General features: G+C 66.2%; 99 protein-coding genes. 37 read left to right on the forward strand and 62 right to left on the reverse strand.

From position 1 onward, the window contains the following. Window positions 1–376: 376 nt before the first annotated feature. Entirely contained in the window at window positions 377–2473 is a 2097-nt protein-coding gene (gene ligA / locus AOP75_RS11225) for an NAD-dependent DNA ligase LigA (RefSeq protein WP_062079182.1), read from the reverse strand. Window positions 2474–2509: 36 nt separating this feature from the next. Here ligA and AOP75_RS11230 point away from each other — a divergent pair, with 36 nt between their 5' ends. The 5 genes from AOP75_RS11230 (at window position 2510) to pgi (ending at window position 6649) form a co-directional block, all read left to right on the forward strand. After that, on the forward strand, window positions 2510–3199 hold the full coding sequence (locus tag AOP75_RS11230; RefSeq protein WP_062079183.1) for a M15 family metallopeptidase: 690 nt from the start codon (window positions 2510–2512) through the stop codon (window positions 3197–3199). Between the two features lie 45 nt (window positions 3200–3244). Further along, on the forward strand, window positions 3245–4207 hold the full coding sequence (locus AOP75_RS11235; protein WP_062079184.1) for a serine/threonine dehydratase: 963 nt from the start codon (window positions 3245–3247) through the stop codon (window positions 4205–4207). A 29-nt stretch (window positions 4208–4236) separates the two neighbouring features. Beyond that, window positions 4237–4515, forward strand: a complete 279-nt coding sequence (locus AOP75_RS11240) for a hypothetical protein (RefSeq protein ID WP_062079185.1) — start codon at window positions 4237–4239, stop codon at window positions 4513–4515. Window positions 4516–4596: 81 nt separating this feature from the next. Then, the gene (locus AOP75_RS11245) at window positions 4597–4920 is read left to right on the forward strand and encodes a hypothetical protein (RefSeq protein ID WP_062079186.1); all 324 of its coding nucleotides are present in this window, start codon (window positions 4597–4599) and stop codon (window positions 4918–4920) included. 49 nt (window positions 4921–4969) lie between these two features. Next, window positions 4970–6649 (forward strand): glucose-6-phosphate isomerase, encoded by a 1680-nt coding sequence (gene pgi, locus AOP75_RS11250; RefSeq protein ID WP_062079264.1) that lies wholly within the window; start codon window positions 4970–4972, stop codon window positions 6647–6649. An 84-nt stretch (window positions 6650–6733) separates the two neighbouring features. On the opposite strand, the gene AOP75_RS11255 is transcribed toward pgi, so the two are convergent. Together AOP75_RS11255 and AOP75_RS11260 are read right to left on the reverse strand one after the other, a co-directional pair. Further along, window positions 6734–7570 (reverse strand): aldo/keto reductase, encoded by an 837-nt coding sequence (locus tag AOP75_RS11255; RefSeq protein WP_062079187.1) that lies wholly within the window; start codon window positions 7568–7570, stop codon window positions 6734–6736. Between the two features lie 47 nt (window positions 7571–7617). Continuing rightward, entirely contained in the window at window positions 7618–8217 is a 600-nt protein-coding gene (locus AOP75_RS11260) for a TetR/AcrR family transcriptional regulator (protein WP_062079188.1), read from the reverse strand. A 97-nt stretch (window positions 8218–8314) separates the two neighbouring features. On the opposite strand from AOP75_RS11260, the gene AOP75_RS11265 reads away from it, so the two are divergent. Continuing rightward, the gene (locus tag AOP75_RS11265; RefSeq protein ID WP_062079189.1) at window positions 8315–9214 is read left to right on the forward strand and encodes an ABC transporter ATP-binding protein; all 900 of its coding nucleotides are present in this window, start codon (window positions 8315–8317) and stop codon (window positions 9212–9214) included. After that, entirely contained in the window at window positions 9211–10836 is a 1626-nt protein-coding gene (locus tag AOP75_RS11270) for an ABC transporter permease (RefSeq protein WP_236683162.1), read from the forward strand. The genes AOP75_RS11265 and AOP75_RS11270 overlap by 4 nt, the downstream gene beginning before the upstream one ends. Window positions 10837–10859: 23 nt before the next feature. On the opposite strand, the gene AOP75_RS11275 is transcribed toward AOP75_RS11270, so the two are convergent. Together AOP75_RS11275 and AOP75_RS11280 are read right to left on the reverse strand one after the other, a co-directional pair. Further along, window positions 10860–11813 (reverse strand): diacylglycerol/lipid kinase family protein, encoded by a 954-nt coding sequence (locus tag AOP75_RS11275; protein WP_062079190.1) that lies wholly within the window; start codon window positions 11811–11813, stop codon window positions 10860–10862. Window positions 11814–11870: 57 nt separating this feature from the next. Further along, window positions 11871–12680: a PhzF family phenazine biosynthesis protein gene (locus AOP75_RS11280; protein WP_369345464.1), complete on the reverse strand. Its 810-nt coding sequence runs from the start codon at window positions 12678–12680 to the stop codon at window positions 11871–11873. A gap of 198 nt (window positions 12681–12878) precedes the next feature. Between AOP75_RS11280 and AOP75_RS11285 the strand changes: the two genes are divergently transcribed. Beyond that, window positions 12879–13559 (forward strand): YoaK family protein, encoded by a 681-nt coding sequence (locus AOP75_RS11285; RefSeq protein ID WP_236683163.1) that lies wholly within the window; start codon window positions 12879–12881, stop codon window positions 13557–13559. 123 nt (window positions 13560–13682) lie between these two features. Here the strand turns inward: AOP75_RS11285 and AOP75_RS11290 are convergent, their stop codons facing one another. Together AOP75_RS11290 and AOP75_RS11295 are read right to left on the reverse strand one after the other, a co-directional pair. After that, window positions 13683–14807 carry an SDR family NAD(P)-dependent oxidoreductase gene (locus tag AOP75_RS11290; protein ID WP_083966943.1) on the reverse strand — a complete coding sequence of 375 codons (1125 nt, stop codon included), beginning with the start codon at window positions 14805–14807 and terminating at the stop codon, window positions 13683–13685. A gap of 1 nt (window position 14808) precedes the next feature. Beyond that, on the reverse strand, window positions 14809–16491 hold the full coding sequence (locus tag AOP75_RS11295; RefSeq protein WP_062079191.1) for an FAD-binding protein: 1683 nt from the start codon (window positions 16489–16491) through the stop codon (window positions 14809–14811). 60 nt (window positions 16492–16551) lie between these two features. On the opposite strand from AOP75_RS11295, the gene AOP75_RS11300 reads away from it, so the two are divergent. After that, window positions 16552–17118, forward strand: coding sequence for a TetR family transcriptional regulator (locus AOP75_RS11300; protein ID WP_062079192.1), 567 nt, complete (start codon window positions 16552–16554; stop codon window positions 17116–17118). On the opposite strand, the gene AOP75_RS11305 is transcribed toward AOP75_RS11300, so the two are convergent. The 6 genes from AOP75_RS11305 to AOP75_RS11330 form a co-directional block, all read right to left on the reverse strand. Further along, entirely contained in the window at window positions 17119–18231 is a 1113-nt protein-coding gene (locus tag AOP75_RS11305) for a LacI family DNA-binding transcriptional regulator (RefSeq protein WP_083966944.1), read from the reverse strand. 4 nt (window positions 18232–18235) lie between these two features. Next, complete coding sequence (locus AOP75_RS11310; protein WP_062079193.1) at window positions 18236–19090, reverse strand: carbohydrate ABC transporter permease; 855 nt, start codon at window positions 19088–19090, stop codon at window positions 18236–18238. Between the two features lie 3 nt (window positions 19091–19093). Beyond that, complete coding sequence (locus tag AOP75_RS11315) at window positions 19094–20044, reverse strand: carbohydrate ABC transporter permease (RefSeq protein ID WP_062079194.1); 951 nt, start codon at window positions 20042–20044, stop codon at window positions 19094–19096. A 95-nt stretch (window positions 20045–20139) separates the two neighbouring features. Next, complete coding sequence (locus AOP75_RS11320; RefSeq protein WP_236683164.1) at window positions 20140–21495, reverse strand: ABC transporter substrate-binding protein; 1356 nt, start codon at window positions 21493–21495, stop codon at window positions 20140–20142. 211 nt (window positions 21496–21706) lie between these two features. Further along, on the reverse strand, window positions 21707–22792 hold the full coding sequence (mnmA, locus tag AOP75_RS11325) for a tRNA 2-thiouridine(34) synthase MnmA (RefSeq protein WP_062079195.1): 1086 nt from the start codon (window positions 22790–22792) through the stop codon (window positions 21707–21709). A gap of 63 nt (window positions 22793–22855) precedes the next feature. Beyond that, window positions 22856–23569: a tyrosine-protein phosphatase gene (locus tag AOP75_RS11330; RefSeq protein WP_062079196.1), complete on the reverse strand. Its 714-nt coding sequence runs from the start codon at window positions 23567–23569 to the stop codon at window positions 22856–22858. A 99-nt stretch (window positions 23570–23668) separates the two neighbouring features. Here AOP75_RS11330 and AOP75_RS11335 point away from each other — a divergent pair, with 99 nt between their 5' ends. After that, entirely contained in the window at window positions 23669–24655 is a 987-nt protein-coding gene (locus tag AOP75_RS11335) for a S8 family serine peptidase (protein ID WP_062079197.1), read from the forward strand. Window positions 24656–24671: 16 nt separating this feature from the next. On the opposite strand, the gene AOP75_RS11340 is transcribed toward AOP75_RS11335, so the two are convergent. Then, window positions 24672–25838: a cysteine desulfurase family protein gene (locus AOP75_RS11340; RefSeq protein WP_062079198.1), complete on the reverse strand. Its 1167-nt coding sequence runs from the start codon at window positions 25836–25838 to the stop codon at window positions 24672–24674. A gap of 40 nt (window positions 25839–25878) precedes the next feature. Here AOP75_RS11340 and AOP75_RS11345 point away from each other — a divergent pair, with 40 nt between their 5' ends. Next, window positions 25879–26304 carry a hypothetical protein gene (locus tag AOP75_RS11345; RefSeq protein ID WP_152650070.1) on the forward strand — a complete coding sequence of 142 codons (426 nt, stop codon included), beginning with the start codon at window positions 25879–25881 and terminating at the stop codon, window positions 26302–26304. Window positions 26305–26369: 65 nt separating this feature from the next. On the opposite strand, the gene AOP75_RS11350 is transcribed toward AOP75_RS11345, so the two are convergent. Continuing rightward, the gene (locus AOP75_RS11350) at window positions 26370–29108 is read right to left on the reverse strand and encodes an ExeM/NucH family extracellular endonuclease (protein ID WP_062079200.1); all 2739 of its coding nucleotides are present in this window, start codon (window positions 29106–29108) and stop codon (window positions 26370–26372) included. A gap of 147 nt (window positions 29109–29255) precedes the next feature. Between AOP75_RS11350 and AOP75_RS11355 the strand changes: the two genes are divergently transcribed. Beyond that, window positions 29256–30080 carry an SDR family NAD(P)-dependent oxidoreductase gene (locus tag AOP75_RS11355; protein ID WP_062079201.1) on the forward strand — a complete coding sequence of 275 codons (825 nt, stop codon included), beginning with the start codon at window positions 29256–29258 and terminating at the stop codon, window positions 30078–30080. A 31-nt stretch (window positions 30081–30111) separates the two neighbouring features. On the opposite strand, the gene AOP75_RS11360 is transcribed toward AOP75_RS11355, so the two are convergent. The 3 genes from AOP75_RS11360 to AOP75_RS11370 all read right to left on the reverse strand — a co-directional run bounded on the left by AOP75_RS11360 (window position 30112) and on the right by AOP75_RS11370 (window position 33591). Further along, a complete protein-coding gene (locus AOP75_RS11360) occupies window positions 30112–31770 on the reverse strand; it encodes a SulP family inorganic anion transporter (RefSeq protein WP_236683165.1) in 1659 nt (552 codons plus the stop codon). Window positions 31771–31855: 85 nt separating this feature from the next. Continuing rightward, window positions 31856–32806: an electron transfer flavoprotein subunit alpha/FixB family protein gene (locus tag AOP75_RS11365; protein WP_062079203.1), complete on the reverse strand. Its 951-nt coding sequence runs from the start codon at window positions 32804–32806 to the stop codon at window positions 31856–31858. After that, window positions 32803–33591: an electron transfer flavoprotein subunit beta/FixA family protein gene (locus tag AOP75_RS11370; protein ID WP_062079204.1), complete on the reverse strand. Its 789-nt coding sequence runs from the start codon at window positions 33589–33591 to the stop codon at window positions 32803–32805. Before AOP75_RS11370 ends, AOP75_RS11365 begins: the two co-directional genes overlap by 4 nt. Before the next feature lie 620 nt (window positions 33592–34211). Here AOP75_RS11370 and AOP75_RS11380 point away from each other — a divergent pair. The 8 genes from AOP75_RS11380 to glgX all read left to right on the forward strand — a co-directional run bounded on the left by AOP75_RS11380 (window position 34212) and on the right by glgX (window position 41722). Next, window positions 34212–34640 carry a hypothetical protein gene (locus tag AOP75_RS11380; protein ID WP_062079206.1) on the forward strand — a complete coding sequence of 143 codons (429 nt, stop codon included), beginning with the start codon at window positions 34212–34214 and terminating at the stop codon, window positions 34638–34640. A 170-nt stretch (window positions 34641–34810) separates the two neighbouring features. Next, a complete protein-coding gene (locus AOP75_RS12565) occupies window positions 34811–35128 on the forward strand; it encodes a hypothetical protein (protein ID WP_152650071.1) in 318 nt (105 codons plus the stop codon). 2 nt (window positions 35129–35130) lie between these two features. Continuing rightward, the gene (locus tag AOP75_RS11390; protein WP_062079208.1) at window positions 35131–35751 is read left to right on the forward strand and encodes a hypothetical protein; all 621 of its coding nucleotides are present in this window, start codon (window positions 35131–35133) and stop codon (window positions 35749–35751) included. A 203-nt stretch (window positions 35752–35954) separates the two neighbouring features. Further along, window positions 35955–36983, forward strand: a complete 1029-nt coding sequence (locus AOP75_RS11395) for a peptidoglycan-binding domain-containing protein (RefSeq protein WP_161794573.1) — start codon at window positions 35955–35957, stop codon at window positions 36981–36983. Continuing rightward, entirely contained in the window at window positions 36974–37627 is a 654-nt protein-coding gene (locus AOP75_RS11400; protein WP_062079210.1) for an ABC transporter ATP-binding protein, read from the forward strand. The genes AOP75_RS11395 and AOP75_RS11400 overlap by 10 nt, the downstream gene beginning before the upstream one ends. After that, window positions 37624–38754 (forward strand): hypothetical protein, encoded by a 1131-nt coding sequence (locus tag AOP75_RS11405; RefSeq protein ID WP_062079211.1) that lies wholly within the window; start codon window positions 37624–37626, stop codon window positions 38752–38754. Before AOP75_RS11400 ends, AOP75_RS11405 begins: the two co-directional genes overlap by 4 nt. Before the next feature lie 80 nt (window positions 38755–38834). Beyond that, entirely contained in the window at window positions 38835–39476 is a 642-nt protein-coding gene (locus AOP75_RS11410) for a DUF5701 family protein (RefSeq protein ID WP_062079212.1), read from the forward strand. Window positions 39477–39586: 110 nt separating this feature from the next. Further along, window positions 39587–41722, forward strand: a complete 2136-nt coding sequence (gene glgX, locus AOP75_RS11415) for a glycogen debranching protein GlgX (RefSeq protein ID WP_062079213.1) — start codon at window positions 39587–39589, stop codon at window positions 41720–41722. Between the two features lie 63 nt (window positions 41723–41785). Here the strand turns inward: glgX and AOP75_RS11420 are convergent, their stop codons facing one another. From AOP75_RS11420 to AOP75_RS11440, 5 genes are all read right to left on the reverse strand, one after another. Further along, the gene (locus AOP75_RS11420; RefSeq protein WP_062079214.1) at window positions 41786–45448 is read right to left on the reverse strand and encodes a glycosyl hydrolase 53 family protein; all 3663 of its coding nucleotides are present in this window, start codon (window positions 45446–45448) and stop codon (window positions 41786–41788) included. Window positions 45449–45615: 167 nt separating this feature from the next. Continuing rightward, on the reverse strand, window positions 45616–46506 hold the full coding sequence (locus AOP75_RS11425; protein ID WP_062079215.1) for a sugar ABC transporter permease: 891 nt from the start codon (window positions 46504–46506) through the stop codon (window positions 45616–45618). A 2-nt stretch (window positions 46507–46508) separates the two neighbouring features. After that, complete coding sequence (locus AOP75_RS11430; protein ID WP_062079216.1) at window positions 46509–48119, reverse strand: ABC transporter permease subunit; 1611 nt, start codon at window positions 48117–48119, stop codon at window positions 46509–46511. A gap of 102 nt (window positions 48120–48221) precedes the next feature. After that, window positions 48222–49499, reverse strand: a complete 1278-nt coding sequence (locus AOP75_RS11435) for a sugar ABC transporter substrate-binding protein (RefSeq protein WP_062079217.1) — start codon at window positions 49497–49499, stop codon at window positions 48222–48224. Window positions 49500–49657: 158 nt separating this feature from the next. Next, window positions 49658–51679 (reverse strand): beta-galactosidase, encoded by a 2022-nt coding sequence (locus tag AOP75_RS11440; protein ID WP_062079218.1) that lies wholly within the window; start codon window positions 51677–51679, stop codon window positions 49658–49660. Between the two features lie 434 nt (window positions 51680–52113). Between AOP75_RS11440 and AOP75_RS11450 the strand changes: the two genes are divergently transcribed. The 3 genes from AOP75_RS11450 (at window position 52114) to glgB (ending at window position 57442) form a co-directional block, all read left to right on the forward strand. Next, a complete protein-coding gene (locus tag AOP75_RS11450; RefSeq protein WP_062079270.1) occupies window positions 52114–53127 on the forward strand; it encodes a LacI family DNA-binding transcriptional regulator in 1014 nt (337 codons plus the stop codon). Between the two features lie 104 nt (window positions 53128–53231). Further along, on the forward strand, window positions 53232–55229 hold the full coding sequence (locus AOP75_RS11455; RefSeq protein WP_062079220.1) for an alpha-1,4-glucan--maltose-1-phosphate maltosyltransferase: 1998 nt from the start codon (window positions 53232–53234) through the stop codon (window positions 55227–55229). Window positions 55230–55270: 41 nt separating this feature from the next. Continuing rightward, window positions 55271–57442, forward strand: a complete 2172-nt coding sequence (gene glgB / locus AOP75_RS11460) for a 1,4-alpha-glucan branching protein GlgB (protein WP_062079221.1) — start codon at window positions 55271–55273, stop codon at window positions 57440–57442. A 127-nt stretch (window positions 57443–57569) separates the two neighbouring features. On the opposite strand, the gene AOP75_RS11465 is transcribed toward glgB, so the two are convergent. The 3 genes from AOP75_RS11465 to AOP75_RS12770 are packed head-to-tail and all read right to left on the reverse strand — an operon-like array spanning window position 57570 to window position 60528. Then, window positions 57570–58529 carry a tetratricopeptide repeat protein gene (locus AOP75_RS11465; protein ID WP_152650072.1) on the reverse strand — a complete coding sequence of 320 codons (960 nt, stop codon included), beginning with the start codon at window positions 58527–58529 and terminating at the stop codon, window positions 57570–57572. A gap of 26 nt (window positions 58530–58555) precedes the next feature. Continuing rightward, window positions 58556–59539 (reverse strand): DUF8094 domain-containing protein, encoded by a 984-nt coding sequence (locus AOP75_RS11470; RefSeq protein WP_062079223.1) that lies wholly within the window; start codon window positions 59537–59539, stop codon window positions 58556–58558. Next, window positions 59536–60528 carry a hypothetical protein gene (locus AOP75_RS12770; protein WP_176564451.1) on the reverse strand — a complete coding sequence of 331 codons (993 nt, stop codon included), beginning with the start codon at window positions 60526–60528 and terminating at the stop codon, window positions 59536–59538. The genes AOP75_RS11470 and AOP75_RS12770 overlap by 4 nt, the downstream gene beginning before the upstream one ends. A 140-nt stretch (window positions 60529–60668) precedes the next feature. On the opposite strand from AOP75_RS12770, the gene AOP75_RS11480 reads away from it, so the two are divergent. Together AOP75_RS11480 and AOP75_RS11485 are read left to right on the forward strand one after the other, a co-directional pair. Beyond that, window positions 60669–63383, forward strand: a complete 2715-nt coding sequence (locus AOP75_RS11480; RefSeq protein ID WP_062079225.1) for an SPFH domain-containing protein — start codon at window positions 60669–60671, stop codon at window positions 63381–63383. Window positions 63384–63394: 11 nt separating this feature from the next. Beyond that, window positions 63395–63811 carry a hypothetical protein gene (locus tag AOP75_RS11485; protein WP_062079226.1) on the forward strand — a complete coding sequence of 139 codons (417 nt, stop codon included), beginning with the start codon at window positions 63395–63397 and terminating at the stop codon, window positions 63809–63811. Here the strand turns inward: AOP75_RS11485 and AOP75_RS11490 are convergent. The 4 genes from AOP75_RS11490 to AOP75_RS11500 form a co-directional block, all read right to left on the reverse strand. Beyond that, entirely contained in the window at window positions 63808–64545 is a 738-nt protein-coding gene (locus AOP75_RS11490; RefSeq protein WP_062079227.1) for an alpha/beta fold hydrolase, read from the reverse strand. The two genes, AOP75_RS11485 and AOP75_RS11490, sit on opposite strands and share 4 nt — an antisense overlap. A 69-nt stretch (window positions 64546–64614) precedes the next feature. Further along, a complete protein-coding gene (locus AOP75_RS11495) occupies window positions 64615–65343 on the reverse strand; it encodes an alpha/beta hydrolase (RefSeq protein ID WP_062079228.1) in 729 nt (242 codons plus the stop codon). Next, a complete protein-coding gene (locus AOP75_RS12445) occupies window positions 65340–65648 on the reverse strand; it encodes an Rv1322 family protein (protein WP_083966946.1) in 309 nt (102 codons plus the stop codon). Before AOP75_RS12445 ends, AOP75_RS11495 begins: the two co-directional genes overlap by 4 nt. A 163-nt stretch (window positions 65649–65811) precedes the next feature. Continuing rightward, complete coding sequence (locus AOP75_RS11500; protein ID WP_062079229.1) at window positions 65812–67272, reverse strand: glycoside hydrolase family 1 protein; 1461 nt, start codon at window positions 67270–67272, stop codon at window positions 65812–65814. A gap of 266 nt (window positions 67273–67538) precedes the next feature. On the opposite strand from AOP75_RS11500, the gene AOP75_RS11505 reads away from it, so the two are divergent. The 3 genes from AOP75_RS11505 (at window position 67539) to AOP75_RS11515 (ending at window position 69623) form a co-directional block, all read left to right on the forward strand. Continuing rightward, window positions 67539–68306, forward strand: a complete 768-nt coding sequence (locus AOP75_RS11505) for an alpha/beta hydrolase (RefSeq protein ID WP_062079230.1) — start codon at window positions 67539–67541, stop codon at window positions 68304–68306. A 151-nt stretch (window positions 68307–68457) separates the two neighbouring features. Continuing rightward, window positions 68458–69108: a hypothetical protein gene (locus tag AOP75_RS11510; protein ID WP_062079231.1), complete on the forward strand. Its 651-nt coding sequence runs from the start codon at window positions 68458–68460 to the stop codon at window positions 69106–69108. Continuing rightward, window positions 69105–69623 (forward strand): RNA polymerase sigma factor, encoded by a 519-nt coding sequence (locus tag AOP75_RS11515; RefSeq protein ID WP_062079232.1) that lies wholly within the window; start codon window positions 69105–69107, stop codon window positions 69621–69623. The genes AOP75_RS11510 and AOP75_RS11515 overlap by 4 nt, the downstream gene beginning before the upstream one ends. Window positions 69624–69753: 130 nt before the next feature. On the opposite strand, the gene nucS is transcribed toward AOP75_RS11515, so the two are convergent. The 17 genes from nucS to AOP75_RS11600 form a co-directional block, all read right to left on the reverse strand. Further along, window positions 69754–70449, reverse strand: a complete 696-nt coding sequence (nucS, locus tag AOP75_RS11520) for an endonuclease NucS (protein ID WP_062079233.1) — start codon at window positions 70447–70449, stop codon at window positions 69754–69756. Between the two features lie 3 nt (window positions 70450–70452). Continuing rightward, window positions 70453–70719 (reverse strand): F0F1 ATP synthase subunit epsilon, encoded by a 267-nt coding sequence (locus AOP75_RS11525; protein WP_062079234.1) that lies wholly within the window; start codon window positions 70717–70719, stop codon window positions 70453–70455. Window positions 70720–70721: 2 nt separating this feature from the next. Continuing rightward, entirely contained in the window at window positions 70722–72212 is a 1491-nt protein-coding gene (gene atpD, locus AOP75_RS11530) for a F0F1 ATP synthase subunit beta (protein WP_062079235.1), read from the reverse strand. A gap of 15 nt (window positions 72213–72227) precedes the next feature. Then, window positions 72228–73121, reverse strand: a complete 894-nt coding sequence (locus AOP75_RS11535) for a F0F1 ATP synthase subunit gamma (RefSeq protein ID WP_062079236.1) — start codon at window positions 73119–73121, stop codon at window positions 72228–72230. A 6-nt stretch (window positions 73122–73127) separates the two neighbouring features. Further along, window positions 73128–74762 carry a F0F1 ATP synthase subunit alpha gene (gene atpA, locus AOP75_RS11540; RefSeq protein ID WP_062079237.1) on the reverse strand — a complete coding sequence of 545 codons (1635 nt, stop codon included), beginning with the start codon at window positions 74760–74762 and terminating at the stop codon, window positions 73128–73130. 42 nt (window positions 74763–74804) lie between these two features. Then, window positions 74805–75617, reverse strand: coding sequence for a F0F1 ATP synthase subunit delta (locus tag AOP75_RS11545; protein WP_062079238.1), 813 nt, complete (start codon window positions 75615–75617; stop codon window positions 74805–74807). A 5-nt stretch (window positions 75618–75622) separates the two neighbouring features. Continuing rightward, window positions 75623–76192 carry a F0F1 ATP synthase subunit B gene (locus tag AOP75_RS11550; protein ID WP_062079239.1) on the reverse strand — a complete coding sequence of 190 codons (570 nt, stop codon included), beginning with the start codon at window positions 76190–76192 and terminating at the stop codon, window positions 75623–75625. Window positions 76193–76195: 3 nt separating this feature from the next. After that, entirely contained in the window at window positions 76196–76426 is a 231-nt protein-coding gene (gene atpE, locus AOP75_RS11555; protein WP_061961789.1) for an ATP synthase F0 subunit C, read from the reverse strand. 54 nt (window positions 76427–76480) lie between these two features. Continuing rightward, complete coding sequence (gene atpB / locus AOP75_RS11560; protein WP_236683166.1) at window positions 76481–77347, reverse strand: F0F1 ATP synthase subunit A; 867 nt, start codon at window positions 77345–77347, stop codon at window positions 76481–76483. Window positions 77348–77439: 92 nt separating this feature from the next. Continuing rightward, window positions 77440–77850 carry a Cg1360 family ATP-synthase-associated protein gene (locus AOP75_RS11565; RefSeq protein ID WP_062079240.1) on the reverse strand — a complete coding sequence of 137 codons (411 nt, stop codon included), beginning with the start codon at window positions 77848–77850 and terminating at the stop codon, window positions 77440–77442. Further along, window positions 77847–79076, reverse strand: coding sequence for an MraY family glycosyltransferase (locus AOP75_RS11570; protein ID WP_083966947.1), 1230 nt, complete (start codon window positions 79074–79076; stop codon window positions 77847–77849). Before AOP75_RS11570 ends, AOP75_RS11565 begins: the two co-directional genes overlap by 4 nt. Further along, window positions 79073–79735 (reverse strand): L-threonylcarbamoyladenylate synthase, encoded by a 663-nt coding sequence (locus tag AOP75_RS11575; RefSeq protein WP_062079241.1) that lies wholly within the window; start codon window positions 79733–79735, stop codon window positions 79073–79075. The genes AOP75_RS11570 and AOP75_RS11575 overlap by 4 nt, the downstream gene beginning before the upstream one ends. 16 nt (window positions 79736–79751) lie before the next feature. Then, window positions 79752–80651 (reverse strand): peptide chain release factor N(5)-glutamine methyltransferase, encoded by a 900-nt coding sequence (gene prmC, locus AOP75_RS11580; RefSeq protein ID WP_062079242.1) that lies wholly within the window; start codon window positions 80649–80651, stop codon window positions 79752–79754. Further along, a complete protein-coding gene (prfA, locus tag AOP75_RS11585; protein ID WP_062079243.1) occupies window positions 80652–81737 on the reverse strand; it encodes a peptide chain release factor 1 in 1086 nt (361 codons plus the stop codon). A 24-nt stretch (window positions 81738–81761) separates the two neighbouring features. Then, window positions 81762–81971 carry a 50S ribosomal protein L31 gene (rpmE, locus tag AOP75_RS11590; RefSeq protein WP_062079244.1) on the reverse strand — a complete coding sequence of 70 codons (210 nt, stop codon included), beginning with the start codon at window positions 81969–81971 and terminating at the stop codon, window positions 81762–81764. A 406-nt stretch (window positions 81972–82377) separates the two neighbouring features. Continuing rightward, complete coding sequence (rho, locus tag AOP75_RS11595) at window positions 82378–84285, reverse strand: transcription termination factor Rho (protein ID WP_083966948.1); 1908 nt, start codon at window positions 84283–84285, stop codon at window positions 82378–82380. A 282-nt stretch (window positions 84286–84567) separates the two neighbouring features. Next, window positions 84568–86247, reverse strand: coding sequence for an MFS transporter (locus AOP75_RS11600; protein WP_062079245.1), 1680 nt, complete (start codon window positions 86245–86247; stop codon window positions 84568–84570). 261 nt (window positions 86248–86508) lie between these two features. Between AOP75_RS11600 and AOP75_RS11605 the strand changes: the two genes are divergently transcribed. From AOP75_RS11605 to AOP75_RS11620, 4 genes are all read left to right on the forward strand, one after another. Further along, a complete protein-coding gene (locus AOP75_RS11605; protein ID WP_062079246.1) occupies window positions 86509–86952 on the forward strand; it encodes a DUF6325 family protein in 444 nt (147 codons plus the stop codon). 1 nt (window position 86953) lies between these two features. Further along, window positions 86954–87307 carry an SHOCT domain-containing protein gene (locus tag AOP75_RS11610; protein WP_062079247.1) on the forward strand — a complete coding sequence of 118 codons (354 nt, stop codon included), beginning with the start codon at window positions 86954–86956 and terminating at the stop codon, window positions 87305–87307. Between the two features lie 72 nt (window positions 87308–87379). Then, a complete protein-coding gene (locus AOP75_RS11615) occupies window positions 87380–88132 on the forward strand; it encodes a trimeric intracellular cation channel family protein (RefSeq protein WP_062079248.1) in 753 nt (250 codons plus the stop codon). Between the two features lie 76 nt (window positions 88133–88208). Beyond that, window positions 88209–89402, forward strand: coding sequence for an ROK family transcriptional regulator (locus AOP75_RS11620; protein WP_062079249.1), 1194 nt, complete (start codon window positions 88209–88211; stop codon window positions 89400–89402). A gap of 202 nt (window positions 89403–89604) precedes the next feature. On the opposite strand, the gene AOP75_RS11625 is transcribed toward AOP75_RS11620, so the two are convergent. From AOP75_RS11625 to AOP75_RS11635, 3 genes are all read right to left on the reverse strand, one after another. After that, window positions 89605–90606: a sugar phosphate isomerase/epimerase family protein gene (locus AOP75_RS11625; protein WP_062079250.1), complete on the reverse strand. Its 1002-nt coding sequence runs from the start codon at window positions 90604–90606 to the stop codon at window positions 89605–89607. A 49-nt stretch (window positions 90607–90655) separates the two neighbouring features. Further along, a complete protein-coding gene (locus AOP75_RS11630) occupies window positions 90656–91828 on the reverse strand; it encodes a Gfo/Idh/MocA family protein (RefSeq protein ID WP_236683167.1) in 1173 nt (390 codons plus the stop codon). 93 nt (window positions 91829–91921) lie between these two features. Next, window positions 91922–92989, reverse strand: a complete 1068-nt coding sequence (locus AOP75_RS11635) for a substrate-binding domain-containing protein (RefSeq protein WP_062079251.1) — start codon at window positions 92987–92989, stop codon at window positions 91922–91924. Between the two features lie 319 nt (window positions 92990–93308). On the opposite strand from AOP75_RS11635, the gene AOP75_RS11640 reads away from it, so the two are divergent. Both AOP75_RS11640 and AOP75_RS11645 read left to right on the forward strand, forming a co-directional pair. Then, complete coding sequence (locus AOP75_RS11640; RefSeq protein WP_083966950.1) at window positions 93309–94829, forward strand: sugar ABC transporter ATP-binding protein; 1521 nt, start codon at window positions 93309–93311, stop codon at window positions 94827–94829. Next, window positions 94826–95890 (forward strand): ABC transporter permease, encoded by a 1065-nt coding sequence (locus tag AOP75_RS11645; RefSeq protein WP_062079252.1) that lies wholly within the window; start codon window positions 94826–94828, stop codon window positions 95888–95890. The genes AOP75_RS11640 and AOP75_RS11645 overlap by 4 nt, the downstream gene beginning before the upstream one ends. A gap of 172 nt (window positions 95891–96062) precedes the next feature. On the opposite strand, the gene AOP75_RS11650 is transcribed toward AOP75_RS11645, so the two are convergent. The 7 genes from AOP75_RS11650 to AOP75_RS11680 form a co-directional block, all read right to left on the reverse strand. Beyond that, entirely contained in the window at window positions 96063–98060 is a 1998-nt protein-coding gene (locus AOP75_RS11650) for an ABC transporter ATP-binding protein (protein WP_201774164.1), read from the reverse strand. Beyond that, entirely contained in the window at window positions 98060–99844 is a 1785-nt protein-coding gene (locus AOP75_RS11655; protein ID WP_062079253.1) for an ABC transporter ATP-binding protein, read from the reverse strand. The genes AOP75_RS11650 and AOP75_RS11655 overlap by 1 nt, the downstream gene beginning before the upstream one ends. Before the next feature lie 166 nt (window positions 99845–100010). After that, on the reverse strand, window positions 100011–100604 hold the full coding sequence (locus tag AOP75_RS11660; protein WP_062079254.1) for a GNAT family N-acetyltransferase: 594 nt from the start codon (window positions 100602–100604) through the stop codon (window positions 100011–100013). Window positions 100605–100653: 49 nt separating this feature from the next. Then, window positions 100654–101343, reverse strand: a complete 690-nt coding sequence (locus tag AOP75_RS11665) for a ThuA domain-containing protein (RefSeq protein WP_062079275.1) — start codon at window positions 101341–101343, stop codon at window positions 100654–100656. Between the two features lie 138 nt (window positions 101344–101481). Continuing rightward, complete coding sequence (gene thrB / locus AOP75_RS11670) at window positions 101482–102381, reverse strand: homoserine kinase (protein ID WP_439645204.1); 900 nt, start codon at window positions 102379–102381, stop codon at window positions 101482–101484. A gap of 29 nt (window positions 102382–102410) precedes the next feature. Next, a complete protein-coding gene (gene thrC / locus AOP75_RS11675; RefSeq protein WP_062079256.1) occupies window positions 102411–103469 on the reverse strand; it encodes a threonine synthase in 1059 nt (352 codons plus the stop codon). Continuing rightward, on the reverse strand, window positions 103469–104755 hold the full coding sequence (locus AOP75_RS11680) for a homoserine dehydrogenase (RefSeq protein WP_062079257.1): 1287 nt from the start codon (window positions 104753–104755) through the stop codon (window positions 103469–103471). Before AOP75_RS11680 ends, thrC begins: the two co-directional genes overlap by 1 nt. A 67-nt stretch (window positions 104756–104822) precedes the next feature. Between AOP75_RS11680 and AOP75_RS11685 the strand changes: the two genes are divergently transcribed. Both AOP75_RS11685 and AOP75_RS11690 read left to right on the forward strand, forming a co-directional pair. Further along, window positions 104823–105677, forward strand: a complete 855-nt coding sequence (locus AOP75_RS11685; RefSeq protein WP_236683168.1) for a DUF817 domain-containing protein — start codon at window positions 104823–104825, stop codon at window positions 105675–105677. 73 nt (window positions 105678–105750) lie between these two features. After that, window positions 105751–106305, forward strand: coding sequence for an arsenate reductase/protein-tyrosine-phosphatase family protein (locus AOP75_RS11690; protein WP_083966951.1), 555 nt, complete (start codon window positions 105751–105753; stop codon window positions 106303–106305). A 149-nt stretch (window positions 106306–106454) separates the two neighbouring features. Here the strand turns inward: AOP75_RS11690 and AOP75_RS12675 are convergent, their stop codons facing one another. From AOP75_RS12675 to AOP75_RS11715, 5 genes are all read right to left on the reverse strand, one after another. Continuing rightward, window positions 106455–106679 (reverse strand): hypothetical protein, encoded by a 225-nt coding sequence (locus AOP75_RS12675; protein WP_062079259.1) that lies wholly within the window; start codon window positions 106677–106679, stop codon window positions 106455–106457. Between the two features lie 84 nt (window positions 106680–106763). After that, on the reverse strand, window positions 106764–106982 hold the full coding sequence (locus AOP75_RS11700; protein WP_062079260.1) for a hypothetical protein: 219 nt from the start codon (window positions 106980–106982) through the stop codon (window positions 106764–106766). A 134-nt stretch (window positions 106983–107116) separates the two neighbouring features. Then, on the reverse strand, window positions 107117–108454 hold the full coding sequence (gene lysA / locus AOP75_RS11705) for a diaminopimelate decarboxylase (protein WP_062079261.1): 1338 nt from the start codon (window positions 108452–108454) through the stop codon (window positions 107117–107119). A gap of 3 nt (window positions 108455–108457) precedes the next feature. Continuing rightward, window positions 108458–110134, reverse strand: a complete 1677-nt coding sequence (gene argS / locus AOP75_RS11710; RefSeq protein ID WP_062079262.1) for an arginine--tRNA ligase — start codon at window positions 110132–110134, stop codon at window positions 108458–108460. A 49-nt stretch (window positions 110135–110183) separates the two neighbouring features. After that, on the reverse strand, window positions 110184–110567 hold the full coding sequence (locus AOP75_RS11715; RefSeq protein WP_062079263.1) for an MmcQ/YjbR family DNA-binding protein: 384 nt from the start codon (window positions 110565–110567) through the stop codon (window positions 110184–110186). A gap of 126 nt (window positions 110568–110693) precedes the next feature. On the opposite strand from AOP75_RS11715, the gene AOP75_RS11720 reads away from it, so the two are divergent. Further along, window positions 110694–111674, forward strand: a complete 981-nt coding sequence (locus AOP75_RS11720; protein ID WP_236683169.1) for a serine hydrolase domain-containing protein — start codon at window positions 110694–110696, stop codon at window positions 111672–111674. The last annotated feature ends 47 nt before the right edge of the window (window positions 111675–111721 follow it).

Consider the following 111721-nt stretch of genomic DNA (forward strand, 5'->3'; position numbering starts at 1 on the left):
GGCCAGACTCTGTCAAATCCGCTCGTTGGCGTGTTTGGCAGTGCCTGTGACCTCTCACTGCAGCACTATCAGCAGGCGCTTGAGCGTCTGCTTCTTCGGCTGAGGTGAGCTGTCGTCGGTGCCGCTTGCGGGCCTTATCTGTGGCCCTCCGCGGCGCTTCCGTCCTTGGCAGCGAGGAATACATTACGGGCCGGTGAACCCCGCGTCAAATCGAGGTTTCGCGGCCCTCCCGGGCACTATCGTGCCTGGTAAAACGCATGACGCGGGCCTCTGGAACTCCTGTTTGGCCGCATACTCCTCAAAAAAACTTTCAGCAATTTTTTGGCGTTGGCTGGCACGCCGATGTGGTAGTGCACAACGGCTCGCGAGTGGACGCCTAGGAAGGTGCGCGCGGGCCCTCTTCGAGCAGCGTCACGAACTGCGCCTCGGTGAGGATGGGGACGCCCAATTGCTCGGCCTTGTCTGCCTTAGACCCAGCGTTCGCACCGGCGACCACATAGTCAGTCTTCTTGGACACCGAGCCGGAGGCTTTACCGCCGCGGGAGATGATCGCCTCTTTCACCGAATCGCGGGTGAAGCCCTCCAGTGAACCCGTGGCGACGATGGTGAGTCCCTCAAGGGTGCGCTCGACGGATTGGTCGCGCTCGTCTTCCATGCGCACGCCAGACGCCGCCCACTGCTCCACGATGTCCTGATGCCAGTCAACCTCGAACCACCGCGTGACGGAGTCAGCAATGGTGGGACCCACGCCGTCGACGGCAGAGAGCTCCTCTTCACTCGCGGCACGGATGGCGTGGAGCGAACCAAAGGCGGTCGCGAGCGCGCGGGATGCGGTCGGACCCACGTGGCGCATGCTCAGCGACACGATCACCCGCCATAGTGGCTGAGTCTTCGCTGTGGCGAGGTTGTCGAGCAGCCTCAGTCCGTTGGTGGAGACATCTCCGGCCTTGCGTTCCACTCCATCCTTCTTGGAGTCGGACTCCAAGGTGAACAGCGGCACGCGCGCGAGGTCCTGCTCGGTCAGCGCAAAAAGGCCCGCCTCGTTGGCGAGGACCCCCGCCTCCACGAGCGCCGCAGCCGCCTTCTCGCCGAGCACTTCGACGTCGAGGGCCCCTCGCGATCCAATGAATGCGATCCTGTCGATAATCTGCGCCGGGCAGTTCTTGGCGTTGGGACACCGCATGTCCTTATCTCCCGCCTTCTGCTCCACGAGCGCGCTTGCGCACGAGGGGCACTCGGCGGGCATGGTCCACTCGCGCTCGTCGCCGGTCCGCGCGGCGACCACAGGCCCCACAATCTCCGGAATCACGTCGCCGGCTTTCCTCAGCACCACGGTGTCGCCAATCAAGACCCCCTTGCGCTTGACTTCGTGGCGGTTATGCAGCGTCGCGTACGTCACCGTGGAGCCGGCGACGGTCACGGGAGTCATCACTCCATACGGCGTGACCCGGCCGGTGCGGCCCACGTCGACGCGGATATCTTCGAGCCTGGTGTGGACTTCCTCAGGTGGGAACTTATAGGCGACGGCCCAGCGCGGCGCACGGCTCGTGGATCCCAGTTGCCCTTGGACCGCACGTGAGTTCACCTTCAGCACAGCGCCGTCGATCTCATGGACAAGCGAGTGGCGCTTGTCCTCCAGTTCGCGAAGAAACGCCTCGATCGCGGTGACCCCGGTCAATACCCGGGTGTGCTGTGACACGGGCAAGCCCCACCCAGCCAAGACGTCATAGATTCCGGCCTGGGTCTCAGCCCTGGCATCGGCCCCCTGCTCTCCCCACTCCAGCGCGCCCAACGCGTAGGTGGTCACTTCCAGGGGCCGGGTCGCGGTCACTGCCGGGTCCTTTTGGCGCAGCGAGCCGGCGGCGGTGTTCCGCGGGTTCGCGTAAGGAGGCTTCCCCTCGTCGACAAGTCGCGCGTTGAGCGCGTCGAAGGCGGCTAACGGCAAGAAGACCTCGCCGCGAATCTCGACGACTGCAGGAATGTGCGAGCCCGTGAGGCGCTCAGGGATGTCGCTCATGGTCCGTACGTTGGCGGTGACATCCTCCCCGGTCGTGCCATCGCCGCGCGTCACCCCCCGGACCAAAACGCCGCTCTCGTAGGTCAGGGAGATCGAGAGCCCGTCGATCTTGGGCTCACAGACCACCTCTTGTTCGCCGGCTTCGCGCGAGACACGCGTGAGCCAGGCCTCCACCTCGTCGATGGAGAATGCGTTGTCGAGGCTCATCATGCGCTCGCGGTGCTGCACCGACGCGAATCCGGTCTCCCCGCGCGCGGCCCCGACCGTCTGAGTGGGAGAGTCAGGTTCAGCCAGTTCGGGATGGGCATCCTCGAGGGCCCGCAACTCGCGCTCGAGCGCGTCATAGGCCGCGTCGGAGATCGTGGGCGCGTCGTCACCGTAGTACCGAGCGCGGTGCTCCTCAATCTCCTGAACGAGCTCCTGATGGCGGACACGGGGGTCGGTGCTCTCACTCACGGTCCTATCTCACCATGAACCGGTGACACGGGGCCGATGCCGGGGCAAGTGCCGCTCGAGATTGGCGCATACGACCTGGGCGTGCGCGCGGACACCCCGGAGGAACTGCAGGACCGGCAGTTTGAACCGCGCGAATGGCTACCTGATCCCGAGACGGATGAGTGGTTCGTTGACATTGGGGCCGTGCCTGACGACGTTGCCGAGCGGTCCTCCTGGGTCGAGGGCTGCCCGGCGCCGTTGAGCGACTTGGCCTACGTGGTGATGCCCTACTGGGGCTTTGACGGCGAGGTCCACACGGGCGAGATGATCACGAACGCAAAGCACGCTGAGGACGTCGCGGGTGCGTTCGAGAAGATCTTTGCCGCACAGTTCCCGATCGAAGAGATGCGCGTGATCTCTCTCGAGGAGCACTTGTCGCCCACCACCGGCGACCACAACATCACGTCTTCCTTCACGTGCCGGCGCGTGGTCGCGGCGCCAACCTACTGGTCGGAACACGCGTACGGTCTCGCGATCGACATCAATCCCTTCCACAACCCGTTCGTGAAGGACGACGCTCTGTTCCCAGAGCTCTCGGAGGCCTACTTGGACCGTGACTGGGACCGACCGGGCATGATCCACGACCCGTCCGTGGTGTACGACGCCTTTGCCACCATTGGCTGGGCGTGGGGCGGGCACTGGGCGGGTCGCGAAGACTGGATGCACTTCTCTGTCACGGGCGGCTGATTCGCGGGTTCGCTCTAGGGCCACGCGCTGGCGCACTATAGAGGGGTGACTGCTGTGACCCCTGACCAGATCGACGCCGCCGCGCGGGCCATCGCGCCGCACGTGCGCCGCACCCCCATCATCGAAGTTCCGGGCGACACCCTCGGCATCGACGCCACGTTGGTGTTCAAACTTGAGTATCTGCAAGTCACGGGCGCGTTCAAGGCGCGTGGCGCGGTGCACTACGTCGCGACGCAACCAGTGTCTGCCGCGGGCGTCGTAGCGGCCTCGGGAGGCAATCACGGTGCAGCGGTGGCGTACGCCGCGCACAGGTTCGGGCATGAGGCACACATCTTTGTACCCACGACCGCGAACCCCGCGAAAGTCGAGCGGCTGGTGAGCCTTGAAGCCAACGTTCACAGCATCGGCCACACCTACGGGGATGCCGCAGACGCGGCCCAGGAGTACCTCGCTGAACACGACGCCACCTCCATTGCCGCCTTTGACGACCCGGTCGTGATGGCCGGCGCTGGCACGGTGGCGCGCGAGTTCGAGGCCGACGCTGGGGAGCTCGACGCGATGTTGCTCGCGGTGGGTGGCGGTGGCCTCGCCGGTGGCGCGGCCGCGTGGTGTGGGGACCGCATCCCGATCGTGGGGTGCGAGACCGTGGGCACCGCCTCATACGCGGCGGCAGTCGAGGCCGGCGAGCCTGTGACTGTGCCCGTCAGCGGGGTGGCGGCCGATCATCTGGGCGCACGCCGCGTGGGGCAGACGCCTTGGGAGGCGCTCCAGCATGCGCACGCCGAATCCGTGGTGGTCACCGACGACGAGGTGCTCGATGCACAGGCACGGCTGTGGCGCTTGTTGCGGGTCGTCGTGGAGCCAGGCGTCGCCGCGCCCTTCGCCGCCCTCTACACGGGCCGCTGGAAGCCCCGCCCCGGTGGGCGAGTGGGCGTAGTGCTGTGCGGCGCGAACGTCGTGGTCCCTGGCCTGGGCAGAGCCGAGCCCGTGAGCGCAGGCGACGCGTGACCAGCACCGCACCGTGAGAGGATCGCGCCATGCCATTGGTGAGTGACCGCGTCAGGGAGCGCCTTGTCGACCAGTTCGGCGCCTCCTCCACGCGCATGGTGAGTGCGCTTGAGCGGCTGCCGGTTCCCGGGCAGGTGGATCCTGAGCGGGTTCACGCCGCCGTGGTGATCGCGTCCCGCGCGCACCAAGGACTGTTCGAGGACGCCATGGAGCACGCCGCTGACGACTGGCGGGACTTGCTCGAACGTGCCGGGCTCGATCGCGCGGACTGGCGCGACAACGTTCTGGAGACCTTCGGGCCGGAGTAGCTCTCCGCTGTGCGCACAACGTTGCGTGAGCGCTACAGGCCCGTCACACGCCGGCAACACGCCTTCTCTACTGTCAAGCGCATGAGCCTGATTGATGTGGTGGTGCGCGCCCCCTTCGCCCTCATTGACGGAGACCTCCGCCCGGCTGCCGTGGCCGTATGCGGAGACCTGATCGTGGATATTGCCGGTTTCAACGACGAGTTCGACGCCGAGCACGACATCACCTTGCCCGACTGCGAAGTGCTGGTGTTGGCCGATGCCGGTGACACGGCGCACGCACGCCCCGGCCGCGGCATTCGCGTGGGCGTGCGGGCCGACCTGATCGCATGGGGAGGGCACGACGTCGAGGCGGCCACAGTGCGTCCCATGCCAGCGCGCGACTTTTTGCCGGTTCCGGCCACATAATCCCTAAGTCCTAGAGACGCAGGCCCGCAGGACCACTAACGTGGTGCCTGTGACTGCACCGATCGATCCCACGACCACCTCCGCTTGGGCCGAGCTCACTGCTCACAAGGACGGCTTCGCCCCCGATCTTCGCGGCTGGTTCGCCGCCGACGGCGACCGCGTGTCGCGGCTGTCATTCCCCCTTGCGGACCTGCACGTGGACCTGTCGAAGAACCTCGTCACCGACGACATCCTGGCTAGCCTCATCAGCCTCGCGAAGGAGACGGGTGTTGCCGAACGCTACGAGGCGATGCTCGCCGGCGAGCACATCAACACCACCGAGGACCGCGCGGTGCTGCACACGGCACTTCGCCGCCCCGCGGATGCATCGCCGTCACTGACCGTCGACGGCCAAGACATCGATGGCGACGTCCAGGAGGTCCTGGGCCGCATCAGCGAGTTCTCGGAGCGCGTGCGCTCAGGCGAGTGGACGGGAATCACGGGCAAAAAGGTTGAGACGGTTGTCAACATTGGCATCGGCGGCTCCGACCTTGGACCCGTCATGGTCTACGAGGCGCTCGAGCCGTACGCGAATGCGGGGATCTCCGCGAGGTTCGTCTCCAACATCGACCCCACCGACATGGGCCAGAAGGTCAAGGGCCTTGACCCTGAGACCACGCTGTTCATCGTCGCGTCGAAGACCTTCACGACCCTCGAGACCCTGACCAACGCGCGCCTGGCGCGCACATGGCTATGGGACACGCTCGCCGCGCAGGGCGTCGATGTGTCCACGGATGAGGCCAAGGCCGATGCCGTGGCCCACCACTTTGTCGCCGTCTCCACCGCGCTGGACAAGGTTGCCGACTTCGGCATCGACACTGCCAACGCCTTTGGCTTCTGGGACTGGGTGGGTGGCCGCTACAGCGTGGACTCCGCGATTGGCCTTTCCCTCGCCATCTCCCTGGGCCCGGATGTCTTCGGGGACCTCTTGGCTGGCTTCCACGCGGTCGACGAGCACGTGTCCCAGACCCCGATCGAACGCAACGTCCCCGTCCTGATGGGCCTGCTCAACGTCTGGTACGTCAACTTCTTGGGCGCGCAGTCGCACGCAGTGTTGCCGTATGCGCAGCAACTCCACCGCTTCCCCGCATACCTGCAGCAGCTCACGATGGAGTCGAACGGAAAGTCGGTGCGGTGGGACGGCTCACCTGTCACAACGCAGACGGGTGAGATTTTCTGGGGCGAGCCGGGCACCAACGGCCAGCACGCCTTCTATCAGCTCATTCACCAGGGCACTGCTCTGATCCCTGCCGACTTTATCTCAGTCGTCAATCCTGCCTACGACCTCAAGGACGGGGAGCAGGATGTCCACAGCCTGTTCTTGGCGAACTTCCTCGCCCAGACCAAGGCGCTCGCCTTCGGCAAGACCGCCGAGGAAGTGGAGGCAGAAGGCACCACCGGTCCCCTGGTCGCCGCGCGCACGTTCGCCGGCAACCGGCCAACCACGTCGATCTTCGCGCCGGATCTCACGCCGCAGGTCTTGGGCCAGCTCATCGCGCTGTACGAGCACATCACCTTCACACAGGGAGTGATCTGGGGGATTAACTCCTTTGACCAGTGGGGCGTGGAACTGGGTAAGAAGCTCGCACTAGAGATTGCGCCCGCTATCGAGGGGGACGATGCCGCGTTGCAGTCGCAAGACGCCTCCACCCAGGCGCTGATCGCGTACTACCGGGAGAACCGCCGCTAAGAAGCGGCACCTCCGGCTCCTCTGCGCGGGCTCACGACACACGTCGGCCCCCTCACCACTGCGGTGAGGGGGCCGATGCCGTTGCTACGCGCGATCGAACGTGTCAGGGTCAGGTCCCTGCCGGCCCGCCGCGCCCTTGTCGAGTGCGTCGATGCGCTCCATCTGCTCCTCGCTCAAGCCAAAGTCAAAGATCGCGAAGTTCTCCTCCATGCGCTCGCGGTGCATGGACTTGGGGAACACAATGTCGCCGCGTTGGACATGCCAGCGCAGCGCAACCTGCGACGGTTGCCGCGCGGTCTCAGCAGCAATCTCCCGGATGACGGGGTCCTTCACCGCTTCACCTCTTGCGAGCGGCCCCCATGCCTCGACCGCAATGCCGTGCTCATGGGACGCGATGCGCGCAGCCTCATTTCGGAAGAACGGGTGAACCTCGATTTGGTTCACGACCGGGGCGACCCCGGTCGCGTCAATAATCTGAGCGAGGTGATCGGGCTGAAAGTTCGACACACCTGCGGAGCGGACCCGCCCCTGCTCAACGAACTCAAGCATGACCTTCCACGTGGACACAAAGTCACCGTCGTACAGGGTCGGCAGTGGCCAGTGGATCAAGAAGAGATCAAGCTCGTCGAGACCCAACTTGTCCATGGTGTCGTCGAAAGAACGCAAAGCGTCATCGCGTCGGTGCATGGAGTTGGTCAGCTTCGAGGTGACGTAGATGTCGTCTCGAGCGATGCCGGATTCCGCGATGGCCTGCCCCACACCAGCCTCATTGCCGTATCCCTGAGCGGTGTCGATGTGCCGGTAGCCGACGGAGAGCGCCTCGCCCACCGTCGCGGCAGTGTCCTCGGGCGGCACTTTGAAGGTGCCGAAGCCCAATTGCGGAATGGTTGTGCCGTCGTGAAGCGTGATGGATGCAGTCATGTCTGAGTCAACGCGTCCTGCCCGAACGCCATTCCATGCCACCAGGCTCAGCGGGCCGCGCTCCCGAGGTAGGCGTCGAGCACTGGGCCAAGGCTGTCGAGGAGCACCTCCCGAGGCATGGAGACCATAAAGGGAAGTTGCACCACGTACCGTGCAAGCGCCACGCCGAGCATGTGGGAGCCGACGAGCGCGATGCCCGCCTCATCCGGGGAGTCGCTATAGGTGCGATCCATCACCCCGCCGCCCATCACCCGCCGCAGGGCGGCAGGTACCGCCGCACCTTGCACGCTGGAACGCACCAGTGCCATGAGCAGTGCGCCGCTCTCGGGGTCCTCCCAGAGGTCGAGATACGCCGAGGCGAGCCTGCGCCCGCGCCCGGGGGCGGAATCCATGAGAGCAGCCTGCACCTGCGACACGAGTGGCGTGCGGTCGGCGATCGTCCTCGCGAACAGTCCCTCTTTATTGCCGAACCAGTGGCGGATCATGCCGGGATCCACTCCTGCGTCTGCGGCAATTGCGCGCACGGTCGCGCGCTCGAAGCCGTGCCGCGCGAAGTGCGTGAGGGCCGCGTCCAGGATCGCCTCTCGCGAGGTCTCCTCGCCTGGCCGACGCCCGCGTGGCGCACGTCTGGTCTCATTCACTCCCATGCCGCGATGGTATGCGTTCGGGTTGCACAATTCCACACTTGTGGAGTTAACTGATCGCGTACTACCCGGTTCTCCCCGAGACGAGGTCACCCTTCACATGAATGACTCCACGCCAGTCATCGAGGTCGCTGACCTCACCAAATCGTTCGGCAAGTTCGAAGCGCTGCGCGGCCTCACGCTGAACGTGGCGCGCGGCGAGGTTCACGGCTTCCTCGGCCCCAACGGGGCGGGTAAATCCACCACGATCCGCGTGCTGCTCGGGCTACTCAGAGCCGACTCAGGAACCGTGCGGCTACTCGGCGGCGATCCATGGCGAGACGTGGTGGCGCTGCACCGCCGCCTTGCCTACGTACCCGGCGATGTCTCGCTGTGGCCGGGCATGACCGGAGGCGAAGCCATCGACCTCCTCGGGCACCTGCGTGGCAGTCTCGACGAGGCCCGCCGCGAGGAGCTGGTCGAGCGTTTCGAGCTCGACACCTCCAAGCGCGGGCGGCAGTACTCGAAAGGCAATCGCCAGAAAGTTGCCCTTGTTGCGGCGCTGGCGTCCGACGCCGAGCTGCTCATCCTGGACGAGCCGACATCGGGCCTCGACCCCCTGATGGAACAAGTGTTCCAAGAGACCATCCAAGAGGCGAAGGATCGCGGCGTCTCGGTACTGCTCAGCAGCCACATCATGTCCGAGGTCGAGACGCTCACTGACCGCCTCAGCATCATTCGTGAGGGGCGGATCGTGCAAAGCGGCACCCTGGATGATCTGCGCACGGACACCCGTTCGACCGTGACCGCGACCCTCGCCCGTCTACCGGAGCCCGGCGCGCTCGCTCCCGTGCTGCACGACGTCGCCATGGACGGCCACCGTCTGACGGCGACGGTCGATCCCGACAAGGTCGGCGACGCCATGGCCATACTTGCGGCGCACGGCCTCAGCGACCTCACTGTCGAGCCCCCAAGCCTCGAAAGCCTGTTCCTCCAGTTGTACGCGGAGGCTCGCTCGTGAGCACGGCCACAGCAACCCTGCCCGCTTCCCGCGGGGCAACCACGGGCACCGCGACCCTGCTGCGCACCTCGCTCCACCATGACGGCCGCACCTTCGCGCCATGGCTGGCGATCGTCACCCTGCTGTCCGTGTCATCGGTCCTGATCTACGACTGGATCTTTCCCGACCAGGCCGACCGCGAGGCACTGCAACAAGCCATTGACTCCAACCCCGCCATCGGGCTCATCTTTGGCCCGGCGAACGACCTCCTCACCACAGACGGCTTCAACGCATGGAGGTCACTCGCGCTCGGCGGCTTCCTGACCGCCATGGGTGCCATCTTCATGGTGATCCGCGCGACGCGCCGTCAAGAAGACTCCGGGCAAGCAGAACTCCTGGCATCCGGGGTCATGGGTCGCGCGACTCGCCTCCTTACCGGAGTTGCCATGGCGATGATTGGCTCACTTGCCGTGGGTGTTGTCGCCGGTGGATTGACGGTCCTGTGCGGTGGTGGGGCCGAGGCATCGTGGCTCCTCGCATGCACGTGGACCGTGACCGGGTGGATGTTCACGGCGATCGCCGCGGTCGCGGCACAGATCGGCGCGGACTCACGCACGTCGAGCGCCATCGCCATCGGAACCTTGGGTGCGTTGTTCATTCTGCGCGGCTTCGCGTACTCCATTGAGGCCCCTGAATGGACCATCTGGGTCAACCCATTGGGATGGATGCAGGAGACCTCACCCGCCGGAGACAACATCTGGTGGCCGCTCAGCCTGGGAGTAGGACTGACCGCAGTGCTCCTCGCCATCGCTTTCGCCCTCGAGGGCCGGCGAGACTTTGGCCAGGGACTCATCAAGCCAGGCCCGGGACCCAACCGCGGTCGCGCCCGCAGCCCGTGGGGTCTTGCATGGCGCCTCAATCGCGGATCCGCCATCACCTGGACCGTGGCGTTCGTCCTCCTCGGCTTCGTCTTTGGCTTCTTCGCCACGTCCATTACTGACCTCATCGAAGAAGGCAGCCCACTCGCCGCTGCCCTTGCCTCCGGCGCGGCCGACCCAGAGGAGATCGTCGGCGCGTTCCTTGTCTCCGTGCTGTCGCTCGTGAGCATCTTCGCCGCAATTCCCAGTGTGCAAGTGATCCAGAGGGTACGGAGCGAAGAGATGGACGACCGCGTCGAACCCATCATGGCGACAGCGACGGCGCGAGCCCGCTACTACGCCGCGAACATCGCAGTCGCCCTCGTGTTGCCGGTCCTCTACATGGCGGTTGCTGGCGCGGTGGTCGCGGGGCTCGCCGCGGGAAGCGACCTGGGAGTGGACTTTGGCGAGGTGTGGTTCCAGGCACTCGTCATGGTGCCGGCCATCTGGACCATCATCGGCGTCGCCTCCATGGTCGTGGGCGCGCGCCCGAAGGTCGCCGTGGCGGCATGGGGCGGTGTCGCCGCGACCTTCGTCATCACACTCCTTGGCCCGTCGTTCAAGTTTCCCGACTGGGCCCTGGGCATCAGCCCACTGTGGCACGCACCGCAGGTCATCGGCCCCGACACAGACTGGACCGGACTGGGCTGGGTGTCGCTCTTCACGCTGGGATTCGTGGTGGTCGGCTTCGCTGGCTTCCGACGTCGTGACCTCGCCGTCGAATAGGCCGACGGTACGACCCCGGGTGACTACTGCTGCGGGCTGCGTACCCGCAGGGCCTCAGGCTGCACCGAGAACTCCACCCGAACGCACTCCCCCACGTCGTCGCCATCCAGTTCGAGCACCCGAGGTTCACTGAGCTCGACTGAAACGGACCGCACACGGCGGTGATCGACTGAGGCGCTGCTCTCGGCCTCATCGGTGGCGCCAACGACACGCTTGAGACCGTTGTCCCACACCATCGAGCGCAGCGTGTCCAGCCACCCCCCGACGCCGTCCGCACTGAGGATCAGCATGTCGAGCTCACCATCCGCGGGGTCCGCATCTGGAAGCAGCACCACGCCACCGGTGAGGATCCCGCAATTGCCCACAATGATGGTGTGAGCACGCTCGGACTCTGGCTGACCGCCGTCGGTCACCACCTGGAGGTCAACCACGTCGCTCGCTGCGACCGCTCGCCCCAATGACTCGACATAGGCGAGCCACCCGACCTTGCCCTTCAGGTCCTCGTCAGTCTCCGTGATCATATGGGCGTCGATCCCCATGCCGGCCATCACGGTAAACGCCAAGCGCACGTCGTCGCCGTCGATGTGCGTGTGCGCCCACGCCAAATCAACCGAACGCTCGTGCCCTGACAGCGCGATTCCGAGCGCTTCCGCCGCCGGCAACGGGACTTCAAGATTGCGGGCGAGCAGGTTGCCCGTTCCCATCGGCACAATCGCAAGAGAGACGGGGCGGTCGGCCTCCGCGAGCACCTCAGCCACCGCACGCACGGTGCCGTCTCCGCCAGCGGCAATCACGACATCGACCCCCGCCGCGAGCGCAGAGCGCGCTTGGCCACGCCCCGGGTCCTCAACGGTCGTTTCAAACCAGGACACGCGCGGCGGGGCGGCACCGTCGAGCGCGTCCTCAAGGGCGGCCGCGAGGTCGTCCTTGCTCGTCTTCGACGGATTCCACACTATGCCGAGATACTCTGCGCTCACATCAGGCTCCTCATCGCCGCTGGGTCGCAGCCATCGTCGCCTGGGTGGGTCGCCGCGTCAATACGGGCGCGCCAGATCGGCCACGTTGATGCTGCCGCTCAGCAGGATGTGGGCGCTGCCGCCGATCCACAGGTCCGACCCTTCGGCAGTGACGCTGACCCGGCCGTCCCGGCCCATCGCCGTTCCCTGTCGAGCAACGTAGGGAGCGGTAAGGCGGCCGGACTCGGTGAGCCACTGGCCCAGTGCCGCGTTGAGAGAGCCTGTCACCGGGTCCTCTCTCACAGCGGTACCAGGGTCATAAATGAACGCCCGCACCTCGACCGCGACCCCGTCGGGTCCGCCCGCGCCATATGGGCCGACCACCCCGTAGTGCCCAGCCTCATCGGTGGGACTGGGATCCGGGTCTATCGCAAGAACGCGGTCGGCGTTGGCGAGGACAATGCCGAGCCACCCGGGGCCGTTGTCGACCCAGGCCGTCGCCACGACCTCCTCGCGCGTGAGGCGCAAGCGCTCGCATGCGCGGTCGAGGTCAGCGTCCGCAGGCGTGCCGGACCTCACACGTGGCGGCGCCGCGAATGAGAGTCGATCTCCATCGACGCGCACAGGCACCAGTCCCACCCCGCATTGCTGGATGACGGTGCCGGGCGTGCGCGGCGCATTCCCCGCGTCGAGCCATGCCCGAGCCGTACCAAGCGTGGGGTGGCCCGCGAACGGCAACTCCTGCACCGGCGTGAAGATGCGCACGTGGTAGTCCGCGCCAGGATCCGTGGGGGCCGTCACAAAGGTCGTCTCCGACAGGTTGGTCCACTGCGCGATGGTCTGCATCTGCGTCGCCGTGAGGTCCTCGGCGTCGAGCACAACGGCCACGGGGTTTCCCCCAGAAGGCGCGCGCACCAAAGACATCCACTTGGCGAAAGGGAAGGGCCGTCATGGGTTCACCGTACGGGCCCTTGTCCGGGCCAGTCGAGCCTCGCGTGGCCTCACGTTTGGCCGCTGACCGTGGCATACGCTGATCCGGAGATACCAGGGCGGCTGCGCCCCGGCCACATCAGGCAAGGAGGTCACGTGACCCATACCGCTCGGGGCGACGTGGCTCGCACCCACCTGCTGCTCATGCTCGCGCTGACGTTCTCAACGGGGGTGATCGATGCCGTGGGCTACCTGGGGCTTGATCGCGTCTTCACCGGCAATATGACCGGTAACGTGGTGATCCTCGGGATGGGTCTGACCGGCGTGGATGGCCTGCCCGTCCTTGGCCCGGTCCTCGCGCTTGCAGGATTCATGGCCGGTGCGGCCGTAGGCGGCCGCACCCTGCGCAGCTTCGACGCCGGCTGGTCGGACAAGACCACCGCGCTGTTCGGCGTGGTGGCTGCGACCCTCGCTGCGTGCTCGATCGTGGCCCTCGTGGTCCACGACCCGCCGCAACTCGTCGCCCTGGCGGTGACGACGGCGCTCGGCCTCGCCATGGGCATGCAGGCCGCAGTGGCTCGTCACATTGCGGTGAAGGACATCACGACGGTCGTGGTCACCTCCACAATTACCGGGCTGGCGGCGGATTCAGCCGCAGGAGGCGAGGGCCTAAGTTTCTGGAAGCGACGCATGGGTGCCATTGGGCTCATTGGAGCGGGCGCTTGCGTGGGCGCCTTATTGGTTCAGTGGCACCTCGCGGCAGGCATGGTGCTTGCGATGGCCATCACCCTCACGGTCACCATCGTGGGCCACCGGACGCGTAGCACTGCGGCCTGACCAGTACTGCGCTGCGGCACCTTCAAAGTGCCGCGGCCTGACACCTTTGCGGCGGACCCGACGATGCCAGCGGGGCTGGGCTCACCCCTCAGATGGTCCCGGCCCCGCTGGCGTTAGGACGTGTCAGACGGCCGACCACCCGCCGTCTGAGGGCAGGATCACGCCGTTGAGGTTGTGGGCGTCGTCCGACAACAAGAACGTGATCGACGCCGCGAGGGAGTCCGCTCCCACCGGGGTGGGCAGGACCGCCATGGCCCGCTGGATGCGCTTGGCTCCCAACTCGGAGTCAAAGTTCGCCTCGATCCCGGTGATGGTTGGCCCCGGCGCCACCGCATTGACGCGGATGCCCTGCGGCCAGTACATGAATGCGCTGGACTTCGTGATCCCCACCACCGCATGCTTGGACGCCGTGTAGGCCAGTCCGGCAGCCGAGCCACGCAAGCCGGCCTCTGACGTAATGTTCACGATCGATCCCGCGTTCACTGCGAGCATTGCAGGCAACACAGCACGCGTGAGTTTGAACAGGCCGGTGACGTTCACGGCCATGACCTTCTCCCATACGTCGTCGCCGACCTCATGCAGCGGCGTCATGTTGTCCATGATTCCTGCAATGTTCGCGAGGCCGTCGATGCGCTGTCCGGCGGCTTGGACCACAGCGTCGATGTCGTCCTGCTTGGTGACGTTGGCCACGACCTTCACGATGTCGGCGCCAGCGTGCTCGCCGAGAAAGGCATCGAGGCCGGCCTCGTTGAGGTCAACCGCGATCACGCGCCCACCTTCGCGGGCAATGCGTGACGCCGTGGCGCGGCCAATTCCCGAGCCAGCGCCGGTCACGATGACGGTCTTGCCTGCGAAGCGACCCTCGGTGATCTTCTCCTCGAACTCCGGCAGGTCGACCTCGTCCTCGGGCGCGGCCTCCTGAGCAGCGGCACCTTCGGGCGCGGCCGGCGGCGCGGGCGCCGTCGACGGATCGTAGGCCTCTGCCTTGGCGATCAACTCCGCGATCTTCTCCTCAGAGAACTGGCCCTTGCTCATGGGGATCAGGCGCTTCATTGAGAAGTTGCGCACGGGCTTGAGTTGCGACTCGTCCGCGCCGCCCTCGGCGAGCATCTCGCGGAGCACTGGCCCGCCCTGGGGGTGTGCCAGCCAGTCCTTGAGCTTGGTGTCGGCAGTCAGCCCAGTCGAACCGGCGGCGCCGGCAGCGGGCTGTACCCCGGCATCGGCCGTCTTGTCCTTCTTTCCAAACATGTCAATCCTCCATCGATGTGACGGTCGCGCCTTTGCGCGCCGCTGCGTGCTTCCCTGCCCGGTAACCAAAGACCAGTGCCGGGCCCAACGTGGATCCGGCGCCCGGGTACGTGCGACCCATCACCGAGGCCGAGCAGTTGCCTGCGGCGTAGAGGCCCTCGATGACCACGCCATTGGTGTCGAGGACGCGCGAGTCCTCATCCGTCAGCAGCCCGCCTTTGGTTCCGAGGTCACCCAGCACCACCTTGAGGGCAATGAATGGGCCGCGGGCAATCTCGCCCAGGTTCGGGTTAGGGCCGTGCGTGGGGTCGCCGTAATAGTTGTCGTAGGCGTCGTGGCCGCGGTTGAAATCCTCGTCCGTACCGGTGCGCGCGAATCGGTTGAAACGCTGCACCGTGGCCTTGAATGTTTCCTTGTCGACACCGATTTTCTCGGCGAGCTCCTTCAAGGTGTCCGCCTTGACGGCGACGCCTTCCGCGAACAGCGCTTTCTTGCCTGCCAGGAACGCATTGTTGAGGTACTTGCGGCCAAACCGCGCGTCCGCGATCATCCACGAGTGGTTGGTACGTTCCAACCCGTGCTCAAGCATGGCGTGCCCAAAGTCCACGTATGAGGTGGACTCGTTGACGTACCTGTTGCCCTCTTGGTCCACGATCATGGTGTGCGGCATTGACCGCTCGGACACCATGAAGAGGGCTGGGGAGGACGAGGTGGGCGCGACCGACGGCCCCCACCACGCGTCATCCATCAGCGCGACCTGCGCGCCGTGACGCATGCCGATCTCGATGGCGGAGCCCAGGTTCGCGGGGTTGCCAGAGGAGTATTCGACGTCGATTCCTTGGTATTTCTCGCGCCACTGCAGGTTGTGGTCGAAGCCACCGGCACCCAGGTGAACGCCGCGACGCGTTTTGATCCGGCGCTCGCCGTCGGGGCCTGAAACGACCGCTCCCACGCACACGCCGTCGTCAATGACGAGGTCCGTGACGGGGGTGCTGAGCCGCACCTGGGTGCCCTGCTCTTCGCGGGCGATCCACATGAGGCGAGAGGACAACGAGGCGCCTAGTCCGGTGAGCCTGCGCCCCGTGACGACGCCCCCGAGCGCGCGGAAGACCAAGCGGGCGCCGCCCACGAAGCCGCTCGGGGTCGACCACGCGCGCGCCAGCAGATACGTGTCCCCGGCGAACAAAGGCAGGCCGGGCGGCATAGCAAAGCGGGCGTGATCCCACCAGTCACCAAACCTCTTGACGTTGAAGGGCGCCGGCTCGACCGTGCGGCCCCCCGTCCGCCCGCCAGGTAGGTCCGGGTAGTAGTCGGGATACTTCTTTGCGGTCTTCCACTCCAGGCCGTGGCCCTCCAGCCATGAGTGCACGACGGGCGCGGTCCGTACAAAAGCGCGGCGGCGGTCCATGGAGGAAGCCGGCCCGACCTCATCGGCGGTGCCCACGCACCCGTCCAAGTACGTGAGGACATCCTCCTCTGAGTCCGCCACGCCAATCTTCTTCATCCCTGGGTGCGTCGGCAGCCAACATCCGCCGCCGCTCATGCCCGTCGAGCCGCCCCACTTGTCTGAGCCCTCGACCACGACCACGGAGAGTCCTTCGTCTGCGGCGGCGATGGCGGCGCTCATGGCTGCCGCGCCAGTGCCGGCGACCAGCAGGTCGACTTCCTCGTCCCAATCCTGCATGTCGAATCCCTTCCTCCACGTAAATACCGGACAACGTTGTCCGGTCTCTATCCTAAAGGAATGACGTCGGGGCCAAAAACAAATCGCGGACCGAGCGCGGGGCCGCACAACCGCGCCGCTCTGATCGCCGCAGCACGGGCGGTCTTTGACGAGCGCGGGATCGACGCTCCGCTGTCGGCAGTCGCCAAACGCGCGGGCGTCGGTCAGGGCAGCCTGTACCGCCACTTCCCCGATCGCACCTCACTCGCCGTCGCCGTGTTCGACGAGAACCTGCTGGAGATTGAGGAGTTGGGGGCGCAGCCCGGCTCAACCCTGCGCGAGGTCGTCGACCTCGTCACCTACCAGGCGGAAGCCGCCGCGGCGCTCATTGAGACCATCGCGCAGTCCAGGGACGATGCTCGCGTGGCACAGTTCGATGCGCGGCTCAGGACGGTGTTGGCCCACAAGTGGGCCCAGGCAGAGAAGGCGGGAGAGGTGGCACCTGGCACGAGCGCCGACGACCTCATGCTTGCCGTCGGCATGGTCGCCATGAGCGTGAGCCACGCGCCGCGCGAGACCCGGCACCAGATCGCCGAGCGGGCCTGGGAACTCCTCGGTCCCGGACTGGGGCGTATCGCCCAGCGCTAGCTAGGCCGACTCGCGCACGATCAGTTCGGTGGGCATCAGGGTCTCGCGCGGCTTGGAGTCATCCCCCGCAAGAACGGCGAGCAGGATGTCCGCCATCTCCTCCCCCATACGCTCGGAAGGCTGGCGGATCGTCGTCAAAGGAACCTCGGTCGCGACGGCGCTGGGCGAGTCGTCGTAGCCCACCATCGCGACATCGGCCGGGACAGAAATTCCGCGGTCGATGAAGACCGGCTGCGCACCAGAGGCCATGAGGTCAGATGCGACGAAAACCCCGTCGATTGACGAGTCGAGCGCCAGAAGTTCGCGCGCAGCCCGCGTACCACTGGGCAGGGTGTAATCCCCGTGAACCATGGGACCGGGCTCTAGACCCGCCTGTTCCAACGCCTGACGCCAGCCTGCGACGCGATCCAGGCCGCTTTGCATGGTCATGGGGCCCGTGATGGTAGCGATGCGGGTTCTGCCAATGTCGATGAGCCGCTGAGTGGCCTTTGCGGCGCCGGCAACATTGTCGACATCCACCACGTAGCCATCGATATCGCTAAACGCGGGGCGACCGCCAAAGACCATAGGGAGCATGTCCGCGATCTGGTGCACAAAGCGATCCGAGGTGTGGTGGGAGACCACGGCCACGCCGTCAACCACGCCGCCCGCCAGGTAGCGGAGCATCTTTCCCTCTGGGGCGCTCGAGGCGACCATCAGGTTCAGGAGGTAGTCGGAGCGCTCGAGCCTGCGATTGATGCCGGACACGATCGACGCGAAGTACACGTCGCCAAAGAAGCGGGTGGTGTCCTCCGGCACGACGAGTGCGATGGCGTGCGACTGTTGCGAGGCCAGCGAGCGTGCCGCTCGGTTGGGCACGTACCCGAGTTCAGCAATGGCGCGCTTGACTGCGTCCGCGCTGTCGGGGTTGACCGTGGAGGATCCGTTGACGACCCGTGACACGGTCGCCCGCGAGACCCCCGCCATCGCGGCCACCGCCTCCAACGTGGGGGCGGTGGGCCGCGCGGCGTGAGACTTACCGGAGACAGCTGCCGAGCGGCGCGAGGAGGACACCGCGAGGGTGTGATACTCGCGCCGACCCTCCGTTGCGCCGGCGCTCGACGTCGTTGTCATGGTGTTACCCCTTGACGGCACCAGCCATGATGCCCGCGACCAGCTGACGTCCAGTGAAGATGAACATGATCAGCAGCGGCACGGTGGCGAGCAGAGCGCCTGCCAGCACCAGCGAGTAGTCGACGAAGTAGTTCGCCTGGAGCAGCGACAGTGCGACCGGCAGCGTGGGGTTGGACTGATCGAGCACGATCAGCGGCCACAGGAAGTTGTTCCACGCGGTCACAAAGGTGAACAGGAACAGCATCGCGGCAGCGGGGCGCGCGGCAGGAATTGCCACATGCCAGAAGGTTCGCAACATGTTGCACCCGTCGACTCTAGCTGCCTCGATGAGTTCGGTCGGCAAGGACTGCTGCAGGTACTGCGTCATCCAGAACACGCCGAACGCGGTGACCAGCGCGGGCAAGATCACGGCACCAAGGGAGCCGGTCCATCCGAACTGCGCCATCAGGATGTACAGCGGAACAATGCCCAGCTGAACCGGGACGGCCATGGTCGCAATCACCGCGACAAACAGCGGCCCGTTGCCCTTGAAGCGCAGCTTCGCGAACGCGAATCCGGCAAGGGTAGACAGCACCACCGTGGAGATCGACACCGTGGTGGACACGATGATCGAGTTCCACAGCGCCTTCCAGAAGTTGACGGCGGGGTTTTGGATGACCGTCATGGCATTGTCAAAGAAGTTTCCTCCCGGCAGCCACGACATATTGGGGTCGCGCACCGTGGTGGCGTCGCCAGAGCCGATCAGGAAGGACCAATAGAACGGGAAGAACGATGCCAGGAGCACCACGGCGAGTGCCGTGTAGGTGAACCAGGTGGGACGGTTGAGGTGCACCATCGAAGTGCGCTTGAAGACGGCCATGAGTTACTCCCCGCCCTTGTCGGAAGAAATGAACTTGCGCGTGAGCCAGAAGTTGAGCAGGCCGAACACGAGAATGATGAGGAACAACAACCAGGCGATCGCGGAGGCACGACCAAAGTTCAGTTCGCCCCAACCGGTGTTGTACATGTACATCGTGATCGTCAGCCACTGCTGGTCAGCGCCGCCGTTACCGGCAGAGTCGAACATGCGGGGCTCGTCGAAGATCTGGAGACCACCAATGGTCGACGTGATGATCACGAAGATCGCGGTGGGGCGGATCTGCGGCAGCGTTACGGAGAAGAAGCGGCGCGACTTACCAGCCCCGTCAAGGGCGGCTGCCTCGTACAGCTCACGCGGAATTGCCTGCATGGCTGCGAGCAAGATCAGGGTGTTGTATCCGATCCACCGGAAGTTCACCATCGACGCGATGGCCACGTGGGACGGAATGACGTCCTTGTGCCACTGGATGGGATCGATGCCGATCATGCCGAGCCAGTGGTTCACCAGTCCGTAGGAGTCTGCGTACAGCTGCGAGAAGATCAGCGCGACTGCGACGGGCATCATCACGTAGGGAACCAGCACACCCATACGCCAGAAGGTGCGGGCCTTGAGGTGGTGGTCGAGCATCGCAGCCACGAACGTAGCGATCACGATCTGCGGAATCGACGACAGGATGAAGATGGAGAAGGTGTTGCGGAGCGAGACCCAGAACTTGCGGTCATTGAGCACGTACTCGAAGTTGCCAAAACCGATGTACTCACCGGAGTTGCGAATGGTGTCCCAGTCCATCAGCGAGATCACCGCGGTGTAGATGATGGGGAACAGCCCAAAGAGGGCGAAGACTATGAAGAACGGCGCGATGTACAGGTACGGCGATGCCTTGACGTCCCAGCGGCTGAGGCGCTGGCGCCATACCGAATCAGCCCGTGAGGTTTCGAGTTCCGTGGTTGCCATGAGGTTCCTTCTAACGACTGAGATGCCGAGTGTGGGGCCAGTGAACCCGGGCCACCCTCCGCGAGGAGGGTGGCCCGGGGCTCACTTAAGCGGCTTTAGCCAATCGACTCGATGTCGGCGACTGCCTTGTCCCACGATGCCGCGGGGTCGTCGGTGCCGTCTTCGACGCGGGTCAGCGCGTTGTTGATGGCGTCGTTGACCTGGAAGTAGTACTCACCCTTGTAGGGGCTCGGAACCACGGCCTGGGCGCGCTCGGCGAAGATCTCACCGATGGGTGCGTCATTGAAGTAAGCGTTGACGGCGCCGGTCACGGCCGGGTCGTCGTACGCAGCAACCTGCGAGGGGTAGGTACCAGCGTTAGCGAACGCCTTGGCCTGCTGCTCGGGAGCGGTCAGCCAGTTGGCGAATGCAGTAGCGGCCTCGACGTTCTCGCCGTTGGCGGGAACGGTCAGCCACGATCCACCCCAGTTACCGCCACCGTTCGGGTAGACGTTGGCCAGGTTCCAGTCGGTGGTGTCAGTGGCGTTGCCCTCGATCACACCGAGCATCCACGGCGGGCACAGCATCGTGGCGTAAGCGCCGTTCGACAGACCTGCGAACCAGTCCTCGGTCCACTGTCCGAAGTGCGACGACTGCGTCTCGGATGCCGCCATCAGCTGGTCGTAGTTTGCCTTGACGGCCTCGTTGTCCAGGACGATCAGTTCGCCGGACTCGGGGTCTTCGTAGGCCACGTCGAGCTGGTTGGTCATGCCCTGCCAGATGCCGGAGGCCGAGTCGAAGAACGCGCTGCCGCCGGAACCGTCAACGTAGTCGTCACCGACTGCGAAGAAGTTGTCCCAGTCGCCGTCGAGCAGAGTGGCGACCTCGTCAGGCGAGCTGGGCAGGCCAGCGGCCTCGAACAGGTCGGCGCGGTAGCAGACGCCCTGGGGGCCGGTGTCCGTGCCGTAGCCGATCAGACGGCCGTCAGCGTCGGTGGCGCCAGCCTCGACGTAGTCAACCCAGCGGCCCTCGACCTCGGGGTCGGAGAGGTCCGCGAGGAGGTCCGAGTACTGCATGACCTCGGGCATCCAGTCAACCTCGACCATCTCGACGTCGGCGAGACCGCCGGGGCCGAGCTTGGTGAAGAAGTTCTCGCGGGCGTCACCGGACTCGGCCTTGCGGTCGTAGGTGATGGTGACGTTGGGGTTGAGCTCCATGTACTCCTCGATGAGGTCGTACTGGTAGTCGGCGTCGTTCTCGGAGTTCGAGAAGCCGGGGGTGTTGAAGGTCGCGAGGGTCAGCGAGACCGGGTCGCCGCTGCCTTCCGCCTCATCGGTGGCCTCGGCGGTTGCGCCGCCGGTGGCCTCATCGGTGGTGTCGCCGTCGTCTGACGAGCAGGCCGCCAAGGTGAGGGCAAAGATTGCAGTGCCGGCAACTGCGCCGAGCATCTTCTTGCGTCGCGTGAAGCTCACGTTCACTCCTTTGTGAGAAGGGTTGTCATGCCCGGCGAGAGCGCTCTCTCCAACGGTGAGAGCGCTTTCACGAGCTGGCTTCACCGTAGGTCTGCGCAAATGTGGCTGTCAACGCGAAATGGGCTGTAGAAACGTTTCGATACCGAACCGTTACCGACCGCGATGTTCCGTAATCGAAACGATGCGAAAACCCCGCCGTAACGCGCCGAGGCTAGATGTCGCGCTTGGCGAGCGTGGCTTGGCCCAAGACGCGCGTTCCCGCGTAGACCACGAGCGACTGCCCGGCTGCGACGCCGCGCATGGGGCTGTCCAGCTCGACGCTGAGGCGATCCCCGCGCAGGACAACCCGGCCCGGCGTGGTCGAGCCGTGAGCGCGCACCTGTGCCTCGCACGGCGTGGGCTCGGTCGCGGGCACGTCTGGCGCCAGCCACACGGCATCCTCGCCCTCGAGGGTCGTGACGGACAGCAAGGTCTCGGGCCCCACCGTCACCACATTGCGCGCGGTATCCACATCGGTCACGTAGCGCGGTGCACCATCCGCTGCCGGCCGGCCAATTCCCAGCCCACGGCGCTGACCCACGGTGTACGCGTACGCACCCCCGTGGGAACCGACGACTTCGCCTGACTCATCGCGAATCTCGCCGGGCTTCTCCCCCAGTTCCCGCTGCAGGAAGCCCTTGGTGTCGCCGTCTGCCACAAAGCAGATGTCGTAGGAGTCTGGCTTGTTGGACACACCCAGTCCACGGGCGGCCGCTTCCGCACGCACCTCCGCCTTCGACGCCATGTCTCCCAGCGGGAACATGGACTGCGCGACTTTGTCAGGCCCCATCACCGCGAGGACATAGGACTGGTCCTTCAGAGGGTCGCGAGCGCGATGCAGCTCGCGCACTCCGTCATCGCGAATCTCGATGCGCGCGTAGTGGCCGGTCGCCACCGCGTCAAAGCCAAGGGCGTCCGCCCTCTCGAGCAGGGTGTCGAACTTGATGTGCTCGTTGCAGCGCACGCACGGGTTCGGAGTGCGGCCGGCGGCATATTCCGACAGGAAGTCCTTGACGACCAGGTCGTGAAACTCGTCGGACAGGTCCCATACGTAGTACGGAATGCCCAGCTTGTCGGCAGCCCGGCGGGCGTCGTTGGAGTCCTCAATCGAGCAACATCCGCGCGAGCCAGAGCGGAACTGGTCGCGGTTGCGGCTGAGTGCCATGTGAACGCCAACCACGTCGTGGCCGGCGTCGACGGCACGCGCCGCAGCGACGGCGGAGTCGACTCCACCTGACAGGGCAGCTAGGACACGCATGGGGGACCTCCAGAACGATTGCCCATCCATGGTACGCGGCCCGGCGACGGGCCGATGCTGGGGCTAAGCCGCCATCAGTCGCGCCGTCAGAGCGGCGAGGGTCTCGGGGTCGCCGCCGTGGTCGAGGTACCAGCGCTGCGCTCCCCCGGCCTCTTCCCAGCGGTCGAGCACGGCCTCGATGGCATGAGCCGGCGCCTCGAACACCTCGGGCGGCACCGAGCCCAATGCGGCCTGGGCGAACTCGGCGGGGACGCCCCGCATCATGCGCGCGATGACCGCCTCCATGTGGGGGCCAGTGGCGCAGTAGTCCGCGACGATGCGCTCACGCGCCACGCCCACCAGCGACAGCACGAGCGCGGCGAGCACACCGGTGCGGTCCTTCCCCACGGAGCAGTGAAACAGCACGGGGGCGTCTGCCACGGCCAGCTCTCTCGTGGCGCGGGTCAACGCTCGCGCCGCGGCTCCCTCCGTCATGTGTGCGTAGAGAGCCTCGAGTGAGGTGAGTGTCTGATGTGCAGCGTCGCCAGTGAGGTTGGCCTCGTCGAGCACCTCGAGGTCGATGATCGTGCTCGTGCGCGCGAGCCCGTGGGGCCGACCCTTCTCCTGGGCGCCCCTTAGGTCGATGACAGTAGCGGGCGGCCATGGCTCGAGGCCCTCCGGGACGCCGTCCCCTTCGGCTGGCGCATCCGCGCGGAAGAGGACTCCGCGGCGCAGCCCGGCAGCGGCATCGGCGAGATCCCTGGCATTGGCGAGGGCGGGAGGGGCGTCAGGTGTCACGGGCGATCCTTTCCACCACTTCACCGTAGCTGCCGCCCGTTGCGCTGCGCGCCTTTCCCGGTAGTGGCGGCGGACCGGCCAACCTGGAAGAATTCCCCCATGCCCCCACGCGTCCTCGCAGCCACCCTTGCCGCTGGCCTGGTCCTGACCACCGCAGCGTGCTCATCCGACATCGACCCCACGACGGCGAAGGACCCCTTGCGGGAGAGCCAGTGGGGCCTGGACGCCATCGGTGTTCCCGCCGTCTGGGCTCAGGGATACACGGGCGAAGGAATCGTCATTGCGGTCGTCGACACCGGGGTCGACGACACGCACCCCGACCTCCGTGGCCGCACTGTCGACGGTCGGGACTTCGTCGACGACGACCGTAGGCCCAAGGATGAGAACGGGCACGGCACGCACGTCGCGGGGATCGCGGCCGCGGCGGCCAACGACAAGGGCATCATTGGCGCGGCGCCGGGAGCGAAGATCATGCCTTTGCGTGTCCTCGACGCCTCGGGCGCCGGCGGCAACCAGGACATTGCCGATGCGATCGATTGGGCCGTCGACAATGGGGCGGACGTGATCAACCTGTCGTTGGACGAGACGGGCCTGCTGGGCCGCATCGAGAAGGGCGGCGTGATCAATGAGTCCATTAGCGCCGCCTATGAGGCGGGCGTCGCAGTCGTTGCCGCCTCCGGAAACTCCGCCGAAACTGGGCAGCAGTACCAGCTCGATACTGAGGTGCTGGTCGTCAATGCCTCGAACGAACTCGAGCTCCCGGCGGTCTACACCAACTCGGGTGACGTGCGCGCCGTCTCAGCCCCGGGCTCGCGCATCTTGTCCACGGTACCCACGTACGCGACCACGATCTTCCCCGACGGCTCCGACGGCTACGAGACCCTGTCAGGCACGTCCATGGCGTCTCCGCTGGTGGCCGGCGCCACGGCCCTCCTGATGTCCGCGGGACTCACAGTCGACCAGGTCTTTGGCTTGTTGACGGATACCGCGGAAAATCACTGGGAAGCGGAGCGACTTGACGCGGGCATCATCAATGTCGAGGCGGCCCTCAACGAGGCGATCGCTCAGGGCCTCACCGACAGTTGACAAGCGGGCGCCAGCCTCACCGAATACGCCGCGCACGCTCCACTGCCTCCGGCAAGGCCCCCATCAGCGCATCAATGTCGCCGCTGGTCGTGGTGTGGCCAAGCGAGAACCTCATGGTTGAAGACGCGTCTGCGGCGCTGTAGCCCATCGCCATGAGGACGTGACTGGACTGATGCACGCCCGCCGAGCAGGCAGCACCGTTGGACGCGAGGATCCCCTGACTGTCGAGCATGAACATGAGGGCGTCGGGGTCGGCCCCTGGGAAGCACACGTGGACGTTGCCCGGCAACCGGCCAGGCCCCAGTCCTGTGCCCGTCAGCGCCGCATCCGGGATCGTGGCAAGGATGCGTTCGACGGCATGCGCCTGGAGCTCACGTAGGCGCGCGGCCTCGCCCTCCAGGTGATCGACCGCCCAATCGAGAGCGGCCGCGGTGGCCGCAAAGCCAGCCGCGTCCAGCGTGCCCGAACGGATCTGCCGCTCCTGACCGCCGCCGTGCGTCACGGGCATCAGCCGCTCGGTCCGGGTCACGACGAGCGCGCCCACCCCTACGGGCCCGCCCACCTTGTGCGCGCTGAGAGATAGAGCTGTCGCGCCGGAATGAGCAAAGTCCACCGGAACGTGCCCGACGGCCTGCACCGCGTCGGTGTGGAACGGCACCCCGTGGGCCGCCGCGAGCGCGGCCACCTCGGCAACCGGCTGCACCGTCCCGACCTCGTTGTTGGCCCACATGACGGAGATGAGGGCGGTCGACTCGGCGTGGGCAGCGAGTTCATTCTTCACGGCGTCCAGGTCCACGCGCCCATGGGCGTCGACCGGCAGCAGGACCAGCTGTGCGCCATGCTCCGCGGCGAGCCATTCCGCGGGCTCAAGCACCGCGTGGTGCTCAACTGCGCTGATCACAATGCGAGTTCGGCGGGCATCAGCCTGTCGCCGCGCCCAATACAGGCCCTTGATGGCCAGATTGTCCGCCTCCGTGCCGCCAGAGGTCCAGATCACCTCGCTTGGATGCGCGCCAACGGCAGCCGCGACGCGCTCGCGAGCGTCGTCGACAACTGCGCGCGCCCGCCGTCCCCCTGCATGCGAGGCGGAGGGGTTGCCCACCAGTCCCGCATGCGCGGCGAGCGCCTCTGCGGCGACGTCCACCATGGGCGTGGTCGCGGCATGATCAAGGTAGTGGGCCATGCGTCGTCATTGTACGGAGCGCGGCGCTAGCGTGGTGGGCATGGAGATACCTGGCTCGCCCCGCTTGCACGACCTCGCGCTCATGGCGCTCGACCACGGCACGGCGTCCGCGGAAGACGGGCCTGTGATTCCGTTTGTGGTCGCCGAGGATGCCTCGGGCAAGCGCAGTCTCGCCCGGTTCTCCGCAGGCACACTCGAAGCCAGCGTGCAGTTCGCTTTCGATCACGCGAAGACTTCTGACGCTACCCGCATCGCCGTGTGCTTTGACGGCTTCATCACGCTCGAAGACGGGCGCTTTGATGCCGTGTGGGTCGTCGCGCAAGAGCGCTCGGACGAGGCCGCCATCACGTTTTACCAGCGCTACCGCACGGCCCACTCGGCGCTGGGGTTCGCGCCGATCGGCAACGCCGGCTTCGCGGGTGATAACGATCCACTCTTTGCCGCCGACGAGCACCACGAGGGCTGATGCGCCCATAGGTGAGGGCCGATGCCAGGGTGACCCTAGCATCGGCCCTCACCGCGTCGGGGGTGCTACCCGAGGGTGCACGCCTCGCCATTGAGGGTGACGTTCTCCACGCCCTCCGCCCCGGCTGGCGCGCTACCGACGAAGCCGACCGTCACGGACCTCCCTGGCGCGAGCGCACCGTTCCACGACATCGACGCGACGCCCACGCGGTCTCCCTCCTGCCGCCAGGTCCCGGACCAGCCATTGGTGACGACTTCACCTGCGGTGAAGTCGAACCCAAGGTCCCACCCATTCACGGGCTCGTCACCCGTGTTGGTGATCCACAGTTGAGAGATGAACCCACCGGGCCATTGGCCATGGATCTCGTAGGACACCTGGCACGTGGGCTCCGGCGTCACCAGGTCCAGTCCAATCAGCACGGGGTCGTGGTCGGAGGTGCGGTACATGTCCGGCGCGTAGAGCGACTCGACCTGCGCCGCGCTCTTGAACTCCGTGTTGTAGTCAAGCACCCCGGGCTCGTCCGCGTTGATGTGGAGGTGCGCGGAATCCGTCACCTGCTGCGCAAGTGTCGCCGATCCGAACACGTAGTCGAGCGACCCCCACTGGCCGTCGAAGACGTAGGAGTAGTCCTCCGCGAGGTCCACGTAGCCCGCCTCGCGCAGAACATCGATGGGATCCTCCTGGGCATAGGAGTTGAGGTCGCCCATGATGAGGACATCGCCCTCCTCCACCCCCGTGGGGTGCGTCGTGAGCCAGTCGACAAGAGCCTCAGCCCCCAGGCGGCGCGTCTCGTTCCAGCACGCCGCACCGTCGCCCTGATCGGCATCAGGCCCCACCTCGGGGCAAGAACCCTTCGACTTCCAGTGATTCGTGACAACCGTGAAAGTCTCTCCCGTGGCGTTGTCTTCAAATGTTTGCGCAAGCGACGGACGGTTGCGGTCGTCATCGAACCGTTCGTCGACACGTGAGTCGAGGACTGCATGGTCCCCGGCCTCGGATACGGCTTCGGCGTCGTAGAGCAGTCCCACGCGGATCACGTCGGTGCCAATCACCCCCGTGTCCACGTAGGTCCACGTCGTTGTCCCGGTCGCGGTGTTCATCGCATCTGCGAGCGCGGCAAGCGGCTCGACACCTGGGGTGTTTTCCATCTCCATGATTCCCACCACGTCAGCGTCGAGCTCACTCAGGGCCGCGACCAGTTTCGCGGTCTGACGCTCTAACTCCTGCGCACTATCAGCGCCGCGGCAGTACTGTTCGGCTCCGACGGGACCGCACACCGGTCCGTTGCCGTCGACAGTCGTGAAGAAGTTGAGCACGTTGAAGCTCGCCACCTGAAGGTCACCCCCCACGTCCGGGGCGGAGGTGGGACGTTCGTTCGCGGCGACAAAATTCGGTGACGCGGCGTCGACGCTCGGGGGCCTCACCCGCCAGGCGTTGCCGCTGGCGGCATTGCCCGCCCAGGTGTACGTCATCACACCGGTCAGCCCAGTGACGGTGTCCCCACCGCGCAGGGTGTTCGCGGCGCTGAGGGGCTGTCCTCCACGACCCATGGGGTCAACGTTTTGGAGGTTTCGAGCATCGTCGACCTTGATGCGAGCGAGGTCGTTGGTGGCCTGCAAGGCCACGGCGTCAGCACCGGGCTCGGCCACCGCGGTCGGCTGATCCAACTTGCCGGTACCCGAGACCGTCACTTCGTTGAAACGACCAAGCAGATAGATCTCGGTCACCGTCAACTCATCTGCGAAGGTCACTTGCATGCCCTCGTAGCGCTCAGCATAAGAGGCATCGGGAAACGGCAACTCCACCGGCACAGAGGTCACGGAGGCTCCAGAGCGGAGCGTCGACACCGCAGCGTTCGTTAGCTGCGTCTGCCCCTGAAACTCTGAGACGGTGCCGGTCACGGAGACGTCGTCGCCCAGCGCGACCTCGTTTGCACCCCCGTTGAAGACGAAGAGGGCTTCCGACGTGGCGGGGTCGTCGTCATGCTCGCCGTCGCGGGACTGCACGTAAAAACCGCGCAACGCACCCTCGGCTGAGGGGCCCTCGTAGTCACCCACCACGATGCCTTCAACAGTCACGTCGGTTCCCACATACGGCGAGGCATCGGAGGCGCCCTGCACGGTGCCGATGGGCAAGGCGCTGGCGTCACCTCCATCGCCGCCATCACCAGGGTCCCCTCCGTCGCCCCCGTCTCCTGGATCCGTGGAGCCACCCGGACCGCAGGTGGACTCGTGAGTTCCCAAGCCGTCGACCGTGTTCGAGGCGAACGCCTCCCACTCGGACGCGTCGTAGGTCACCGTGCCGTCACAGACCGCGGCATCGCGCCTCAGCGTGACGTTTTCTCCCCACGTGGGCCGCTCCCCCACGACCCCAAGCACGTCGATCACGTTCCCGGCGCTCACAAGCGTGACCGCGTCGTCTCCGTTCCACTGCACGGACCCCGACACTTGGTCTGCGAGCGCAGCCACATCGTTGGTGCCGGACGTGGTCGAACTCGCCAACACGTACACGTCGCCCGGCGCCAAGGTTCCCTCGAGACCAATACGTGAACTTGGGCTCGCCGCCCCGTTCTGGTACGGCTCGACCGCGTAGTCAGACAGGTCGACCGGCGCGCTGGTGCCGTTATAGATTTCGATCGCCTTGTTGAAGCCAGATCCCTCGACGTACTCGGAGACAACGAGGTCGTCGGCGTAGACGGCCGCGGTGGCCGCACTGTCCTCGTCGTGTGCGCTGGCAGGCGCGGCGGCAAGCCCGCCTGCCCCGATCAGCGACACCGTTGTCACCATTGCAGTCAGCATGCGCATGAAAACTCCCTGGTAGTTAATGTTCCTCCACGCTAACGGCATTCGCCCTCAGATTCCCGGCAAACAGGACAAACCTCTCGTGAACGCTCCATGACCGACACGTGGCCGGCCACGTAGGCTGGACGGACCTCGAGGTAAGGAGACCCCATGGCGACCTGGTTCATTTCCGGCTGTTCCACAGGGATTGGACGGGCGACCGCGCATACAGCGGCTGCGGCCGGGCATCGCGTGTTTGCCACCGCGAGGCAACCGGAAACGCTGTCCGGCCTGGCCGAGGAGTACCCCGAGCTGGTCGTGCCGCTCGCGCTGGACGTGACTGATCCTGCCAGCATCCGCTACGCGGTGACGCAGGCGGTGGGTACCGGACCCATCGATGTGGTGGTCAACAATGCCGGGATTGGCTACTTCTCGACCATCGAGGAGTCCGACCCCCAGGAGGCACGCCGCGTCATGGACACCAACTTCTGGGGATCGGCAGACCTCACGACGGCGCTGCTTCCTCACATGCGCGAGCACCGGCAGGGCCACATCATCACGATTTCCTCGATCGCCGGCGTGCGCGGGTCCGCCGGGATGGGCTACTACTGCGCGTCGAAGTGGGCGATCTCAGGATTCATGGAGTCGCTCGCCAAGGAGGTGGCCCACCTTGGCATCAAGGTCACGCTGGTGGAACCCGGCCCGGTCCTGTCGCAGTGGATTCCCTCGGGAGCGAAGGTTCGCGACATTCATCCGGACTACGCAGAAGTGATGGAGCCCTACTGGGAGCGCATCGACGCACTTCCCGGAAACCAGCCAGGCGACCCACACGCTTTGGCGCGCGCCCTGCTCCAGGTGGCGGCTCACGACGCGCCGCCGCTGCACCTCCTGGCCGGCCGCCACGCGATCGTGCAGGGAGCGGCGAAGGCAGCGGGTCTGGCCGAGGAGATTCGGCAGTGGGAGCAACTGGGCCTGTCCATCGACACGCGCGCCTGACGTGGTCGGCGCACTCACTCCACCAGCGTCGCTAGCGCGACCGCGCGATCTCGTCGAGGGCGTCTGACACTGCCTCGCGCGTGGCGCGCCCCAGCCACTCTCCGCCACGGTAAACATTGCTCTCGCCCACGAGCGACACCAGCCGCTCACGCTCGAACTGGTCACGGACGGCCTGACTGGTCACGATGAACTTCACCGTGCCTCCCTGGCCGATGACCCGTGAACTGAAGCGCCTCAGGACCTCCACGTGGGACAACCCCACCTGATCAATCCCGCGCATACGGAAAATGACGATTGCTCCAGCGCTGTGTGCGTCCACCGTCGGCAACTGTTTCTCGAAAATGGGCGCCGAGGCAAAGAACATGCTGCCGTACGGCTGAAGCACCTGAACGTCAGCGCCAGCGAGGTGCGCGGGTGGCTTAGTCTCGCGGATCTCTCCACTGGCATCCACGTCGAGGCCTTTGAGTACAAGCGTGTTCGAGGCCTGCGACACGAAGAGCAAGAAGCCGAGCGCCACGCCCACCAACACCGCGAGGTGGAGCGGAATGAGGAGCGTGAGCACAAACGTCACGGCCATCAGCGAGGTCTGGAAGGCGCCGGTCTTGATGACCGAGCGGACCTTTCCGGGCTTAATGGCCGCGTACCCGACGGTGATGAGCAAGGCCGCCAGCGCAGGCATCGCCACGGCGCTTACGACGTCACCCAGCAGGACGACAATCAGCATCAGGGTCAGCGAAGCGATCAGCAGCGCGGTGCGGCTGCGAGCGCCTGCCTGAGCGACCAGAGTCGACCCGGACATGGACGCACCAACGGGCATTCCCGCGAAGATGCCGGACGCGATGTTACCCGCACCTTGCGCTACGAAGTCCTGGGAGTTGTTGGCGGGCCCTTTGTCTGGGTCGGCGACGCTCGTCGTCACGGCTGCTCCCTGGATGAGGCCCACAAAGGCCAAAGAGAGGGCGGGAACGACGAGTGCGGGGATGAGGCTGAGGTCAGGGAGCGCGAGCGGCGGGAAGCCGGATTCAATGTCGGCCACATCACCAACGACGGCGATGGTCTCCGACTGCCATGCGTTGACGCCCAAGGCCGCCAGTGTTGCCACCACGACCGCGAGGACCATGCCCAAGGGACCGAGCTTGGTCGTACTCAGCCACACGATGAGCGCGATCGACACCAGCCCCAACGCGGTCGACCACCAGTTGAGTTGGAAAGGGTGGGTGAGGATCCAGATGGCGTTGAGAATGCGGTTGCCTTCATCCGGTTCCGTGCCGGTGAGATTCCCGAGCTGCCCCAGGATGATGTTCACGCCGACAGCGGCGACGAATCCCGTCATGACGGCTGTGGGCACAAAGCGCACGAGCTTGCCCAAGCGCGCCGCACCCGCCACGATCATCACCACGCCGGTCAAGAGGCTGAGCGTGACGAGCGCTGCGGTGGGGTCGTCGAATGACGACAGGTTGACGTCTGCCACCACGAGCGCCATGGCCCCAGTGACGCCTACCGCCATCATCGCGGTCCCCGTGAACAGGGCGCCGCCGGTCAGGCCCAGCATGTAGGCGTACAGGCCAGCCATGGGGTTCACCCCGGCAAGGATGGCGTTGGCGAGGCCGTCGGGTACCGACTCGATGCCAAGCACCGCACCTGCCGAGGCGTCCTCCTTGAGATTCCGGCGAGAGAAACGCCTCCCCATGGAGCGCCTGGCAGCGGCCACAGCGCGCCTGAAGCCGGGTGGCGCTTCAGGCGAGTTCATGAGGGCCTGCCGTCGTCGCGGGCCGCTAGGCGCCGCGGTGTTCCTTGATGCGCTCGATCGCCTGCGGGATCACGTCGAAGAGGTTGCCCACCACGCCAAAGTCGGAAATCTCGAAGATGGGGGCCTCGGGGTCCATGTTGATACACACGATGGTGCCGGAGGCTTGCATGCCGCCGCGGTGGTGAACGGCGCCGGAGATGCCACACGCGACATAGAGCGCGGGCGTCACGGTGGTGCCGGTCTGGCCGACCATGTGTTCGTGGCTAATCCAACCCTCGTCGGTGGCGTCGCGAGAGGCCCCCACTGCACCGCCGAGTAGTTCAGCGAAGTCGCTGACCAGCGAGTAATCGCCTGAAGTCCCACGGCCACCCGACACTACGACGGGAGCCTCCGCGAGTGGCACGCTGTCGCCCTGCTCGACGGGCTCGACGGACACGATCCGCTCCCGCGCTTCGGGCAACTCAGCGTCGACGACAACCACCGTCGCCGCTGCGGGCGAGTCGGCCGGAGTGGCGTGCGTCGTGTTGGGGCGCACGCCCACGATCGCCTTGTCGGCGTTAATGCGGGTACGCACGTCCCAGGTCGCGGCGAACACGGTCTGGAAGGTCTCGACCTTGCCGTCAACGAGCTCGGCGCCCGCGGCGTCCACGACCACACCCGCGCCGGTGGCGAGGGCCAGTCGCGTCGCGATTTCCTTGGTGACGAACGTGGAGATCATGACGACCACGTCGGCATCCCCGGACGCCGCACCGACTGCAGCGGCAGCACGCGACGCAACCCTGGCGTCGGCCGCGTCGACCACCCGGACCTCGGTGGCGCCGTACTCGCCCAACTGAGCCGCGGCGTCGGCGCTGGGAGCCTCGCCCAACCAGACGGCGACGGGGGTGCCGAGCGAACGGGCCAACGTGAGGGCCTCGAGCGCGGGCCGCGTGACCGCCCCGTGGCGGTGGTCAATGAGAACTGCGGCGATGGTCATGCCAGTCCCTTCTCGATGAGGAAGTTCGCGAGTTGCGTGCCGGCGTCGCCGGTGTCCGTGACCTTGATGCGGTCGGCGCGCGGAGGCCGCGGGGAGGCGTCAATGACGGTGGTGCGGGCGGCTCCCGCGCCTACCTGGGCGGGATCGAGTGCCAGGTCACTGAGGGTCCACACGGTCACCGGGGCCTTGCGGGCCGCCATGATGAGTTTGAAGTTGGGAAAGCGCGGCTTGTTCGCCTCGTCCGTCACGGAGACGACCGCCGGCAGTGGCGCGCTCACGGTCTCGTGCGAGTCCGGCAGGTGACGCTCGATGGTCACCTCGCCGCCGTCCACAGAGAGCGCCGATGCCAGGGTCAACTGCGACCAGTCAAGCTCGGCAGCAAGCGCGGTGGGCAGCATCGACGTCAGCCCGTCGAGGGCGGCCATGCCCGTCACGACCAGGTCCAGCGGCGCCTCGTCGTGCACCTTGCGCACTGCCGCGGCGATGACCTTGGCGGTGCCGAACACGTCAGAGCCCGCGATGGCCTCGTCGGACACGTGCAGGGCGTGGTGAACGCCCAATTGCAGGGCCTTGCGTACCGCGGCAACCGCGTCGGGCCCGCCCACGGTGAGGGCATAAACCTCGCCCTCGCCGGCCGCCTCAACGAGCTGGAGAGCAGCCTCGACGGCGTTCTCGTCCAACTCGTTCATGGTGCCGTCCTCCGCGGTTCGCGTGACGCGACCGTCAGTGAAGGAACGCTGGGACTGCAGGTCGGGAGTGTGCTTGACCGTGACCAGAATGCGCATGCTCGCCAGCCTAGCGGGAACTCGCGGCGGCGCTACGCGATTCCTGCCCACATAAGTAATGGCTTGGCGCACTTACCAACCATCGGTACTGTCCAGTTTGCGGGCCTGCTGAGGCCCGGCCACCAGCAAAGGGAAAAGATGAAAAAGCTCACGTCAATGCTCGTCAAGGGGGGGGTTGTGGCAGTTGTCGCAGCCAGCCTGACCGCGCCCATCGCACCGACCGCCCCGGCAAGCGCCGGATGCGGCTCTAAGCTCAGCTTCAACAACTACGACCGTGTCAACCATTGGGCGATGTACTGCGACAAGGTCGGGGTGCGGCACCAATACGTCCCGGTTGGCGCGCCCTCTCACTGGCTTTACTGGACGCCGTGGTCAGAGTCGACCCGAATGGCCGAGTCCGGCCCGAAGGCAAAGTATGTCAAGTTCCAGAGCTGGTCCGAGGGATGAGCCGACGAAGTGCTCCCAGACGGGCCGCCCAAGGGATCGCAGCAGTCGCAATCGTGACTGCGGCACCAGGGTGCGCCGGCACGACTGACTCGTTAGACGCTGCGCCGACTCAGTTCGCCGCCACAATCGAGAGGGCCCAACAAGATGGCGCAAGTGAGGATCAGATTGCCCTCATGACGGACGGCGAGTTGACCTTTGAAGAGGTCAGCAGTGCAGTCGACCGGTCCTTGGAATGCATGCGGGAGCTCGGCTTTCACATCATCGACGAGGGCATAGACGACTCAGCCGGCTACCCCAAGCGCATGTACACCTACTCAGGATCGCCAGCCGGCTTTGCGGATGGCGGCGGAGATGAGGGCCAAGCGTGCCTCGAAGAGCACAGCTTCTTCGTCGAGAGCGCGTGGTACGACGCACCGCAATCAGTGGCCGGACGTCACCAGAAGCTGGAGTCTGTCAGGCCCCAGGTGATCGCGTGCCTATCTGACATTGGCATCGACGTCCCGGACACGGCGACCTACGACGAGCTCCTCGACCTCAACCTCGATGGCTACGTCAACAGCGGCACCGACTGCGTCGTCGACGCTGGGATCCCCTCGTATTGACCTACCGGCCACGCGCAACGCCACCCTCAACGCACCTTGGCGGCGGGCCGCGGCTGTGTTCCCTCGACCCGCACGTATGCCCACATAAATGCGGGCTTTGCAGGCATACCAACGGACGGTATTTTACCTTGACGGCGCCATGGTGGCGCCGCACCAAAGGAGGGCACGACATGAGACGGTTCAGCACTACACTCGCCGCGAGCGCGGCGGTCGCACTATTGGCACTGTCCGCTGGGCCAGCAAGTGGAGCGGAGACGTCTTCGTACCGCTCATATTCCGGCTCACAGTATGTCGACGGCTGCCGAGTGACGAGCACCATCAACAGTGGTGTCTCCGCTCAGAGCCACGACAACGGCTGCGCGGGCTCAGTCGGGCAGCGGATCTGGTACATCGACGAGGGCTCACATCGCTACACGCCGACCGTCTGGCACAAGCACCAAGTGACGCACTTTGTTCTCGGTGCGTGGGCGTACCGGGTGTCTCACTAGTGATGACCTCCCGCGCCGGTGGTGTCGCGTCACTGAGCGTTGCTTGCGCGGTCACGACCATTGCTCTAGTCGGCTGCACGACCTCACCAGAAGCGACTCCCCACGCCGAGTCCAGCGACGAGGGATTTGCCGCCATCGTGGAATCCGCAGTGAGGGACGCGGTCGATTCAGGGGCATCCCCGGCGCAACTCGCGTTGCTTGAAGATGCACGCGAAGCAGGAGAGGTCACTTACGAGGCCGCCGCGCGGGCGCGCGACGCGACTGTCGCTTGCCTCACCGAACTCGGACTTGATGCACGCGCCGAGGACCACGAAAACGAATGGGGCTACGTGCTCCCGTTCTGGTCCGTGGCAGCTGACAGCTCAGCACCTGTCGACACGTGCGAAAACCAAGAGTCAATGTGGATAAGTCAGGTCTATCAGACCCAGCCGGCGGCACTATCTGCCCGCGATGTGTGGATCCAGGAGCGTTCCCCACAGCTGCGCGCCTGTCTGAGCGAGCAAGGCGTCGACCTCGACCCTGACACCACAGTCGCAGAACTGCTCTCCGCAACCTCTGATCTGTGGAACGAGACCGAGGGGAGCATTGACTGTGCCGGTGAGATCGGCCTGCATTCGTACTAGCAGCCCTCGCGCGCAGAACTTACCGAACGATCGCACTCGTGACAGGTCACCCGCTCCGGCCAAGTGGCCCCGCTGGGAAGTTTTTTTGACGCGACCACAGGGACGCCCCGTGAGCCGCGCAGATGATCGAGCACCGGCTCGCAACGGGCCATGACTGTTCGGACGAGGTTGCTCTTGGCAGCTACGAGGAGATGGGATTCACAATGACGCGTGTTCGTTCGGCCGGCGTGACTGTGGCGCTGGTGGCTGCGATTGGGGCTCCGCTGTTGGCGGCCGGAGTGTGGGTGTTTGCGGCATCGGAGGAGTCACCGCTCCAGGCGGCGACACCAGCGGCGCCGCTGATGGGCACAGTGGAGACTGCGCAGCGCTCGGGTGAAACCAATGTGAGTGTCAAGGTTCAGTACGCCACGGCGCTGTCCCCCACCACCCAGGCGAGTGGGACCGTCACGGCCATGCACGCATCGGCCGGAAGCGACGTCACCCACGGCGACCTCCTTATGGTCGTCGATGCCGCCGAAGTCTTCGCTTACGCCGCAGACGCGCCACTGTTCAGGGACGTATCCCGCGGAAGTGACGGCGCGGACGTCGCCATCGCCCAGCAACTCCTCATTGACCTGGGCTACCTCGATGGCGAGCCCGATGGCGATGCCGGGTACGTCACCGAGCAAGCGATCAAGGAGTTCAACGAGGAACACGGCTATGGCAAGAACAACACAGTCTTGTCACGCGCTGCAGTGGTGTGGGTTGGACCGTCCGCCGCCACTGTTGACGAGATGAGCGTCGCCGTGGGCGACAGTGTCTCCCCCGGCACCGCGGTGTTTAGCACGACTGCATCGATGAGCGCTATCGAGGTGACCGAGCCACCGACCATGAGCGCAGACGGCCCGCTGGTGTTGGACGTGGGTGGCGCCGTGGTCGACTACGAGGCCGGTTCCGGATACGTCACGGAACCTGAGTCGGTCGCGCTCATCGCGGATGCGCTCGGGGATCTGGGCGAAGGCGTCGGTCTCACGCGCCTGGCGACACCGACCGAGATCGCATCCGTTCCGGCACCGGCGGTCGTCACTGACGACGCCGGCCGCACCTGCATCTTCCCTGACCTCACGGGAGACGCGGTGCCGATCACCCCGCTAGGCGGGACCCTCGGAACCGTGGACGTGGACCTCGCGCTCGCGGGTGAGCCGCTGTTGCTGAACCCACGGGAGGTCCGGGAGAACATCGCATGCGACTAGCGGCGCGCGACGTGTCCTTCACGTACCCGCGCGGCGACCACCAGGTGCTGTCCGGCGTGACCTTCGACATCCCCGACGGCGCATCCGCCGCGATCATCGGCCCATCCGGCTCAGGTAAGACCACCCTGCTGTCCCTGATGGGCCACCTGCTGCCCTTGAAGTCCGGCGCCATCCAGGCAGTCGACACAGATGGTGCTGACCACTCGCTCGCGGACACCGCGTCGTGGGTGCTGCAAACCGTGTCACTCCTACCCGACCGCACCGCGGCAGACAACGTCATGGTTGGCGCCTACTCCGACGGCGCGAGCCGGGCCGATGCTCGGGCCAGGGCACGCGACTACCTCGCCCAGGTGGGGCTCGTCGGCCGCGAAGACGAGCCGGCACGCATCCTGTCAGGCGGAGAAGCTCAGCGGGTGGCCATCGCGCGCGCCTTGGCGTCCCACCGACCCATCATCTTGGCCGACGAACCCACCGGGCAGCTCGACGCGACAACGTCGGCGACCGTGCTTGAAGCAATGATCGGTGCACACGGCGAGCGCACCGTGGTCATCGTCACCCACGACCCGGCGGTGGCGCAGCGGTGCGACGTGGTCCTGGAACTGCGCGACGGAAGCATCATGGACCACGCGGGAGCACCTGCATGAGCGAAGCGTCCCACCGTCGCCGCACCTGGCCGCTGTCCCTCGCAGCTCGCGAGGGCCTCGCCACGGCACGCACCGGACGGTGGACCTCTGCCATCGTCATCGTGGCTACCGCGTGGCTGATCGCCGCCCCCGCTATTGCCGACGCCCTGGGCGTGACCCGGCTCATGGAAGCCGAGCAAGACTGGATCGACGCCGGCGGTCACGTCTACGTCGTCACGGGCGCCACCGTGGACGGAGACCAGTTCCCCATCCCCACGTCCACATGCGAATCATTGGCGGGCTACGACGGGGTCGAGGCCTCCTTCGCTTTGGAACGCTCGGGCGCCACCGGCGCACTCACGTCGGTCCCCGGAGGACGGGCGAGCGTCTACTCCGTCACCTCCGGGGCCCTGCCGTTCCTCGGAATCGAGGGGGACCCCCGCGGCGTCGCGATCCTGTCGAGCGGCTTCAGCGAACGCACCGGCGTCCTCGGCGGCGAAACCATTGAGGTGGTCCGCCAAGCCAGCGACTCCGAGCCCGCCGCACGCACCGGCCTGGTCGCTTCGCGCGTCGCGGACACGGCGCCCATGGGAGACGAATATGACGGCGCCTTGCTCGTGCCGTCACTGCTCGGCGCCACCGCGGACGCGTGCTACGTCGCGACCGACGCCGCACGCCACGACGCGGTCGCCGAGATTCTTCCCGGGGCCCTCGCGCACGAGGGCCGCGCCGCGGTGGTAGCGGACCGTCTGTACTCCAACGAGTTCACCGTCGACTACACCACCGCATACGAAGACCGCCCACTGAGGTGGCTGTGGATCGCGTCCGCACTCGCCTTAGGACTGATGTGGGCACTGGTCCAATGGTTCCGCCGCTCCCATACAGCCATTTACGCCACCTTCGGAGTCCATGCCCCCGCACGCCTCACCATGCAGGTGAGTGAATGGGCCCTGCTCGTTGCCGCCGGAGCCGCGGGCGGTTGGGCGATCGGCATCACGGGGGCCCTGGCGTTCGGAGCCCGCACCGCTCCCACCCTCACCATCGTCAGCACCCACACCGCGCTCACCCTCATCGGCGCCACCCTCATCGTCATTGCAGTCGCACTCACACCCACCGGCACATTGCTCAACGCACTCAAAGACCGCTAGCCGCGCGCGTCAACCCGCCAGGGAACATCGGGCACGCGTTGCGCGTTAGGGCTGAGCCACTTCGAGATGGGAGCCCTGCCATGACCAGCCTTTTGCTCGACGACCAGGTAGACGCGTACATCACCGCCGGCCTGCACCGGCTCGCGGCACTCTCGGAGGGAGACTTCCGCGAAGTCTTCGATCCACTGAGAGGCGCGGCCGCGGAGCTACCTCAGGATGCGTTCCCCGCGGACGGGGTGCTGCCGTACGTCGCCGTCGTCGCGGATGCCCTCATCGATCCCGCTGCACGCGTGCCCGGCCTGCGCTTGCCCGGCTCCGCCAACGAGGGGATTCTGGACCGTAATCACGGCGAGGAGGGCCTGGCGCCGTACCGCGACCGTCCGGAACTCGAGGTGCCCCAGGCACCCGCCTACCTGCTGGTCAACGTGCAGCGTGGCGACGAGTTCAGGGACGTCGCGCCCCTGGATGCCTGCGCGCAGATCGCGGACCGCGGTCGCTCGCCGTTAACGATCGCGGAGGGACTGTCCATCACTGCCGCGCACCCTGGATTCCTCAAGAAGAACCACTGCTTCATGCTGGCGGGGTCATCGCGCGGCGACAAGCGCGTCCCCGCGATCTGGATCTCCCAGAAGGCACCCAAGTTGGGATGGTGCTTTGACAAGGTGCCGCACTCGTGGCTGGGCATTGCATCAGCAGCTGCGCGCCGCCCAGTGAGCGCGTAGGCGCCCGGGCAGCTCACCCCGTTGCCGGAATCTCCCCTCTGTACACGCGGACACTCCCGCACGCGCACCGAAACGTTCCAATCACCCTCAAGATCGGCACAATAGAGACCATGACCATTGATGGAGTCATCCCGTCCCCCACTCCCCACCGCCTGGGGGTCCACCTCACCGATGGCGGCGCCGTCGTGGGCGTCTACTCAGGCCACGCCACCGGAGTAGACCTTTGCCTGTTCGACGACGCCGGCACGGAGACCCGCGTCCCCCTGCACGGCCCCACGGCAGGCGTGTGGCACGCGTTCGTCCCCGGGATCGGTGAGGGTCAGCACTACGGCTTCCGCGCCCACGGCCCCTGGGCTCCCAAGAAGGGACACCGCTACAACGCGAACAAACTCCTCCTCGACCCGTATGGCCGCGGCATCGAGGGCGACCTGATCCCCATGACGCACGAGCGTGCGGCGCAGCTGCTGTCCAATAAGGACGAGGCGGACACGGCAGAACTGATGCCGCGCTCGGTGGTCACCGCGGAACCCGGAGGCTCGTGGCAGACGCCGCACCCGCGCATCCCGTGGGAGGACACCGTCATCTACGAGCTGCATGTTAAGGGCTTCACCCAGCAGATGATGGATGTGCCCGAGCACCTACGCGGCACCTATGCAGGCCTTGCGCACCCCGCCGCCATTGAGTACCTCACGAGCCTGGGTGTCACGACCGTTGAACTATTGCCGGTGCACGCCTTCGCGTCCGAGCCGCACCTGGACCACGCGGGCCTCAGCAACTATTGGGGCTATTCGACGATGGGCTTCTTCGCCCCGCACGCGCCCTACGCGACGCAAGAGGCACAGGCCAAGGGGGCGCAAGGCGTCCTCGACGAGTTCGTCGGGATGGTGGACCTCCTGCACCAGGCCGGCCTCGAGGTCATCCTGGACGTGGTGTACAACCACACCGCAGAGGCGGGCTGGGGCGACCGTGTCCTGTCGTGGCGCGGCCTCGACAACCACGACTACTACCGCAGCCAGCCCAACTCCCCGGGTCACTACGACGACACCACGGGCACGGGCAACACCCTCGACTTCACCCACTCACGTGTAGTGCAGATGGCCATGGATTCGCTGCGCTACTGGACCGAAGAAGTGGGGGTCGACGGATTCCGGTTCGACTTGGCCGCCACGCTGGGGCGCACCGGGCACGGCTTCTCGACACGCCACCCGTTCCTGGTCGGCATCACCATGGACCCGCTCATTGGCGGCACCAAGTTGATCGCAGAGCCGTGGGACACCGGTATGGGCGGCTGGCAGGTCGGCAACTTCCCCGCTCCCATGGCCGAGTGGAACGACCGCTTCCGCGACAAGTTGCGATCCTTCTGGCTCACCGACACGGCGCGCGGTGGACGCAACCACCCGACCGCGCCCGAGCTCGCAACGCGCCTGGCCGGCTCAACGGACCTCTTTGGCCATACGGAGCCGCCATTGATGCGCGGCCCCGTCGCGTCGGTCAACTTCATTACCTGCCATGACGGCTTCACGATGGCTGACCTCACCGCCTACAACGGCAAGCACAACGAGGCCAATGGCGAAGACAACCGCGACGGCACGGACAACAACCGCTCATGGAACCACGGCTACGAGGGAGAGACGGATGAGGTCGAGATCAACGCCTACCGCAGGCGGTCGATCCGCAACCTTTTGGGCTCTCTCCTCCTGAGCGCGGGAACGCCCATGCTGTTGGCTGGCGACGAGTTCGGCAACACACAGAAGGGCAACAACAACGCGTACTGCCAAGACAACGAGATCTCGTGGCTGGACTGGTCCTTCCACCCCTGGCAGGCAGACATCCGTTCCACCGTGCAGCACTTGATTGCTCTGCGCCGCGAGAACCGCGTGCTGCGACCCAGCGAGTTCTACGACGGTCACGATCCGCGCCCGGATGACGACCGCCACCGCGCAGACTCGGCCTGGTTCAGGGCTGACGGCCAGCCCGAGTCGGAGGACTGGTGGGAGGACCCTGCCACTCGCGTGGTGCAGTTCATGCGCTCGCTGTCGGAGGACGGCGAAGCTGATGCCCTGCTCGTCATCAACGGCACTCGCACCCCGGTAGAGGTCACTCTTCCAGCGGACGAAGGCGGCGCCTGGGAGCTGGTGTGGGACTCCGCGTGGGAGTCGCCCGTGGGCGTGGCGGTCGAGACCGTCCAGCCCGGCGACGTGCAAGTAGTCGAGGACCTCACGGTCCAGCTGTACTTGTCCCGATAAACGGGCCGATGCCCGGGTGAGGTGCCGTACGCACCTCACCCGGGCATCGGGCTGTACAGGGGTCTAGCTCCGGCGACGCACCACCAGGGCCGTACCCGCGGCCGCGAACGCAATCGCGACCAGTAGCAGGCCGGCGAGCCGACCGCCATCGGCGCCCGTGACGGGCAGCGCCTCTCCGGTCGCGTCGTCGCCACTGGCGACGGCGTCCTGGGCGGGAGCCTCGACCGTGATGGCGTACTCGGCAAGGATCGCACCGCTCGCGTCACGCACTTGCAGGTGGTGGCGCCCCGGCTCGAGGTCCGCCGGGATCGTCACGGTGACGATCGCGGATCCATCAACGACGTCCACCTGCGCGAGGCGCTGGTAAACGCTAGCGATGCCCACCTCAACCTGGCCGTCGGGAAGACCGGTCAGGCGTAGCGTGATGGTGTCCCCTGCCGTCACCGTTGTCAGGCCACCGCCCACCTCGATGGTGGGGGTACCCGTGGGCTCGGGCGTGGGCTCCTCGGTGGGGACCGGCGTGGGTTCGGCCGTCGGCCCAGTGGTGGGTTCCTCGGTCGGTTCCGGCGTGGTGTCCGTGCTTGGTTCGGGAGTGGGCTCCGGCGTGGGCTCGACGGGGTCCTCGCGCTCCACCAGTGCATCGAGTGCTGACCGCACCCCGGCGGTGGCCCTGGCGATCGCGTCCTGTGCCGGGGCATCAGCCCCCAGCACCACGTGGGCCCGCTCCACGGCGAGGTCCAGGGCTGCGACCGACTCCGTGGTGTACGACTCACGGTCGACCGCAGCAGCCTCGTCAAGCACGGCCGTCAGAGCGGTCGTGTCTGCAGGGTCTGCATCGCTGATCCGCTCGAGCACCACGTTGTCTGCGTAAGACCAGTCACCGCGCACAATCTCTGCCGACAACGAGATGTCAACGGCAGCGGGCTGTGCGAGCGTGAACTCCACGGACTGCGTGTCCTGGTCCGGCCACCCTAGGAGTCCGAGGTCAACGGAATGGTACGCGGCACCATCCCACACACCCAGCTCGTAGGTAGTCGAGGAAGCGCTGTTGTCCAGGCCGAGAACGTTGTTCCCTCCGGCCACCGTGGCCGACACACGGTACGTGCCGGCCTGGAGCTCATCCGTCGTCTGCTTGGCGCTGAGCCAGAAGTCGGGCCCCTCAGAGTCGTCCGACCATCCATTGAGCGCGAAGCTGCCCTCGATCTCGCTGTACTCGGATACCCATGCGGTGCCAACCTCGGCGGCCGGCCACTCGTCGCCTGCGGTGATCTCCCACGGCGACGCGTCCTGCGTGCCATTCTCGAATCCTCCGTTCGCGAGCAACAGCGCCGGTCGCACGGTGATGGTGGCGGTGGCGGTCCACCCGTTTTCCGTCAGGCCGGTCACGGTGTACACGCCGGGTCCGGAAATCCACTCGTACGAGTCGTTCCAGGTCACGGCCTCCGTGCTGGTGGAATCGTCGAAAGCCGTCACGGTGACGGTCTCCGGCAAAACGACGGTGGCGCCGTCCACGATGTCGAGCGACACCGGCACCACGGTCGGGTCGGGAGTGGTGGCGTCACCCGTCTCGAGTCCGTCGATGGCGGCCTGGAGTGCAGCGGTAGCACCGTCGACCGTCGCTTGGCTGGGGTTTCCTGCGCCGAGCGCGAAGTCCGCACGCTGGAGGGCGCGCTCAAGTGCCAGCACCGAGACCGCCGTGTAACCCTCGGTATCGATGTCACGCGCTTGAGCCGCCAGGTCGGCGAGCTCAGTGGTGTGGGCGACGGGCAGTTCAGAACCGAGAGCAAACGTGACGTCGTCGAGGGTTCCCCACGCACCGGGGCCCATGTCCCACTCGATCCAAATATCCACCGTGCCGCCCGCCGAGACGCTGAGGAGGTCCGTGGTGGGGTTCTGCCACACCTCATATCCCTGGAGCGTCGCGGAAGCGCTCACCGTGCTGATCCCGTGCTGCGCGTAGACGGTGACAGACGCATCAGGTGAGGCTCCGTCGCCCTGCGCAAATGCCGACAACCGGTACGTGCCCGCTGGCACGCCCGTGAGAGTCTGCGCGATCTCGAAGGAGTTGGCGTTGGTGCTGTACCAGTGCGTGGCACGGGCGCCGGAGCGCGGGTCTTCCTCGCGGCCAATCGTGAAGCCGGTGCCAGTGCCGGTCCACCCAGCGGCAACATCCTCAAACCCGGGGTTGACGACGAGGTTGTCGCCCGTCGAGTTGGAGTCGAGGACCTCGACCGTCGCCGTGACGTCGATGCCCCCTGCGGTCGTACCGGTGATCGTGTACCGACCTGGCCCGTCGATCCACTCTGTGCGCGCGTTCCACGTCACCGTCGCTTGCTCGCTGGTGCCGTCGGTGTAGCGGACCTCGACGCTTGAGGGCAGCGAGATCGTGGCACCATCCGTCACGGTCAGCGATGGCGATGCGACTCCGTCGACCTCGCGGGGTGCGACGGATCCGGTGACCGCGTACTCGTACACATTCAGTGACTCGAGAGGGTGGCCGTCAAAGTCGAACAGCGCCTGGTTGTCCCACGATGTACCGCCGTAGTAGACGCCCGCGTCGTCGGGCTCATACTCGCCCGCGAAACTTGAGGCCCACCCCGACCCGTGGGCTTCCCACAGTTCCTTGTTGGACTCGAGCGCGCTGGGCGGCCCGACGGGAAGCCACGCGGGCTCCCAGTAGAAGGTGCCGATGCCGCGCCCGCCGTCCACGTCTGCGACGGCCTGCATGACGTCGCGGATCGCGAGGGCCTGGCCCTGGACAGAGATGGAGTACTGGTCGTACGCCGTCTTGATGGTGTTCTCATGCCCATCGCCGTCCGCGAGCGTGTACGCCCAGGACACCTCCGCGACAGCCACGTCCTTGTGATGCTCGTTCGCAATCTCGTTCAGGCTCGCGGTGAGGTCATCGAGATCACCGTGCCAGAACGGGTAGTACGAGCTCAGAAACACGTCGTAGTCGACATTCTGTGCGGCAAGCTGGTCGGCAAAGTCCGGGTGGTTGCCGCGCTCAGGGTTCGTGAAGTGCACTGCGACCTTGGCATCAGGCACCACCTCCCGCACCGCAGAGGCGCCCGCGTCAACCACGGTTGCGAAGTCCGACCAGCCGCCTACTTCCACAATCTGTTCGGAAGAGTTGGGGGTGTTCTCGTTGCCGATCTGCACCATGCCGACGTCGACGCCGGCATCCTTCATAGTCTGGAGGGTCTCGCGGGTGTAGTCCTCAACCGCCTGCGCCCGCTGCTCCACAGTGTCGAGGTCCTTCCACGCCTTGGGCAGTTGCTGCTGGCCAGGGTGCGCCCAGAAGTCCGAATAGTGGAAGTTCACGAGGACCTGCATGCCGGCCGCGGTAGCGCGCTTGCCGATCTCGGTCGCACGGTCCGCGTCCACGTTGCCGCCGCCGTAGCCGTTGCCATCGGCCGTCCACGGGTCGTTCCAGACACGGACGCGAACCCAGTTCACGCCGTGGTCGGCGAGCACCGTGAAGAGGTCCTCTTCCTGGCCCGCCTCGTTGTAGAAGGTGACGCCTGACTCCTCCAGCGAGAGGATCGACGAGATGTCGACGCCGTTGATCCAGTCATCCCCCATCCCCTCAACTTTGGGGACGGTGATGCCGGCCTCGACGGGGCCGTCGTCGGCTGCGACAGCGGCTGTCGACAGCCCGCCTATCGCGAGAGCGGAGGCGGCGAGTCCCGCCGTGACCGCTCCCAATTGCGAACGCCATGTCATGGGGTGATTCCTTTCGATCGTCGTTGATTCGAGTCCACGTCATCCGTGTAGGTCGCCCGGGCTGCCTGCTCGGGATCCCTACATTCAGGGACCGGCGCAATGGGACCGGTCCCAGCATCGGCCCGAAGAGAGGGGCGCCTCCACAGAGGCGCCCCTACTCTCGGGACTTAACCCTTCACCGAGCCGGCCGTGAGGCCGCCCACGATGTACTTCTGCAGCGACAGGAAGATGATCAACACCGGCACTGCGGCGATCACGGCTCCTGCAGCGAACAATCCCCAGTTGGCACTGAGCTGGTTCGAAACCCACTGGTACATGCCGACCGCGAGCGTCCACTGATCCTCAGATACCAGCACAATCTTCGCCAAGATGAAGTCACCGAACGCGGAGATGAAGGCGAGCAGGCCCACCACCGCAAGGATGGGCGTCACCAGCGGCATGATCAGCTTCCAGAAGATCTGCGCGTGCGTGGCGCCGTCCACCTTCGCGGACTCGTCGATGTCTGTCGGAATGGTGTTGAAGAACCCGTACATGAGGAACGTGTTCGCGCCCAGCGCGCCGCCAAGGTACACGCAGATGAGGGCGATCTTGGAGTTGATCCCCAGCGCGGGGAACACGTCACCCAGCGCCGTCAGCAACAAGAACACTGAGACGAAGGCCACGGTCTGCGGGAACATCTGCACGATCAGCAGGGTCGTCAGACCCGCACGGCGGCCCTTGAAGCGGAAGCGAGAGAATGCGTACGCAGCGCACGCGCCCATGAAGACCGCGCCCAGGGCGGAGGACACTCCCACGATGAGAGTGTTGCCCACCCACGTCCAGTACGAGGTGTCGTTCAGGGCCGCATAGTTGCTCAGCGAGATGTCTGAAAACAGCGCGCCACCGGACGACAATGTTCCTGATGCCGACAATGACGCCGACAGCACGTAGACCAGCGGGAATGCGGCATAGAAAATGATGACCGCAGCCACGGGATACTTCCAGCCGATCTCCGCCCACCAGCGCCCGCGGCGCGAGGGGGAACGACGGACGGGAGCCTGAGTAGTCGTCGCAGTCATGACTAGATCTCCTCCAGCTTGCGGGTCTGACGGAAGGCAATCGCGGAGATGATTCCGACGAAGATGAACACCAGGATCGACAACGCCGAGGCCAGACCGTAGTCAGCCGAGCCGCCGGAGACTCCCGAGATGTTGTAGATCGCTGAGATCAAAATGTCCGTCGATCCCAGCCCGGATGTGCCGGGGAATGGCGGACCGCCCTCGGTCAACATGTAGATAATCGTGAAGTTGTTGAAGTTGAACGCGAACGAAGAGATCGCCAGCGGCGCGGTCGACACCAGCAGGAGCGGCAGCGTGATGGATCGGAACTGGCGCCAGCGCCCAGCGCCGTCAATCTTCGACGCCTCCATGGTCTCGCTGGGGAGTGCCTGCAGCGCGCCGGTGCAGACCAAGAACCAGTAGGGGTAGCTCAGCCACAGGTTCACCCACAGCACGGCGAACTTGGCGAGCCATGGGTCTCCCAACCAGTTGATGTCCGCACCAAAGAAGAACCAGTCGTTGATGATTCCGAACTCGCGGTTCAGCATGCCTCGCCACAACAGCGCGGACATGAAGGCAGGGAACGCGTACGGCAGGATGAACACCGTGCGCATCCACTTGCGGCCGCGAATGCGGGGGTCGTTGTAGATCAGCGCGAACAGCAGGCCCAAGCCAAAGCTCGTCAGCACCGTGAGGATTGCGAAGGCGAACGTCCACAGGGTGACCTTGGCCAATGGGCCGGCCAGCGCGTCGTCAGTGACTGCTCGCACAAAGTTGTCGAAGCCCACGGTGACGTACCAACCGGTGGGGAGGCTGTCGCCGTTGTCGGCAACAAAGTTTCCGGTCTCCTGGTCCGCGTAGTAGACCGTGCCGGTTTCCTTGTCCGTGAAGGTCTGCGCCTCGTCGTCCCAGTCAATGGACGACTGGTACACGGCACCGGAGGCGCCGTCGCGCGAGCGCATCGATCCGTCCTCGGGATCGTCGGAGACGGGCACGCGCAGGTCGATGACCTCGGCCTGCAAGTCCGCGTCTGCAAAGAGGTCGGCGCGGCTGACAACCTCCCAGCCGGGCACCTCGGTGGGAACACCGGAGTCGCTCACGGCACCACCGTCGACGGGCTCAAGCGGCTGCTCCTCAGAGCCCACGCGCACAAAGCCTTCCTCATCGGTGACAGCGAAGCCGACGGTGTCGCCATCGCGCACCACGGCGAGCGGGTACGTGGGCGAGCCCTCGACTCGGCGCTCGTTCTGGATCAGCGTGGCCTCGACGGCCTGTTCCTGCGAGCCAGCGTGACCGGTGCCGTAGTTCGTGAAAGCGACGTAGCCAGTGTACGCGAGGGTGAAAAGCTGGAAGATGGCCAGGAAGATCAGGCCGGGAAAGAGGTACTTGAGCGGCAGCGTTCGCTTCGCGAAGTAGATGATGTTGGCGGCGATCAGCAGGATCACGGAGCACGCGAGAATTGCCCACGCCTCCGAGTTGACCGCTGAGAAAACGATCGCGAGGCCGAGCGCGTTGACCAGGGCCATCATGATGAGCTTCGCAATGAAGCCCCATCCGAGTCCCGCCCAGCGGCGTGCATGCGATTCCTGAGGTGCCGGCGTACCGTTCACCGTCACCGCGGCGTCCTTGGCCATGAATCTCTCCTGCTGAATGTCGTCGTTGCCAATCAGGGGACGGGCCGTCCCCGGGGGTGGAGAGTGAGGCGGGCCAGCATGCAACCCGCCTCACTCCTCACGTTAGCCGATGGAAGCTTCGAGCTCCGCGACCATGTCGTCCCAGGTGCCGGCAGGGTCGTCAGACGCGCCGGTGATGAGCTGGATTTCAGCGGCGTTCCACAGGTCCCACACGTTGCCCATCTCGGGGATGGACGGCATCGGCACACCCTGCGAGGCAGAGGCCACGAAGCCGGCGGTGATGGGGTCAGCGGAGAACTCCTCGGCCAGCGCGGTCAGCGCGGGCAGGCGGGGGTCAGCCTCGTACAGCGCGCGCTGCGCGTCCTCGGTGGCCAGGTAGCCGGTGAGGAACTCGTTGGCCAGCAAGGCGTTGTCCGACTGAGCGGAGATGTAGAAGCCCTGCACGCCCACGAACGGAGCTGCAGTCTCGCCGCCAGCAGAGACCATCGGGGACACAACGAGGTTCATCGAGTCGTCATCGAAGAACGGCATCCAGGGGCCCTGCAGGATGAAGGGAACTTCACCGTTCGCGAAGAGGGTGTTCGACGTGTCGTAGTCGATGGTGTCGGAGAAGTAGCCGTTGCCTGCCTGGCCGTTCTCGTAGAGGAACTCGGCGAAGGCCTGTCCGGCCTCGCCGCCCATGCCGACCTCGGAGGTGTACGAACCCGACTCGTCCTGGACGAAGACGGGAGCGCCAAAGGAGGTCTGCAGCGGGTACGCCGAGTAGCCGTCGCCTGCGGTGCCGTTCGTGAACAGCAGGAAGGGACGGTCCTCGAAGCCGGCGTCAACCGACATCTGGATCATCTCGTCCCACGTGGTGGGTGCGGTGTCACCCACGAGGTCAGCGTTCTGGATGAGCGCGATGGCCTCGGTGGCGTACGGGAGGCCGTAGAGCTGGCCGTCGTAGGTGAAGGCGTCGACAGCGACCTCTTCGAAGTCGCCAGCCACGTCGCCGAGGTCGACGGTGTTCACGACACCGGCCTCAACGAGCGCGCCCAGCCAGTCGTGTGCGCCGACGGTGATGTCGGGGCCCTCGCCGGTGGGAACCTGTGCGATGAAGTCGTTGCGCAGGTCTTCGAAGTTCTTCTGGACGATCTCGACGGTGGCGCCGGTGTCAGCCTCGAAGGTGTCGGCCACGGCCTGGATCGCGCCCTCACGCTCGGCGTCGGTCCAGATGGTCAGCGTCTGGCCCGATGCGTCGATCGAGTCCGTAGTCTCCGAGGCCGAGGTCTCGGGCTCAGCACTCGTCGCGGTCTCGGCCGGCTCGGGGTCCGAGCTGCACGCTGCCAGGAGAGCGGCGGTCGCGACGAACGCGGCTCCCATTCCGATCTGCTTACGCATGGTCTGTCCTTTCGGTTGTCGTGGCGCCTGGACTCTTCGGTGAGACCTGTGATCGACGCCTGACATGGTGTTGTGGGTGGGTGAAGACGGGGTTAGCCGTCGTGGTGGTTGGTGGTCGTTGCAGGTGGTCGCACCACCGGCATGGAAGGCTGGCGCAACTAGCGACCACCTCCCCACTCACCTGCGGCGGTACGGACGACGGCTACGTCGCCGCCTGCCACAGTGAGTTGTCCGTCGACCTGGGCGCCGGTGAGGGCGTTTGTTCCCGTGATCGACAGGTCTGCTGCGTCGTCGGTGTGGTTGCACACCACGACGAAATCTTCTGCACCGCTGGTGCGCACCATGACCTCGACGCCCTCGGGGGCCGATGCCGGGGTCAGTCCCGCATCCGCGTATGCGTCCGCGAAGACATGGGCGAGGGCAGAGACGCTCAAGCGGGTGCCGACGTACCAGGACACGCCCGTGCCGTGTTGGTGGCGGGTGATGGCGGGAAGTCCAGCGCCGGGACCGTCGGTGAACGTGCCGCGGACCTCGGCGCCAGCGAGCGCCATGTCCTCTGCCCACACGTCGGTCTCGATGCTCTCTGCGCCGTAGGCAACGTGGCACGTCTCGCCGGCGCGCAGGGGCAGGAACTCCTCGATGGTGAGCCCCAGTGCGTTCTTCAGGGGCGCTCCAAAGCCGCCGGCGTGGACCGCATCGTGCTCGTCGACAATCCCAGAGAACGCGCCAACGACGAGCGTGCCGCCTGCCTCGACGTAGGCCTCGAGGTTGCGCCCGGCCTCAGCGGTGAGCAGGTAGGAACTGGGGGCCACCACCATGCGGTAGCCGCTGAGGTCAGCCTCGGGGTGAGCGAAGTCGACCTGCACGCCATCGCGCCACAGGCGCTCGTAGTACGCACGCATGCGCTCGCGGAACTGAAGGTCGTCCGACGGGCGCCATTCCAGGTCGTGCGCCCACAGCGACTCCCAGTCGTACAGGACTGCCACGGCTGCCGTGGTGCGGGCGCCGCGGATGTCCGCGAGGGCCTTGAGGTCCTGGCCCAACCCGGCGACCTCGCGGAACACGCGAGACCGCGGGCCGGCGTGGGGCACCATCGCGGAGTGGAACTTCTCCGCGCCGGAGCGGGACGCGCGCCATTGGAAGAACGCGATGCCGTCAGCGCCGCGGCCCAGGTGGGTCAGCGCGTTGCGGCGCATCTCCCCCGGGCGCTTGGCAACGTTGTGCCCCTGCCAGTTGACGGCGGAGGTGGAGTGCTCCATCAAAATCCAGGGGTTGCCACCTGCGACCGACCGCGTGAGGTCGGCAGACAGCGCGAGGCCGACGTGTGCGTCGGGGTCGGGCGCCCACAGGTAGTGGTCGTCAGAGACGACGTCGACCTCGCGTGCCCACTTCCACAGGTCCGTGTTCCACGACTGGTGAGCCATGAAGTTCGTGGTGATCGGCTGCGAGGCCCGCTCGCGGATCACGTCGCGCTCAATGCGGAAGCACTCGCGCAGCTGGTCGTCCGTGAAGCGCGCCCAATCCAACTTCATCGCGGGGTTCGCGATGGTGGGGGTAGCGGCCGGGGCAACCACGTGCTCCCAGTCTCCATAACGCTGACCCCAGAAGGCGGTGCCCCAGGCATCGTTGAGCGCATCCAGCGTCTCGTAGCGCGCCTGCAGCCAGCGCCGCCATGACGCGACCGCTCGCGGACCAAAGTCCTCTGCGACGGGCACGCCGTACTCATTGTGAATGTGCCACATCACCACTGCGGGATGGCTCGCGTACCGGTCCGCGAGGGCCCCGGCCATACGTGCGATCGCCTCGCGGTATTCCGGCGCGGCGTGCGAGGCCATACCGCGTGAGCCGAACCCCATGACGGTGCCGTCCTTGAGGGTGACGCGCGCCTCGGGGTACTGGTGAAAGAACCATGCGGGCGGAGAGACCGAGGGGGTGCCCAGGTCAGCGGAGATGCCGTTGGCGTGCAGGAGGTCGAGCAAGTCGTCGAGCCAACCGAACTCGTAGAGGCCTTCCTTGGGCTCCAAGAGCGCCCACGAAAAGATGCCGACCGAGACGAAGTTCACCCCCGCCTCGCGCATCAGCGCGACGTCCTCATCCCAGACCTCACGGGGCCACTGCTCGGGGTTGTAGTCCCCGCCGTAGGCGATCCCGTCGAGATCCGGCCAAGTGTTCGACGTCATGACTCTCCATCGTGTCCAGGCCCTGGGTGGGCCAACTGCGGTGCCGGTCACCGTGCAACTGTGACCGGTCCCAGTTTCACTCGCCCCCGTCGCGTTCACCAACCGAAATCGGTGATCGTGACGAAACCGTGATGAAACATCCGGGCGACCGCTGCCGCACCATGCAAGCGCTTGCTTCTTGGGCGATCCCCGTCGATGCAAGCGCTTACATCGTGCGTCATGCAGGTCGGTTCCTGCAAATGCAGGGCGCCGTCGTAACCGAATCGTGACGAGAAACTCACAGCCGTCGCCCGCCCCACGAGACCTTCGGCCTCCTGCCCAGCCACAGCGTCGTCCCTGATCAGGAGCCCACCCGCCGGCCACGGGAGCCCTCATCCCGTACCGCGCGGAGGCCTCACCGCCAGGTCGCGCCCGGAAGGCGGCTAGAGTCTGTGATCGTGAGCAACACCGCCAAACGCAAACCCACCATCCGCGACGTCGCGGCCGCCGCCGGGGTCTCCCGTGGCACGGTGTCGCGCGTCCTCAACGGTGGGCATTGGGTGTCGCCCGACGCGCGCGACAAGGTGGAGGCAGCGATCGCCGCGACCGGCTATCACGCGAATCACCACGCCCGCTCACTCGCCACTGGCCGCGCGGACTCCGTCGCGTTCCTACTCACCGAGCCCCAGCACCTCCTGTTTGCGGACCCCACCTTCGCGATCTTGTTGCGAGGCGCCGCAGAAGCGCTTGCCAAGCACAACAAGACCCTGGTCCTGCTCGTTGCGGGCACGCCCCAGGAACGCGACAACGTCGCGCAGTTCGTCGCCGCCGGCCACGTGGATGGCGTGCTGCTGATCTCCTCACATGAGTCGGACCCGCTCATCGACACCCTGATCGACACAGGCGTGCCCACCGTCGCCTGCGGCATCCCGCTTGGACACGAGAACCAGATTCCGACGGTGTCCGTGGACGAGGCAGTGTCCGCCCGCACCGCCACTGCGCACCTGCGCGCACTCGGCCGCGAGCGCATCGCGCACATCGCCGGTCCAGAAGACACCCCCGGCGGACGCTTCCGCCGCGTGGGCTACCGCGAGGCGTTGGGCGACCTCTACGACCCTGCGCTCGTGGAAGCCGGAGACTTTTCCCGGGATTCGGGTGCGGAGGCGATGGCAAATCTGCTGGCTCGCGAGCCTCACATCGACGCCGTGTTCGCCGCGTCTGACCGGATGGCTGCAGGTGCCATTCTTGCCCTCCAGCAGGCCGGCAAGACGGTCCCCGGCGATGTCGCGGTGGTCGGGTTCGACGACTCAGGACTCGCTGCCAGCTTTGACCCGCCGCTGACGACCATGCACCAGCCATTCGACGAGATTTCCGAGGCCATGGTGGACCTCGTCCTGCGCGCGGCAGCTGGCAAGGACGCCCCCTCCGTGACCATGCCAGCCGCGCTCGTGGTGCGCGCGAGCGCCTAGCTCACAGCCAGCAGGCGGCCGAGTACAACGCGGCCCCGGCATCGGCCCTGTTCCCAGGCGCGCCGCAGGTACACAGCACGCGCCAAGCCCTGTAGGTTCGACCTATGGCCTTCCCAGGAGAACTGTCGGTCGGACGCATCCCCGTTGTAGGCGTGGGCCCCTCCCTCGAAGAGGGACGGTGGGCCGCTCGCGCCGTGATCGGAGAAGCGGTGCCCATCTGGGCAACCATCTTTCGCGAGGGGCACGATGCCGAGGGCGCGACCGTCGTGGTCACGCGGCCGGACGGCAAGCGTGATTCCGTCCCCATGCCCCTTCGCGACTTCGGCAACTCGCTGTACCAAACGACCTATGTCCCCCACCTCGAAGGCATGCACACCTTCCGCGTCGAGGCATGGTCAGACCCCTACGCAACCTGGGCGCACGCGGCCGACGTCAAGGTGCAGGCTGGCGTCGACGTGCAACTCATGCTCGATGAGGGCGTTGAGGTCCTCACCCGCGCGCTCGCTGTCCGCCGCAAGGCCGCGCGCAAGGACCTACTCAACGCCGCGCTGACCGCACTGCGGAACACCAAGCTCAGCCCCGACAAGCGCCTGGCCCCTGCCATCAGCGCAGACGTCAAGCAGGAGATGACCGAGCGCCCTCTGCGCGAGTGGGTCAGCCCCTCCCGGGAGTATCCGCTGCTCGTTCAGCGCGAGAAGGCGCTGGTGAGCGCCTGGTACGAGATCTTCCCCCGTTCCGAGGGCGCCAAGTACAACAAGCGCACCGGCCAGTGGAAGTCCGGGACCTTCACCACCGCCGCCAAGCGCCTGCCGGCCATCGCGGAGATGGGCTTTGACGTTGTCTACCTCACGCCCATTCACCCGATCGGGATGACCCACCGCAAGGGGCGCAACAACTCCCTCCAAGCGGAGCCCACTGACCCCGGGAGCCCGTACGCAATCGGCGGGCCCGAGGGCGGCCACGACGCACTCCACCCGGAACTGGGCACCATGCGCCAGTTCACATCCTTCGTGAAGGCCGCTGCCGACCAGGGCCTTGAGGTCGCGCTCGACCTCGCTCTCCAGTGCTCGCCCGACCACCCCTGGGTGCACGAACACCCCGAGTGGTTCACCCAGCGACTCGACGGCACCATCGCGTACGCGGAGAACCCGCCCAAGAAGTACCAAGACATCTACCCCCTCAACTTCGACAATGATCCAGAGGGGATCTACCAGGCCATCCGCGAGGTGCTCCAAGTCTGGATTGACGCTGGCGTGACGCTGTTCCGGGTGGATAACCCCCACACCAAGCCGCTGACCTTCTGGGAGCGCCTGCTCGCGGACGTTGCCCGCACCCACCCCGAGGTGATCTTCCTCGCCGAGGCATTCACGCGACCGGCCATGATGCACACCCTCGCGCGCATTGGCTTCCACCAGTCGTACACGTACTTCACGTGGCGTCCCACGGCAGAAGAGATGGCGGAGTACCTCGAGGAGGTCTCCGGAAAGTCCAGCTTCTACATGCGCCCCAACTTTTGGCCCACCACCCACGACATCCTCACTCCGGACATGCAGGCCGGTGGCGCGCCGCTCTACCAGGCACGCGCCGTCCTGGCCGGAACCGGGTCGCCGTCCTACGGCATCTACACCGGCTACGAGCTCGTCGAGAACGTGCCCAGGCCGGGCGTCGAGGAGCAGATCGACAACGAGAAGTACGAGTTCAAGCAGCGCGACTGGACGCAAGCGGATGCGCTCGGCGTCAAAGACGTGATCACCAAGGTCAATGCGGCACGCAAGCGGCACGTCGCCCTGCGTCGCCTGCGCGGCCTCACGGTGCACACCTCATCCAACCCCCAGATCCTCGTGTACTCGCGCCACGTGCCGGCCGACGAGTCGCCGACGGGCAAGGCGGACACCGTCATCATGGTCGTCAGCTTTGCCCCGCACGACGTCCACGACGCCATCATTCGGCTCGACATGGAAGCGCTCGATCTCACCGACGACGCTCGTATCGTGGTTGATGATGCGCTCACGGGGCAGACCTTCACGTGGGGCCGCGAGTTCTACGTCAAACTGGACCCGACCGACACCATGGCGCACATTGCGCAGGTGCGAATTCCATGATCGCGCTCCACCACCACGACACGACTGAGAGGCGGTAGCGCATGGCTGCCAGGGACTTTGACCCGGGAGTACTCGCCGAAGTAGCGGCGGGGACGCACCACGAACCGCACGCGGTCCTCGGCCCGCACGCCGGCACCGAGGGCCAGACCATCCGCGTGTTGCGGCCGCTCGCCTCCCGAGTGCGCATCGAGACGCTCGACGGCACCTTCGAGGCGGAGCACGAGCAAGAAGGCGTCTGGCGTGCTGACGTCCCAGGCGAGGACGCACCGGACTACCGCGTGCACGTCACCTATGACGGCGACGAGACCGTGCAGGACGACCCCTACCGCTTTATGCCAACCCTGGGCGAACTTGACCTCCACCTCATTCGCGAAGGCCGCCACGAACGCCTGTGGGGTGTGCTCGGCGCCAACGTTCGCACTTACCCGTCGGTCCTAGGCGAGGTACACGGCACCTCTTTCGCCGTCTGGGCCCCCAACGCACGCTCCGTGCGGATTGTGGGCGACTTCAACCACTGGAACGGAGTGGGCCACGCCATGCGCTCGCTGGGCGCGTCCGGCGTGTGGGAACTGTTCATCCCTGGGGTGGCCGCGGGCGCTCGCTATAAGTACGAAATCCTCGGCAAGGACGGCGCATGGCGCCAGAAGGCCGACCCCATGGCCCGCGCCACGGAGATTCCTCCGCAGACGGCATCCGTCGTGGCCGAGTCCTCCTACACCTGGAACGATGACCGGTGGATGACCCGCCGCGGCCAGGCAGAGGCACACCGCGCTCCCATGAGCGTCTACGAGGTTCACCTCGGCTCGTGGAAGCAGGGCCTGGGCTACCGCGAACTCGCGCAGGAACTCGTCGCGTACGTCAAGGAACTGAACTTCACCCATGTGGAGTTCTTGCCGGTGATGGAACACCCCTTTGGCGGCTCCTGGGGATACCAGGTCACCGGCTACTACGCGCCCACGTCTCGATTCGGCACGCCGGACGAGCTGCGCTACCTGATCGACACCCTTCACCAGGCAGGCATTGGCGTCATCTTGGATTGGGTCCCCGGCCACTTCCCCAAGGACGAGTGGGCGCTAGGACGCTTTGACGGCACGCCGTTGTACGAGCACCCCGACCCGTTGCGCGGGGAACAGCCCGACTGGGGCACCTACATCTTTGACTTTGGCCGGCCAGAGGTCCGCAACTTCCTTGTCGCCAATGCCGTGTACTGGCTGCAAGAGTTCCACGCGGACGGGCTCCGCGTGGACGCCGTGGCGTCGATGCTTTACCTCGACTACTCGCGCCAAGCAGGTCAGTGGCGCCCCAACGTGCACGGCGGTCGCGAGAACCTCGACGCCATCGCGTTCCTGCAGGAGGCGAACGCGACCGCGTACCGCACCAACGCCGGGATCGTGATGATCGCGGAGGAATCCACGGCATGGCCAGGCGTCACCCAGCCCACCTCTGCCGGTGGCCTTGGGTTTGGGCTCAAGTGGAACATGGGCTGGATGAACGACACCCTGCGCTACCTGCGCGAGGAGACCATCAGCCGCTCTCACCATCACCACACCGCGACGTTCTCCCTGATGTACGCCTTCTCCGAGCAGTTCATGCTGCCCCTGAGTCACGATGAGGTCGTCCACGGCAAGGGCTCTCTCATGGAGCGCATGCCTGGAGACCACTGGCAAAAGGTCGCCGGACTCCGGGCGCTCTTCGCGTATCAGTGGGCCCACCCCGGCAAGCAGTTGCTGTTCATGGGCTGCGAGATTGGTCAGGAGGCGGAGTGGTCAGAGGGCCGCTCGCTGGACTGGTGGCACCTGGAGGACTCGCTGCATGGCGGCCTCAAGGACCTCATCCGTGACCTCAACGCGATGTACGTTGCCACCCCCGCCCTGTGGGAGCGCGATTCCGATCCCCAGGGCTTTACGTGGATCGACGCGGACGATGCTGACCGCAATGTATTGACGTTCCTGCGCTGGGATTCACGCGGCGAGCCTGTCGCGGTGGCGATCAACTTCGCGGGCGTGCCCCACGAGAACTATCGCCTGGGCCTGCCCTCAGGAGGAATGTGGGACGAGATCCTCAATACCGACGCTGAGCACTACGGTGGCTCCGGCGTGGGCAATCTGGGCCGCGTCGCTTCTGAGGACCGGAAGGTCGGGTCGTGGGAGCACTCCGCGACAGTCCGTCTGCCCCCGCTAGGGGCAGTGTTCTTCCGTCCGAGCAAGGACTAGCCGCCTCTTCCGTCCCCCGCCAAATGGCTCCATTTCGCTGTTATGCGTAGCTAAAACAGCGAAATGGAGCCATTTGGCAAGGTGGGGGCGGGTGGCGAGGAGCCGGGCAGGCCCGGCCAGCCGCTCGTTAGAAGAGCGCTGCCGAGAGAGCCCGGCGCGCGTCCGCCACACGTGGATCCGCGGCGCCCACGACATCGAAGAGCTCCACGAGGCGCAGGCGTACCCGGTCGCGGTCATCCCCGGCGGTCACCTTCACGGCGTCGATGAGGCGAGCGAAGGCGTCCTCGACCTGGCCGCCAAGCACGTCCATGTCCGCGACAGCCATCTGCGCATCGATGTCCTGCGGGTTGTCCGCCGCAGCCGTGCGCACCGCACCCAGGTCCGCACCCTTGGTCCGCTCCATGAGCGAGACCTGAGCGCGTCCGGCCTTGGCATCAGCGTCCTTGGGGTTTTCACGCAGTGCCCGGTCGTAGGCGTCGATCGCCGCCGCGTAGTCCTCACGCTCGATCGCGTCGTAGGCCTCCTGATGCAACGGAGGCAAAGGCTCGGGCTCGGGCTCGGCGGCCGGCTCGCCGTCGGCCGGTCCCTGGGCGGCACGGCCGGTGACGCCGTTCTGAGCGGCGATCTCGAGCACCTGGTCCAGGACGCCAGTGATCTGGTCGTCCTCGGGGGCACCCTGGAACAGCGGCGCAGGCCGGGCGGCAATGAGGGCCATCACCGTCGGCACCGCGCTGATCTGGAGAGCTTGCGCGATCTGCCCGTTCGTGTCGATGTCGCACTGTCCAAGCAGCAGCCGCCCGTCGTAGCGGGCGATCAGCGTCTGCATGCGCGTCACCAGTTCCTTCGACGCCGGAGAGGCGGAGGACAGGAACACGATGACCACGGGGACCTCGGTGGAGGTCTGCGCGAGGTCATTGAGGTTGGCGTCAGTGACGTCGATCACGGATCCGGCCGATGCTGCAGCCGCCTGGGGCACGCCACCAGCGGCAGGAGCGGCGGGAGCGGCGGGAGCGGAAGGCGCTGAGGCAGCCAACTGGGACAGGTCGGGGGCGCCGCGCAGCGGCACCTCGGGGTTCTGAGAAGTCATCATTCCTCGGGAATCGGGGGCTCGGGTCAGTCTTCAGAGATGGAGATGAGGTTGTGGTCGGCCGCGACGATCGCGGGCTGGTCCTCGGAATCCGCGGCAGGCACGTACATCACCACGAGGTCGCGGTACTCGTATACCGCCACGTCCTCGATGTCACCATCCACCAACGGCTGCTGGTCTGCGGAAATTTCCACGATGCCGTCGTCGACGGAGAACGATGACTCGATGGTGACGGGCGCAAACACCAAGGCGCCGCCCTCTGCGGTCCCCATCACATATGTGTCGTCGATGTCCGACTGAATGGTGTCGACGTACTCGCCGTCAGCATCCTCAGCCGCCTCGGTGAGCGTCTCGCGCGATGCGAAGATCTGCTCGCGGTAAGCGTCAGGCGCGAACGTCTCCTCGAACTCGGAGTCGGTGCCGCTGCGCAAGAGGTCAAGGTAGTTGCTGATCGCGTCCTCGGGGGTCATCTGCAGACCCTCGGCCGTCACGTCGAGTTGTGGGGCTCCCGTGGTGGTACCGGCCATCGCGGGGATCGTGGCGCCCGGGATCATGTGGGACCACTGGCGCAGCTGGTACTCATCGTCAATGCTGTCCTGAACCCACATCATGACCACGGGCGTCGAGTCGTCGCTCGCGGGTTCGGTCACGACGGCCATGGAGCGCGGGAAGGTCTCTGCTCCGGACGAGTACACCGCTTGGACGCCCTCGGGGATCGCCACTGGGTCCGGGCCGTCCTCCTCATCGGCGAGCGTGTACTGCGCGTCACGGATGGGCACCACGTCGCCGCCCACGCGCTCGCTGAGCAGTTCGACATCGAGCTCCGAATCTGCCTCAGCCAACTCTGCGTGCGTCTCCTCCACGATGCGGGTGGACTGCGGTTCCAACAGCGCGGCCTTGAGCGGCAGCTCCGGATCTTCCGTCACGGGCTCAGGGACGTCCGCGACGCAGCCGGTCAACAGGAGAAGGGCCGATGCCCCGGTCACCGTGGCAATAAAGCGGCGGTTCATGCGCGGCCCCCTTCGCTGTCGGTCGGGCGGTCGTCGTCACCGGAGGCGGAGGGGTCATCCTCAGTGGGCTGGTCGCCCCCGGCTTGCTCGGCGCTGGACGCTACGGGGGCGTCGGCGGGCGTGGCTGCGGGTTCTTCGTCGAGCGAGGCCTCAGGCAGGTGCTCGCCGGAGGCACGCCGCGCACGACGAGTGCCAGGCTCGCTGCCGTCCTCAGTGATGCTCCGGCCGGCGCGCCAGGACTCCACCTTGGCCTGCGCGGGGCGCAAATCGATGAAGCGCAGGAGCAACGCGATGAGGCCAATCAGGGTCAGGGCCGCGCCCCACCAGATCAGCGGAGTAATCCAGCCGTCGTTGACCTCGCGCGTGAGGCGTAGGTCGGCCTGCTCGAGCGGCGAGCCATCGCGGCTGGTCACGATCAGGGTCTCGCCCTCGGGGACGTCGGAGGCGAGCACCGCAACGCGGTCAGCGCCGTTCCATTGCTCCCGCCAGTGGTCCGTCGAGACCTCTTCCAGGACATCGGCCTGCTCGGCTTCCGCGTCCGCCGAGGGGGAGGCCGACGGGCTCGCCTCGGCCGAGGGGCTCGCTGACTCGGAGGGGCTGGCCGACGCGCTGGCCGACGCGCTCGCCGACGGCGAGGCGGATGCACTGGGGCTGGCGCTTGTGTCTGGCTCCGCAGGCTCATACGGGGCGGTGGACAGGGTCTCCCACTCGGGCAGGCCCGTGATAGCGGTGGCGTCGCGCTCGGCAAGCCATGCGTCGGCGTCTGCGGGGCGCGCGGTGAGAGCAACGATGTCGCCGCTACCGCTTACTCCCAGGCGAGACTGCGCGGCAAATTCGATCATTGCCGGCGAATACACCACCACAGACGTGTCGACGTCAGCTGTGGCCACGACATCGCGTGGCGGACGCTGCGCATCAGCAATCAGGCCCGTGATCAACAGGAGCACTCCCAGCACTCCCGCTGCCAGGGCAGCCGTCCTCAAGGTCACTCGATCCTCCTAGGGTTCTGCCTTCACTTTAGGAGACTTCTGCCGATTGGGACACTTCGCGGCTTTGTCGGGGTCCGTCAGGCGCACTACCCTGGGACCGACTGCGCGGGCCGCAACCCAGCCGCGCGGGAGGAGAAATAATGCCCGAAGACAGCTTGGCCTTCCCCGTCGCGATGCGCGGCTACGACCGTGAAGCGGTCGCCGCTCACATCGCCCGCCTGGAGGATTCCCTCAAGGAGGCGCGGGAAGCAGCGCAGAACGCCCAACAGGAAGCGTCGACAACGCGTGGCGCCCTGGAGGAGGCTCAGAAGTCGCTGCGGGAGTCCGAGCAGCCCACGTACAAGGGTCTGGGAGCCCGCGTTGAGCAGCTACTGCGCTCAGCGGAGGAGCAGTCGTCCGACGTGATCCAGCGCGCCAACACGCACGCCCAGGACACGGTTGCGCGGGCCAACGTCTCCGCACAACAGTTGCGAGCGCGTGCTGACAACGAGGTCGCCGAGATCCTGGCCCAGTCCCGACGCGAAGCGGAAGAGATCCGCACCGCAGCGGAGTCAGAGGCCGCCGGCACTCGCGAGTCCGCTGAGCGGCAAGCTGCCGAGACCGTCGAGCGCGCTCGCCGCGACGCCGAGCGTGTCAAGGCCGGCATCGACACGGAGATCGCTGAACTCAAGGCAGGTGCTGACCGCGAGGTTCACACCATGCGGGCCACCGCGGAGCGCGAGACCACCGAACTCAAGGTCACCACTCAGCGTGAAGCAACCGAGGCGCTCGACACTGCCCGCGCTGAGGCGGAGCAGACGGTTGCGGCAGCCAAGGAAGAGGCCGAGGGCCTGCGGGCCGAGGCCGCGAAGGCCCTCGAAGACGCCAGGGTCGAGGCCAAGCGTATGGCGGCCGAGGCTCAGGAGGTGCGCAACGCTGCGGACGCCGAGGCGGCGGACATTCGCATCTCTGCGGATTCCGATGCGGCCTCGATGCGCAACGACGCCCAGCAGTTCCTGTCCCAGGCAGGGCGCGAGGCGGAGGCCATGCGCCGCGAAGCGGAAACGGAAGCGCGCGACCTGCGCACAGAGGTCCAGCGCGAGGTGGACTCGCTGCGCGCAGACACCGACGAGTACGACGAGGCGACCCGCGCAGACGCGGAACAGTACGCCCACACCACGCACGCCGAGGCAGACGACTACAAGGCGACGACGCAGACAGCCGCGGATGAGTACAGCGCGCGCTTGCGGGCAGACGCCGACGCGGCATTGGCTGCCGCGCACGCCGCCGCAGCCGAGCACCGCGCGCAGGTGGAGCGTGAGGCGGACGCTTACGATCACGACACCCGCACGGCTGCCGACGACTACAGCACACAAACCCGCACGGAGGCCGACGACTACGACTCCGCGACCAGGGCGGACGCCGATCAGTACACCGTCGACACCCGCGCCGAGGCCGATGACTACAAGGCGTCGACGCACGCCGCGGCGGACGAGTACAGCGCGACAACGCGTGGCGAGGCCGACGACTACAGCGCCGCGACGCGCACGGAGGCGGACGAGTACAAGTCGGCCGTTCAGGCGGAAGCGGACGACTACAGCGCCGCGACCCGTCGCGAGGCCGACAACTACGCCGAGGCGACCAGGACCGACGCCGACTCCTACTCCACCCAGACGCGGGCGGACGCGGATACCTACTCCGAGCACACCCGCGCTCAGGCCGACGCTGACGCTGCCGAGGTCCGCCAGGAGGCTGACGCCTACGACGAGGCTCAGCGGTCGCAGGCAGACGAGTACCGTCGCGTCACCATCGCGGACGCCGACGGCTACGAAACCACCACGCGCGAGGCCGCTGATCAATACAGCGACACCACTCGTGCCGAGGCAGACGAGTACAAGGCGGCGACTGAGGCAGCCGGCGACGAGTACAGCGCGACGACCCGCAAGGACGCCGACGACTACGCAGTGGCGACCAAGGAAGCGGCCGAGACCGCGTCTCGCCAGGTGCGCAAGGAAGCCGACCTCTACGACCAGGCCACCCGCAAGGAAGCCGACGAGTACGCGCAGACCACGCGTACAGCAGCCGACGACGACGCGTCGCAGGTGCGGCTCGAGGCAGACGACTACGACGCGGCGACTCGCCACGAGACGGACACCTACGCCGAGACGACCCGTCGCGAAGCGGACACCTACGCGCAGTCCACGCGCGACACCGCCGACCGCGATGCCGCGAAGAAGGCCCAGGACGCCGCCGACGAGGCGGAGGAGCGCATCGCGGCCGCTCGCCAAGAGGCCAACCACATCGTCACGACGGCTCAGCGCGACGCTGACCAGGCGCGCGCCGAGGGCCACGCCGACGCTGAGGCCGCCCACGAGGAGGCACGCCGGGCCCGCGAGGATCTTCAAATCGAGATCGCACAGCGCCGCGAGAACGCCGAGAAGGAGCTCACGGCCCGTCACGAAGAGGCCAAGGCGGAGACCGCCGCGATGGTTGAGGACGCTCGAGTGCGGGCGGACGAGGCCGAGCAGCGCCTGTCCGATGCCCTGGAACGTGCGGAGACAGTGCGTCGGGATGCCGAGGTACATTCGCAGAGCCTGCTGTCGAACGCGCGCAACAACGCCGACGAGATTGTCTCCGACGCGCGCGAGCACGCCGAGGGCATCATCTCCGAGGCCGTGTCCGATGCCGAGCGCGAGCGCTCCAACGCGCAGCAGGAGGTCGATGAACTCAACCGCCAGCGCGAGTCGATCACGACCTACCTCGACGACCTACGCGGTCTGCTGAGCGCCGACCCCGTGGCGGGCCTGGCGAAGGCGACCGCGCTCAAGGAGCAGCACGAGGCTGAAGAGGCCGACGACACCTCGGTCCAGCGCTAGGGGCCCCGAGCATGACGGACAGTAGCGACGCTCGGGTGCGCAGGGCCGAGGCCCTGGAGCGCGCCCAGGCGGCGCAGGCCCGTCAGGCGGGCGCCCTGGTCGCTTCGTTTGTGGACGATGCCGTCGCGGCGGGAATCACCCCCACCGCACTCACGGCGCGCTCCTACGACGGGTCCCATCGCTACCGCACTAACGTGCGCGGCTGGTACCTGAAGCGGGACCGCACCGTGGGCGTTGGCACGGATGCACAGTTCTACATCCTGAGCGCCCCCACGTCACTGAAGGGACGTCTGCGCGGGGTGGAGCTCGATCCTTCCCCCGCCCCGCTCGAACTGGGCAAAGGGGGTCGCGACGGCGAATCCATGCCCATCGCGGATGCGCTTGCCAAGCGCCTTGCAGGCGGAAACGAGTGGGGTCAGGGGTCCTAGCGCAGGAGCGGCGCTAAGGCGTCCGCCACGGCAGCGGGGGCCTCGAGCGCCGCAAGGTGACCCACTCCCCCGATGACGACCGGGGTGACGCCGAGCGCGGCCGCCATGGCCTCGATGTCTTCGCGCGGCACCATCCCATCGTGCTCACCCGCGACCACCACAGCGGGGCCGTCGACGTTGCGCAAGACCTCGGTGCGATCGGGACGGTCCGCCATGGCCCGCTGGCCCCACGCGATTCCGTCACCGCTGTGACGGGCGATGTTCGCGCTGACCCACTCCACGAGTTCCTCACGCTGCGGGCCCTGAATCCCCACGAGCGGTTCCGCGAGCGCGCGAGGATCCGGCGTCGCGGTAACGCCTACGTGTGACTCGGCCACCGCCAGTCGTTTGGCCTTGGCCTCGTCACTGTCGGCCACGGCCTTGGTGGCGATCAACCCCAGACCCGCCACCGCGTCTGGGTGGCGTTCGACCACTGCCATCGCGACGTACCCGCCCATGGAGCAACCGATCCAGACTGCCGCGTCCTCACCAGTGGCTTCCCTCATGGCGAGCACGGCCGCGTCTGCGATGAGGTCAAGGCTGGGCTCCTCGTCCGTGAGCGGCATCTGGCCAATGCCGGGCATGTCGAAGGTGATGACGTCGCCGCAGACATCAGGCCCGAGCACGGCGAGCAGGCCCTCCCACTGCGCACGGTCGACCGGGAAGGCGTTCAGGAAGACGATCGGAGCGGACACGGGGCCTCCTTAAGCGGCGGCACGGGAACGTGCGCCTACTGCGAGCGTACGGAAAGGGGCTGTTTGACGCTACGGGACATGCGTAGGCAGCGGCGAACGGCCAGGAGCGACTTGCTCGACGATGCGGTCGAGGACAAGGCGCACGTACTTCTCGCCCACCCACAGATGCTTCGCGTCATCGACGGGAACGAGGTCGAGCTGCGTGAGCGGCGCGAAGCGTTCGCGAGCCTCTTCCGGGCGCAGAAAGTCGTCGAGTTCCGGCACCAACGCGGTGACAGGCTTTCCACTCTCTGCCCAGGTGCGCATGTCGTCTTCGTCCGCGCGGTGCAATGGCGGCGACAGCAGGATTGCTCCCTCGACGTCGAGCGGGGCGCCGTATTTCAAGGCCAGTTCCGTGCCGAACGACCACCCCACGAGCCACCTGTTCGGAAGCGCTCGTGCCACCGCGAAGTCCACCGCAGCCCGCACGTCGGCCGCCTCCCCCACTCCCTCGTCGAAGGCGCCTTGACTGGTGCCTCGCGGTGACTCGGTGCCGCGCGTGTTGAAGCGCAGCACCGCAATGTCCGCGAGCGCTGGCAGTCGCCACGCGGCCTTGCGATACACATGCGAATCCATGAACCCGCCGTGCGTGGGTAGCGGGTGGAGGGTGATGAGGGTCGCGACAGCGGGCCTTCCCTCAGGCAAAGCGAGTTCGCCCACGAGTTCCAGGCCGTCGTCCGTGGTCAGCACGATGTCCTCGCGCAGCGCGGGTAGCACCGTCATTGACCGGATCTCTTCTCCGGATTCAGCCTCGCTCATGCAGTCCTCCCAAACGTGTTCCAACAGTGGGTGTGCCAGTGACGGCGCTCACGCGCCGCGGCTTCTGCCCCGAACAAGCCGTCGGCCGCCCACGCCACGAGGTGCGCGGTCTGCGGAGGGATCTCCTGACCGCAGCCAGGGCACACGTAGGTTTTTTCGCTCGGCCTCGGTGTCGCGACGATGAACTCCTCACCGCGCGGGCCCGTTTCGCGCCTGCCGCCGACAGACCCCGCCAGCCGTTCGACGTCCAGTTCCTCATGCGGCTGGCCGTAGGGGCGCTTGCGCGAGCGACGGGAGCGGGGCATGGTCCGAGTCTACGGGGGCGACAAAGCTCGCCTGCCCGGCCGTGCGCGAGCCCGCCCTCGGTCCCCCGGGTCTGCAACGCAACGACGCGCCGGTCGCCGCCTTGCAGGCGAAGGGACCGGCGCGTCGCGCGGTGAGGCGATTAGCGGTGTGCTGGTAAACGCGCTAGAACGTACGCGGAGGCGTCGGGGCTAGCTCTTCCTCCACTGGCACGACCGCACGGCGGCGCAGCACCTCGGTGTACCAGTACGCGGAGTCCTTCCAGCGACGCTCGAGCGTGTCGTAGTCGACGCGCACAATGCCAAAGCGCTTGGCGTAGCCCTGGGCCCACTCGAAGTTGTCCATCAACGACCACGCCATGTAGCCGCGCACGTCCGCGCCCTCATGGATGGCGTCGAGCACTGCACCCAAGTGACCGTGGAAGTAGGAGATGCGGTTGACGTCGCGCACGCGGCCATCGTCGTCCACGACGTCGTCCCAGGCGGAACCGTTCTCGGTCACGTAGATGGGCTTGCCGGTCTCGCGGTGAATCTTGAGCAGGTGCGCCGTAAGCGCACTGGGGTCCACATTCCACCCCATGGCCGTGAGCTGGCCTAGGGGCGGCATGAACTCGATCTCCTCGTCACCGGGCCAGGCGGTGCCGGCACCGGCCTTGTGACCGTCAGCAAGGGTCGCTACCTCGCTCGTGGCCTTGCCCTTGTGGGGGTTGTGACGCACCAAGTGCGAGGCGTAGTAATTGACGCCGAACCAGTCGACTGCACCCTTCATCTCTTCCTCGTCACCGTTGTGCACGAAGGACCAGTCGGTGATGTGCGCCGTGTTCGGTCGGAGCACCTCCGGGTAGCCGCCCTGAATGAACGGCTGGTGGAACATGGTGTTCGCGAGCGCGTCGATGTGGGCCGATGCCGCGACGTCCTTGGGGTTGGACGGGTCCCACGGGCGCGGGGTGTGGCAGTTGTTCACATAGCCGATCTGGGCATCGGGCTGGATGTGCTTCATTGCGCGGTACGCACGAGCGTGGGAGAGATTCAGGTGGTGAGCGGCGGTGAGGGCCTCTGCCGAGTCAGTGTGGCCAGGGGCGTGCGCGCCAGCACCGTAGCCAATGAACGACGCAACCCAGGGCTCGTTGAAGGTTGCCCACATGTCGACGTCTCCGCCGAACTCCTCCATCATGCGCACGGCATAGGCGGTGAAGCGGTCCACGATGTCGCGGTTGACCCAGCCGCCTTCATCCTGAAGTTCCTGCGGGAGGTCCCAGTGGTACAGCGTGATGAGGGGCGTGATGCCCTTGCTCTTCAGGCGCGCGATGAGGTTGCGGTAGAAGGCAATGCCCTCCTCGTTGAACTCGCCGGTGCCGCCGGGCTGAACGCGCGGCCAGGCGATGGAGAAGCGGTACGCCTGGAGGCCCATCTCCGCCATCATGTCGACGTCCTCTTCCCACCGGTGGAAGTGGTCGCACGCCACGTCGCCGTTGTCGCCCCCAACCACCTTGTCTGGGGTGGCGCAGAACGTGTCCCAGATTGAAGGGCCGCGGCCGCCCTCGTGCACACCCCCCTCTACCTGGTAGGAGGCGGTGGCGGTGCCGAAGATAAAGTCTGCGGGAAATGTCGATGGCTTCGTCGTCATGCGCCCATCATAAACGAAACGTTTCGTGTTTTTCTACCGGACGGTCGGGAAACTTCGGAACTGTCCCCATGGGCGCCCCCGTGCAGGCCAGGCCCGCCCCGGGCTCACCCCCGGACCCAGGCCCAGGCCGAGGCCGAGGCCCAGGCCCCAGCGTCGGACGTGGACATCGGCCCCGACATCGGCCCATCACAGTGCGCGCGACCGGCCCAGGGAAAGCGCTTCCCTCAATGGCACCCACCTGGCACCATTGCCCCAAGGAGGTCGCAATGGCGCTGATCACATGCCGGTACTACTCGAAGGTTCTGGGGCTGTCCACGACGGCGACCGTGATCCTTCCGCAGGACACGCACGAGGCCGGGGTCGCGGGCTCTCCCGTGCGCGCTCCCCTGGCGACCCTGTACCTCCTGCACGGCCTGTCCCAAGATGACGCCAGCTGGACGCGATTCACGTCGCTCGAGCGGTACGTCGCGCACCGTCCCCTGGCAGTCGTCATGCCAGCCGGACACCGCTCGTACTACGCGAATCAGGCGGACGGCCTGCGCTACTTCGATCACATCGCGGACGAGGTACCCGCGACCATGCAATCAATGTTCGGCCTCTCCCCCGACCGTTCCCGCACCTTTGTCGCGGGACTGTCGATGGGCGGCTACGGCGCAATGAAAATCGCGCTTCGCAGACCAGACCGCTTCGCCGCGGCCGCAAGCCTGTCCGGCGGCCTCAACGTCGCGGCCCAGCCCAACATGCACCCCGATGAGTGGCGGCGCACCTTCGGCTCGCCTCAGCGGGCACGCGATCACGACGAGGACGCCGTGCACCTCGCCATGCGCGCGGACCCGGCCACCGCGCCATCGTTGTGGGCCTGGTGCGGTACCGAAGACTTCCTGCTCGAGGAGAGCCGCGCCTTCCGCGACGCGTGCGCTCACTCGGGCCTCGCCCTGGACTACTCGGAGTCACCCGGCGCCCACGATTGGGAGGCTTGGGACACGCACATCCCGCGGCTGCTCGACTGGCTGCCGATGCCGCCGCACCGATAGACCACCGGCCGCAACGTCGCCAGCGTCGCCGCCAGCACCGGCGGCGCACTGAGGTGTCCACGACACGCTCGTGGGGCTTTTTCCCGCTAGCGTCGTCGCTGGGGGCACATCCGGACATGTACCTGATGACCACCCAACGAAGGGAAACATCATGTCCGACATGCGCGAGGACTCGTTCCTCGACACTCAGCTCGACGCCAGTTCGCCTCTCACCAGCGCTAATAGCGCCGAGCGCAGCGCCGCACTCGCGGAAATGGCCAGGGACACCGAACCCTCCAACGTTTCCGTGCTGCGACGCCGCAGGCCCCTCGTCATCGGCAGCGTCGTTGGCGTCGCACTGCTGGGAATCGGCGGCGCCGCGGTGGCATCAGGAGCTGTGTCCCTGCCGTTCATGTCTGATCCGGTCACGACGGTCGACTACACCCTCCCGAGCGGCGCCGTGTGTTCCGGGCCTTTGGGCGACGTTGAAGGCAGCCCCGAGGTCGCGGCGGCCCTGCGGGAGGTTCTCACTGACCCCGCCTTCCCCGATACGTGGGACATCGAGGCAGCCGCGGCCGAACTCGAAGCCGGTGGACACACCCTGACGCTTGAAGACGGGACCGAGGTGGAGGTGAAGGAGGGGACGCCCTACTGGAGCGCAGACGCTGCCTACCAAAGCGCGGTCGAGTGGGCGGCGGTGCTCGCCGTGTCTGAGCAGCTCGCGCTGCGGGGGTTCCCTGACGCCATCTGGTCCTACGACGGTGACATTGCGTGCCCAGGCGCCGACTACCCAGAGTGGATGGAGCCGGGGGCCCAGTCATGACGGAGGTGGTGCGAGCGCTTGACGCCAACTCTGCGGACCTTCTCGCATATTTGGAGCGCCGGCTAGGCGTGCACGACGCGCCCGACGTGCTGTCCGAGGTGATGACTGTCGCGTGGCGCCGCGCAGCGGACCTCCCGGCCGACCCCGAACAGGCACGCATGTGGCTCTTCGGCATCGCCAAGGGTGCGCTTGCGAACGCTCGACGTGGCGAGGTTCGCCGCGCCAACCTCGCGGACCGGCTTCGGGCCATCTCGTTCGAGCGAGCGAACGTCTCGGCGCCCGCAGACACGGGCCTCACCACCCGCGAATGCATTGACGCGCTCCCGGCACAACTCGCCGAGGTGATCCGTCTGGTCCACTGGGAAGGCTTCTCGCTCGCCGAGATCGCCCAGCTCGAGCAGGTCTCTCCCTCCACCGTGCGCAGTCGCTACGCGCGTGCAAAGGAACTCCTACGCGAGATGCTCGACGAGAGCATCGCAACGGTGACACCGTTAAGGCGCGCCGCGGTCTTGTAGCGACAGTGGGGTGCGGCATGGGCGAGCAGTGGGCCGATGCCGCACCCTGCTGTGCCGCGCGGGCGCGGCGTCGTATTTCGCAAGTGGCCTGCACGGATTCGCCCGGTGCAGGGCGCTCGTGCGAGCTGGCCTAGAACAGGCGGGTGCTCGGGTCATCGGCGCCACGCATGGCGTCGTAGTCCAACACCACACAGCGAATGCCGCGATCCTGGGCAAGCACACGCGCCTGCGGTTTGATCTCCTGCGCCGCGAAGACGCCCTCCACAGGGCTCAGCAGCGGGTCCCGGTTCATCAGTTCGAGGTACCGCGTGAGTTGCTCCACGCCATCGATCTCACCTCGACGCTTGATCTCCACCGCGACAGACGTGCCCGCAGGCGACTTCGCGAGAATGTCGACGGGACCGATGGCCGTCATGTACTCACGGCGCACCAACGTGTGTCCCTCGCCCAGGAGAGCGATCTGCTCAGCCAGCAACTCCTGAAGGTGCGCTTCAACTCCGTCCTTGATGAGGCCGGGATCGGCGCCCAAGTCGTGCTGCGTGTCCGACAACACCTCGTACAGTTCGATCTCAAGGCGGTCGTCGGTCTTGTCGTGCTGCACCGTCCACACGGCCTCCACGCCAGCGGCGAGCTGCGCCTCGGTGGGTTCAGCGTCGCGAGTGGTGCACGGCGGACTCATCCAGTTGAGCGGCTTGTACGATCCGCCATCGGAGTGCAGCAGCACCGAGCCGTCGGCCTTGAGCATGATCGCCCTGGTCGCTAACGGCAAATGCGCGCTGAGCCGCCCGGAATACCGAGCGGCACAGCGCGCAATGACAACGCGCACGGATCAGTCCTCGTCAGTGACGACGGCGTCCGCGACGATGGTGATGGTGTTGTGGTCGAAAGACACGAACCCGCCCGTGACCGCGAACTCCTCGCGGCCGGACTCGCTCGTCACCTTGACCGTGCCGGCCTTGAGGATGGACAGGATGGGCTCGTGGTTAGCGAGCATCCCGATCTCACCCTCGATCGACGGCGCAATCACGCGGCTCGCCGTCCCGGACCACACAATGCGGTCCGGGGCGACGATGTCGACAGTCAGAGCATCGGCCATGATTAGCCGAGCTCCTTCTGGATCTTGTTCCACGCCTTGTCGAGGTCCTCAAGACCACCAATGTTGAAGAACGCCTGCTCTGCGATGTGGTCGTACTTGCCGTCCACAATGCCGGCGAAAGCCTCGATGGTCTCGGTCAGCGGAACAGTCGAACCAGCCACACCGGTGAACTGCGTCGCCATGTAGGTGTTCTGCGACAGGAACTGCTGGATCTTACGTGCGCGGGCCACGATGATCTTGTCCTCTTCGGACAGCTCGTCGACACCCAGAATCGCGATGATGTCCTGGAGTTCCTTGTTGCGCTGCAGGATCGCCTTGACGTCCGAGGCCACCGAGTAGTGCTGAGCACCGACGTAGCGCGGGTCCAGAATGCGCGAGGTCGAGGTCAGCGGGTCGATCGCAGGGTACAGACCGCGAGAGGCGATCTCACGCGACAACTCGGTGGTCGCGTCGAGGTGAGCAAACGTCGTCGCCGGGGCCGGGTCGGTGTAGTCATCCGCAGGCACGTAGATGGCCTGCAGCGAGGTGATCGAGTGGCCACGGGTCGAGGTGATGCGCTCCTGGAGCTGACCCATCTCGTCCGCCAGGTTGGGCTGGTAGCCCACGGCAGAAGGCATGCGGCCCAGCAGGGTCGACACCTCCGAACCGGCCTGCGTAAAGCGGAAGATGTTGTCGATGAACAGCAGCACGTCCTGCTTCTGAACGTCGCGGAAGTACTCCGCCATCGTCAGTGCAGACAGCGCCACCCGCAGACGCGTGCCCGGCGGCTCGTCCATCTGACCGAACACCAGTGCGGTCTGCTTGATGACGCCAGACTCGGTCATTTCCTCGATGAGGTCGTTGCCCTCACGGGTACGCTCGCCCACACCGGCGAAGACCGACACACCGTCGTGGTTGTTCGCCACGCGGTAGATCATCTCCTGGATGAGGACCGTCTTACCCACACCAGCACCGCCGAACAGGCCGATCTTTCCACCCTGCACGTAAGGCGTGAGGAGGTCGATCGACTTGATGCCGGTCTCGAACATCTGAGTCTTGGACTCAAGCTGGTCGAAGGCCGGGGGCTTGCGGTGGATGGGCCAGGTCTCGGTGACCTCGACCGTCTCACCCTCCTTGGCGTTGAGGACTTCACCGGTCACGTTGAACACGTGGCCCTTGGTGACGTCACCCACGGGGACGGAGATGGGAGCACCGGTGTCGCGCACCTGTGCGCCACGCACCAGACCATCAGTGGGCTTCAGGGCCACGGCGCGCACCATGTTGTCACCGAGGTGCTGCGCAACCTCGAGAGTCATGTGCAGGACGCCCTCGTCCTCGCCCTGCGCGGACAGGTCGATGTCGACCGTCAGCGCGTGGTAAACGTCGGGAATCGCGTCCGCGGGGAACTCGATGTCGACGACCGGGCCGATGACGCGAGCGACACGACCGTAGACCGGCTCGTCGTTCTTGTTGGCCGGCGCCTCGGGGGCGTCGGTCTTAGCGGTGGGAGTCATGAATATGCCTTCCGGTCACGAGGCCGCGAGCGCGTCGGCGCCCGAGACAATCTCGCTGATTTCCTGGGTGATCTCGGCCTGGCGCGCCGAGTTGGCGAGCCGGGTGTACTGACGAATGATGTCCTCGGCGTTGCTGACCGCCGTGTTCATCGCACGCTGGCGGTTGGCCAGCTCAGACGCTGCGGCCTGCAGCATGCAGGCGTGGATGCGGGACTCGATGTAACGCGGGAGCAGGGCATCGAGGACTTCCTCGGCACCGGGCTCGAACTCGTACAGCGGCTCCACGTCCTCACCGGACTCGGCGACGCCCTCCACGACCTCAAGGGGTAGGAGGCGGATGACGCGAGGTTCCTGCGACACCATCGACGAGAAGTGCGTGTAGACGATCCGCAGTTCGGACACGCCACCGTCCTCAACGGGAGCCGTGAACGCCGTGTACAGGGCGTTCGCGACTTCCTTCGCGGTGTCGAACGTGGGCGAGTCAGACTCGCCCGTCCACTCGCCAGCGAGTTCGCGCTTGCGGAACTTGAAGTAGCCCACGCCACGGCGTCCCAGCGCGAAGGGAACCACGGTCTTGCCGCGTCCCTTCAGGCGCTCGGACATGCGCTCCGCCTCACGCAAGACGTTCGCCGAGTAGGCGCCCGCCATACCGCGGTCAGCGGTAATGACGAGCACGGCCACGCGGTCCGAGTCCGTGCGCTCAGAGGTCAACGGGTGGTCGACCTTGGAGTGCGTCGCGACGGCACTGATGGCACGTGTGATGGCGTGCGAGTACGGTGCAGCGGCGGTCACGCGGTCGCGAGCCTTACCGATGCGTGAAGCCGCAATAAGCTCCATCGCACGGAAGATCTTCTTAAGCGACTGCGTTGACCGGATCCGCTGCCGGTAAACGCGCTGCTGTCCACCCATCAGTGCCTACTTCTTCTTCTTCGCGACGATCTGCTCCTGCTCTTCCGAAGCCTCACCGCCGCCCTCAATCGAGCTGTCCGTGGACAACTCGGTGCCCTCGGTCTCGAGGAAGGTCGAGACGAAGTCGTCGATCTCCTTGTGGAGGGTCTCCTCGGCCTCGTCCGACAGCTTGCCGCTGTCGGCAATCTCCGTCAGGACGGAGGTACCGCGGCGCAGGTGGTCGATCATCTCGCGCTCGAAGCGCAGCACGTCGGACACAGGGATCTTGTCCAACTTGCCCTTGGTACCGGCCCAGATGGACACGACCTGCTCCTCGACCGGGTACGGCGTGTACTGAGGCTGCTTGAGCAGCTCCATCAGACGTGCACCACGGGTGAGCTGCTGACGCGACGCGGCGTCGAGGTCAGATGCGAACATCGCGAATGCCTCGAGCGAGCGGTACTGCGCCAGGTCGATCTTCAGGGTTCCGGAGACCTTCTTCATGGCCTTCACCTGTGCCGAACCACCGACGCGCGACACCGAGATACCGACGTCAATCGCCGGACGCTGGTTGGCGTTGAAGAGGTCAGACTGCAGGAAGATCTGGCCGTCGGTGATCGAAATCACGTTGGTCGGGATGTACGCCGAGACGTCGTTTGCCTTGGTCTCGATGACCGGCAGACCCGTCATCGAGCCAGCGCCCATCTCGTCCGACAGCTTGGCGCAACGCTCGAGCAGGCGAGAGTGCAAGTAGAAGACGTCGCCGGGGTACGCCTCGCGGCCCGGCGGGCGACGCAGCAGCAGGGACACGGCGCGGTACGCCTCGGCCTGCTTGGACAGGTCATCGAAGATGATGAGGACGTGCTTGCTGTCGTACATCCAGTGCTGGCCGATGGCCGAGCCGGTGTAGGGAGCAAGGTACTTGAAGCCGGCGGGGTCCGACGCGGGAGCAGCGACGATGGTCGTGTACTCCAGTGCGCCGGCCTCTTCGAGGGCGCCGCGCACCGAAGCGATGGTCGAGCCCTTCTGGCCGATGGCGACGTAGATGCAGCGGACCTGCTTCTCGGGGTCGCCGGACTCCCAGTTTTCCTTCTGGTTGATGATGGTGTCGATCGCGATCGCGGTCTTGCCGGTCTGGCGGTCACCAATGATCAGCTGACGCTGGCCACGGCCGATCGGGATCATCGCGTCGATCGACTTCAGACCAGTCTGCAGCGGCTCGTGCACCGACTTACGTGCCATGACGCCAGGAGCCTGGAGCTCCAGCGCACGGCGCGAGTCGGTCTCGATTTCACCCAGGCCGTCGATGGGGTTACCCAGCGGGTCAACCACGCGGCCGAGGTAGCCATCGCCCACAGCGACGGACAGGACCTCACCGGTGCGGTGGACTTCCTGGCCCTCTTCGATGCCGGTGAACTCACCGAGCACCACGACACCGATCTCGCGAACGTCAAGGTTCAGTGCGAGGCCAAGGGTGCCGTCTTCAAAGCGCAGCAGCTCGTTCGCCATGCAACCGGGCAGGCCTTCGACATTCGCAATACCGTCGGCGGCCAGGGTCACACGACCCACCTCTTCGCGCACGACGCCGGAAGGCTCGTACGACTTCACATAGTTGTCGAGGGCAGCCCGGATCTCGTCGGGACTGATCGTCAACTCAGCCATGTTTCTCTCCTGTCACTGCCGCGGTTGCGGCGGTCGTCTGTGCTAGCCGACGAGTCGTCGTCGTGCGTCGTCGAGCTTGCTGAGGATGGTGCCGTCCACCACTTCAGAGCCGACCTGAACTCGGATGCCGCCCAGGACCTCGGGGTCCACAGCGACGTTGATCTGGATCGAACGGCCGTAAGCCGTGGCCAGAATGGACGCAAGGCGCTCCCGCTGGGCAGCTGACAGCTCGGAGGCGGCGGTCACGGACGCGACCGTGCGCCCACGACGCTCCGCTGCCTGAACGAGCAACTGCTTGATGGCGGGCACAAGGCGGCGTCCGCGCGGCACGCCCACGACGCGCTCAAGGAGCGCGTAGCTCGTCGGGTGCAGCTTGCCACCCAACGTCTCCTCGAGCAGCGTCAGACGCTGCTGCTTGGTGGCTGAGCGGTTGCCCATCGCCGTGAGGAGCGCGCGGTTGCCTTCCAGCACACGCTCGACACGGAACAGTTCGTCTTCGACGTTCTGTAGCGTGCCTGCGTTGTCGGAGTAGGCGAACAGCGCCAACTCGCCGGCGTCCTCAACGGACTCCGCGAGGTCCTGCTCATCCGACCAACGCGACTCAGCAAACGCCGACACGACGTCTACGGCACGCTGGTCGAGCGAGCTGAACAGCTGCGTGACCAGTGAGGCCTTGTCCTTACCGGGACGGGCAGGATCGGTGAGCGCCCGGCGCAGCGAGCCCGATGCGTCCAGCGCATCGACCACCACGAACAGGTGCTCCGCGATCGTGATCCCGTCCTCGCCTGCAGCAGTGGCGACGGGGTCGAATCCCCGCAACACTGCGTCGTGCGAGGCCTGACTGGTTCCGCGCATTGGCGCTATCCCTCCGCCTTCTGCTGGCTGACCTGGGCCTCGAGGTCGTCGAGGAAGCTATCGATGATGCGCTGCTGACGTGCGTCGTCGGCGAGTGACTCACCCACGATGCGCGACGCGAGTTCGGCGGCAAGTGCGCCAACCTCGGAGTGCAGCGACACGACGGCCTGCTGACGCTCGGCCTCGACCTGCTTGTGTGCCGTTTCGACGATGCGCTTGGCGTCGTCGGAGGCGCGTGTGTGGCTGTCGGAGACGATCTGGCTGGCTTCGGAGCGCGCGTCCTCACGGATGCGGGCTGCCTCGGCACGGGCTTCGGTGAGCTGAGCGGTGTACTCCTCGAGTGCCGCTGCAGCCTCCGCCTGTGCCTCTTCAGCCTTCTTGATCCCGCCTTCGATCTTCTCGGCGCGCTCATCCAGAACCGCCTGCAACTTGGGCAGGAGGAACTTCATGAACACGACGACGATGATCACGAAGATGACCGTCGACCACAGGATGTCGTAGTTGGCGGGAATGAGCGGGTTCTTAGCCTCGCCCTCTTCCGCCGCCACTACGGCGAGCTGGCTGACAATGTTCATGGCTTAGGTGAAGAGGAAGCCGGTGACCAGACCGAGCAGCGCAAGAACCTCGACGAACGCAACACCGATGAACATGGTGGCGCGCAGCTGGCCAGCAACCTCGGGCTGACGGGACATGCCCTCGATGGTCTTACCGATCAGGATTCCCAGACCGATGCCGGGACCGGTGGCCGCAAGGCCGTAACCGATGGTCGCGACGTTGCCCGAGACCTCCGCGAGAGTGGTGACGTCCACTGTTGTTTCCTTCCGTTGAAGCGACGCCCTCCGGCGCCGCACATCTGTGGGGGTTTAGTGCTCTTCCTCGATTGCCATGTTGATGTACACGGCGGACAGCATGACGAAGACGTAGGACTGCAGTGCGTACACGAACAGTTCAAACAAGGTGAAGGCGAAGCCCGCGACAAATGTCACGGTGCCCATCGCCTTCATGGCGCCAACTGCCTCGAAGAAGAAGTACTGGGTGGCTGCAAAGCACAGCACCAGCAGCAAGTGGCCCGCGATCATGTTGGCGCACAGTCGCAGCGCAAGCGTCGCGGGACGCAGGATGAACACCTGCAAAAACTCGATGGGGGTCAACAGCACGTAGATGCCCTTGGGCACGCCCGGTGGGAAGAGCGACGTCTTGAGGTAACCACCAAGACCGTGCTTCTTGACGCCGACGACCAAGTACAGGATGTAGACCCAGACGGCCATCACGATCGGCAGGCCAATGAGGGCCGTACCAGGCATGTTCATGAATGGAATGATGCCCGTGACGTTGAACGCGAAGATCGCGAGGAACAACGTGGTGAGGAAGGGCAGGAACCGCTTGGCGGTTTCCTTGTCCATGACCTGCTCGACGATCTGGACGCGGATAAAGTCCAGCAGCATCTCGACGACGCCCTGGCCGCGTCCTGGCACGACCTTGGCGCGACGAGCGACCAGCCAGAACAGGAAGATGAGGATGGCCGCGGCAATGATGCGGGCCAGGATGATGCGGTTGAGCTCGAAGATCGTGCCTTCGAACAGCAACGCCGGCGGGAAGAACTCGTCCACGGTCGGTGCGTGGAAGCCGTTGGAGCTGAAGAGCCAGCCAAAGAAACCGTTCGATGAACTGTCTTCGGCCGCGAGCTCGGCCGCGGCAGTCGTTGCCGCGCCCAGGGCTAGATTCGCCACAGAGATTCTCCTGGTGTTGTAGCACGCGCGGGCGGGAGGTGCCGAGCACGCCGGGGACCGTGATGCGTAGGAATCCTAACGCATGTGGGGGACTAGTTCGAACCGCCTTCGACGTACGGGATGCGTGCTTTGCGAATAACCCAGAAGTCGATGGCGAGAGTACCGATCACTCCGACCAACATGAAGCCTGCAAACAGACCCTTGTGGAAGCCCTCAATGCCCTGCAAGACAATGAGCGCGATGATGATGATCAGCATTTTGAGAAGCCACGATCCGCCCACGTATCCCGCCATCACGTGCGCGGGCTTGGCGTGGGCGAGGACCATCGCTCCTTGAGTGGTGAGGCCAGCCAATGCGGCAATAGCGACACCCACCTCCGCAGCGAGAAGCCCTGCTCCCCCGGCGACGACCAGGCCTACGGGGATGGCGATCACGGCGAGGGCCGCGATGCCGATCGCGGTGACGCGCATCGCGCGTCGGTACGTGCGGGATTCCTCAGTCATTCGGTGCTCCTTGGGGCTGGGTGTCCAGTTCCGGGGGCCGATGCTGGAAGCACGTCGTCCTCATCCCTCGCGTGCCCCTCTGGGGTCAGGCGCTGAAGCGGCTTGGCACTGCGACCGGCGGCACGATAGTACCCCGTGAATCGGCGCCGCCAGGCCGGCGAGAACGTGAAGAACAACACAATGATGAGCCCACCGCCCACGAGGACAAGTGAGACTTCGAGGGGGAGGAAGACCAGCGACACCGTGCCAAACGACAACAGTCCCGTCCAGAGGTACAGCACGGACACGGCCCACCTGTGAGAGTGCCCTGCCCGCAGGAGGACGTGATGCAGGTGGTGGGCGTCAGGCATGAAGGGACTTTGTCCCTTGAGCGTGCGTCGAATGACCGCGAGCGTCATATCGAGGAGTGGGATGGCCACCACCATGAGCGGCAGCACGATTGGGATGAACGCGGGTACGGAGACGCGCTGCGACACGGCCGACGGGTCGATTTGGCCCGTCACGATAATCGAGGCGCCCGCGATGGTCAGCCCCAGGACCATGGATCCCGAGTCGCCCATGAAGATACGCGCGGGATGCAGATTGTGCGGGAGGAAGCCAAGGCAGGCGCCAACGAGCACGGCGAGGATGAGGCTAGCCAGCGACGAGTAGTCGCCAGGGGACGCCTCGCGCGCCAGCACATACGTGTACGTGAAGAAGGCGGCGCCACCGATCGCGATGAGCCCTGCCGCCAACCCGTCGAGTCCGTCGACAAAGTTCACCGCGTTCATGGCGACCACGACGACGATGACGGTGGCGGCCAGGGACAAGTAGGAGCTGCCAATCGTCAGGCCGGCGATGGGCACCGTGACCAGCTGAACCCCCGACCAGGCCATGACGAGGGCGGCCAAGATCTGCCCCGCGAGCTTCGCCATCCAGTCCAGGTCCCAGATGTCGTCCGCCATCCCCAGGGCACACACCATGGCCGCGCCGGCGATCACCCCCCAGGCGCTTCCGCTGGCCTCGAACACTGGCGCCAGGAATGGGATGTTGGCAGCGATGGACACGCCTGCTGCCAGCCCCAAGAAGATCGCGATGCCGCCCAATCGAGCGGTCGGTTTGCGGTGCACGTCGCGCGAGCGCACGGCCGTCACCGCCCCTACTTTGATCGCGAGGTGCCTCATTGCCGGGGTCGCGGCGTACGTCACCAGGGCCGCGATCACCAGCAGGGTGAGGTAGACCTTCACCCGTCGGACTCCTCGGGCTCCTGGGCAAAGGCGTCCGCGCCTGCAATCTCGATGAGGCGTTCACGGGGCACTCCCCCGTCACGCACCACACGCAGGCCAGCCGGGTCGGTGGCATCCACGATGGTCGAGGCCAGACCCAGGGGGCTGTCGCCGCCATCCAGATAGACGGCGACGGAGGCACCCAGCTGCTCGTGAGCGGCCGATGCCGTGGTCGCCGCGGGCTCTCCTGTCCTGTTCGCGCTGGTGACGGCCAGCGGTCCCGTGCGCTTCAACAGAGCGAGCGCTGCCGGGTGGTCGGGCATGCGCAAAGCGACGGTCCCGTGCGTGTCGCCGAGGTCCCACGCAAGCGACGGTTGAGCGTGCACGATGACCGTGAGAGCGCCCGGCCACAACGCCTCCATGAGCGCGGTCGCGGCGGCCGGCACGTCCATTCCCAGGCCGGCAACCGTGCCAATGTTCGGAATGAGGACCGGCGGCGGCATTTGCCGGCCGCGTCCCTTCGCTGCCAGGACGGCGGCAACCGCGTTCGCGTTGAAGGCATCGGCGCCCACGCCATACACGGTGTCGGTCGGCAGCACGATCACAGCGCCGCGGCTGACCGCGTCGACCGCGGCGTCGAGGCTAGGGCCCCACGAAGAGGGGTCAGTGCACGGGTACATCACGTTGCCCAGTCTGTCAGATGCCGTCGCGCGTCACGACGAGGCAACGGTCGCGTCCTGTCAGATCCTGCTCGGTGCGCGGATCACGCCAGAACTGCGATCCTGCGGCAAATTCACGCAGGGCCTCGCCCTGCACGTCCGCATGCTCCATCACGAGGGTGCCACCCACGCGCAGTAACCGCGCCGCCTCGTCCACGATCGCGCGCGGAACGTCAAGGCCGTCCTCACCCAGCCCGTACAGCGCCTCAGGGGGGTCAAAGTCGCGTACCTCTGGATCTCGGGGCACGGCATCCGGCGGGATGTACGGCGGGTTCGACACAACGACGTCGGCGCAGCGTTCGAACAGGTGCAGACAGCGGCGGGCGTCTGCCATGAGGATCGTGACGCGCGACCTGGCATCGGCATTCAGCATCCTGGCGTTGAGGCGCAGGTACACCATTGCAGCCTCGGACGCCTCGACGAGCGTCACCTGTGCGTGCGGGACCTCCGCTGCGATCGACAAGCCAATGGCCCCTGAACCCGCGCACAGGTCCGTCACCCGCACCATGCCGTCGCGCCCGCGTGGGGACGCCAGCGCCGCATTGATTGCGTGCTGCGCGACGCCCTCGGTCTCCGGCCGCGGTACAAAGACACCCGACCCCACCTGAAGCGCGAGATTGCGAAAGTACGCCGTGCCCAGGATGTGCTGCAGGGGTTCGCGAGACTCGCGGCGCACCACCCGTGCTTCGAGCCGATCGAGATCGAGAGGATTGTCGACGGGCCAGTGGTCGTCGCGAGCCGCCGCCGTCCGCACGTCGCTGGTCTCCCAGCCGAACGTGTGCGCCATCAGCGCCACGGCATCGGCCTGCGGGGACGGTACCCCGGCATCGGACAACCTCCGCGTAATGTCGCGCAACCGCGCGCCAAACGTAGGCACTCAGTCCTCGTGCGCGGCTAGTCGCGCAGCCTCGTCCGCATCGATCGCGGACTGCACGACGGGCTGCAGGTCTCCTGCCAGCACGTGGTCCAGGTTGTAGGCCTTGTACCCCGTGCGGTGGTCCGCGATGCGGTTCTCGGGGAAGTTGTAGGTGCGGATGCGCTCGGAACGGTCCACGGTGCGCACCTGCGACTTGCGCATGTCCTGCGCCTCTGCCTCCGCGGCCTCCTTTTGGGCCGCGAGCAAGCGGGCTCGCAAAATACGCATGGCCGACTCCTTGTTCTGGAGCTGGCTCTTCTCGTTCTGGCAACTCACCACGATTCCCGTGGGGATGTGGGTGAGGCGCACGGCCGAGTCAGTCGTGTTGACGGACTGGCCGCCAGGACCAGACGAGCGGTACACGTCGACGCGTACCTCGTTCATGTCGAGTTCCGCGTCTTCGACTTCCTCCGCCTCTGGGTAGACCAGGACGCCCGCAGCGGACGTGTGAATGCGTCCCTGCGACTCGGTGGCGGGCACGCGCTGCACGCGGTGCACTCCGCCCTCGTACTTCAAGTGCGCCCAGACGCCGTCTTCCGGCTCCGGGTTGCCCTTGTACTTCACGGCGACAGAGATGTCCTTGTAGCCGCCCATGTCAGTCTCGGTGGCCTCGAGGATCTCTGCCTTCCAGCCCTTGGACTCCGCGTACTTGAGGTACATCTTGAGGAGGTCGCCGGCAAACAACGCAGACTCCTCGCCGCCCTCGCCGGACTTAATCTCCAAGATCACGTCGCGAGAGTCGTCGGGGTCACGGGGAATCAAGATTCGGCGCAGTGTCTCGGTCGCCTCCTGGGCGGCCTCTTCTAGCGCCGGGACCTCAGCGGCGAAGTCAGGATCTGCCTCAGCCATCTCCTGGGCCGCCTCGAGGTCGTCGTGGGCAGCGGCCCACTCACGATGCGCGGCGACGACGCGACCGAGCTCCGCGAACCGACGGCCCAGCGTGCGCGAACGCGTGGCATCCGCGTGCACGGCAGGGTCAGCGAGCTGACGCTCAATGTCGGAATACTCCTCCAGCAATGGCTGGACGGCTGCGAAGGCTTCGGCCACGTCGTCGTACGTGTGTTTCCGGCGTTACTTCTTGTTGCCGTAGCGCTTCTCGAAGCGCGCGACGCGACCACCGGTGTCCATGATCTTCTGCTTGCCGGTGTAGAACGGGTGGCAAGCGGAGCAGACCTCAACGTGGATGGTGCCGTCCTTGACGGTCGAGTTGGTCTCGAACGTGTTGCCGCAGGTGCACGTGACAGTGGTGGCCACGTACTCGGGGTGGATGTCCTTCTTCATGATCTCCCTTAGAGGTGCCTCCGGGTCCTCGCACGGATTTCGTGGTCGGTGAACCGGACGGCCAGCCCTCTATTGTGCCACGTACGGCGCCCGCCTGCTACTCCCCTCATGCCAACCGCGCACCCGTCTTTACGCACGCTGTCCCCACGGCATCGGCCCGCTCCCGCGCCTCCCTTAGTCTCGCTGCCACCTCCACGCGCTTCTCCGCGAGCGCGCTGGCAGGCGTTGAGTGCCGAAAGGCCGCTGACCTCGGCACTGAGTGACTGTCAGCGCGCTGAATCGCTCCGGGCCGGGACGATGCGGGGGCCGGGCGGGGCGGCGAGGGCGCCACGTTGCGGGCGTGAGACAAACGCCAAGGCCCCGGGCCAACCTTGCGGTCAGTCCGGGGCCTTGGCGGTGCGAAGTACTACTTCGACAAAGCGTCGTCCCCACCCGGGGTGGTCTTGGCCACCTGCATGAGGAACTCGGCGTTGGTCTTATTCTCCTTGAGCTTGCCCAGCAGCAGCTCGGTCGCGGCGACAGGCTCCAGCGCGGACAGCACACGGCGAAGCTTCCACATGACCTTGAGTTCTTCGGAGGTCACGAGAATCTCCTCGCGGCGGGTGCCGGACGAGTTGACGTCCACCGCCGGGAAGATGCGGCGGTCGGCAAGCTGGCGCGACAGGCGCAACTCCATGTTGCCGGTGCCCTTGAACTCCTCGAAGATGACCTCGTCCATCTTGGAGCCTGTGTCGACCAGCGCGGTGGCGAGGATCGTCAGCGAACCGCCGTTTTCGATGTTGCGCGCAGCACCGAAGAACTTCTTGGGCGGGTACAGCGCGGCCGAGTCAACACCACCGGAGAGGATGCGGCCAGAGGCCGGGGCGGCGAGGTTGTACGCGCGGCCCAGGCGGGTAATGCCATCGAGCAGCACGACCACGTCCTGGCCGAGTTCCACAAGGCGCTTCGCACGCTCGATGGCGAGTTCCGCCACCTGCGTGTGGTCGCCTGCGGGGCGGTCGAAGGTCGAGGCAATGACCTCACCCTTCACCGAACGCTGGAAGTCGGTGACCTCCTCGGGGCGCTCGTCGACCAGCACCACCATGAGGTGGACCTCGGGGTTGTTCGCGCTGATCGCGTTGGCGATGGACTGCATCACCAAGGTCTTACCGGCCTTGGGCGGCGACACGATGAGTCCGCGCTGTCCCTTACCGATCGGAGCGACAATGTCGATCACACGGTTGGTGAGGTTCCGGGACTCAGTCTCGAGGTGCAGACGCTCCTGCGGGTACAGCGGGGTGAGGTCGCCGAACTCCTTGCGCTGGCGCGCCTCCTCCGGCGAGACGCCGTTGACCGTGTCGACGCGGGCGAGCGCGTTGAACTTCTGACGCTGGCCACGCTCGCCCGGGCGGGGCGGGCGCACGGCGCCGGTGACGGCGTCACCCTTGCGCAGGCCGTACTTGCGAATCTGGTTCATCGAAACGTACACGTCTGACTTGCCAGCGAGGTAGCCCGTGGTGCGAATGAAGGCGTAGTTGTCGAGGACGTCGACGATGCCGCCGACGGGGCTGAGCTCCTCGTCCTCGCGCACCTCGTCCTCGTCCTGACGGCCGCCCTGGTTGTTGTCGTTGCCACGCTCGTCGCGGCCGCGACCACGCCCGCGACCACGGCCACGGCGGCGGCGTCCGCCGCGCTCGTCGTCGTCGTCTTGACGGTTGTTGCCACCGCGGTCGTTGTTGTTGCGGTCGTTATTGCCGGTGCGCTCGTTGTTGTTGCGCTCGCCGCGGTCGTTGTTATTGCGGTCGTTGCTGTTGCGACCGCCCTTGTCCTGACCGCCCTGGTTGTCGGCGTTCTTGCCCGCATCCTTGCCGGGCTCGTTGCCGGTGCTGGCAAGCTGGACCGCCTCGGCCGCGCGGCGTGCGCGGTCCGAACGGTCCTCGCCCTGACCAGCGCCAGACTGCGAGTTACCCGACTGTGCCTGGGCGTCGTCCTTGCCGTTGTCAGCGGTTGGCTGAGCACCGCCGGACTTCTTCACGGGGCCGCCCTCGCTCTTGGCGCGGGTGTTGCGGCGAGCAGGCTTGTCCGCCTTCGCCTCAGAAGCGTCGCCGCCCTGCTTGGAGGCGTCGCCGCCCTGGTTGGCCTCGGGGGCCGTGGTGGCAGGAGCTGCCTTCGCAGGCACCACACCACCGTTCTGAATCGCTTGAATAAGGTCGCCCTTGCGCAACTTCTTCACACCCGAGACGCCCAATTCGGACGCTAGAGCCTGGAGTTGCGGCAGTTTCATGGCGCTGAGAGCCGCGCTGTTATCCGCTGCGGCCGCTGTCGTGTCGGTCACGCTGATCCTTCCCTCGCACGAGCCAGGGTGGCTCTTGATCGAGTGCGAGAATCCCTTGATTAGGCGCCGGGGTGTGCGCGTACGCCATCGTCCGCAAACGCCTGAGTGCCGAGGGATCGCTGTCCGCCGGGGCCCTGATGCCGACCGGGGGAAGCAAGTCCACGATACCACCGCACGAGGACGACGCCCAACACTCGGCCCCCGCGTGTGAAACCGGGCACGAATGCGCCGTCAACCGGCCCTGCCGCGAGGTGGGCGGCGACGTGTCGGGGCACCGTTCGGTTAACGGTCGGCGGGGTCGGGCGAGGCGCCGTCACCGGGCAGCGACGGCTCCCGCCGGGAGCGCGCCGCTTTCTCAGCTGGCTCCCCCGATTCGGTGTGCGGCCCAGCGGGAGCGGGCGGCGATGGCGTCGCCGCTTCGTCAACTCCAGGGAGTCGCTTGGGCAGCAGCCAGTGGACGAGGACCAGGGCAACGATGGGGACAGCAAGCATCACGAGGCTCGTCAGCTGGAGGGCTTGGGCGAAGGGCTCCCGGATGGCCTCCGTGACGGCTGCGGCCTGCTCCGGGTCAAGCACCGTCGCGCCGCCCGCAGAAGGCGAGGTCGACGTGCCCTGAGAGGCCTCCATGGCCCGGCGCACGTCTTCCGAGGTATAGCCGGCAGCTTCGAGGTCGTCCGAGGCAAGCCCTCGCAAAAACAGCGTGCCGACGAGGGTGAACACCACTGGGCCAAGTGAGTAGAAGGTCTGGCCGAGCCCGGACTTCACACCCGCGATTGAACCTCCGAGCTCGCGGGGGGCAAAGCTCATCATGAGGTTTGCCTCGGGAGTCTGCGACAGCGCATTGCCCACCGACAGCGCGGCGAACGCGAGAATGACCAGCCACATGGGTGACCCTGCGGCCAGCGAGGCAAAGATCAACGCGGTGGCGGCCAACACCGACAGCCCGATCATCATGGTCTTGCGGTTGCCGCGCACCACGATGGAGCGCCCGGCCCAGTTGGCGGCGAAGGCCTGCAAAATAGCCGCGGGGATAAAGAGCAGCCCCACAATGGCCGCCGAGCGCCCCTCCACGACGACGAGGTAGTACGACACCAGCAGGGTGAACCCGCCGTTGAAAAAGTTGAACACGGCGCCGCCCACGACACCCGCGTTGAACGGCTTGCGCTGAAAGAGCCGCAAGTCCAGCGCGGGCTGCTCCACCCGCTTTTCGACCATGATGAACGCCACCATGCCCGCGACGCCGATTCCCAATGGCACCAGCGACGCGGCGTTAATGCCGTCTTGAAGCTTCGAAATCCCGTAGACGATCCCCACGAGCGTCACGGCCGCGAGCGCGATGCCAGGGACATCGAACTTGCGGCCAGCGGCCTTGGGGATGGTGTCAAAGTACCGCCACGCGATGAGCGCAGTCACGAGGCCAAAGAGCGCGAAGACCAAGAACCCGGCGCGCCAGTGCAGCCACGTTGACACGAGCCCGGCGATTGCGGGCATGGGCGCGCACGCGGCGAAGGACACCGCGAGGTACATCCCGATCGCACGGGGACGCTGCTCAGGGGGGAACGACGAGTTCACGATGGTGAGGGACAGCCCGAGCAAGAACGCGAACCCAATGCCGACGACGGTGCGCGCCACCATCAAGAACACAAAGTCCGGCGCGAGCGCCACGAGCACCTCGCCCGCCGCGGTGATGAGCGCACCGACGATGAACATCTTCTTCTTGCCAAGGATGTCGCCCAGGACCCCTGCGCCCAGAATGGTCGCGGCCAGCATGAGCGTGGCGAGCGAGGCAATGAACGCCGTCTGGGATCCGCTGAGCGAAAGGTCTGCCCGGATGTCAGCGATGTTGGCGGAGAAGATCGCCGGGTCCGCGCCCGTGATGGCGAAGCCCACGCCGCACCCAATCAGCAGGAGCCACTGCTTGGTCGTGAACTTGTGAGATACCGCCGCAGGTGCTTGAGCCACGCCCGTTCCTCCGTCTGCGCTCGCGGATCGGCCACGGGCGGCGACGTTGCGCACCCCCACCCGATTCGGTGGTACCCGGACCACAGGTCTGGGCATTGTCGCCAGACTAGCGCGCATAACCGACGCGGTGCGCGGCAGCGAGTGCGGGGCCGGCGGGTCCAGTGCCGTCGGCAGCGCTTGCCGGTGTCCGACCCTGGCAATAACCTGCCAAGTGACGGGGTCGCATACGACTCCGCATCCACCGACGAGAGGATCTGGCCCATGACCTTGGGACCCATCGAGATCGTGGTGATCGGTTTTGAATCCGGCAAGTTCAATGGGGCGATCGTGTCCGAACTGAACTCGCTGGTGGAAGCCGGCACCATTTCCGTCATTGACGGTGTGTTTGTCCGTCGAGACAGCGAGGACGACCTCACCTATCTGGAACTCGACCAGCTCAATGACGATGAGGAAGCATCCAAGCTCGCCGACGTGTTGGACCGAGTCGATGGACTGGTGTCAGAGGAGGACGTCGAGGAACTCGCGTCAGAGCTACCGGTAGGTGGCGCCGCCGCCATGCTGGTCTTCGAACACACCTGGATCAAGCCCTTGCGTGACGCCATCACCACGGCCGGCGGTGAACTCGTGGACACCATCCGCGTGCCCGGCCCGGTAGTGCAAGAAGTCCTCGACGAGATCGAGGCGCTCGAAAGCGAGGAGAACTGACATGGTCCGTCGAGTAGGACGCCCCGGATTGCTGGGCACGATGGCACGCACCGCCGTGATCTCCGGCACCGCGACAGCGGTGTCTGGCAACGTGGCACGTCGCCAGGCAGGACGTGCGCAATCGCGCCAGCAGGCGCAGTATGACGAGCAGCAGCGTCAGGCCCAGGTGCAGGCGCACGAGGCACAGCTAGCGCAGATGCAGGCGCAGCAGGCGGCGCCTGCCGTCCAAGCCGCGCCGGCCGCATCTGGAGGCGATGACCTCATGGCACAACTGAGCAAGCTCGCGGACATGAAGGCCGCCGGAGTGCTCTCTGACGCCGAGTTCGCCGCGGCCAAGGCCAAGTTGCTCGGTTGAGCCAGGTGAGGGCCGATGCCCCGCTGAGCCGGGCATCGGCCCTCACCTCCCGCCTGACCTTAGGCTGAGCACATGCCTGAGGTGCTCGGAGTCCCCTTGGCGATCAACTTGGTCGCCGTCTTCGTTGGCGCGCTACTGGGCACGATTCGCGCTGGAGAAGACGAGCACACGGACCTGGTCGGCGTGTTCACGCTCGCCGCTGCGCTGGGCTTCGGCGGCGGACTCGTGCGTGATGTACTGCTGGGCAACCTCCCGCCCGCCGCCTTTCGCGACCCGCGCTATCTCATGGCCGCTGCCGCCGCCACCATCATTGGCGCCATCGCCCTGTTCTACTTGCGCAAACTCGCAAAGGTGCTGTGGGCGCTCGACACCCTTGCCATTGGCCTCTTCGCGTGTGTGGGTGCAAACGCCGCCGTGCTCGCCGGGCTCCAGCCCGTAGCCGTGGTGCTGATCGGCACCTGCGCATCTGTGGGCGGCGTGATCATCGCTGATGTGCTCCAAGGCAGGCCGTCATCGATCATGTATGTGGGCCCGCCCAATGCGGTGGCAGGTCTCGCTGGCGCCGCCACCTACACCGCGCTGTACCCCTACCTCGAAGAGTTCTGGGTGGTCATCGCCGCCGTCGTGGTGACACTCGCGGTACGCCTCACGGGCCCAGTATTCCACCTCACCATCCCGCAGCCACGGCGCGCGGCGTACCAAGTAAAGATTCGCCGCGAGCGCGAACGCAAAGACCGCGAGCGCACCCTTCGCCGGGCACAGCGCAACTCAAAGCGCAGCGAACAGCCTCCTCAGAGCAATCACGGCGACGACCGCCACTTTTGACGCCAGGCAAACAAAAGTTGATGCGACCTGTGTCCAAAACGTCCATTCTGAGCGTCGCGTCGGATAACATCGGAGGATGATTGATCCGCGCGGGCAAGAGACCCTATCGGGCTCCGCGCAGTCGGAGATCTTCCAGATTTTGCGAGACGGCCGGCCCCGCACGCGCTCAGAGTTGGCCACCCTCACAGGGCTGGCGCGCTCTACTGTTGCCGCCCGAGTGGACGCCCTCCTTTCTGCCAAGCTCATCCGTTCCGTCGCGGACGCGGCCTCCACGGGCGGGCGCCCGTCTCGGCAGTTCTCGTTCGACGGCACGCACCAAGGGGTCCTTGGCGTGGACATTGGCGCCACGCACGCTCACATTGGCATCTCAGATATGCGCGGCACGCTCCTCAGCGACACGTGGGAGACCATGCCGGTCGCCGATGGCCCCGACAAGGTCCTGGGGTGGGCGATCGATGAGGGCAAGCGCCTGCTGAAGGACATGCCGGACGCGGGGTTCATCCGCGCGGTCGGCGTGGGCCTGCCTGGGCCAGTCGAGCACATGACTGGTCGGCCAGTGGACCCGCCGATCATGCCCGGGTGGGATCGCTTCGACGTGCCCGGCATGCTCGGTGACGCCTTTGGTGTGCCCGCGCTGGTCGACAACGACGTGAACGTGATGGCCATGGGTGAGCGCAACGAGCACTGGCCAGACATCGAGGACCTGCTGTTTGTGAAGGTCTCCACGGGGATTGGCGCGGGGGTCTACTCCGGGGGACGTGTCCAGCGTGGCGCGCAAGGAATCGCAGGCGATATTGGCCACGTCTTTGTGCCGGGCGCTGACGACGTGGTGTGCAGGTGCGGCTCGATGGGCTGCCTCGAAGCCGTCGCGGCTGGTCCTGCGATAGCCGCCACGTTGCGCGAGGCCGGGCTCGACGTCCACAGCCCACAGGATGTGGTCGCGGCAGTGTTGCAGGGCGACATCGAAGCGGTGCGAGCAGTGCGCGAAGCCGGCAGGGTCATCGGACAGGTCCTGACAACCTGTGTCAGCCTGATCAATCCCGCTCTCATTGTGCTCGGCGGTCCCATTGCGAACGCGGGTGACCACCTGCTGGCCGGCGCGCGGGAGGTCATTTACACCCGCTCCACCCCGCTCGCCAGCGGATCGCTCCAGATCGTCAAGTCGCGCGGCGGCGACAAAGCCGCGGTCGCCGGCGCATGTTCCATGGCGATCCAGCACGCGCTGTCCGCCGACAGTGTCGAGGCGCTCATTCGCGACACCGCGCTCTAGCCAAGAAGTGGCGCACGCCCGCCCCTCCCAGAACGCAGCTGGCCCGCCCCTTCTGAGAAGAGACGGGCCATGCGGCACCCACCCGGACACCGCGCCTGTACTTCGTGGACGCCGCCGCAGGCCACGCCCGCGTACGGAACCCGCGGAGGCATCGGCCCAGGGCCGTCGGCCCCGCTCTCACCAGCGGGGCCGACGCCGCGCGTTAGTCCTTGGTGCTGAACGCCGCATCGAAGGCAGCGTCGGGAGCGTCGAACGCGTACCGCCGCACAAACTGCAGGGCCTCGGGTGCGCCCACCAGGCGGTCCATCCCCGCGTCCTCCCACTCCACCGACAGCGGGCCTTCATAGCCGATGGCGTTGAGCATCCTGAACGCGTCCTCCCAGGGCACGTCGCCGTGCCCGGTGGAGATGAAGTCCCAGCCACGGCGCGGGTCGGCCCACGCCAGGTGAGAGCTCAGACGACCGTTGCGACCGTTAAGGCGGCGGCGGGTGTCCTTGCAATGCACGTGATAGATGCGGTCCTGGAAATCCCACAGGAATCCGACCGGGTCGATGTCCTGCCACACCATGTGACTGGGATCCCAGTTGAGGCCAAAGGACTCGCGGTGGCCGATCGCCTCGAGGGTCTTCTTGGCCGTCCAGTAGTCGTAGGCAATCTCGCTGGGGTGCACCTCCAGGGCAAAGCGCACACCCACCTCCTCGAACACATCGAGAATGGGGTTCCAGCGGTCCGCGAAGTCCTGATAGCCAGCCTCCACCATGTCCGCGGGGACGGGCGGGAACATCGCGACGGTCTTCCAGATCGCGGACCCGGAAAAGCCCACTACGGTGGACACGCCCAGTTTTGCGGCCATGCGCGCGGTGTCCTTCATCGCATCTGCCGCGCGCTGGCGTACGCCCTCGGGGTCACCGTCGCCCCACACGGCAGGCGGCAAAATTTCTTCGTGGCGGCGATCAATGGGATCGTCGCACACGGCCTGACCGGTGAGGTGATTGGAAATGGCCACGATGGCCAGCCCGTGGCTGGCCATGAGGTCGAGGCGGCCCTTGACGTACTCGGCGTCGTCCCACCGAGAGACATCGAGGTGGTCGCCCCAGCACGCGAGCTCGAGGCCGTCATAGCCCCACCCGGCCGCGAGGGAAGCCACTTCTTCTAGGGGAAGGTCGGCCCATTGGCCGGTGAACAAGGAAATTGGTCGCGCCATTGCGGTAGTCCTCTCGTTACTGACGTCGGTGTGTTCTACGGCTCCGCGCTTACGCGGCGGCCGTGCTGGTCCATGCGCTACCGGCACCGGAACTGCGTTCAACGGCGTCGAGCACGCGCTGCACCTGGTAGCCGTCTTCAAAGGACGGACGTGGCTGCTCGCCGCTGGCGATGGCCTCGATAAAGTCCTTCGCCTGGTGACTGAAGCCATGCTCGTAGCCGAGCATGTGGCCAGGGGGCCACCACGCCGCCATATAGGGGTGGTCCGCCTCCGTCACGTAAATCCGGCGGAAGCCCTGTTCCGTCGCAGGCGCTGTGGCGTCGTAGTACTGCACAGCGTTCATGTCCTCGAGGTTGAACAGGATCGATCCCTTGTCCCCCGCAACCTCCACCTGCAACGCGTTCTTGCGCCCCGTGGCGAAGCGCGTTGCCTCGAACACTCCCACCGCGCCGGAGTCAAAGCGCCCGGTAAAGGCGGCAAAGTCGTCGACCGTGACGGGGCCAGTGCCCTCGCCGGCGGAACCCGACAGTCCCTGGCCCTGACCCAGCACGGGACGTTCCTTGACGAAGGTCTCGATGGTGCCGCTCACCGTCGCGAGGGAATCCGCCGTGATGTACTGGGCAAGGTCGACGGCGTGAGCACCAATGTCGCCAAGAGCGCCTGATCCAGCCTTGGACTTATCCATGCGCCACGTGAGCGGCGCCTGCGGGTCGGCGAGCCAGTCTTGTAGATACTGCGCCCTGACCTGCCGGACGGTGCCGACCGCGCCGCGCGCCACAAGATCGCGAGCGAACGTCGCCGCAGGAACGCGACGATAGGTGAAGCCCACCATCGCGTAGATGCCGTTCTGCGCGGCGGTGTGTGCCGCCTGGGCCATCCGCCTCGCCTCATCCACGGTGTTGGCCAGCGGCTTCTCGCACAGCACGTGCTTGCCAGCCTCGAGCGCCGCGATCGCCATGTCGCAGTGAAGGTTGCCGGGCGTCACGATGTCTACGATGTCGATGTCGTCGCGCGCGATCGTGGCGGCGAAGTCCTCGCTGGACTCCTCCCACCCCCACGCCTGCGCGAGCTGGGCATTCTTGTCGGGGTTGCGCCCCACCATGACGGCCATCTGGGGCCGCAGGGGCAGGTCAAAGAAGCGGGGCGCCACGCGCCAGCCCTGGGAGTGTGCCGCTCCCATGAAGCCGTTGCCGATCATCGCCACGCGAGCATTCTTGGTCATGCTTGTGCACTCTTTCCGTCTGAGTCGGTTCCGTCGGGAACGGAAGGGAACTGGATGGGCCGGGGCGCGCGGTGGCGCGCCCCGGCCGGCTCCTTACGACTCGAACCCGTACTCGATGTACTCGTCGACGTTGTCCGCCGTGACCACAGGAGCGTCCAGCACGATGCGGTGCGGGACTCCTGGCGAGGCCAGGTCGTTCATGTCCTTGCCCTGGGCGAGCAGGCGGGCGAGTGCCACGCCGTCAGCTGCCTGGGTCGAGGGGTAGATGACCGTTGCCTGGAGGACGGTGTCGCCTTCCTTGATGTCGTTCATCGCGTTGAGCGAACCTGCACCGCCCACCATGAAGAACTCGTCGCGTCCGGCCTCATCGATGGCCGCGAGGACGCCGATGCCCTGGTCGTCATCGTGGTTCCAGATGGCGTCGAACTCGGGGTTCGCGGACAGCAGCTGGGCCGTCACTTCCTGGCCGCCGGCGATGGTGAAGTCGGCAGCAACCCTCGCGGACACGGTGATCCCGCACTCCGCAAGCGCGTCGTTGAAGCCCGCAGTGCGGTCCTGGGTGAGCGGGAGCGAGTCGATGCCCGCGATCTCGCCGACGATCGCCGACGCCGGGTCGTCGACGTTCTCGCAGATGTAGGTACCTGCGCTCACGCCCATGCCGTAGTTGTCACCGAGGATGGTGACGCGTGCGGCCTCGGTGGACGAGAACTCACGGTCCACGTTCACGACGGGGACGCCGGCGTTCATGGCGTTGATGGCGGCTTCCGTCAAGGCAGCGCCGTCTGTCGGCAGCAGCACAATGGCGTCGACGCCGTCGTTGACGAACGTCTCGACCTGGCTGATCTGCAGGTTGGCGTCGTTGGTGCCCTCTGCCACGCGCAGGTCGACGTCGTCGTAGCTGTCGCCCTTGGCAATCGCGGCCGAGTTGATGGCGCCCAGCCAGCCGTGGTCTGCGGCGGGACCCGAGAAACCGATCACGACCGTCTCGCCGGCCTCATCGTTCGCGGTGCCGCCGTCCTCGGCGACCGCGGTGCTGTCGCCGCTGGCGTCGTCGGTGCTGTCCTCGCTGTCCGAGCTACATGCGGTGAGCAGCGCAGCGGTGGCGATAACTGCCGTTCCTGCTGCGAGCATCCTCCTGCGAGTGGAGCGGGGTGCGTTCATGGCTTCCTCCTGATGTGGATCACTGTCGTCATTGCCAGCGATGCGGCTCATTCAGGGCCCGCGTCGCGGGGGCGACGGGGTCTTGTGATGTCCACACTGACAATCGTCACGCTAGCACCATCGAGCGCCCAATGCGCAACTTTTGTTTGTCTCTCGTCATAACGTTTTGGCAACAGAAGTTCCCAGCCGAAGTACGCGCCACCGAACAAAATGCCTGCTATTTAACCCTGTAGCGACCCGTCATGCCTATGAGACCTCACACGACACCCCCAGCCGCCGCTCTTGCGGTCCGCCATAAGGGGCGTGTTATGTTCGCTTCGTGATCAAAGACGACCACCCCGCGTCACTACTCGAGGTACGGGGCCTCATCAAGACCTTTGGAAGCGCCCGAGCGTTGCAGGGCGTCACACTCGACGTGCGCCCGGGAGAGGTGCACTGTGTGCTCGGCCAAAACGGCGCCGGCAAGTCGACCCTGATCAAGACCCTGTCCGGCGCCCACCAGCCGGACGAGGGCGAGATCAGATGGAACGGCGAGGTTGTCACCATCGACAACCCTGTGGCCGCGCTCGAGCTCGGCATTGCCACCATGTACCAAGAACTCGACGTCGTGGACGGACTGTCCATCGCGGAGAACATCTTCTTGGGCCACGAGTTGGAGACCGGCGGTGTGCTCAAGCGACGTGAGGCCAATAAACGCACCCGCGCATTGATGCAGCGGCTGGGACACCCGCAGCTCAGCCCCACGCGCGAGGTTGGCACGCTGTCCCCCGCCAACCAGCAGATTGTGTCGATGGCGCGTGCGCTGTCCCACGACATCCAGCTGATGATCATGGATGAGCCCTCGGCGGTGCTGGACACGGAGGAGGTCAACAACCTGTTCCGCGTGGTCGATGAACTCACCAACCAGGGCATCGCGGTGATCTACATTTCGCACCGCCTCGAGGAGATCGAGCGCATTGGCGACCGCATCACGGTCCTCAAGGACGGCAAGTCGGTGGGGTCCAATCTTGCGGTCGCTGACACCCCCACGCGCGAACTCATTCCGCTCATGACCGGCACCGATGTCGAGCACGCTTTCCCCCAGCGCGCTCCGGTCGCCGACGACGCCCCCACCATCCTCGAGGTCTCCAACCTCAGCCTCGCTGGCACCTTCGACGGGGTCAACCTGTCCGTGAAGGCGGGCGAGATCGTGGGCCTGGCGGGACTGGTCGGCTCCGGACGCTCGGAGATCCTCGAGACCATCTACGGCCACCGCAAGGCCACCACCGGCACTGTCAAGGTGCACGGCAAGACGTTGCGACCAGGCTCGGTCAGCGCCGCAGTCAGCGCCAACATGGGGCTGTCGCCCGAGGAGCGCAAGAGCCAAGGCTTGCTGCTTGAGGAGCCGATCTACCGCAATGCCACGCTGTCGACCTTCGCGCGCTTCGCCAAGGGCGCACTGCTGGACGAGGGCGCAGAAAGGCGCGCGACCGAGGAGCAGATGAAGGCTCTCGAACTGCGGCCAGCCGAGCCCAACCGCATCACCCGCACGCTGTCTGGGGGCAACCAGCAGAAGATCATGCTGGCGCGCTGGCTCATTCACGGCACCGACGTGCTGATCCTCGACGAGCCCACCCGCGGCGTCGATGTCGGGGCACGCGTCGAGATTTACGGACTCATCCGTGACCTCGCGGCCGCCGGCACCGCCATCCTCGTGGTCTCTTCGGAGATCGAAGAGGTGCTGGGGCTCGCCGACCGCGTTCTTGTCCTGGCCGATGGCCATGTTCTTGATGAACGACCCACCTCCGAGATCGACGAGCACGGTGTGCTCGACCTCGTCATGAAGGGAAGTGCCGCGTGAGCGAGCCGACCACCACCCCCCAGTCCCCCGCCTCGTCGGAGGTAAGCACCACGCCCAGCGCGGACGAACCAAGCCTCGTCCAGCGTGCCTTCTCCTCCTCAGCCGGCCGCAACATCGGACTCGTGATCGGCCTCATCCTGCTGGTCATCGTGGGCGCCGTCACCGCAGGCGACAACTTCATGAACCTCGACAACATGCTGGTCATCGCCCGCCTCGCGTCGGTGATTGGCGTGGTCGCGATCGGCATGACCTTCGTGATCACCGCCGGCGGAATCGACCTCTCCGTGGGTTCAGTCCTGGGCCTGTCCTCCGTGGTCGCGTCCCTAGGCGCGATCCAGACGGCGGCGGACGGCTTCTGGCCACTGATGGTGTTCGTGGCCATCGCCGTCGGTGTCCTGGCGGGCCTGACAAACGGCCTCATCATCGCCTACGGCAAGGTCGTGGCATTCATCGCCACGGTCGCCATGCTGGCCGCGGCACGCGGACTCGCCGAGCTCATCTCGCAGCGTCAGACTCAGGTGGTCACGAACAACGGGTTCTTGGACTTCTTCCGCGGCGACCTGCTGGGCATCTCGTGGGTGGTGTGGATCTTTGCACTGACCGCGCTCGCAGGGTGGTTTGTCCTGAACCGCACCACCTTTGGGCGGCGCACCGTGGCCATCGGTGGAAACGCGACCGCCGCCCGCCTCGCCGGCGTGGCCGTCAAGCGCCACACCGTGTACCTGTACATGATTGCCGGCGCGTGCGCGGGAATCGGCGCCACCATGACGCTGGCCCGGACCACCGCAGGCACGTCCACCCACGGCATGCTGTACGAGCTCGACGCGATCGCGGCTGTGGTGGTCGGCGGCACCCTGCTGATCGGAGGCCGCGGCACGATCGGCGGCACCGTGCTGGGCGTGCTGCTGTTCGCGACGCTCAACAACGTGTTCACCCAGAACAACCTGTCCTCGTCGGTGCAGTTGGTCGCCAAGGGCATCATCATCGTGGGCGCCGTCATGCTGCAGCAGCGTTTCGCGAACCGAGAGGCGAGCTCCAGTTCCGGCGGAGGGGCCGGGTAGCACCACCCTCAGAGCGCAAGAAGGGCGGCCGTCCCCTCGGGGATGGCCGCCCTTCTTGCGTCACACGGACAGCCAGCAGATGCCCTCAAGTGGCACGATCTGCTCGTTACGGCTCCCTAAAACAACGAAATGGAGCCATTTGGCGGAAGGGTGGTGAGGGGGTAGCTGTGACTTATGCTCTTGGCTGGTCCTCCACCGGCGGCTCGTCGTCGCTCTCCGTCGTGCCCTCGATGGGCATCACCGGAGCGCCGGCCATGGTGGCGTCCGCGGTCATGGTGGGCAGTTCGCCTGTGGCCGGGGCGGGATCCTCGAGCTCGTCGATGGGCGCGGCGAACTGCGCTTCATAGAGCCGCGAATACGCGCCCTTGGCCGCGATGAGCTCCTCATGCGAGCCCTGCTCCACGATGTCGCCGTGCTCCATCACGAGGATCAAGTCGGCGTCCCGGATCGTGGAGAGGCGGTGCGCGATCACAAAGCTGGTGCGGTCCTTGCGCAGGTCCTCCATGGCGTGTTGCACCAACAGCTCCGTGCGGGTGTCAACGGAGCTCGTCGCCTCATCCAAGATCAGCACGGACGGCTGTGCGACGAAGGCGCGCGCGATCGTGATGAGCTGACGTTCGCCCACCGAGACGTTGGTGGCGTCGTCATCGATCACCGTGTCGTAGCCGTCCGGCAGCGAGTGCACAAAGCGGTCGACGTAGGCGGCCTTCGCGGCAGCGAGGATGTCATCCTCGCTCGCGTCTGGACGGCCGTAGGCGATGTTGTCGCGGATGGTGCCGCCAAAGAGCCAGGCGTCCTGCAACACCATTCCGGTACGCGAGCGGAGGTCCTCACGAGTCATCTGCGCAATGTCAGTGCCGTCGAGCGTGATGCGCCCGCCATCGAGTTCGTAGAACCGCATGATGAGGTTGACCAGCGTGGTCTTGCCAGCGCCCGTTGGCCCCACAATCGCGACCGTCTTGCCAGGTTCAGCGGTGAGGGACAGCCCGGAGATGAGCGGCTTGTCCTCCTCGTAGGAAAATTCCACGTCCTCGAACTGGAGGCGCCCGCGGAACTTCTGGGGCGTCTGGGCAGGCTCGGGGTCTGCGCTCTCGTCCTCAGCGTCCAGGAACTCGAACACGCGCTCAGCGCTGGCAACTCCGGACTGCAGCAGGTTGAACATTGAGCCCAACTGGCTGAGGGGTTGCTGGAACTGGCGCGAGTACTGGATGAACGCCTGGACGTCACCAATGGGCAGTGAGCCGCCAGCCACCATCACACCACCGACCACGGCGATGGCGACGTACACCAGGTTCCCGACGAACATCGCTGCCGGCATGATGATGCCGGAAATGAACTGCGCGCCAAAGCTCGCTTGGTAGAGCTCCTCGTTCTTGGCGTCAAACTCCTGCTGCGTCTTCGCCTGACGTCCAAACACCTTTACCAGCGAGTGGCCCGTGTAGGTCTCCTCGATAGTGCCGTTCAGCTCGCCCGTGTACTTCCACTGGTCCACGAACTTGACCTGCGAACGCTTAGCAACCTGCGCCACGATCAGCACGGTCAGCGGAATCGACACCACCGCAATCAGCGCCAGCAGCGGCGAGATCCACACCATCATGATGAGGACGCCAATGATGGTCAGCACGGAGGTGAAGAGCTGGCTCAGGGTCTGTTGCAGCGTCTGCGAAACGTTGTCGATGTCGTTGGTCACTCGGCTCAGCAACTCGCCGCGCGTGTGCCGGTCAAAGTAGCTCAGCGGGAGGCTGTGGACCTTCTCTTCCACGCGTTCGCGCAGTCGGTAGACCGTGCGCTGCGTCACGCCGTTGAGAATCCAGCCCTGCGCGAGCGCGAGGATGCCGGACGCGACGTAGATGACGACCACGATCCACAACGTGCGGTGCAGCGAGTCAAAGTCGATGCCAGTGCCCGTGACAAAACCTTCGAAGATGGTCGTGGTCGCGTTGCCCAACACCTTGGGCCCCACCACGGACAGCGCCACCGACCCAGCACCGAGCACGATCACGAGATAGACCAACCAGCGCTCCGGCGCCAGCTGCGCGAAGAGGCGCTTGAGCGACGGCCCAAAGTTCATGGCCTTCTCGGTTGGCATGCCTGCCGCTGGACCGTGGCCAGGGCCCCCGCCGCGCGGCCGTTGGGCGGTGACCGTTGCGGACTTCTTGTCCTCGCTCATCACGCCTCCTCCGCCCGCAGCTGGGTACTGACAATCTCTTGGTAGGTCTCCGAACTCGCCAGAAGTTCGTCGTGCGTGCCGCGCGCGACCACCTCGCCGTCCTCAAGTACCAAAATCAGGTCTGCCTCGACAATGCTGGACACGCGCTGCGCCACCACGATGACCGTGGCGTCAGCGGCGGCCTGAGCGAGCGCCGCCCGTAGGCGCGCATCGGTGGCGGTGTCGAGCGCACTGAATGAGTCATCGAACAACAGCACCTGAGGCTTGCGCACGAGTGCCCGCGCAATGGACAAACGCTGGCGCTGACCACCCGAGACCGTGGTCCCGCCCTGGGCGATCGCGGAATCGAGGCCGTCTGGCATCGCGCGCACAAAGTCGTCTCCCTGGGCGACCGTCAGGGCCTCCCACAGTTCCTCCTCCGTCGCATCCTGGGCGCCGTAGCGCAGGTTGGAGGCGACGGTGCCGGAGAACAGGTAGGGACGCTGCGGCACCAGTCCCATGCGCTGCCACAAGGCTTCCAGATCCGTGTCGCGCACGTCGACGCCGTCGATGCGGACGGCACCCGACGTGGCGTCATACAGGCGTGGCACCAATCCCACCAAGGTGGACTTTCCGGCGCCCGTCGAACCGATGATCGCGGTCGTCGTCCCCGGGCGGGCGGTGAACGACACATTCTTGAGGACGGGTTCCTCGGCCCCGGGATAGGCGAACGTGACGTCATCAAACTCGACCACCCCGGTCGCGCTCTCAGGAGTGTGAGCCCTCGCCGTCTCGCGCACGGACGTCTCGGTCGCGAGCACCTCGCTAATGCGGTCAGCCGACACGGACGCGCGCGGCACCATGACAAAGAGGAAGGTCGCCATCATCACGGCCATGAGGATCTGAATGATGTAGGTCAAGAAGGCGGTGAGGGCTCCCACCTCCATCTGCCCGTTCTCCACCCGTTCAGCACCGAACCACAACACCGCCACCGAGGAGATGTTCATCACGAGCATGACGATGGGGAACATCGCGGCCATGAGGCGGCCGGCCTTGTATGCGGATTCGGTGACCGCGGCGTTGGCATCGGCAAACCGGTCGCGCTCCTGAGGCTCACGCACAAAGGCGCGCACCACGCGGATGCCGGTGAGCTGCTCTCGCATGACACGGTTGACCACGTCGATGCGCTTTTGCATGCGCTGGAAGTGAGGAACCATGCGCCAGATGATGAGGATGACGGCGATCAAAAGCACGGGAATCGCGACCACTAGGATCCACGCCAAGGCGACGTCCTGATGCAGGGCCATAAACATGCCGCCGATCGCCATGAAGGGCGCAGTGACGAGCAGCGTGCAACTCATCAGCACCAACATTTGGACCTGTTGCACGTCGTTGGTCGAGCGGGTGATGAGGCTGGGCGCACCGAACCGCTGGACCTCATTCTCGGAGTAGGTCCCCACGCGTGCAAAGATCTTGGCGCGTAGGTCGCGCCCGACGGCCATCGCTACCTTGGCACCAAAGTAGACGGCGACAATGGAGCAAGCGATCTGCAGCAAGGACAGCACCAGCATGATGCCGCCCACGCGCCAGATGTACGGCACGTCTCCCGTCGCGACGCCATTGTCGATGATGTCGGCATTCAGGCTCGGCAGGTACAGGTTGGCAATCGAGGAGCCCAGCTGGAACAGGATCACGCCAGTCAGCGGCTGCCAGTAAGGCTTGACCGACTCGACGAGAAGGCCCCACAGGGTGCCCTCCTTGAACTGCTCCGTGGTGGACTCCTGGCGTTCCGCGAGCGCGGTCATGGATTCTCCTCACAGCACTGAGGCACCCGAAGGTGCCTGCATGACACGCCTCGCGCAGGCGGCGCGGGTCGTCACCGTTTCACTGTAACGCCTTGCACTGGTGCAACGTATACGTATCCGCTGTCAGTGAAGTGAGTCCGGCCGATGCCGGCATGAGGCTCCGCTTCTAGGCTTCAGCGGGCGAGATCGCGCGCACAAAGGCGTCGCCGGGCGACCCGGGCGCCACCTGAAAACCCACGCGGGGGTAGAACGCGGCCGCTCCCACGTTGGCGGGGTCGATACCGAGGTGGACCCCTGGCACACCGCGGTCGGCGAGGATAGCCACGGCGGCCTCGATGAGCTGGCGGCCAGCACCCTTGCCCTGCGCCTGGGGCAGCAAGTCAATGTGGAGATGGGCGGGGTAATCCTCGACGAGCGGCGTCATCATGCGTTCCGCGTTGGTCGCCGCGCGCAACAGGGTCTCGTCTGCCTCCGTTCGCAACGGGTGCGCGTGCGCGACCGACGGCCACCACGTACGCGTGAACCACGCCTGGAACGCAGCCGTGTCGCTCGTGCCGACGCAATATCCGATCGCGCCCTCTCCCTGGTCCCACACCAGCGCAAAGGAGCCGGGGCCGTCCAGGTACGGGGTGGCGTACACATCCGCGAGCGCGGTCTCATCCCCGTACATACCCGTCGCATCGCCTCCAGCGTTGCCAGTCAGCAGGCAAATGCGGGCAATGGCGTCGCGGTCAGCATCGGTCGCGGGGCGGATCGTCATGCGGCGAGCATAGTCGCGGCGGCCAGCACGGCAACACGAGCGCGCGAGGTCAGCGCGCCGCCCAATCCATGCCGCGTTCCACCACGCCGGCGACCTCGGGCCGCTCCAGAACATCAAGAGTGTGGCCCAGGGTGACGGCAAAGATGCGGCCCTTACCCCACTGGCGTGTCCACGCCACTGGCATGGTGAGCGGCTCATCCCACTCGTCACCGGCATCGGGCTTGAGTTCGCAGTCCAACAGCACCCGATTGTGCGAGTCGGTCAACACCCAATACTGCTCCGTCGACACGTCGAAGTCAGCGACATCAGCCGTGATGGGGTGCTGGCGTCCGTGTTCCGTGACGCGCACCGTGTAGTCGCGGTAGGGCTCCACGTCGGTGCGCCCGCGATTGGCGCCCGCGTGCGGATGTGCAGCAAACTGCGCGCCCACGAGTTGAAGGTAGTCCGGGGAGTTGCGGTACGAGTCGATCAGGCCGCCGTGCCATCCGGCCAGACCAGCGCCGCGAGCGACGGCCTCCCGCAGACCGTCGACCTCGTCGACCGTCGCGGAACCCATGGTCACGGACTGCACAATGAGGTCGTATCGCGACATCACCGTGGCATCTGCATAGATCTCTGGGGTGTCTTCGACGTCGTAGCTAAAGCCCAACTGCTCGAGCGTCGGGATGAAATGGTCAGTCGCAGCGACGGGATCGTGCCCGGGCCAGCCGCCGCGGACAATCAAACACAACCTGCTCATTGCCATCCTTTCGCGTCCTTGCGTGGAGCCATCCTAGGCCCGGGTCCGTCGTGACTGCCAGCATCAGCACTTACCGGCACGCACGTCACCGTGCGTTCGGGAGGCAGCGGCCGCGACCGGGCGCCTCCGTCGGCGGCGTCAGACGCGCCGCGTGGTCGCGCCCGGCACACGCTCAACCGAGCGGACCACGCGCCAGTTCTCGCCGCCAATACCGCGCGCCCACTGCGGCATGCCCTCGGCCAAACCGGCAGCCTCCAGGCCGCGCCCCAGCACCAAGACAGAAGGCCCGGCTCCCGAAACGACGGCAGCCAGGCCTTGGTCACGCAGATGCTTCAGCATCGCCATCGCCGCGGGCATGACCTCAGCACGGTACTGCTGGTGCAGGCGATCCTCGGTCGCGGCAAAAAGGTGGTCGTTCTGTCCGGCGAGTGCGCTCACCAGGAGCGCCGCGCGACCCACGTTGAACGCCGCGTCCGCGTGCGGCACCTGAGCGGGGAGAACAGAGCGAGCCTGCTTGGTGGGAAGCACGGAACCGGGCACGAGGACGGCTGTCTCCAGACCGTCGGCCATATCCACGGGCGTGGCGTGAGGGAGCGGCCCCTCCATCCATGCCACGGTCGCCCCACCCCAAATCGCGGGCGCCGCGTTGTCAGGGTGCCCCTCGAAGGACGTCGCGATCTGCAACGCAATCTCAGGCGAGAGGGCCTCGGGCTCCGCGATCAATCCACGGGCTGCGGAGATGCCTGCCACCACAGCGGCAGCCGACGACCCCAACCCGCGACCGTGCGGAATGCGGTTGATGGCGCGAATGGCCAGACCCGTCTGCGACGCTCCCACATGATCCAGGGCCGCCCGAAGCGCGCGCACGACCAGGTGTGATTCGTCACGCGGGAGGGAGTCAGCGCCCTCACCCTCGATGTCGAGCGTGACGCCAGTGGACGCCACAGCACGCACATGCAGTTCATCAGCCACGCCCAGCGCAAGGCCGAGCGAATCAAAGCCGGGACCAAGATTCCCCGCCGTCGCGGGAACGGTCACGACCACATGGTCAGCGCCCACACGCATGGCTACAGTCCCAGCGCCTTCGCAGCCGCCGCCACGTCAACCGGGATGACCTCGGGGTTCACCTCGCGGCCCTGCAGCGCCGTCGCCGTGTCCTTCAGACCGTTGCCAGTGACCGTGCAGGTAATGGTCGCGCCCTCTGGCACCTCGCCCAAGGCTGCGGCGGTCAACAGGCCCGCGATGGGCGCCGCAGATGCGGGCTCAACGAAGACGCCCACGTCGGCAGCCAGCCGCGCCTGTGCGTTCAGGATCTGGGGGTCGGACACCGCGCGAATCCAGCCGCCGGACTCATCGCGCGCAGCGATGGCCTTGTCCCACGACGCCGGCTTGCCAATCCGAATGGCAGTGGCGACCGTCTCCGGGTCCTTGATGGGTCCGCCGTGGATGAACGGCGCGGCACCCTCGGCCTGCACGCCCCAGATGCGTGGGGTCCGGGTCGCAATGCCCGCCTCGGCGTACTCCTTGAAGCCCATCCAATAAGCAGAGATGTTGCCGGCGTTGCCGACCGGAAGCATGTGGATGTCGGGAGCATCGCCCAACTGGTCGACAATTTCGAAGGCCGCCGTCTTTTGGCCTTGGAGGCGGTACGGGTTCACTGAGTTGACCAGCGCAACCGGATACTCCTCCGACAGGGTGCGCACAATATCGAGGCACTCGTCGAAGTTTCCGTCTACCTGCACTAGCTTGGCGCCGTGAACGATGGCCTGCGCCATCTTGCCTGCGGCGATCTTGCCCTCAGGGATCATCACCACACAGTTGAGGCCCGCGTGTGCCGCATAGGCGGCCGCAGACGCGGACGTGTTGCCGGTGGAGGCACACACGACGGTGTGGTCACCGTCCTTCACGACCTGCGTCATCGCCGAGGTCATGCCGCGGTCTTTGAAAGAGCCGGTGGGGTTCATCCCCTCGTACTTCACGTAGACGTTCGCGCCCACCTCCTCGGAGATGGACCGGGCGTACACGAGGGGGGTGCCGCCTTCGCCGAGCGAAACAATGCGGTCGTCCTCGTCGAACGGCATGCGGTCCAAGTATTCGCGGACAATGCCGCGCCACACGTGAGCCATTACTCTCCCTCAATCCTCAGGACGGACAACACTTCGCCCACGGCGTCCATGGCGCGCACCTCGTCGACCGTAGCGCGCAGGGACTCCTCCTGCGCGCGGTGCGTCGAGATGATGAGCGAGGCGCGCTCAGCATCGGGCACCTGAAGCACCGAGCCGATCCCGACGCCGTGACGCGCGAAGGCATCCGCAACGCGCGAGAGCACGCCCGGCTTGTCGTGCACGCTCATGCGGACCGCGTAGCGGGTGTGCGCACCTCCAATAGGCAACAGGTCATGGCTGGCGTAGTTCGACTCGCGCGGACCGCGACCGCCGCCGGCCACGTGCCGTGCAACCGACACAACGTCGCCAAGAACGGCCGATGCCGTGGGTGCGCCGCCGGCGCCCTGGCCGTAGAACATGAGCTCACCGGCCGCTTCCGCCTCGACAAACACTGCGTTGAAGGCGCCCCTCACGCTCGCGAGGGGGTGGGCGGTCGGCAGCAGTGCGGGGTACACGCGCACCGAGACGCCCGCATCCGTCCGCTCCGCAATCGCGAGCAACTTGATGACGTGGCCGGTCTCCTTGGCGGCAGCAATATCTGCGGCCGTGATCTCCGTGATGCCTTCGCAGTACACATCGTCAAGCGAGACTCGCTGGTGGAACGCGAGCGAGGCCAAGATCGCGGCTTTCGCGGCGGCGTCGTGGCCGCCCACGTCCGCGGTCGGGTCCGCCTCTGCGTAGCCCAGGCGCTGCGCCTCCGCGACAACTTCGCCGTAGTCCAGCCCCTTGGTCGTCATCTCGTCCAGCACGTAGTTTGTGGTGCCGTTGACGATGCCCAGAATGCGCGTCACGGTGTCCCCCGCAAGGGATTCGCGCACCGGACGCACAAGGGGGATGGCTCCGGCCACTGCGGCCTCGAAGTAGAGGTCAGTGCCAGCGGCATCGGCCGCCTCGTACAACTCAGCTCCGTGCGTCGCGAGCAGCGCCTTGTTCGCCGTCACGACTGCCTTGCCGGCCGTCAATGCGCGCACGATGTGCGTCCGCGCAGGCTCAAGCCCGCCCATCAACTCGACCACGACATCGGCCCCATCAATGAGGGCGTCCACGTCATCGGTGAGCAGCGCGGTCGGAACCACGGGGTCACGAGTGACGGACGTGTCACGGACATACACGCCAGCGATCTCGACCTGCGCGCCCACGCGGGCGGACAGGTCGGTCTGCTGCTCGGTCAGGAGTCGGACCACTTGGGTGCCGACGGTCCCGCATCCGAGGATGGCGATCTTCACGGGGCTGATGGCGGTGGACACGGCGCTTACTCTATCGGAGCGCGTCGCCTTCCCGGCATCGGCCCCCAGTCATGCGACAGTGGCTCCCGTGACCTCGGAATCTCGCGCCCCGGCTCCCCCGGTCTCATGGCGCGCCCGCGCGTGGCGCGTCTGGACGCTGCTGTGGGCGTTCGCGCTGACGAACCTCGTGTCCCTCACCTTCGCAATCGCGCTGTTCATCGCGATGGCCGCCACTGACTACATCGACCTGCCCATCCCGCGCTACGACGCGTTGCTGATCGCCGGCGTCGCCATCACCGTGGGCATGTGGGCGACCGGTATGGAGACCCTGCGCGAGGTAGGCGTCGTCCTGCTGTTCCACCTCTTGGGACTCGTGATGGAGATCTTCAAGGTCCAGCAAGGATCGTGGACCTACCCAGACGAAGGCACCCTCATGGTGTGGGGTGTGCCGCTGTACTCGGGATTCATGTACGCCGCGGTCGGGTCATACATCTGCCAAGCATGGCGACGCTTTGACCTGCGCGTCACGGGGTACCGACCGCTTCCCCTCACCCTGTTAGCGATCGCCGCCTACCTCAACTTCTTCACACACCATTGGATCTGGGACCTGCGGTGGATCATCGCCGCGCTGTTCATTCTTGAGATGCGCCGCACCTGGGTCTACTACACAGTCAAGGACGCCCGCCTGCGCATGCCGCTCGCGATCGCGTTTGTGCTGATCGCGTTCTTCCTGTGGATTGCCGAGAACATGGGGACGTTCCTGGGCGCATGGCAGTACCCGGACCAGGCGAGCTTCTGGCAAGCCGTCCACGTGGGCAAGCTGGGGTCCTGGGCGCTCCTGGTGACGCTGAGCTTCGTCATTATCGCGACACTCAAACAGTACGAGGGCACCCTGTACGGCCACCCTGGCGACCGCGCAACGGTCACGCGGGGGCCGGCGTAGACGTCAGTTGCCTAGGCTCGGCTCTGGGCGGTCGTTGGCGGGCGACGCATGCCGTCATCTAGTCTCGACAGGCATGAGCAACGCACCTCGAGTCGTCATGGTTTGCACCGGAAACATCTGCCGCTCCCCCGCAATGCACTACTACGCGCGTGAGCGGTGGGGCAACGCGGCGGAGGTCGCGAGCGCCGGCATCTACGCGGAGGTAGGCCTCGATGTCCCGCAGCCCATGCGCGCTGCCGCCGTCCGCCACGGCCTCACCATCCCCCGCCACCGGCCCACCCAGCTCGACTACGGGATCCTGTCGCGCGCAGACCTGGTGCTGGTCGCGACTCAGCAGCACGCACGGTGGATTGAGCAAGAGTGGGGCGGGCGCGCACCTCACATGTTCGGCTTGAAGGAGGCGGTGGAACTGGCCGGCCGGGCCGACGCCCCGGTAGGGGCCTCCCCGGAATCGCGCCTCGAAGCGTTAGCCGGGACGCTCGACCACGCCCGGCTCGACGACCCCGCCCCGCTGCGTAGCCTCGACGACCCGTGGGGCCACGCGCAGGACACCTTCGACAGAGTCATGGATGAGATTGTCGACGACCTCGACGCGCTCACTGAGTGGGCTGGGCTCGCCGACCGCTAGGTCTACCTGACCCGCGCTCGCCGGGCCTGCGCTCGCCGGGCCTGGGCTCGACGGGCCAGTGTTCACCGGGCCTGCGCTCGCCGACCCCGGATACAGCGACGCCCGGCCCGCAGGCTGAGGGATCTGCGGACCGGGCGTGCGTGCGGCGACTACTGGCCGAGAACCGCCGGCGGAACCATTCCCGCGCCGCCGTCCTTGGGGCGGTCGGGATTGTCGCTCGTGCGATCGTGATCGGCGTCTGCCGCGTGGACGGGGTCGTCTTCTGACTCCCCCTGCGCGTCGAAGGGTGTGTGGTCCTTCGCGCGACGTTCCGCCTCCACCTCATCGGCGAGGCGCTTCAGTGCTTCCGTGCCTTCGTGGTCAGTCATCGACATCGCCTGCTCCTTCCACTCACGGGCACCGGGAGCGCCCGTCCTTAGTGAACGTCGCGAGCGTTCTCAGATCATCCTCAGAGACGGCTACGACGTGGGGGTGTTGCGCGGCGGGTGAATGACGACGCCTGGGTCAACGATGGGCTCATCCTCATGGTCTTCCCTGGTGGGGGCGTTGTCCTCAGGAGTGTCATCGTTCGGCACTGCGGTCGAACCGCCTTGCTCACGCTCAGCCTCCACCTCATCCGCGATCGCCTTCAGCGCGTCGGTGGCTTCTCGGGTGTCCTTGTCGTGTGCGTCAGACATCTCTACCTCCTCGATTCTGCCGCGGCAGACGTCTTCCGCCGCGATACGTCACAGAGGCGTCAACACGGCAGCAATTGCCGTTGTTCCGTGCCCAGGTGCAACGGTCGCATCGTCCGGGCGCAGCCAACACGGGCCTAGGCGGGCACGTCCCAATCGAGCAAGTCAGCGATGGTGTCGCGGCGCACCAACACGCGCGAGCGTCCGTCGCGCACGGCGACGACGGCTGGCCGTAGCGCATTGTTGTACGTCGAGGCCATGGAGCGGCCATAGGCTCCCGTCGCGGCGACAGCGAGCAGGTCGCCGCGCTCCACGTCGGAGGGGAGATCAACGTCGCGCACGACGATATCTCCCGACTCGCAGTGCTTGCCGACCACGCGCGACAGCGTCGCAGGAGCCTCACTGGCGCGGGACGCGAGCGTCGCCTCATATTCAGCGCCGTACATGATGGTGCGCGGGTTATCGCTCATGCCGCCGTCCACCGCGACGTACTGCCTAGACCCGCCATCTTCAAGCGAGACCTGCTTGACCACACCGACCGAATACAGGGTCAGACCCGCCGGCCCAGCAATGGCGCGCCCCGGCTCGATCGAGAAGTGCGGCCAGGTACCACCGTGGTCACCCATGACCGAGGCGACGGCGTCTGCAATGGCGACCGCGGCATCGGCCGGATCCAAAGCCTCAGCGCCCTGCGTGTACGCGATGGCGTACCCGCCACCCAAGTCCACCTCTGGCAGGTCCGCTCCCGTGGCCTCCGTGAACTGCGCGCGCAGGCGCAGCATGCGGTCGGCGGAAGCGCGGAAGGCATCGATCGAGAGGATCTGGCTGCCAATGTGCGTGTGAATGCCCAGAAGGTCCAGGTGGTCCGCCTCGTGACATGCCCGCAGAGCCTCAAGCGCCGCTCCGGTGGCCAACGAGAGGCCAAACTTCTGATCCTCGTGACTGGTCGCGATGTACTCGTGACCGCCCGCGTGCACGCCGGTCGTCACGCGCACCAACACGGGGGCACGCCGGCCCAAAGACGCGGCAAGCCCGTTGAGAACCTCGATCTCCGTGAACGAGTCCACGATGATGCGCCCCACGCCTACCTCAAGCGCGCGCGTCAACTCATCGACCTGCTTGTTGTTGCCGTGCAATCCGATGCGGTGCGCCGGCATCCCGCCACGCAGCGCCACCTCCAACTCACCCAAGGAGGCGACGTCAAGGCACAGGCCGTCGTCGTTCATCCACCCAGCGACCTGGGAGGACAGGAATGCCTTGGAGGCATAGAAGACGTCCATCTGCGCGCCGTGTCGAGCAAACGCCGCGCCAAAGTGGTCGCGAAAAGCAGCCGCGCGCGCACGGAAGTCCTGCTCGTCTACGACGTACAGCGGGGTGCCGTGTTCTGCCGCGAGATCGCGCACGTCAAGGCCGCCAACGCGCAGCGCGCCGTCGGCCTCCCGCGCCACGGTCTGGGACCAAGGCGATGCGGGCATCGGCTACATCCTTTCGGGAGCGGACACGCCCAGCAGGCGCAGACCGTTCACGAACACCTGGCGCACCGCGTCGTTCAGCCACAAGCGCGTGCGGTGCAGGTCGGTGACCTCCTCCTCGCCCTGGGGCGTCACGCGCGTGCGGTCGTACCAGCCGTGATACACCGAGGCCAGTTCCTCGAGATAGCGCGCGACACGGTGCTGCTCGCGGAACTCAACGGCCTGTGTCACGACACGCGGGAACTCTCCCAGCACACCGAGCAACTTGGACTCCCACTCGTGCTCCAGCAGGCTCGCGTCGAAGCCGTCATCACGACGGATGCCGTACTCCGCGGCGTTGCGTGCCACGGAGAACGCGCGGGCGTGCGCGTACTGGACGTAGAACACCGGGTTGGCGTTGGTCGCCGAGGACAGGAGGTCAAGGTCAATGTCGATGGTCGAATCGGCGGAGGAGCGAGCCAGCGAGTAGCGAGCTGCGTCGACACCCACGGCATCCACGAGGTCCTCCATCGTCACCACGTTGCCGGCACGCTTGGACATGCGCACGGGGGCGCCATCCTTCACGAGATTGACGAGCTGGCCGATGATGACCTCGACGATCTCGGGCGCGTAGCCGAGCGCTGCGGCGGCGGCCTTGAGGCGCGCGATGTAGCCGTGGTGGTCGGCGCCCAGCAGGTAGACGCACAGGTCAGCGCCACGCTCCGCCTTGTCACGGATGTAAGCGATGTCGCCGGCGATGTACGCGGCGTTGCCGTCGGACTTAATGACGACGCGGTCCTTGTCGTCGCCGTGCTCGGTGCTGCGCAACCACCACGCACCCTCTGACTCGTACAGGGCTCCCGAGTTCTTGAGTTCCTTGAGGGCGCGGTCAACCTTGCCGGACTCATGCAGCGAGTCCTCGTGGAAGAAGACGTCGAACTCCACCCCAAAGTCCGCCAACGACTGCTTGATCTCGTTGAACATCAGCCGCACGCCGCGCAAGCGGAAGAACTCGATAGCCTCGTCGCGCGGCAGCTCGAGCGGGTCCTTGTCACCGTTCTCCATGGCCTCGACCATGACCTCGTTGGCGATGTCCTGGATGTACTGGCCGCCGTAGCCGTTTTCCGGGGTTTCCTCACCTGCGACAACGGCGTACAGCGATGCGGCAAAGTTGTCGATCTGCGAACCGTGGTCGTTGAAGTAGTACTCGCGCACCACGTGAGCGCCGTGGAACTCCATTAGGCGCGCCAGCGAGTCACCCACCGCGGCCCAACGGGTGCCACCAAGGTGGATGGGTCCGGTCGGGTTGGCGGAGACAAACTCGATGTTGACGGTCTTGCCCGTGAGGGACTCGCCGCGACCGTAGTCGTTTCCGTACTGCACAATCCCGCGTGCGAGCTCGCCTGCAGCTCCCGCCGCGAGCCTGATGTTGATGAAGCCCGGGCCAGCGACCTCTGCGGAAGCAATCCCGTCAACGTCGACAAGGCGCTCGACCAGCGTGTCGGCGAACTCGCGCGGGTTGGTGCCAGCCTTCTTGGCCAGCTGCATGGCGATGTTGGTGGCCCAGTCCCCGTGCTCGCGTTGGCGCGGGCGTTCCACGCGCAGGTCCTGCGGCACATCGAACGGCGACAACTGGAAGTCGGAGTCATCGATGCCCTCGAGCAGGGCGGTGCGGATCTGGGCGGCAAGTTCCTCGGGAGTCACCCTGGCAGTGTATCGGCGCGTCGGCGGCGCGGGTGCGCGAGCGACCGCCTCAGCCAAGCTCGGCTTGGACCCGCTTGGGCAACGAGGCCCGAACAATCTCGTAGGCGGCGCTCACGCACTCGAGTGCGATCGCGCGCGGGCAGTCACCCTCGAGAGCGATCGAGATCCACAAGCGTTTGTTCGCGTAGTGGCCAGGCGTGACGGATGCGTACTGTTCTCGCAGCGCGACGTTTTCCTCGGGATCGCCTTTGACAGTGAGTGCGGGCGCTCCATTCGCGAGCATGCCGTACCTGCCGAAGTGCTTGCCGGCGACCTGAAACGTCTGCGCGCCCCACTCGGGATACGGGACGATGCTGGCTCCTGGCAGCGCCAGGACGGCGTCCACGATCCAGGTGGGCGCTGTGGGCACGTCAGCGGGCTTGGCATCAGGCATTTCTCCACGATAGTTCGCACCTGTGACGTTCGCGCTGCCAGGGGCCGACGCTCGATAGGATGCGCACGCGGCAACGCTGAAGTCCGATGATGGGCGGGCCGCACCCGCGATACCTGAGGAGCTCGCATGCTGCACCTGGACGCCGCGATCCAGTTGACCCGCACGCACGTCGACAGGGGTTTTCTCCCCGGCGCAGTACTCGGCGCGGTCGACCGGAACGGAGCGATCACCGTCGAGTCCTTTGGAGACGCGCGCGAACACGACCGCTACCCGCTGTTTTCGATCACCAAGGTTCTCACCGGCCTGTGCGCTGCACGCCTCATCGATGAGGGTCGGCTGACCCTCGACACACCCCTCGCGGCTGCCGTGCCGAACTTTGGTCGCGAGCGCGACGACGAGGTCCTCCTGCACCACCTTGCCAGCCACAGCGCTGGCATTCCCGAGCCCGAACTCGACAGCGCCGTGAGCCGGGCCGAGGATCTCCTCGTGCCCGGGCGTGACTTCCCCGCAGGCACCGTGTCGCGGTACTCCACCGTGGGGTTCTCCGGGATCGCGGCGCTCATCGCGCACGCCTCTGGCATGGACTACGAGGACTTCTTCTGTTCGACGCTTGAGCGCGTAGGGGCGGGCGGCATCACCCTCGACACCGATGCGGCCGACCACCGTCCCGTTCTGCGCGACGGCGCCGTCCTCGACTGGGATGCCTTTGCGGCGCACAGAGATCCTGGCGCGGGAGCGGTCGGCACCGTTGCTGACCTGCTGGCAGTCGCACACTCGCTACTGGCCGACGATGGCCGCCTCGTGTCCCCCGCCACCGCGGCGATCATGCGCACCTCTCTCACCGATGGCATCCCGAGCCTTGAGCCGTACCCGCCGGAAAGCGGCACTGCGTGGGGATTCACCGTGAACCTTCGGCGCGAGGTCCCGGGATCGCACACCACGGATGGGTACGGGCACGCCGGGTGGGCCGGCACAGAGATGTGGGTGCATCCCGATCACGGCGTGGCGTGGGTGCTGCTGACCAACGTGGGGGCTGCTGGCGCACGTGGTTGGGACGCAACGGCGCTCGACAACGCGGTCGTCGCGGGAGCCTCACCGCGCTCGTAGGCCCGCCCCGCCGGCGCCCCACCCCCGCCCCCCGCCCTGTTCGTGCA

Source organism: Demequina globuliformis, from assembly GCF_000975155.1.
Taxonomy (GTDB): domain Bacteria; phylum Actinomycetota; class Actinomycetes; order Actinomycetales; family Demequinaceae; genus Demequina; species Demequina globuliformis.

Bases quoted from the DNA above. Each gene is read 5' to 3' on its own strand.
- AOP75_RS11355 (WP_062079201.1), top strand. From the start codon at position 29,256: ATGGCGACCTGGTTCATTTCCGGCTGTTCCACAGGGATTGGACGGGCG.
- AOP75_RS11395 (WP_161794573.1), top strand. From the start codon at position 35,955: ATGACGCGTGTTCGTTCGGCCGGCGTGACTGTGGCGCTGGTGGCTGCG.
- AOP75_RS11495 (WP_062079228.1), bottom strand. From the start codon at position 65,343: ATGAGCGAGGCTGAATCCGGAGAAGAGATCCGGTCAATGACGGTGCTA.
- AOP75_RS11405 (WP_062079211.1), top strand. From the start codon at position 37,624: ATGAGCGAAGCGTCCCACCGTCGCCGCACCTGGCCGCTGTCCCTCGCA.
- AOP75_RS11380 (WP_062079206.1), top strand. From the start codon at position 34,212: ATGACGGACGGCGAGTTGACCTTTGAAGAGGTCAGCAGTGCAGTCGAC.
- AOP75_RS11340 (WP_062079198.1), bottom strand. From the start codon at position 25,838: ATGGCCCACTACCTTGATCATGCCGCGACCACGCCCATGGTGGACGTC.
- rpmE (WP_062079244.1), bottom strand. From the start codon at position 81,971: ATGAAGAAGGACATCCACCCCGAGTACGTGGCCACCACTGTCACGTGC.
- AOP75_RS11690 (WP_083966951.1), top strand. From the start codon at position 105,751: ATGAGCAACGCACCTCGAGTCGTCATGGTTTGCACCGGAAACATCTGC.
- AOP75_RS11720 (WP_236683169.1), top strand. From the start codon at position 110,694: ATGCTGCACCTGGACGCCGCGATCCAGTTGACCCGCACGCACGTCGAC.
- AOP75_RS11500 (WP_062079229.1), bottom strand. From the start codon at position 67,272: ATGACGACGAAGCCATCGACATTTCCCGCAGACTTTATCTTCGGCACC.
- AOP75_RS11510 (WP_062079231.1), top strand. From the start codon at position 68,458: ATGTCCGACATGCGCGAGGACTCGTTCCTCGACACTCAGCTCGACGCC.
- AOP75_RS11665 (WP_062079275.1), bottom strand. From the start codon at position 101,343: ATGAGCAGGTTGTGTTTGATTGTCCGCGGCGGCTGGCCCGGGCACGAT.
- glgX (WP_062079213.1), top strand. From the start codon at position 39,587: ATGACCATTGATGGAGTCATCCCGTCCCCCACTCCCCACCGCCTGGGG.
- AOP75_RS11535 (WP_062079236.1), bottom strand. From the start codon at position 73,121: ATGGGTGGACAGCAGCGCGTTTACCGGCAGCGGATCCGGTCAACGCAG.
- atpA (WP_062079237.1), bottom strand. From the start codon at position 74,762: ATGGCTGAGTTGACGATCAGTCCCGACGAGATCCGGGCTGCCCTCGAC.
- AOP75_RS11455 (WP_062079220.1), top strand. From the start codon at position 53,232: ATGGCCTTCCCAGGAGAACTGTCGGTCGGACGCATCCCCGTTGTAGGC.
- AOP75_RS11400 (WP_062079210.1), top strand. From the start codon at position 36,974: ATGCGACTAGCGGCGCGCGACGTGTCCTTCACGTACCCGCGCGGCGAC.
- AOP75_RS11655 (WP_062079253.1), bottom strand. From the start codon at position 99,844: ATGACCGCGCTCGCGGAACGCCAGGAGTCCACCACGGAGCAGTTCAAG.
- AOP75_RS11305 (WP_083966944.1), bottom strand. From the start codon at position 18,231: ATGACAACGACGTCGAGCGCCGGCGCAACGGAGGGTCGGCGCGAGTAT.
- AOP75_RS12565 (WP_152650071.1), top strand. From the start codon at position 34,811: ATGAGACGGTTCAGCACTACACTCGCCGCGAGCGCGGCGGTCGCACTA.
- AOP75_RS11260 (WP_062079188.1), bottom strand. From the start codon at position 8,217: ATGGGAGTGAATGAGACCAGACGTGCGCCACGCGGGCGTCGGCCAGGC.
- AOP75_RS11350 (WP_062079200.1), bottom strand. From the start codon at position 29,108: ATGCGCATGCTGACTGCAATGGTGACAACGGTGTCGCTGATCGGGGCA.
- AOP75_RS11290 (WP_083966943.1), bottom strand. From the start codon at position 14,807: ATGTTTGGAAAGAAGGACAAGACGGCCGATGCCGGGGTACAGCCCGCT.
- AOP75_RS11505 (WP_062079230.1), top strand. From the start codon at position 67,539: ATGGCGCTGATCACATGCCGGTACTACTCGAAGGTTCTGGGGCTGTCC.
- AOP75_RS11630 (WP_236683167.1), bottom strand. From the start codon at position 91,828: ATGACCAAGAATGCTCGCGTGGCGATGATCGGCAACGGCTTCATGGGA.
- AOP75_RS11390 (WP_062079208.1), top strand. From the start codon at position 35,131: ATGACCTCCCGCGCCGGTGGTGTCGCGTCACTGAGCGTTGCTTGCGCG.
- AOP75_RS11635 (WP_062079251.1), bottom strand. From the start codon at position 92,989: ATGAACGCACCCCGCTCCACTCGCAGGAGGATGCTCGCAGCAGGAACG.
- AOP75_RS11625 (WP_062079250.1), bottom strand. From the start codon at position 90,606: ATGGCGCGACCAATTTCCTTGTTCACCGGCCAATGGGCCGACCTTCCC.
- AOP75_RS11715 (WP_062079263.1), bottom strand. From the start codon at position 110,567: ATGCCTGATGCCAAGCCCGCTGACGTGCCCACAGCGCCCACCTGGATC.
- AOP75_RS11420 (WP_062079214.1), bottom strand. From the start codon at position 45,448: ATGACATGGCGTTCGCAATTGGGAGCGGTCACGGCGGGACTCGCCGCC.
- AOP75_RS11485 (WP_062079226.1), top strand. From the start codon at position 63,395: ATGACGGACAGTAGCGACGCTCGGGTGCGCAGGGCCGAGGCCCTGGAG.
- AOP75_RS11565 (WP_062079240.1), bottom strand. From the start codon at position 77,850: ATGACTGAGGAATCCCGCACGTACCGACGCGCGATGCGCGTCACCGCG.
- lysA (WP_062079261.1), bottom strand. From the start codon at position 108,454: ATGCCCGCATCGCCTTGGTCCCAGACCGTGGCGCGGGAGGCCGACGGC.
- AOP75_RS11370 (WP_062079204.1), bottom strand. From the start codon at position 33,591: ATGCGCATTCTGGTCACGGTCAAGCACACTCCCGACCTGCAGTCCCAG.
- AOP75_RS11575 (WP_062079241.1), bottom strand. From the start codon at position 79,735: ATGTACCCGTGCACTGACCCCTCTTCGTGGGGCCCTAGCCTCGACGCC.
- AOP75_RS11465 (WP_152650072.1), bottom strand. From the start codon at position 58,529: ATGACTTCTCAGAACCCCGAGGTGCCGCTGCGCGGCGCCCCCGACCTG.
- AOP75_RS11245 (WP_062079186.1), top strand. From the start codon at position 4,597: ATGAGCCTGATTGATGTGGTGGTGCGCGCCCCCTTCGCCCTCATTGAC.
- atpD (WP_062079235.1), bottom strand. From the start codon at position 72,212: ATGACTCCCACCGCTAAGACCGACGCCCCCGAGGCGCCGGCCAACAAG.
- AOP75_RS11660 (WP_062079254.1), bottom strand. From the start codon at position 100,604: ATGACGATCCGCCCCGCGACCGATGCTGACCGCGACGCCATTGCCCGC.
- glgB (WP_062079221.1), top strand. From the start codon at position 55,271: ATGGCTGCCAGGGACTTTGACCCGGGAGTACTCGCCGAAGTAGCGGCG.
- AOP75_RS11315 (WP_062079194.1), bottom strand. From the start codon at position 20,044: ATGGCAACCACGGAACTCGAAACCTCACGGGCTGATTCGGTATGGCGC.
- AOP75_RS11335 (WP_062079197.1), top strand. From the start codon at position 23,669: ATGCCCCCACGCGTCCTCGCAGCCACCCTTGCCGCTGGCCTGGTCCTG.
- AOP75_RS11700 (WP_062079260.1), bottom strand. From the start codon at position 106,982: ATGTCTGACGCACACGACAAGGACACCCGAGAAGCCACCGACGCGCTG.
- AOP75_RS11525 (WP_062079234.1), bottom strand. From the start codon at position 70,719: ATGGCCGATGCTCTGACTGTCGACATCGTCGCCCCGGACCGCATTGTG.
- AOP75_RS11515 (WP_062079232.1), top strand. From the start codon at position 69,105: ATGACGGAGGTGGTGCGAGCGCTTGACGCCAACTCTGCGGACCTTCTC.
- AOP75_RS11610 (WP_062079247.1), top strand. From the start codon at position 86,954: ATGGTCCGTCGAGTAGGACGCCCCGGATTGCTGGGCACGATGGCACGC.
- AOP75_RS11430 (WP_062079216.1), bottom strand. From the start codon at position 48,119: ATGGCCAAGGACGCCGCGGTGACGGTGAACGGTACGCCGGCACCTCAG.
- AOP75_RS11440 (WP_062079218.1), bottom strand. From the start codon at position 51,679: ATGACGTCGAACACTTGGCCGGATCTCGACGGGATCGCCTACGGCGGG.
- AOP75_RS12445 (WP_083966946.1), bottom strand. From the start codon at position 65,648: ATGCCCCGCTCCCGTCGCTCGCGCAAGCGCCCCTACGGCCAGCCGCAT.
- mnmA (WP_062079195.1), bottom strand. From the start codon at position 22,792: ATGCGTGTCCTAGCTGCCCTGTCAGGTGGAGTCGACTCCGCCGTCGCT.
- AOP75_RS11295 (WP_062079191.1), bottom strand. From the start codon at position 16,491: ATGCAGGATTGGGACGAGGAAGTCGACCTGCTGGTCGCCGGCACTGGC.
- AOP75_RS11435 (WP_062079217.1), bottom strand. From the start codon at position 49,499: ATGCGTAAGCAGATCGGAATGGGAGCCGCGTTCGTCGCGACCGCCGCT.
- AOP75_RS11545 (WP_062079238.1), bottom strand. From the start codon at position 75,617: ATGCGCGGAACCAGTCAGGCCTCGCACGACGCAGTGTTGCGGGGATTC.
- AOP75_RS11650 (WP_201774164.1), bottom strand. From the start codon at position 98,060: ATGAGCGAGGACAAGAAGTCCGCAACGGTCACCGCCCAACGGCCGCGC.
- AOP75_RS11480 (WP_062079225.1), top strand. From the start codon at position 60,669: ATGCCCGAAGACAGCTTGGCCTTCCCCGTCGCGATGCGCGGCTACGAC.
- AOP75_RS12675 (WP_062079259.1), bottom strand. From the start codon at position 106,679: ATGTCGATGACTGACCACGAAGGCACGGAAGCACTGAAGCGCCTCGCC.
- AOP75_RS11310 (WP_062079193.1), bottom strand. From the start codon at position 19,090: ATGGCCGTCTTCAAGCGCACTTCGATGGTGCACCTCAACCGTCCCACC.
- AOP75_RS11345 (WP_152650070.1), top strand. From the start codon at position 25,879: ATGGAGATACCTGGCTCGCCCCGCTTGCACGACCTCGCGCTCATGGCG.
- AOP75_RS11550 (WP_062079239.1), bottom strand. From the start codon at position 76,192: ATGAACATTGTCAGCCAGCTCGCCGTAGTGGCGGCGGAAGAGGGCGAG.
- AOP75_RS11360 (WP_236683165.1), bottom strand. From the start codon at position 31,770: ATGGGGAGGCGTTTCTCTCGCCGGAATCTCAAGGAGGACGCCTCGGCA.
- AOP75_RS11470 (WP_062079223.1), bottom strand. From the start codon at position 59,539: ATGAACCGCCGCTTTATTGCCACGGTGACCGGGGCATCGGCCCTTCTC.
- AOP75_RS11425 (WP_062079215.1), bottom strand. From the start codon at position 46,506: ATGACTGCGACGACTACTCAGGCTCCCGTCCGTCGTTCCCCCTCGCGC.
- AOP75_RS11230 (WP_062079183.1), top strand. From the start codon at position 2,510: ATGCCGGGGCAAGTGCCGCTCGAGATTGGCGCATACGACCTGGGCGTG.
- AOP75_RS11615 (WP_062079248.1), top strand. From the start codon at position 87,380: ATGCCTGAGGTGCTCGGAGTCCCCTTGGCGATCAACTTGGTCGCCGTC.
- AOP75_RS11265 (WP_062079189.1), top strand. From the start codon at position 8,315: ATGAATGACTCCACGCCAGTCATCGAGGTCGCTGACCTCACCAAATCG.
- AOP75_RS11620 (WP_062079249.1), top strand. From the start codon at position 88,209: ATGATTGATCCGCGCGGGCAAGAGACCCTATCGGGCTCCGCGCAGTCG.
- AOP75_RS11365 (WP_062079203.1), bottom strand. From the start codon at position 32,806: ATGACCATCGCCGCAGTTCTCATTGACCACCGCCACGGGGCGGTCACG.
- thrC (WP_062079256.1), bottom strand. From the start codon at position 103,469: ATGGCTCACGTGTGGCGCGGCATTGTCCGCGAATACTTGGACCGCATG.
- AOP75_RS11410 (WP_062079212.1), top strand. From the start codon at position 38,835: ATGACCAGCCTTTTGCTCGACGACCAGGTAGACGCGTACATCACCGCC.
- AOP75_RS11605 (WP_062079246.1), top strand. From the start codon at position 86,509: ATGACCTTGGGACCCATCGAGATCGTGGTGATCGGTTTTGAATCCGGC.
- AOP75_RS11255 (WP_062079187.1), bottom strand. From the start codon at position 7,570: ATGACTGCATCCATCACGCTTCACGACGGCACAACCATTCCGCAATTG.
- AOP75_RS11240 (WP_062079185.1), top strand. From the start codon at position 4,237: ATGCCATTGGTGAGTGACCGCGTCAGGGAGCGCCTTGTCGACCAGTTC.
- AOP75_RS11300 (WP_062079192.1), top strand. From the start codon at position 16,552: ATGACGTCGGGGCCAAAAACAAATCGCGGACCGAGCGCGGGGCCGCAC.